General features: G+C 55.0%; 103 protein-coding genes (2 of these 103 only partly in view). 49 read left to right on the forward strand and 54 right to left on the reverse strand.

The window, feature by feature from the left end; genetic code table 11:
- From pdeR to C1N59_RS09650, 5 genes are all read right to left on the reverse strand, one after another.
- Window positions 1-711: the beginning of a cyclic di-GMP phosphodiesterase gene (pdeR, locus tag C1N59_RS09630; RefSeq protein ID WP_039340199.1), read on the reverse strand. It extends 1275 nt beyond the left edge of the window; only the first 711 of its 1986 coding nucleotides appear in the window; it begins with the start codon at window positions 709-711; its stop codon lies off the left edge, out of view.
- Window positions 712-867: 156 nt separating this feature from the next.
- Complete coding sequence (locus C1N59_RS09635; RefSeq protein WP_039340200.1) at window positions 868-1158, reverse strand: YbdD/YjiX family protein; 291 nt, start codon at window positions 1156-1158, stop codon at window positions 868-870.
- Window positions 1151-3217: a carbon starvation CstA family protein gene (locus tag C1N59_RS09640; RefSeq protein WP_033741806.1), complete on the reverse strand. Its 2067-nt coding sequence runs from the start codon at window positions 3215-3217 to the stop codon at window positions 1151-1153. Before C1N59_RS09640 ends, C1N59_RS09635 begins: the two co-directional genes overlap by 8 nt.
- A gap of 182 nt (window positions 3218-3399) precedes the next feature.
- Window positions 3400-5331: an exoribonuclease II gene (locus tag C1N59_RS09645; RefSeq protein WP_033741804.1), complete on the reverse strand. Its 1932-nt coding sequence runs from the start codon at window positions 5329-5331 to the stop codon at window positions 3400-3402.
- A gap of 111 nt (window positions 5332-5442) precedes the next feature.
- A complete protein-coding gene (locus C1N59_RS09650; RefSeq protein WP_039341548.1) occupies window positions 5443-7746 on the reverse strand; it encodes an FdhF/YdeP family oxidoreductase in 2304 nt (767 codons plus the stop codon).
- A 251-nt stretch (window positions 7747-7997) separates the two neighbouring features.
- Here C1N59_RS09650 and C1N59_RS09655 point away from each other — a divergent pair, with 251 nt between their 5' ends.
- The 3 genes from C1N59_RS09655 (at window position 7998) to C1N59_RS09665 (ending at window position 11099) form a co-directional block, all read left to right on the forward strand.
- Window positions 7998-9584, forward strand: a complete 1587-nt coding sequence (locus C1N59_RS09655) for a PTS transporter subunit EIIC (protein ID WP_394550675.1) — start codon at window positions 7998-8000, stop codon at window positions 9582-9584.
- Window positions 9585-9811: 227 nt separating this feature from the next.
- Window positions 9812-9949 (forward strand): hypothetical protein, encoded by a 138-nt coding sequence (locus tag C1N59_RS09660; protein WP_394550677.1) that lies wholly within the window; start codon window positions 9812-9814, stop codon window positions 9947-9949.
- 253 nt (window positions 9950-10202) lie between these two features.
- Entirely contained in the window at window positions 10203-11099 is an 897-nt protein-coding gene (locus C1N59_RS09665; RefSeq protein WP_054633701.1) for a LysR family transcriptional regulator, read from the forward strand.
- Here the strand turns inward: C1N59_RS09665 and C1N59_RS09670 are convergent.
- From C1N59_RS09670 to pspF, 8 genes are all read right to left on the reverse strand, one after another.
- Window positions 11096-12205: a carboxymuconolactone decarboxylase family protein gene (locus tag C1N59_RS09670; protein WP_394550814.1), complete on the reverse strand. Its 1110-nt coding sequence runs from the start codon at window positions 12203-12205 to the stop codon at window positions 11096-11098. The two genes, C1N59_RS09665 and C1N59_RS09670, sit on opposite strands and share 4 nt — an antisense overlap.
- A gap of 198 nt (window positions 12206-12403) precedes the next feature.
- Window positions 12404-13192: an enoyl-ACP reductase FabI gene (gene fabI, locus C1N59_RS09675; RefSeq protein WP_006119311.1), complete on the reverse strand. Its 789-nt coding sequence runs from the start codon at window positions 13190-13192 to the stop codon at window positions 12404-12406.
- A gap of 141 nt (window positions 13193-13333) precedes the next feature.
- On the reverse strand, window positions 13334-14137 hold the full coding sequence (sapF, locus tag C1N59_RS09680; protein ID WP_394550679.1) for a putrescine export ABC transporter ATP-binding protein SapF: 804 nt from the start codon (window positions 14135-14137) through the stop codon (window positions 13334-13336).
- A gap of 1 nt (window position 14138) precedes the next feature.
- Window positions 14139-15134 (reverse strand): putrescine export ABC transporter ATP-binding protein SapD, encoded by a 996-nt coding sequence (gene sapD / locus C1N59_RS09685; RefSeq protein ID WP_006119309.1) that lies wholly within the window; start codon window positions 15132-15134, stop codon window positions 14139-14141.
- Window positions 15134-16024: a putrescine export ABC transporter permease SapC gene (gene sapC, locus C1N59_RS09690; protein ID WP_394550681.1), complete on the reverse strand. Its 891-nt coding sequence runs from the start codon at window positions 16022-16024 to the stop codon at window positions 15134-15136. Before sapC ends, sapD begins: the two co-directional genes overlap by 1 nt.
- Window positions 16011-16976 carry a putrescine export ABC transporter permease SapB gene (sapB, locus tag C1N59_RS09695; protein WP_039340214.1) on the reverse strand — a complete coding sequence of 322 codons (966 nt, stop codon included), beginning with the start codon at window positions 16974-16976 and terminating at the stop codon, window positions 16011-16013. Before sapB ends, sapC begins: the two co-directional genes overlap by 14 nt.
- On the reverse strand, window positions 16977-18605 hold the full coding sequence (gene sapA / locus C1N59_RS09700) for an ABC transporter substrate-binding protein SapA (RefSeq protein WP_394550683.1): 1629 nt from the start codon (window positions 18603-18605) through the stop codon (window positions 16977-16979). It abuts the gene before it with no gap.
- A gap of 345 nt (window positions 18606-18950) precedes the next feature.
- On the reverse strand, window positions 18951-19964 hold the full coding sequence (gene pspF / locus C1N59_RS09705; protein WP_033741793.1) for a phage shock protein operon transcriptional activator: 1014 nt from the start codon (window positions 19962-19964) through the stop codon (window positions 18951-18953).
- 163 nt (window positions 19965-20127) lie between these two features.
- Here pspF and pspA point away from each other — a divergent pair, with 163 nt between their 5' ends.
- The 7 genes from pspA to tyrR all read left to right on the forward strand — a co-directional run bounded on the left by pspA (window position 20128) and on the right by tyrR (window position 25941).
- Complete coding sequence (pspA, locus tag C1N59_RS09710; RefSeq protein ID WP_394550685.1) at window positions 20128-20793, forward strand: phage shock protein PspA; 666 nt, start codon at window positions 20128-20130, stop codon at window positions 20791-20793.
- Window positions 20794-20830: 37 nt separating this feature from the next.
- Complete coding sequence (gene pspB, locus C1N59_RS09715; protein ID WP_006119299.1) at window positions 20831-21058, forward strand: envelope stress response membrane protein PspB; 228 nt, start codon at window positions 20831-20833, stop codon at window positions 21056-21058.
- Window positions 21055-21405 (forward strand): envelope stress response membrane protein PspC, encoded by a 351-nt coding sequence (gene pspC, locus C1N59_RS09720; RefSeq protein ID WP_039340218.1) that lies wholly within the window; start codon window positions 21055-21057, stop codon window positions 21403-21405. The genes pspB and pspC overlap by 4 nt, the downstream gene beginning before the upstream one ends.
- 54 nt (window positions 21406-21459) lie before the next feature.
- Window positions 21460-21708, forward strand: coding sequence for a phage shock protein PspD (pspD, locus tag C1N59_RS09725; protein WP_394550687.1), 249 nt, complete (start codon window positions 21460-21462; stop codon window positions 21706-21708).
- A complete protein-coding gene (locus C1N59_RS09730; RefSeq protein ID WP_394550689.1) occupies window positions 21689-23086 on the forward strand; it encodes a YcjX family GTP-binding protein in 1398 nt (465 codons plus the stop codon). Before pspD ends, C1N59_RS09730 begins: the two co-directional genes overlap by 20 nt.
- Window positions 23083-24144, forward strand: a complete 1062-nt coding sequence (locus C1N59_RS09735) for a TIGR01620 family protein (RefSeq protein ID WP_394550691.1) — start codon at window positions 23083-23085, stop codon at window positions 24142-24144. The genes C1N59_RS09730 and C1N59_RS09735 overlap by 4 nt, the downstream gene beginning before the upstream one ends.
- A 225-nt stretch (window positions 24145-24369) precedes the next feature.
- Entirely contained in the window at window positions 24370-25941 is a 1572-nt protein-coding gene (gene tyrR, locus C1N59_RS09740) for a transcriptional regulator TyrR (protein WP_394550693.1), read from the forward strand.
- 42 nt (window positions 25942-25983) lie between these two features.
- On the opposite strand, the gene tpx is transcribed toward tyrR, so the two are convergent.
- Complete coding sequence (gene tpx, locus C1N59_RS09745; protein ID WP_006119290.1) at window positions 25984-26487, reverse strand: thiol peroxidase; 504 nt, start codon at window positions 26485-26487, stop codon at window positions 25984-25986.
- Window positions 26488-26639: 152 nt separating this feature from the next.
- Here tpx and ycjG point away from each other — a divergent pair, with 152 nt between their 5' ends.
- Window positions 26640-27623 (forward strand): L-Ala-D/L-Glu epimerase, encoded by a 984-nt coding sequence (gene ycjG / locus C1N59_RS09750; protein WP_006119286.1) that lies wholly within the window; start codon window positions 26640-26642, stop codon window positions 27621-27623.
- On the opposite strand, the gene mpaA is transcribed toward ycjG, so the two are convergent.
- Complete coding sequence (mpaA, locus tag C1N59_RS09755) at window positions 27598-28305, reverse strand: murein tripeptide amidase MpaA (protein WP_039340227.1); 708 nt, start codon at window positions 28303-28305, stop codon at window positions 27598-27600. The two genes, ycjG and mpaA, sit on opposite strands and share 26 nt — an antisense overlap.
- A 154-nt stretch (window positions 28306-28459) precedes the next feature.
- Between mpaA and C1N59_RS09760 the strand changes: the two genes are divergently transcribed.
- The 3 genes from C1N59_RS09760 to C1N59_RS09770 all read left to right on the forward strand — a co-directional run bounded on the left by C1N59_RS09760 (window position 28460) and on the right by C1N59_RS09770 (window position 31596).
- Window positions 28460-30079: a peptide ABC transporter substrate-binding protein gene (locus C1N59_RS09760; protein WP_394550696.1), complete on the forward strand. Its 1620-nt coding sequence runs from the start codon at window positions 28460-28462 to the stop codon at window positions 30077-30079.
- A 116-nt stretch (window positions 30080-30195) separates the two neighbouring features.
- A complete protein-coding gene (gene zntB / locus C1N59_RS09765) occupies window positions 30196-31179 on the forward strand; it encodes a zinc transporter ZntB (RefSeq protein WP_394550698.1) in 984 nt (327 codons plus the stop codon).
- A 288-nt stretch (window positions 31180-31467) separates the two neighbouring features.
- On the forward strand, window positions 31468-31596 hold the full coding sequence (locus C1N59_RS09770) for a hypothetical protein (protein WP_255421282.1): 129 nt from the start codon (window positions 31468-31470) through the stop codon (window positions 31594-31596).
- A 53-nt stretch (window positions 31597-31649) separates the two neighbouring features.
- On the opposite strand, the gene ttcA is transcribed toward C1N59_RS09770, so the two are convergent.
- The gene (gene ttcA / locus C1N59_RS09775) at window positions 31650-32585 is read right to left on the reverse strand and encodes a tRNA 2-thiocytidine(32) synthetase TtcA (protein WP_033741780.1); all 936 of its coding nucleotides are present in this window, start codon (window positions 32583-32585) and stop codon (window positions 31650-31652) included.
- Between the two features lie 435 nt (window positions 32586-33020).
- Entirely contained in the window at window positions 33021-33677 is a 657-nt protein-coding gene (locus C1N59_RS09780; protein WP_006119272.1) for an MgtC/SapB family protein, read from the reverse strand.
- A 183-nt stretch (window positions 33678-33860) separates the two neighbouring features.
- Between C1N59_RS09780 and C1N59_RS09785 the strand changes: the two genes are divergently transcribed.
- Window positions 33861-34136: a putative hemolysin gene (locus C1N59_RS09785; protein WP_394550700.1), complete on the forward strand. Its 276-nt coding sequence runs from the start codon at window positions 33861-33863 to the stop codon at window positions 34134-34136.
- A 32-nt stretch (window positions 34137-34168) separates the two neighbouring features.
- On the opposite strand, the gene C1N59_RS09790 is transcribed toward C1N59_RS09785, so the two are convergent.
- Window positions 34169-35161 (reverse strand): 2-hydroxyacid dehydrogenase, encoded by a 993-nt coding sequence (locus C1N59_RS09790; RefSeq protein WP_006119268.1) that lies wholly within the window; start codon window positions 35159-35161, stop codon window positions 34169-34171.
- A gap of 153 nt (window positions 35162-35314) precedes the next feature.
- Between C1N59_RS09790 and C1N59_RS09795 the strand changes: the two genes are divergently transcribed.
- From C1N59_RS09795 to C1N59_RS09805, 3 genes are read left to right on the forward strand one after another with little or no spacing between them, the layout of a single operon-like run.
- Window positions 35315-37936, forward strand: a complete 2622-nt coding sequence (locus tag C1N59_RS09795; protein ID WP_394550702.1) for a YdbH family protein — start codon at window positions 35315-35317, stop codon at window positions 37934-37936.
- Window positions 37933-38121 carry a YnbE family lipoprotein gene (locus C1N59_RS09800; protein ID WP_006119266.1) on the forward strand — a complete coding sequence of 63 codons (189 nt, stop codon included), beginning with the start codon at window positions 37933-37935 and terminating at the stop codon, window positions 38119-38121. The genes C1N59_RS09795 and C1N59_RS09800 overlap by 4 nt, the downstream gene beginning before the upstream one ends.
- Window positions 38122-38132: 11 nt before the next feature.
- Complete coding sequence (locus tag C1N59_RS09805) at window positions 38133-38453, forward strand: YdbL family protein (RefSeq protein WP_033741770.1); 321 nt, start codon at window positions 38133-38135, stop codon at window positions 38451-38453.
- Window positions 38454-38525: 72 nt separating this feature from the next.
- Here the strand turns inward: C1N59_RS09805 and azoR are convergent, their stop codons facing one another.
- Window positions 38526-39125, reverse strand: coding sequence for an FMN-dependent NADH-azoreductase (azoR, locus tag C1N59_RS09810; protein WP_006119264.1), 600 nt, complete (start codon window positions 39123-39125; stop codon window positions 38526-38528).
- 247 nt (window positions 39126-39372) lie between these two features.
- Between azoR and hrpA the strand changes: the two genes are divergently transcribed.
- Complete coding sequence (hrpA, locus tag C1N59_RS09815) at window positions 39373-43272, forward strand: ATP-dependent RNA helicase HrpA (protein ID WP_394550704.1); 3900 nt, start codon at window positions 39373-39375, stop codon at window positions 43270-43272.
- A gap of 76 nt (window positions 43273-43348) precedes the next feature.
- On the opposite strand, the gene C1N59_RS09820 is transcribed toward hrpA, so the two are convergent.
- The 5 genes from C1N59_RS09820 to rstA all read right to left on the reverse strand — a co-directional run bounded on the left by C1N59_RS09820 (window position 43349) and on the right by rstA (window position 48619).
- On the reverse strand, window positions 43349-44158 hold the full coding sequence (locus C1N59_RS09820; RefSeq protein ID WP_006119261.1) for a trypsin-like serine peptidase: 810 nt from the start codon (window positions 44156-44158) through the stop codon (window positions 43349-43351).
- A gap of 278 nt (window positions 44159-44436) precedes the next feature.
- On the reverse strand, window positions 44437-44922 hold the full coding sequence (gene asr / locus C1N59_RS09825) for an acid resistance repetitive basic protein Asr (protein ID WP_006119259.1): 486 nt from the start codon (window positions 44920-44922) through the stop codon (window positions 44437-44439).
- A gap of 167 nt (window positions 44923-45089) precedes the next feature.
- Entirely contained in the window at window positions 45090-46577 is a 1488-nt protein-coding gene (locus tag C1N59_RS09830) for a carboxypeptidase M32 (RefSeq protein ID WP_172912541.1), read from the reverse strand.
- Between the two features lie 18 nt (window positions 46578-46595).
- Window positions 46596-47897, reverse strand: a complete 1302-nt coding sequence (rstB, locus tag C1N59_RS09835; RefSeq protein ID WP_006119257.1) for a two-component system sensor histidine kinase RstB — start codon at window positions 47895-47897, stop codon at window positions 46596-46598.
- Window positions 47894-48619 carry a two-component system response regulator RstA gene (rstA, locus tag C1N59_RS09840; protein WP_006119256.1) on the reverse strand — a complete coding sequence of 242 codons (726 nt, stop codon included), beginning with the start codon at window positions 48617-48619 and terminating at the stop codon, window positions 47894-47896. The genes rstB and rstA overlap by 4 nt, the downstream gene beginning before the upstream one ends.
- Before the next feature lie 174 nt (window positions 48620-48793).
- Here rstA and C1N59_RS09845 point away from each other — a divergent pair, with 174 nt between their 5' ends.
- A complete protein-coding gene (locus tag C1N59_RS09845) occupies window positions 48794-49204 on the forward strand; it encodes a hypothetical protein (protein ID WP_394550707.1) in 411 nt (136 codons plus the stop codon).
- Here C1N59_RS09845 and C1N59_RS09850 read toward each other — a convergent pair.
- Window positions 49201-50589 (reverse strand): basic amino acid/polyamine antiporter, encoded by a 1389-nt coding sequence (locus tag C1N59_RS09850; protein ID WP_033741762.1) that lies wholly within the window; start codon window positions 50587-50589, stop codon window positions 49201-49203. The two genes, C1N59_RS09845 and C1N59_RS09850, sit on opposite strands and share 4 nt — an antisense overlap.
- 205 nt (window positions 50590-50794) lie before the next feature.
- Window positions 50795-51748: a DUF1471 family protein YdgH gene (gene ydgH, locus C1N59_RS09855; protein WP_006119253.1), complete on the reverse strand. Its 954-nt coding sequence runs from the start codon at window positions 51746-51748 to the stop codon at window positions 50795-50797.
- A gap of 533 nt (window positions 51749-52281) precedes the next feature.
- Here ydgH and pntA point away from each other — a divergent pair.
- Together pntA and pntB are read left to right on the forward strand one after the other, a co-directional pair.
- The gene (gene pntA / locus C1N59_RS09860; RefSeq protein WP_205950217.1) at window positions 52282-53814 is read left to right on the forward strand and encodes a Re/Si-specific NAD(P)(+) transhydrogenase subunit alpha; all 1533 of its coding nucleotides are present in this window, start codon (window positions 52282-52284) and stop codon (window positions 53812-53814) included.
- A gap of 3 nt (window positions 53815-53817) precedes the next feature.
- Complete coding sequence (gene pntB / locus C1N59_RS09865; protein WP_394550709.1) at window positions 53818-55206, forward strand: Re/Si-specific NAD(P)(+) transhydrogenase subunit beta; 1389 nt, start codon at window positions 53818-53820, stop codon at window positions 55204-55206.
- 46 nt (window positions 55207-55252) lie between these two features.
- Here pntB and uspE read toward each other — a convergent pair whose 3' ends face one another.
- Together uspE and C1N59_RS09875 are read right to left on the reverse strand one after the other, a co-directional pair.
- Complete coding sequence (uspE, locus tag C1N59_RS09870; protein ID WP_006119247.1) at window positions 55253-56206, reverse strand: universal stress protein UspE; 954 nt, start codon at window positions 56204-56206, stop codon at window positions 55253-55255.
- 118 nt (window positions 56207-56324) lie between these two features.
- Window positions 56325-57065, reverse strand: a complete 741-nt coding sequence (locus tag C1N59_RS09875) for an FNR family transcription factor (RefSeq protein WP_006119246.1) — start codon at window positions 57063-57065, stop codon at window positions 56325-56327.
- A 318-nt stretch (window positions 57066-57383) separates the two neighbouring features.
- On the opposite strand from C1N59_RS09875, the gene smrA reads away from it, so the two are divergent.
- Entirely contained in the window at window positions 57384-57950 is a 567-nt protein-coding gene (smrA, locus tag C1N59_RS09880; RefSeq protein WP_394550711.1) for a DNA endonuclease SmrA, read from the forward strand.
- On the opposite strand, the gene C1N59_RS09885 is transcribed toward smrA, so the two are convergent.
- On the reverse strand, window positions 57947-58867 hold the full coding sequence (locus C1N59_RS09885; RefSeq protein ID WP_033741756.1) for a LysR substrate-binding domain-containing protein: 921 nt from the start codon (window positions 58865-58867) through the stop codon (window positions 57947-57949). The genes smrA and C1N59_RS09885 overlap by 4 nt on opposite strands.
- Before the next feature lie 314 nt (window positions 58868-59181).
- On the opposite strand from C1N59_RS09885, the gene C1N59_RS09890 reads away from it, so the two are divergent.
- A complete protein-coding gene (locus C1N59_RS09890; protein ID WP_033741755.1) occupies window positions 59182-60522 on the forward strand; it encodes an MFS transporter in 1341 nt (446 codons plus the stop codon).
- A 67-nt stretch (window positions 60523-60589) separates the two neighbouring features.
- Window positions 60590-61930 carry a 2-oxoadipate dioxygenase/decarboxylase HglS gene (locus tag C1N59_RS09895; RefSeq protein ID WP_394550713.1) on the forward strand — a complete coding sequence of 447 codons (1341 nt, stop codon included), beginning with the start codon at window positions 60590-60592 and terminating at the stop codon, window positions 61928-61930.
- Between the two features lie 32 nt (window positions 61931-61962).
- On the opposite strand, the gene C1N59_RS09900 is transcribed toward C1N59_RS09895, so the two are convergent.
- Entirely contained in the window at window positions 61963-62397 is a 435-nt protein-coding gene (locus tag C1N59_RS09900) for a DoxX family protein (protein ID WP_058701859.1), read from the reverse strand.
- Window positions 62398-62583: 186 nt separating this feature from the next.
- Between C1N59_RS09900 and C1N59_RS09905 the strand changes: the two genes are divergently transcribed.
- Window positions 62584-64101: a carboxylesterase/lipase family protein gene (locus C1N59_RS09905; RefSeq protein ID WP_394550715.1), complete on the forward strand. Its 1518-nt coding sequence runs from the start codon at window positions 62584-62586 to the stop codon at window positions 64099-64101.
- 171 nt (window positions 64102-64272) lie between these two features.
- On the forward strand, window positions 64273-65955 hold the full coding sequence (locus tag C1N59_RS09910) for a methyl-accepting chemotaxis protein (RefSeq protein ID WP_394550717.1): 1683 nt from the start codon (window positions 64273-64275) through the stop codon (window positions 65953-65955).
- A gap of 40 nt (window positions 65956-65995) precedes the next feature.
- On the opposite strand, the gene pepT is transcribed toward C1N59_RS09910, so the two are convergent.
- Entirely contained in the window at window positions 65996-67249 is a 1254-nt protein-coding gene (gene pepT, locus C1N59_RS09915) for a peptidase T (protein WP_394550719.1), read from the reverse strand.
- Between the two features lie 127 nt (window positions 67250-67376).
- Here pepT and C1N59_RS09920 point away from each other — a divergent pair, with 127 nt between their 5' ends.
- Together C1N59_RS09920 and C1N59_RS09925 are read left to right on the forward strand one after the other, a co-directional pair.
- On the forward strand, window positions 67377-68972 hold the full coding sequence (locus C1N59_RS09920; RefSeq protein ID WP_394550721.1) for an ABC transporter substrate-binding protein: 1596 nt from the start codon (window positions 67377-67379) through the stop codon (window positions 68970-68972).
- Window positions 68973-69072: 100 nt separating this feature from the next.
- On the forward strand, window positions 69073-69339 hold the full coding sequence (locus C1N59_RS09925; protein ID WP_006119238.1) for a DksA/TraR family C4-type zinc finger protein: 267 nt from the start codon (window positions 69073-69075) through the stop codon (window positions 69337-69339).
- 2 nt (window positions 69340-69341) lie between these two features.
- On the opposite strand, the gene C1N59_RS09930 is transcribed toward C1N59_RS09925, so the two are convergent.
- From C1N59_RS09930 to C1N59_RS09955, 6 genes are all read right to left on the reverse strand, one after another.
- Window positions 69342-69440: a YoaK family small membrane protein gene (locus C1N59_RS09930; RefSeq protein ID WP_015700245.1), complete on the reverse strand. Its 99-nt coding sequence runs from the start codon at window positions 69438-69440 to the stop codon at window positions 69342-69344.
- A 25-nt stretch (window positions 69441-69465) separates the two neighbouring features.
- Window positions 69466-69789, reverse strand: a complete 324-nt coding sequence (locus C1N59_RS09935) for a hypothetical protein (protein ID WP_006119236.1) — start codon at window positions 69787-69789, stop codon at window positions 69466-69468.
- A gap of 220 nt (window positions 69790-70009) precedes the next feature.
- The gene (locus C1N59_RS09940) at window positions 70010-71194 is read right to left on the reverse strand and encodes a sugar transporter (protein ID WP_039340269.1); all 1185 of its coding nucleotides are present in this window, start codon (window positions 71192-71194) and stop codon (window positions 70010-70012) included.
- A 165-nt stretch (window positions 71195-71359) separates the two neighbouring features.
- Entirely contained in the window at window positions 71360-71905 is a 546-nt protein-coding gene (gene cybB / locus C1N59_RS09945) for a cytochrome b561 (RefSeq protein WP_394550724.1), read from the reverse strand.
- A gap of 203 nt (window positions 71906-72108) precedes the next feature.
- Entirely contained in the window at window positions 72109-72366 is a 258-nt protein-coding gene (locus tag C1N59_RS09950; protein WP_033741742.1) for a hypothetical protein, read from the reverse strand.
- A 164-nt stretch (window positions 72367-72530) separates the two neighbouring features.
- Entirely contained in the window at window positions 72531-73778 is a 1248-nt protein-coding gene (locus C1N59_RS09955) for an MFS transporter (protein WP_394550726.1), read from the reverse strand.
- 98 nt (window positions 73779-73876) lie between these two features.
- Between C1N59_RS09955 and C1N59_RS09960 the strand changes: the two genes are divergently transcribed.
- From C1N59_RS09960 to bioD, 3 genes are all read left to right on the forward strand, one after another.
- Window positions 73877-74779 (forward strand): LysR family transcriptional regulator, encoded by a 903-nt coding sequence (locus C1N59_RS09960; protein ID WP_058701865.1) that lies wholly within the window; start codon window positions 73877-73879, stop codon window positions 74777-74779.
- 118 nt (window positions 74780-74897) lie between these two features.
- Window positions 74898-76115 carry a sugar metabolism global transcriptional regulator Mlc gene (locus C1N59_RS09965; protein ID WP_262959098.1) on the forward strand — a complete coding sequence of 406 codons (1218 nt, stop codon included), beginning with the start codon at window positions 74898-74900 and terminating at the stop codon, window positions 76113-76115.
- 115 nt (window positions 76116-76230) lie between these two features.
- Window positions 76231-76929, forward strand: a complete 699-nt coding sequence (gene bioD, locus C1N59_RS09970) for a dethiobiotin synthase (protein WP_054633728.1) — start codon at window positions 76231-76233, stop codon at window positions 76927-76929.
- 109 nt (window positions 76930-77038) lie between these two features.
- Here bioD and osmV read toward each other — a convergent pair whose 3' ends face one another.
- The 4 genes from osmV to C1N59_RS09990 are packed head-to-tail and all read right to left on the reverse strand — an operon-like array spanning window position 77039 to window position 80474.
- On the reverse strand, window positions 77039-78175 hold the full coding sequence (osmV, locus tag C1N59_RS09975) for an osmoprotectant ABC transporter ATP-binding protein OsmV (protein ID WP_039340279.1): 1137 nt from the start codon (window positions 78173-78175) through the stop codon (window positions 77039-77041).
- The gene (gene osmW, locus C1N59_RS09980; protein ID WP_006119224.1) at window positions 78175-78822 is read right to left on the reverse strand and encodes an osmoprotectant ABC transporter permease OsmW; all 648 of its coding nucleotides are present in this window, start codon (window positions 78820-78822) and stop codon (window positions 78175-78177) included. Before osmW ends, osmV begins: the two co-directional genes overlap by 1 nt.
- Before the next feature lie 9 nt (window positions 78823-78831).
- A complete protein-coding gene (locus C1N59_RS09985) occupies window positions 78832-79743 on the reverse strand; it encodes a glycine betaine ABC transporter substrate-binding protein (protein WP_058701868.1) in 912 nt (303 codons plus the stop codon).
- Between the two features lie 14 nt (window positions 79744-79757).
- The gene (locus tag C1N59_RS09990) at window positions 79758-80474 is read right to left on the reverse strand and encodes an ABC transporter permease (protein ID WP_006119222.1); all 717 of its coding nucleotides are present in this window, start codon (window positions 80472-80474) and stop codon (window positions 79758-79760) included.
- A 377-nt stretch (window positions 80475-80851) separates the two neighbouring features.
- On the opposite strand from C1N59_RS09990, the gene C1N59_RS09995 reads away from it, so the two are divergent.
- Complete coding sequence (locus C1N59_RS09995) at window positions 80852-82315, forward strand: MDR family MFS transporter (RefSeq protein WP_394550729.1); 1464 nt, start codon at window positions 80852-80854, stop codon at window positions 82313-82315.
- An 88-nt stretch (window positions 82316-82403) separates the two neighbouring features.
- Here C1N59_RS09995 and C1N59_RS10000 read toward each other — a convergent pair whose 3' ends face one another.
- Complete coding sequence (locus tag C1N59_RS10000) at window positions 82404-82700, reverse strand: DUF1161 domain-containing protein (protein ID WP_033741733.1); 297 nt, start codon at window positions 82698-82700, stop codon at window positions 82404-82406.
- Between the two features lie 45 nt (window positions 82701-82745).
- The gene (locus C1N59_RS10005; RefSeq protein ID WP_232368641.1) at window positions 82746-83045 is read right to left on the reverse strand and encodes a DUF1283 family protein; all 300 of its coding nucleotides are present in this window, start codon (window positions 83043-83045) and stop codon (window positions 82746-82748) included.
- A gap of 156 nt (window positions 83046-83201) precedes the next feature.
- Here C1N59_RS10005 and C1N59_RS10010 point away from each other — a divergent pair, with 156 nt between their 5' ends.
- Window positions 83202-83528, forward strand: a complete 327-nt coding sequence (locus C1N59_RS10010; RefSeq protein ID WP_058702016.1) for a YnfA family protein — start codon at window positions 83202-83204, stop codon at window positions 83526-83528.
- 28 nt (window positions 83529-83556) lie between these two features.
- Here the strand turns inward: C1N59_RS10010 and ydfG are convergent, their stop codons facing one another.
- On the reverse strand, window positions 83557-84303 hold the full coding sequence (ydfG, locus tag C1N59_RS10015) for a bifunctional NADP-dependent 3-hydroxy acid dehydrogenase/3-hydroxypropionate dehydrogenase YdfG (RefSeq protein WP_033742210.1): 747 nt from the start codon (window positions 84301-84303) through the stop codon (window positions 83557-83559).
- A 382-nt stretch (window positions 84304-84685) separates the two neighbouring features.
- Between ydfG and guaD the strand changes: the two genes are divergently transcribed.
- The 5 genes from guaD to dcp are packed head-to-tail and all read left to right on the forward strand — an operon-like array spanning window position 84686 to window position 92673.
- Entirely contained in the window at window positions 84686-86014 is a 1329-nt protein-coding gene (gene guaD / locus C1N59_RS10020; protein WP_394550731.1) for a guanine deaminase, read from the forward strand.
- The gene (xdhA, locus tag C1N59_RS10025) at window positions 86011-87450 is read left to right on the forward strand and encodes a xanthine dehydrogenase small subunit (protein ID WP_054633732.1); all 1440 of its coding nucleotides are present in this window, start codon (window positions 86011-86013) and stop codon (window positions 87448-87450) included. The genes guaD and xdhA overlap by 4 nt, the downstream gene beginning before the upstream one ends.
- Entirely contained in the window at window positions 87440-89797 is a 2358-nt protein-coding gene (gene xdhB, locus C1N59_RS10030; protein WP_394550734.1) for a xanthine dehydrogenase molybdopterin binding subunit, read from the forward strand. The genes xdhA and xdhB overlap by 11 nt, the downstream gene beginning before the upstream one ends.
- Window positions 89794-90570: a xanthine dehydrogenase accessory protein XdhC gene (xdhC, locus tag C1N59_RS10035; protein WP_054633734.1), complete on the forward strand. Its 777-nt coding sequence runs from the start codon at window positions 89794-89796 to the stop codon at window positions 90568-90570. The genes xdhB and xdhC overlap by 4 nt, the downstream gene beginning before the upstream one ends.
- Before the next feature lie 60 nt (window positions 90571-90630).
- Window positions 90631-92673, forward strand: a complete 2043-nt coding sequence (gene dcp, locus C1N59_RS10040) for a peptidyl-dipeptidase Dcp (RefSeq protein WP_394550737.1) — start codon at window positions 90631-90633, stop codon at window positions 92671-92673.
- A 34-nt stretch (window positions 92674-92707) separates the two neighbouring features.
- On the opposite strand, the gene hpxO is transcribed toward dcp, so the two are convergent.
- The gene (hpxO, locus tag C1N59_RS10045) at window positions 92708-93865 is read right to left on the reverse strand and encodes an FAD-dependent urate hydroxylase HpxO (protein ID WP_039340296.1); all 1158 of its coding nucleotides are present in this window, start codon (window positions 93863-93865) and stop codon (window positions 92708-92710) included.
- A gap of 269 nt (window positions 93866-94134) precedes the next feature.
- On the opposite strand from hpxO, the gene C1N59_RS10050 reads away from it, so the two are divergent.
- Together C1N59_RS10050 and ampC are read left to right on the forward strand one after the other, a co-directional pair.
- A complete protein-coding gene (locus C1N59_RS10050) occupies window positions 94135-95316 on the forward strand; it encodes a glycosyltransferase family 4 protein (protein WP_394550740.1) in 1182 nt (393 codons plus the stop codon).
- Between the two features lie 336 nt (window positions 95317-95652).
- On the forward strand, window positions 95653-96795 hold the full coding sequence (gene ampC / locus C1N59_RS10055) for a class C beta-lactamase (protein WP_394550742.1): 1143 nt from the start codon (window positions 95653-95655) through the stop codon (window positions 96793-96795).
- A 50-nt stretch (window positions 96796-96845) separates the two neighbouring features.
- On the opposite strand, the gene C1N59_RS10060 is transcribed toward ampC, so the two are convergent.
- Entirely contained in the window at window positions 96846-97739 is an 894-nt protein-coding gene (locus C1N59_RS10060; protein ID WP_394550744.1) for an SDR family oxidoreductase, read from the reverse strand.
- Window positions 97740-98349: 610 nt separating this feature from the next.
- On the opposite strand from C1N59_RS10060, the gene C1N59_RS10065 reads away from it, so the two are divergent.
- A complete protein-coding gene (locus C1N59_RS10065; protein ID WP_039340302.1) occupies window positions 98350-99099 on the forward strand; it encodes a helix-turn-helix transcriptional regulator in 750 nt (249 codons plus the stop codon).
- Here C1N59_RS10065 and C1N59_RS10070 read toward each other — a convergent pair.
- On the reverse strand, window positions 99071-99703 hold the full coding sequence (locus C1N59_RS10070) for an acyl-homoserine-lactone synthase (RefSeq protein ID WP_006119202.1): 633 nt from the start codon (window positions 99701-99703) through the stop codon (window positions 99071-99073). The two genes, C1N59_RS10065 and C1N59_RS10070, sit on opposite strands and share 29 nt — an antisense overlap.
- 521 nt (window positions 99704-100224) lie before the next feature.
- On the opposite strand from C1N59_RS10070, the gene C1N59_RS10075 reads away from it, so the two are divergent.
- Together C1N59_RS10075 and C1N59_RS10080 are read left to right on the forward strand one after the other, a co-directional pair.
- A complete protein-coding gene (locus C1N59_RS10075; protein WP_394550746.1) occupies window positions 100225-101604 on the forward strand; it encodes an MFS transporter in 1380 nt (459 codons plus the stop codon).
- Between the two features lie 21 nt (window positions 101605-101625).
- Window positions 101626-104004 (forward strand): glycoside hydrolase family 3 N-terminal domain-containing protein, encoded by a 2379-nt coding sequence (locus C1N59_RS10080; protein WP_394550748.1) that lies wholly within the window; start codon window positions 101626-101628, stop codon window positions 104002-104004.
- 38 nt (window positions 104005-104042) lie between these two features.
- On the opposite strand, the gene C1N59_RS10085 is transcribed toward C1N59_RS10080, so the two are convergent.
- A complete protein-coding gene (locus C1N59_RS10085) occupies window positions 104043-104495 on the reverse strand; it encodes a GNAT family N-acetyltransferase (protein WP_039340309.1) in 453 nt (150 codons plus the stop codon).
- Between the two features lie 113 nt (window positions 104496-104608).
- On the opposite strand from C1N59_RS10085, the gene hipB reads away from it, so the two are divergent.
- The gene (gene hipB, locus C1N59_RS10090) at window positions 104609-104848 is read left to right on the forward strand and encodes a type II toxin-antitoxin system antitoxin HipB (RefSeq protein ID WP_033741710.1); all 240 of its coding nucleotides are present in this window, start codon (window positions 104609-104611) and stop codon (window positions 104846-104848) included.
- Window positions 104848-105951, forward strand: coding sequence for a HipA domain-containing protein (locus tag C1N59_RS10095; RefSeq protein ID WP_058708127.1), 1104 nt, complete (start codon window positions 104848-104850; stop codon window positions 105949-105951). Before hipB ends, C1N59_RS10095 begins: the two co-directional genes overlap by 1 nt.
- A 5-nt stretch (window positions 105952-105956) precedes the next feature.
- Here the strand turns inward: C1N59_RS10095 and C1N59_RS10100 are convergent, their stop codons facing one another.
- Entirely contained in the window at window positions 105957-106373 is a 417-nt protein-coding gene (locus tag C1N59_RS10100; protein ID WP_054633743.1) for a GFA family protein, read from the reverse strand.
- 97 nt (window positions 106374-106470) lie between these two features.
- On the opposite strand from C1N59_RS10100, the gene C1N59_RS10105 reads away from it, so the two are divergent.
- Entirely contained in the window at window positions 106471-107094 is a 624-nt protein-coding gene (locus C1N59_RS10105) for an FMN-binding negative transcriptional regulator (protein ID WP_054633744.1), read from the forward strand.
- A 59-nt stretch (window positions 107095-107153) separates the two neighbouring features.
- Here C1N59_RS10105 and kup read toward each other — a convergent pair whose 3' ends face one another.
- Window positions 107154-109022, reverse strand: coding sequence for a low affinity potassium transporter Kup (kup, locus tag C1N59_RS10110; protein ID WP_263757970.1), 1869 nt, complete (start codon window positions 109020-109022; stop codon window positions 107154-107156).
- An 828-nt stretch (window positions 109023-109850) separates the two neighbouring features.
- Between kup and C1N59_RS10115 the strand changes: the two genes are divergently transcribed.
- Window positions 109851-111494: a methyl-accepting chemotaxis protein gene (locus tag C1N59_RS10115; protein WP_394550752.1), complete on the forward strand. Its 1644-nt coding sequence runs from the start codon at window positions 109851-109853 to the stop codon at window positions 111492-111494.
- Window positions 111495-111504: 10 nt separating this feature from the next.
- On the opposite strand, the gene C1N59_RS10120 is transcribed toward C1N59_RS10115, so the two are convergent.
- The 4 genes from C1N59_RS10120 to C1N59_RS10135 all read right to left on the reverse strand — a co-directional run bounded on the left by C1N59_RS10120 (window position 111505) and on the right by C1N59_RS10135 (window position 114558).
- Entirely contained in the window at window positions 111505-112152 is a 648-nt protein-coding gene (locus tag C1N59_RS10120) for an anti-sigma factor (RefSeq protein WP_282498826.1), read from the reverse strand.
- Entirely contained in the window at window positions 112149-112703 is a 555-nt protein-coding gene (locus C1N59_RS10125; RefSeq protein WP_033741702.1) for an RNA polymerase sigma factor, read from the reverse strand. Before C1N59_RS10125 ends, C1N59_RS10120 begins: the two co-directional genes overlap by 4 nt.
- Window positions 112704-112745: 42 nt before the next feature.
- Complete coding sequence (locus tag C1N59_RS10130) at window positions 112746-113309, reverse strand: fasciclin domain-containing protein (protein WP_006119170.1); 564 nt, start codon at window positions 113307-113309, stop codon at window positions 112746-112748.
- A 334-nt stretch (window positions 113310-113643) separates the two neighbouring features.
- Complete coding sequence (locus C1N59_RS10135) at window positions 113644-114558, reverse strand: LysR substrate-binding domain-containing protein (RefSeq protein WP_006119169.1); 915 nt, start codon at window positions 114556-114558, stop codon at window positions 113644-113646.
- Window positions 114559-114651: 93 nt separating this feature from the next.
- Here C1N59_RS10135 and C1N59_RS10140 point away from each other — a divergent pair, with 93 nt between their 5' ends.
- Window positions 114652-115343 carry the 5' portion of an alanine racemase gene (locus tag C1N59_RS10140; protein WP_394550817.1) on the forward strand. 439 nt of this gene lie beyond the right edge of the window, so only the first 692 of its 1131 coding nucleotides appear in the window; it begins with the start codon at window positions 114652-114654; the stop codon falls past the right edge of the window.

Raw genomic sequence — 115343 nt, forward strand, 5'->3', positions numbered from 1 at the left:
GGCCATGACACGCAGTCGCTCCTGAGCGCGACGTTCTTCGGTAATATCCGTTCCGGAACAGATGAGGAAAATTTCATTTTTTCCGCTGCCGCTGTGAACAAACTTATTACGAAACAGAAAGAGTCGCTGTCCCTTCATCGTTTTGATCCAGCGTTCGACTTCATAAGAGTTACCATCACGGAAGAAGCCCGCAATGTTGCGACGTGACGCTGCCGCCTCCTGCTTGGTCATAAACAGCTGAAAAACATTCCGGCCAATCACATCCTGCTCATACAGGCCGGTGTACTCTTCGCTGAGTCGGTTAAAGCGCTGAATATTGCCCCGCTGGTCAAGAATGACGATAACGGAATTGGCCTCTGAAACTACCTGTTCCGCAAAGGACAGCCCCAGCGTCAGATCGCGTGCGACCGCCGATGTATCGCCCCAGGCGGATGCGGTACCGGCCCAGACGGACTGATTGATGCGCCGTCCGACAAAATGCATGGCCACCTGCTCACCATGGATTGTTAACGTCAGGTTGATACTGGAAGTAATCACTGGCATAGCTCGCAGTAAACTGCACTGGCCAGGCGTCAGCGGCACAGCAACACTCGTATTCGATGATTCATCTAAGGCAAAAAGCAGCGCATCGCTGTCCGCGCTTAACCGCCAATGAGGGCTGGTTGTACCAAACAAGGTATACAACAATGATTGCCCTTGTTCATCGGTCATGATCACTCCCTCCGGGAAGTCCATAGCTGACGTTATCTCATTATTTTAGCAACAGTATTCATCTACTGATGTCAGCACAAGATGAAAGTGTATTTATTTTACTTTCCAGAAAAAACAGGAACAAAAAACCCCGCCGAAGCGGGGCCGGCAGGCGGTTTAACACGGACATTTACCCAGTTTTCCAGCCTGACTGGGAAAGCGGGCGTCCAGACAATAACGATGAAAGTCACGCTCGCTCATCGGCGGCAGGTCTGGATGATGCTGCCGCATGTGCTGCAGGTATTTTTGGTAGTCCTGAACGCCCACCATCAGACGAAAGCTTTGCTGTAGCCCCTGCCAGAATGCCCGCCAGCGAAAGCCAGGGCGGACGGGAGCATAGCGTAATTCGCAGCGCACAATTTGCCACGTCCCTGTTGGCCGTGTTACACGATGAATGCTGTCAGACATGGCGAATCTCCTTCCGCAACGTGGTCGCGGACTCATGCGTGGTAGGTACCTCACTGCGCAGGGCACGACGAATCACAAAAAAAGCCGCAATGAGCATGGTGACGGCGACCAGCATGAAGAACCCGCACAGGGCCGCGTTAATCTGGTTACTGAAAACGATGGTGTGCATATCGGCGACGGTTTTCGCCGGTGCGATAATTACGCCTTCATCCAGACCTTTACGGAATTTATTGGCCTGCGCCAGAAAGCCGATGGACGGTTTTTCGTGGAAAATCTTCTGCCATCCCGCGGTCATTGAGGTAATAAACAGCCAGATCGTTGGCAGAATGGTCACCCACGCATAACGCTGCTTCTTCATTTTAAACAGCACCACTGTGCCCAGAATCAGCGCCATGGAGGCCAGCATCTGGTTACCGATGCCAAACAATGGCCATAGCGTATTAATGCCGCCCAGCGGATCAATCACGCCCTGATACACAAAGAATCCCCAGCCTGCCACCGCAACGGTTGTACCCGCAAGGTTACCCAGCCAGGAGCGGTTATTGGCCATCGACGGCACCACGGTGCCCACCAGGTCCTGCACCATAAACCGACAGGCACGCGTACCGGCATCGACGGCAGTGAGAATAAACAGGGCTTCAAACAGAATGGCAAAGTGATACCAGAAGGCCATCATGGCGCGACTGTTAACCACCTCGGTAATGATATGGGCCATACCGACGGCGAACGTCGGGGCGCCGCCAGCACGGGACAGAATGGAGGCTTCCCCTACATCCCGTGCAATTCCACTTAACATCTCCGGTGTAACGACAAAGCCCCAGCCGTTGATCACCTGGGCGGCATTTTCAACGGTGGTGCCAATCAGCGCCGCCGGGGCATTCATCGCAAAATACACGCCGGGATCCAGCACTGAGGCGCAAATCAGCGCCATTATGGCGACAAACGACTCCATCAACATCGCGCCGTAGCCAATAAAGCGAATGTGGCTTTCCCGCTCCACGAGTTTTGGGGTGGTTCCGCTGGAAACCAGCGCATGAAAGCCGGAAATCGCCCCGCAGGCAATAGTGATAAACAGGAACGGGAACAGAGCCCCTGAGAAGACCGGGCCGGTGCCGTCAATGAAGCGGGTCACGGCGGGCATCTTCATCTCTGGCATGGCGAACACAATACCTACAGCCAGACCAACGATGACGCCAATTTTCAGAAAGGTCGAGAGGTAGTCCCTCGGTGCTAACAGCAGCCACACCGGTAATACCGATGCGATAAAACCATAAATGACCAGCACCCAGGTCAGTGACGTGCCTTTCAGGGTAAAGAACGGCCCCCAGTAGGGATGTTGTGCGACATCGCCACCGTAAATAATGGCCGCCATCATCAGCACAAAACCAATCAGTGAGACTTCAGCAATTTTACCGGGGCGCAGAAAGCGCATGTAGATGCCCATAAACAGCGCGATAGGGATCGTTGCGGCAATGGTAAACAGGCCCCAGGGGCTGTTCGCCAGTGCCTTCACCACCACCAGCGCCAGCGCGGAAAGGATAATAATCATCACGCCCAGCGCACCCAGCATAGTGATGACGCCAGCGAAGGCCCCCAGCTCCTGACGGGCCATTTCACCCAGTGAACGGCCATCGCGTCGGGTCGAGATAAACAGCACCAGGAAATCCTGAACCGCACCGGCCAGCATCACGCCGACCAGAATCCAGATCGTGCCAGGTAAAAAGCCCATCTGCGCGGCCAGAATCGGACCGACCAACGGGCCCGCACCGGCGATAGCGGCAAAATGGTGACCAAACAGCACCCATTTGTTGGTGGGGACGTAGTCCAGACCGTCGCTGAGACGTTCAGCAGGCGTCAGGCGACGATCGTCGAGTTCGAAAATGTTGCGGGCGATAAAGAGGCTGTAAAAACGATAGGCAATGCTGTAACAGGCGACTGCGGCAACCACCAGCCAGACTGCGTTGACGTGTTCGCCGCGATTAAGCGCCAGCATCGCGAACGCGCCCGCGCCAGTTAACGCCACCGCTAACCAGATCACGCCGGTTTTGACGTTCTTCATAACTCACTCCTTGTAGAGACCGAATGGAAGGCGATCGAATACAACGAGCTAACGTTAATGTAATGGAATGTAAGTGAAAGTTAATAAGGAGAGAACTGTGAAGCGCAGTGCAAATTTAGCGTGTGCGGAAGCGGTACGTCAGGAATGAGCGGGACAGGCTATCCTGTCCCGCTGGATAATACTCAGGCTGCGGGGCGAGCGACGACGCTGCGGGTTTCCATACGCACTTCGGCGATGGTCACGTCGATCACATCGGTCACGCGGTAAACCACTTCACCTTTAATCTGCACTGTGCCGCTTTCCTGGCTGCACACCAGTTCGTCACGAACGGAGTGCAGGAACGGAGCAGGGATAAACGCCACTGCGCCATTCTCCAGCAAACGCACGCGCATGCCACCACGGGAAATATCGATAATTTCCGCGCTGAATTTACGATCTGTCGCCGCAAAAGGTGACAGGTAACGGGCATAAAGCCAGTCGCCCACGTCACGCTCGGCCATGCGGTTAAGACGGCGGCGCTCGCTCATGGTGACCGTGACAGCGTCATCGGGCCGGGCGATCGACTCACCACGCACGATGGCTTTCAGCAGGCGATGGTTGATCATGTCGCCAAATTTACGAATCGGTGAGGTCCAGGTCGCATAGGCTTCCAGGCCCAGACCGAAGTGCGGGCCAGGTTCGGTGGTGATTTCCGCATACGTCTGGAAACGACGAATACGGCTGTCCAGGAACTGGGTCGGCTGGGCATCCAGCTCCCGGCGCAGCACACGGAAACCGTCCAGCGTGGTAATCGCTGAAGGATCTGCCGTAATCCCATGTGTCGCCAGCACGGCGGCGGCCTGCTCGGCGTTGGCAGTATCGAAGCCTGCATGGACGTTATAGATCCCAAAGCCCAGCTTATCGCGCAGCACCTCGGCCGCACAGATGTTGGCCAGAATCATGGCTTCTTCAACGATTCGGTTGGCAATGCGACGCGGTTCAGCGACGATATCCAGCACTTCGCCTTTCTCGCCCAACAGGAAGCGGTAATCCGGGCGATCTTTAAACACCAGCGCGTGGGCCTGGCGCCATTCGCCGCGAGACAGGCACAATTGATGCAGCAGGCGGATCTGATTCGCAATCGCGTCATTCTGCGGCTGCCACTCGCCGCTGTTCTCCAGCCAGTCAGAAACCTCGTCGTAAACCAGTTTGGCTTTCGATTCGATCCAGGCCGCGAAGAAGTGCACATCAGACAGGCTGCCATCCTGCGCCACGGTGACGCGACAGGCCAGTACCGGGCGACGCACATCAGGGCGCAGGGAGCAGACATCATCGGAAAGCTCGCGCGGCAGCATCGGGATATTAAAGCCCGGCAGGTAGTTGGTGAACGCACGTTGCGCGGCAAGCTTATCCAGCTCGCTGCCTTCAGCCACGTAAGCGGTCGGATCGGCAATGGCGACCGTCAGGCGCAGGGCATTGTCTTCCAGCGCCTCAACATAGAGCGCATCGTCCATATCTTCTGTGCTGGCGCTGTCGATGGTCACGAAATCCAGCGCGGTCAGGTCTTCACGCTGCAAGTTTTCGTCCAGCATCTCGCCAAAACCCATTTCAGGTGCCTGGCGCTCCAGATTGTGACGTGACAGTGTCACCCACCACGGCGCAAGGTGGTCGTCTGCGCTGACAATAAATTCGGTCAGTTCGGCATAAAAGCCGCGGTCACCCTTTAACGGATGACGTCGCATTTCCGCGACGGCCCAGTCGCCCTGTTGGAAATCGTGGGTCAGCCCACGTACCGGACGGCACTGAATGGCCTCTTTCAGCAGGGGATGATCGGGCACGATAGAAAGACGATCGTCTTTTTTCTGCACACGGCCTACAAAACGGCTCAGGAAAGGCTCGACCAGCGTTTCTGGCTCTGCGCTTTCACGATCTTTATCGGTGTGGATGACGGCAATAATACGATCGCCGTGCATCACTTTCTTCATCTGCGGGGGCGGGATGAAATAACTTTTTTGTGCATCGACTTCCAGAAAGCCGAATCCCTTTTCGGTGCCTTTTACAACGCCTTCTGCACGCGGCGTTTGTGAATGGAGCTTCTCTTTAAGCTGCGCAAGCAGCGGATTATCCTGGAACATGATTTTTACGTTTCGTGGCCTAATAGCGGCTGACAGTTTTACGCGAATCGCGGTCCCGCGGCAAGGCAAAAAGCCGGACGAACCGGCTTTTTGCCTGGAGCAAAGCCTGAATCAGGCAATGCGTTGGGTGACCGTTGCCTGCGACAATTCCAGCTTAACCGGCACCGATTTCGAGGTTGGCGTACCGCTAATATCACCATAGCTGTTCAGCGGAACCAGCGGGTTGGTTTCTGGATAATAGGCCGCCAGGTTGCCACGCGGGATGTTGTAAGGCACCAGCTTAAAGCCGCTCACGCGACGTGTTACGCCGTCATTCCACAGGGTTTCAATGTCAACGTTCTGGCCTTCGCTGAAGCCTAATGCCGCCATATCGTCCGGGTTGATAAAGACGACTTCACGCTGACCGTAAACGCCGCGATAGCGGTCATCAAGGCCGTAAATCGTCGTGTTGTACTGATCGTGCGAACGCAGGGTTTGCAGCGTGAAGGGCACCTCCTGATCCAACTGCGGAAACAGCGAGTCAGGCAGCGCGGCAGGGCTGAACTCGGCCTTACCGGTCGGCGTGTTGAAGCGCAGTTCGGCGGCGGCATTACCCAGATAGAACCCACCAGGCTGATCGCATTTGCTGTTAAAGTCGGCAAAGCCAGGAATCGTGGCTGCGATGTGATCGCGAATCAGGTTGTAGTCCGCCGCCAGATCCAGCCACTTCACCTTTTCATCGCCCAGTACCGCATGCGCAATGCTGGCGACAATCGACGTTTCTGAACGTTGTGTATCCGCCAGCGGAATACCCACGCCTTCAGACGCGTGCACCATGCTGAAGGAATCTTCCACGGTAATATACTGATTGCCCGTCGCCTGCAAATCGCGCTCGGTGCGGCCCAGCGTAGGCAGAATCAGGCCCTCATGACCGGGAACCAGATGGCTGCGGTTCAGTTTGGTACTGATATGTACGGTCAGGCCACAACGTGACAGCGCTTCTTCGGTGCGCGGTGAATCCGGTGCCGCCGCCGCCAGGTTGCCACCCAGCGCGATAAGCACTTTGATTTCGTCACGCAGCATGGCATTCAGTGCTTCAACGGTGTTATGACCTGCCGCACGCGGTGGCTCAAAATTGAAGTGCTGACCCAGCGCATCCAGGAACGGTTTTGCCGGTTTCTCATCAATGCCCATGGTGCGGTTACCCTGCACATTACTGTGACCACGAACAGGGCACAGACCCGCACCTTTTTTACCTAACTGGCCAAACAGCAGCTGCAGGTTAGTAATTTCGCGCACGGTATCGACGGAATGTTTGTGCTGAGTGATACCCATCGCCCAGGTACAGATGACCCGATCGGCGCTCTGGTAAATCGCGGCCGCTTCACGGATCTGCGCTTCAGTCAGGCCGGATTGCGCCACAATCTGCATCCAGTCGGTGTTATCCACGGCGTCAAAGTAGGCTTCAACGCCGTGCGTTTTGGCATTCAGGAACGCCTGATCGAACAGGCCGCTTTCGCCTGCCGCAATGCGCGCGCGATGCGTTTCCAGCAGGGCTTTAACCATGCCGCGAACCGCGGCCATATCGCCACCCAGGTGCGGCTGATAATAGGCCGAGCTGATGGTACCGGCTTTCGAGGTCACAATTTCCAGCGGCTTCTGCGGATCGGCGAACCGTTCCAGACCGCGTTCGCGCAGCGTATTGAAGGTCACAATTTTTGCACCGTGATCGGCAGCGTGACGCAGGCTGTGCAACATGCGTGGATGGTTAGTGCCCGGGTTCTGTCCAAAAACAAAAATCGCATCCGCGTGGTCAAAATCATCCAGACGAATCGTGCCTTTACCCACGCCAATGCTGCGCTTCAGTCCCGCACCGCTGGCTTCGTGACACATGTTCGAGCAGTCAGGGAAGTTATTGGTGCCCAGCATGCGGCCAAACAGCTGATAAAGCCATGACGCTTCATTACTGGCGCGACCTGAGGTGTAAAGCTCCATCTGGTCTGGATTGTCCATCGCTTTGATGTGCTGCGCGATAAGCGCATAGGCGTCATCCCAACTGATGGGCTCGTAGTGATCGGTTTCACGGTTGTAGCGCAGGGGATGCGTCAGGCGGCCCTGATACTCCAGAAAGTAATCGCTTTGAGCATAGAGCGTGGTCACGCTGTGTTTCGCAAAGAAGTCGGCATCCACAACGCGGCGTGTCGCTTCCCAGGTTACCGCTTTCGCTCCGTTTTCACAAAAGCTGAAAGTACTTTTATTGTCATCGCCCCAGGCGCAGCCCGGGCAGTCAAAGCCACGCGCCTTGTTCATACGCATGAGATTGCGCAGGTTTTTCAGGGCAGCTTTACTGTCGAAAACAAAACGTGTCGTGGCTTCCAGTGAACCCCAGCCACCCGCGGCGGCGCGGTATGGTTTAATTTGGCGCTTAAATTTCATCATAGGTGCAGGCTTATTTTTTTGTTGGACGAATGTTGCAAGGATATATCCTGATAGTGAAGATTAGTGTGCGTTCGACGACATAGCTTGTCTAATTGATTGACTTAATGGTGCGATAGGTCGCGTTTATCGTGACGGCACAACAACTGTGATGCTGTTCATATTTTACCCTTTCATAACTTCTCCGTATCAGGTGTTATCGGCACATCGCGCTAATACTTGCTGTTTATGACACAAAAAGGCGCGAAACCATGAAACACCTGACCAGCCAGATTCATGCATTTGGCAAGGCGTTGATGATGCCCATTTCGGTGATCGCGGCAGCCGGTATTTTTCTGGGGCTGGCCGCGGCCATGCAGAACCCCGCAGTGACGGGGGAAGCCTTTGCGCAAATGCAGGTGGCCCAGCTCATTATCGGTTTTATTCGCAAAGTCGCAGGAGCGCTGTTTGCCAATCTGCCCCTGTTCTTTGCCGTCGCCAGTGCGATTGGTCTGGCAAAAGCCGAGAAACCGACCGCCGCCTTTGCGGCGGTGATTGGCTATATCGCCATGAACGTGGGGATTAATGCGACGCTGGCCGCAAAAGGCATAACGGCGGCCACCACGACGCCTCAGGCGCTGCAACAGGCGGGACTGGATCAAACGACCGCCATGATGACCTCGGCGGAATATATCCAGATGCTGGGGATTTTTACCTACAACATGAGCGTGCTGGGCGGCGTGGTGGCCGGCCTGCTCACCGTAATGTTGCACAATCGTTTTTATACGCAGCAACTTCCTACAGCGATCAGCTTCTTTGGCGGCCGACGTTTTGTGCCCATTGTCACCGTCGTGGTTCTGCCGCTGGTGGGTGTATTGCTGGCGCTGATCTGGCCAACCCTCGGAGAGGGCATCGCCTGGGTGGGACAGATGATTGGCCACAGTGGTCAGTACGGTGCATTTCTGCTGGGGGCGGCTGAACGCCTGCTGATTCCCACCGGGCTGCACCATATTCTCAATGAAACGGTCCGCTTTACGCCGATTGGCGGTATGGCGGTTGTGGACGGACAGACCATTGTCGGCGCATTGAATATTTTCAATGCCTCGCTGACACATCCTGGCCTCATCCCAGATGCCACGCTGCGAACGGCTACCCAGTTCCTGGCGCAGGGAAAAATACCGGTGATGATGTTCGGGCTGCCTGCTGCAGCACTGGCGATCTATCACACCGCACGTCCGGAGCATAAACAACGCGTGAAAGCGCTGGTGCTGGCCGGCGCGCTGACCTCCTTTACCACCGGGATCACCGAACCCCTGGAGTTCTGCTTTATTTTTGTGTCGCCCGTGCTTTATGTGTTGCATGCGTTTTTGACCGGCCTTTCATTTATGTTGATGTCAATGCTGCATCTGATGATTGGCAACGTGCAGGGCGGCATTATCGACCTGGTGGTCTTCGGTGTGCTGGGTGGCAGTAAAACCCACTGGTGGTGGACGCTGGTGCTTGGCGTGATCTACGCACCGATCTATTACTACGGGTTCCGTTTTGTCATTACCCGCATGAATGTTGAAACACCGGGACGGGAAACCGAGGAGGAAAAACCGCAGGTCGTTGATGGCAGTGAACGCACTCAGGTCATTATCAGTGGATTGGGTGGGGCTGCCAATATAGAGGACATCGATTGCTGCTTTACGCGCTTACGGGTGCGGGTAAAAGATATGAAACAGGTGGTGGATCACACCCTGATAAGTACGGGCGCGAATGGCGTGAATCGCGTCAGTGAGCAGGATGTTCAGGTGATTTACGGTCCTCAGGTCGAAAAGATTGCGCAGGAAGTGAAGTCGGCGCTTGGCGTCGGCTGACGGCGGCCTCACTGGGCGCAGCAGGTGCGCCCTCCCTGTCTGACATGTTACGGCATTCCGTTCCATTTTAAGCTCCGTTTTTATCCGTTCCCCTCACGTTCACGATTAACACAAAAATATAAGCAATGCTTTATGTTTCATTTTGTGATCTGTGCTTGAATTTTACCGGTAACACTCTATGGTAAGAGGCGGAAAGTGCAATACACGCAATTAACAGGGGGTTATTTATGGCGAAAAACAGGTTAGTTAAAGTCGTTGAAATATCGGCAATTGTTTTTTTCACACTTGTCGTGATCTATTTACTGGCGACGGGCGTACTGTCGTCAACGGGCATTGATCACGCCTGGCCTTATCCAACGAAGTAACAACGGGCAACACCAGGGAAAACACCATAAAAAATAATAATTCTGCCAGCCTGACCTGAAAGAGTCCGGCCTGTTGCGCGCCCATTACGCCTTTCGTCTCGCCCCCAAAAGTATCTCCTGTCAGCCGGACACTCGGGCTGTATTACTGCACTCTGCCTGTAGCGGAATCCTGAACGCACACTGACTGGCATTCTGTTGCGCCCTCGGCACATAATAGGCGTTCAACTGAGCGACGTTATGGCGGGCACAAAAAATCGACATTAAGCAACTCATCTACCTCTGCAACCTCGAACGCGAACGCCATTTTGGCCGTGCCGCTGAGGCGAGTTTTGTCAGCCAGCCTACCTTATCAATGCGGTTAAAAAATCTGGAACGCGAACTGGGGTTATCCCTGATCAACCGCAGCAATAACTTTGCCGGATTCACGCCAGAAGGGGATCGGGTGCTGGCCTGGGCGCGGGAAATCGTCTCCGTTTATCAGGGGCTGAAGCTGGAAGTCGAGTCACTGAAACACGGCGTTAACGGCACATTGCGGCTGGGTGTGGTACCGCAGTGCAGCGTGTCGCTGGCCCAGCTGCTCAAAGCGGTTCAGGTGCGCTATCCACAACTTGATTACCGTATTGCCGTCCTGAGCGCCGACCAGCTGCTGGAGGCGCTGAACAGTCATACGGTCGATGTCGGGATTGGTTTTTTTGAAATGGCGACGCTGCGTGAACTGCATTTTCAGGCCGCGTTGCTGGCGGACCGTGGCGTTGAAGCGGTGTTTCATCCCGGATATTTTCAGCACTTAGGCGAGGTTGAAAGCCTGGATCTGCCAACGCTGGCCCGTCAGCCGCTGTGTCTGGCTGAACCCACGCGCTATTTTCGTCGCTATCTGGATATGGCGCTGCGGGAGATGTCGCTGATGCCGCGCGTGGTGGTAGAAAGCGCCTCCATTATGCAACTGCTGCAGTGTACGCAGGTCGGGCTGGGCGTACTGGTTTCGCCACGCGGTCATCTGCTGCCCGCGTCTTTACACGGACTGGAACAGCGACCTGTCATAATGCCAAAGATGGCGCGCCAGGCGGCCCTGGTGGTCGCTGAACCGGGTCGGGCAACGCCGCTGGCACAGCACTTCTATGACGAAGCGCGCAGTCATCTGGATCTTTAGCGCGCCTCACCACAGGCATAAAATAAACGGCTGTTCCAGTTTGCCCGCGCGATGGCCTGGATAAGCGCGAACTGATCGGCAACGGACCAGCCGGATTCTTGCAATGGCTGGAGATCGGCGGCGCAAAAACGTTCTGGCTGGCGGGTCAGCAGGGCGGTTAACGCGCTGACCGCCCGGTCAGCGTCGGTCAGGTTAGCATTATCAAAGGCGCCAGCCTGGCCGCTACAGGGCGTTAACGACGGTGGACGCCAGCGATTTCCCAGCAGGCTGGCCGCTGTAGCCTCAACCCCGACGGTGAAGACCGTCTCCTCCTGATGATTCAACCTGTACCAATGCTCTAATAACGCCGGTGCGTGCGCCAGCAACCAGAGGGCGTCCTCTGGCGCAGACGATGTCTGGCATTGCGCCACGGCCTTATGCTGCGCCTCGCTGGCATAGCGGGGCTCAAGCGGTTTCAGGACTGGCTGCCAGACGCCGGGGGCATCGGTGGCTGGCGCATCCGGTGCAGGTGACATGCCGGGGATCCAGCGTACCGGCATGTTCAGCAGAGCATGAATACCGGCGATCACGCGTGCCTGGTAACAGACAAAGCCGACCAACTGATTAAGCGTGACAATATCGGCTTCGCTCAGACCTGCGGCGTGAAGGGCGCGCACACTGTCGGCAGTAATCAGAGTGGGTTGCATGGCCAGCAGTCGGGCGTACTGGGTAATTTGTGTCAGGCGGTTATTGCTCTCGCGCGACGAGTCAGGACCAGGCAGAGGATTGAGTCTTGCAGAGTAGTGATTGCAGAGCCGCTGAATGCCCGTAACCTGCGCCACGGTCAGCGCGCTGCTTAACCGATCGTAAAGCGTCAGCGTATGGGTCAGCGTAACGTCAACCTGGTCGGGAAACAGCAGGTCAACAATCTCATGAGCAATCTGAATGGCGGGTTGTCCGGCCTGCAACAACGGCTGAACAGAAGAGGTTTCCTGCGCTAACCCCAACAAGAACCGATCGTCGATATGCGCTGCTTCAGGAAAAAGCGGGGCAGCCGGAACGGTACGCGGACAGGTCTGGCTCTCGTAAAACCAGTGATCCTGGCCAGTATAGCGGCGTTGTTGCATCATCAGTCCTTTTGCAAAATCTGATGCGGCACATGCGGGACAGAGTCAGTAAACCAGTCGCAGGCCGCAGGGCTGACTTATCCTCGCCCACGGGCAGGGCACGGCAAAAGACCGATCGGTGATAATTAATAGCAATAAGGAATAACGAAGGCGCGGGCGGGGAAGGACAGGGCGAGCAGCGCTCGCCCATGAGGAAACTTATTTCAGTTCCAGTTCGTTCATCGCGGCGATGCTGAAACCGCCATCAACGTGAACGATCTCGCCGGTGATACCACCCGCCAGATCGGAACACAGGAAGGCCGCAGAGTTACCCACATCTTCGATGGTCACGGTACGGCGAATCGGGGTTACCGCTTCACAGTGAGCCAGCATCTTACGGAAATCTTTGATGCCTGAAGCCGCCAGCGTACGGATTGGACCGGCAGAAACGGCGTTCACACGCACGCCTTCTGGTCCCATGGCATTGGCCATGTAACGTACGTTTGCTTCCAGAGACGCTTTTGCCAGGCCCATTACGTTGTAGTTAGGGATAGCGCGCTCTGCACCCAGGTAGGACAGCGTCAGCAGCGCTGAGTTGGGGTTCAGCATCGCACGGCACTCTTTTGCCATGGCAACAAAGCTGTAGGCACTGATGTCGTGCGCAATTTTGAAACCTTCGCGGGTTACGGCATTCACGTAATCGCCATCCAGCTGGTCGCCTGGGGCAAAACCAATTGAGTGAACGAAACCGTCAAATTTCGGCCAGGTTTTTGCCAGCTCAGCGAACAGGGACTGGATGCTTTCATCTTCTGCAACATCACATGGCAGTACGATGTCAGAACCCAAATCTTTGGCGAACTCTTCCACACGACCTTTCAGTTTGTCGTTTTGGTAGGTGAAAGCCAGTTCTGCGCCCTGTTTGTGCATCGCCTGTGCAATACCGTAGGCGATGGAAAGTTTACTGGCAACACCAGTAATCAGAATGCGCTTACCGGAAAGAAAACCCATAGCTGTAATCCTTATGGTCATGGTAGTTGGCGGTCGCGTTGTTTAAATAATAGACGACCGACGTTAATCGACGTGCGGATTCTAGCACGTCTGCCTTAAATCAGGAAAACTGCGCACAGTTTTCCACAAAACCCCGAAAAATCAACGCTCGCGTCGCCACGCTTCGGCCGTTAACGCTTCGCCGAAATGGCTGTTGATCAGACGTTTGGTCAGATCATGCAGCGGAGAAGCCAGCACGTCGGCCGTCCCGCCGCGTTCCACGACTTCGCCCTGATGCATGACCAACACTTTGTCGCTGATATGCTTCATCATCCCTAAATGTTGCGTCACGTAGATGTAGGCGATGCCGTGTTTTTCCTGCAGCTCCAGCATCAGGTTGACCAACTGTGAGCGCATGGTCATATCCAGTGAGGCTAGCGCTTCATCAGCAATAATCACTTTGGGTTGCAGAATTAATGCCCGCGCCAGGCCCAGACGCTGTTTTTGGCCTGGTGCCAGCATATGCGGATAATAATCGGCATGGTCGCGCAGTAATCCCACCTGACGCAGCGTGCCAATGATGCGTTTCTCGCGCGCCTCGGCGTCAAGATCGGTATTCAGGCGCAGCGGCAGCTCCAGAATCTGACTGACGCGCTGCCGGGGATTAAGCGACGTAGAAGGATCCTGGAAAATCATACGGATGCGCTGGCTACGGTAGCCATAATCCCCAAAGCTCAGCGCATGATCGTCAATAATGATTTCCCCCTCCGTTGGGGCAACGGTGCCGCTGAGCATTTTTGCCAGCGTTGATTTGCCGGAGCCATTTTCGCCGATGATCGCCAGCGTCTGCTTCTCCCGCAGCGTGAAGCTCACGGACTTCACCGCCTCGACATGCTGACGGCGAAACAGACCGGTGCGATAACGAAACGTTTTGCTCAGATTGCGCACTTCCAGTAGCGTTTCCATGCTATTGGCCCTCCACGTTGAGCGGAAAATGGCAGGCATAGAGATGCGAACGGGAGCCCGTCAGCCGTGGCGTTTCCACACATTTACGCTGTGCATATGGGCAGCGCGGCCCAAGACGGCAGCCAATGGGCAGGCTTTCAAGCGATGGAATCGCGCCGGATAAGGTATTCAGGCGGCTCTTGTGAGGAAGCGGTCGGCCAAAGTCTGGCATCGCACGAATCAGCGCCTGGGTATACGGATGGTGCGGCGTGGTCATCAGGTCTTCACTCTGCGCCGTTTCCACGGTTTGTCCGCAGTACATAACGTTGATCCTGTCAGCCCAGTGACTCAGGGTACGCAGGTCATGGCTGATTAGCAGAATCGTGGTGTTGTTGTTCTGATTCAGACGGCTCAACAGGCGAAAGATCTGCGCCTGCGTTGTCGGCTCCATGGCGTTGGTCGGTTCGTCGGCAATCAGCAGGCGCGGCTGATTCGCCAGTGCGATGGCAATCATCACTTTCTGACACTCGCCCTCGGTGAGTTCGTAGGGAAAGCTGCGCATGATGTCTTTGTGATCTTTAATACCGACGCGGTGCAGCAGCTCAATGGCGCGGTTTTTTCGCCAGAACCAAAAGCGCTTCATCCACGGTCCTTTGTACGTCCAGCGCGGAATCGCCTGCATCAACTGACGGCCGACACTTTCCGAGGGATCAAGACAGGACTGCGGTTCCTGGAAAATCATCGACACATTGTGACCTACGATGCGGCGACGCTCACGCGGCGACAAACGCAGCAAATCCACGTCATCAAAGACCATACGGTCTGCGGTGACGCGCCAGTTGTCGTTGGTCACGCCACAAATCGCCTTGGCAACCAGACTTTTGCCCGAGCCCGACTCACCCACCAGACCGCGAATTTCGCCCTCAGTCAGTGATAAATTGATGCGGTCTACCGCTTTGACCGGCCCGTCAGCGGTCATAAATTCAATCGTCAGATTACGAATATCCAGTAACGGCATTATTCCACTCCTGCCTCGACGGCCCGACGAATGCCGTCACCGAGCAGATTAACCATTAACACGCTGACCATCAGCGCGGCACCGGGAAGCATGACAGTCCAGGGCGCAACATACACCAGCTCCAGCGAATCACCCAGCATCGCGCCCCACTCAGGCGAGGGCAACTGCGCGCCGAGGTCAAGAAAACCCAGTGCGGCGATATCGAGAATAGCCATCGACAGCGCGCGCGTAATTTCACTGATCAGCATAGGCAAAACGTTAGGCAAAATGGCGTGCCACAAAATATTGATGCTGGTGGCGCCATCCAGGCGAGCCGCAATCACATACTCTTTTTCCAGTTCGTCATGAACGGCGCTGTAGATTTCGCGCACCAGGCGCGGCATCAGCGCCATCCACACGGCCAGTAATGCGTGCTCCAGGCGCGGCCCCAGAAACGCCACTACGATAATGGCCAGCAAGAGTGAGGGAATGGACAGCAGCGTATCCAGGACATGATTCAGCACCGCAGAACGCACACCGTGCGTCATGCCCGCCACAATCCCCAGCACCAGCGCCCAGAAGGTGGCAAACAGCGTGACGAGAATGGCCGATCCAACCGTGGGGGCCACGCCGTTCAGCAGGCGGCTCAGTAAATCACGCCCCAGATCGTCCGTCCCGAGAAAAAAGGAAACCTCACCGTAGCGCGACCAGGAGGGCGGTAGCAGTTGATAACCCAGAAATTGCTGGTCGATGTTGTAAGGGGCCAGAAAATGGCCGAACAGACACAGCAGCAGCAGTGTGCCAAAGCCGTACAGGCCAATCATCGCCGGCATATCGCCATAAAAATGTTGCCAGCTCTGGCGAAACGCACTGGGCAGGCGTTTTTCGGCGTAGATGTTATCGGACGGCATACCATTCCTTATGTTTCAGCGGATTCAGCGCCGCGCCAACGATGTCAGCGAGCACATTCACCACAATCACCAGTCCACCGGTCACCATTACGCCTGCTGAGATGGCCGCATAGTCCTGCTGACGGATGGCGTTAATCAGCCAGCGCCCCAGACCAGGCCAGTTAAAAACCATCTCCGTAATCATCGCCAGCGTTAACATGCTGGAGAACTGTAAACCCAGGCGCGGAATGACAGGCGGAAGGGCGTTATGCAGCACATGGCGGCGAATAACGGTAAAGCGCGAGAGCCCGCGGGTCGCCGCAGCTTTAACATAGTTTTTATCGACGACATCGCTGGTGCTGATGCGCAGTAAACGCACAATCTCAGTGGTCGGGGCCATCGCCAGCACGGTCACCGGTAAAATCAGGTGCATCAGCACGCTGATCATCATTTCATGCCGCCACGGTGAAGGGCTGAGCCAGGCATCGATTAAAGCAAAACCGGTTATGTTCTGGACCGGATAGAGCAGATCATAGCGACCGGAAACCGGCAGCCAGCCCAGCGTTAACGAGAAAAACAGGGTAAACAGCAGGGCAAGCCAGAAGACGGGGATCGAAAAACCCAGCAAGGCAAATGCGCTGATAACTTTGTCCTGCCATTTATGACGCAGGGCACCCGCACAAATCCCCAGCGGAATGCCGACGATTAAGGCAAGCGTAAAGGCCATCAGGCACAGCTCCATGGTGGCCGGAAAGACCTCGCGCAGTTGCAGGCCAATTTCCTGACCATTGGTGCTGGATACGCCAAAATCCAGTTGCAGCATGCCTTTAAACCAAAACCACCAGGCATCGAACAGTGAGGCGCCTTCGAGCGGGGCATTCGGTGTGAAGTAGCTCAGGCTGAAACTCACCAGCGAGAGAAAAAACAGCGTAATCACCAGTAACACCAGCCGACGCAAAATATAAATGATCACTTATCGATCCTCCCGCTCATCACGATAAACGCCAGCAAAGGAAGCGTTACCAAACGGACTCAGTACCAGGCCTTTAATATCATGCCGGTAGGCTTGCAGGCGCAAGGATGAAGCCAGCGGCAGGACGGGCAGTTCCTGAGCTAAAATTTGCTGGGCTTTATCATAGCTCTCAATGCGTCCGGACAGCTGTTGCGACAGCAGAGCATTTTTCAGCTTGCTGTCAAACGCAGGCGAGCACCAGTGCGCATAGTTGGTCTGTGAGGCAATCGCCGCGCAGCTCAGCAGGGGACGAAAGAAACTGTCAGGATCGTTACTGTCGGTTGCCCAGCCTGCCAGGGTCAGGTCGTGGTTCATCGCCATCAACTGTGCTTCCTGAAAACGGCCTTCAACCGGCACGATAGTGACGTTAACGCCAATTTGTGCCAGATCGGCCTGAATCAGTTCTGCCGTTTTCAACGGCGCGGGGTTCCAGGACTGCGAGGCGGCAGGCACCACCAGACGCAGGTGAAGATTGGTCACGCCCGCCGCTTCCAGCGCAGCCCTGGCCTTTTTCGGATCGCAGGCGGTGATGCTGGCATCCGTATCGTAAGCCCAGGAGGCACGCGGCAAAATCGAGGCCGCAGTTTCTGCCGTGCCGTAATAAATCGACTCCATCAGGCGTTCATTATTAATGGCCAGCGCCAGCGCGTGCCGCACTTCCGGTCTGTCGAGCGGGGGTTTTCGCGTGTTGAAGGCCAGGTAGGCGATGTTCATACCGGGCCGCAACGTCATACGTAGCCGGGGATCGTCGCGCAGAATGGAAATCTGGCTGGCGGCAGGATAGGCCAGCACATCGCACTCACCGGTCAGCAGTTTCGATAACCGGCCGGTGCCGCCCGCGCCAAGATCAATCACCACCTGTTGCAGGCGCGGTACGCCTTTCCAGTAGTAGGGATTGCGGGCCAGGCGAATATATTGTCCGCTGCGGTATTCACTCAGCTGAAACGGGCCGGTGCCCACAGGTAACCGATCCAGCGTTTCCTGATGACCTGTTTTGTCCAGGCTGTCTGCGTATTCCTTCGAGAGGATGGGCGCATAGTGGGTTGCCATGTGCCAGAGAAACGACGCATCAGGGCTGTTCAGGCGAATTTCGACCGTATAGTTATCGATCTTTTTCACGCTCTGCACGGCGTCAGCGAACTGCAGGCTGTCGAAATAGGGATAATAGCCGCCATTAACGTCATGCCAGGGATGTTTACGGTCAAACATGCGCGCAAAGCTAAAGACCACATCGTCGGCATTCATCGTGCGGGTAGGCGTAAAGTTTGAGGTGTGCTGAAACTGCACACCGTGACGCAAGTGAAAGCGATAGGTCGCGCCGTTATCACGCACCTCCCAGCTGTCTGCCAGGTCAGCCTGTAAACGATAGGTATAGGGATCGACATCAAGCAGGCGGTCATAGAGCTGCGCCGCCAGTGTGTCCACCGTTAAACCACTACTGGCCATCTGCGGGTTAAACGTATTTAGCGTCCCGTTGACGCAATAGACAAAGCCGCTTTGACGAATATCCGTGGCAGGTGCGGGCGCGGACCACACAGGTGCGCTCAACACGCTGAGACTCAGCAACAGCGAAGGCATTAGTTTTAACATAGAACTCAACGATTCTCGGGCATTGGGCAAAGTGTATCGCAAAGCGCGCGTGGTCCCAACTCTGCGTCATCGATTGCCGACGATTCGTACAGCAGGTGTAAACGATCCGCGCAAAAAGGCGCAGCGTTGGTGTGGAGATGAGAAAAATTCTCAATAACACTTTACAGATGCAAACAGGAATGATTATTATTCAGTTGCACTTCGACGGGGCTCTACCGAAGAAGAGCACGACATTGCTCACATTGCTTCCAGTTGCCCGCTTCGGCGGGCCCTTTTTTTGCCCGCCTGAATGCATTACAGCATGCCCCGGCACGTTGTCAGCTTCTGTACGTATATAACAGCCCGCTAATGTTGTCCGTCGCGCGCCTGAATACCGTGTTTTTTCATGATGGCACGGAGTTGATGATAGGTGACGCCCAGTAAGCTGGCCGCCCGGCGCTGATTATACTTTGCCTGTTGCAGGCTGATTTCCACCACGTCACGTTCCTGCTGGTTCTGCCACTGGCGAAGATCAAGCGGAAGTGAAGGCAGGGCGGTTGGCGACTCGGTAGCAGGCAAGGGGGCGGCCCTGTCTGCGGCTTCACTGCGGCGGGCAAACGGGTTAATGATGATTTCATCCAGCGCGGTATCGCTGGTGTTATGGCGATAGACGGATCGTTCGACCACGTTTTTCAGCTCGCGCACGTTGCCCGGCCAGTGATGCTCAAGCAAGGTTTGCTGTGCGCGGGGCGTAAAGCCTGGAAACAACGGCAGTTTGAGCTCCCGACACATCTGTATGGCAAAATGGTCAGCCATGACCAGAATGTCGCTGCGGCGCTCCCGAAGCGGCGGCAACTGCACCACATCAAAGGCCAGGCGATCCAGCAGATCGGCCCGAAACTTACCGGCTTCGGCCAGCGCGGGTAAATCTTCATTGGTGGCGCAGATCAAGCGCACATTAACCTGAAAAACATGGTTTCCGCCCACGCGTTCCAGTTGGCCGTATTCAATTACCCGCAACAGTTTTTCCTGAACCAGCATGGGGGCTGTCGCCAGTTCATCAAGAAACAAGGTGCCACCATCCGCGCGCTCAAAGCGGCCCAGATGACGTTTTTGCGCACCGGTAAAGGCACCTGCCTCATGGCCAAAAAGCTCAGAATCAAGCAGATTCTCGTTCAGCGCCGCACAGTTAAGAGAGACAAAAGGGCCCTGCCAGCGGTCAGAAAGGTAGTGCAGACGGCTGGCAATCAGCTCCTTACCTGTCCCGCGTTCGCCCACCACCAGCACAGGCTTCTCCAGCGGCGCGAGCTTAGACACCTGCTCCAGCACTTCCAGAAAGTTATTTGATTCGCCCAGCAAATTGTCGTTGTTCACAGACATGATGAATTTCGCCACTGATTAATCAATTTAACTATATTAGGTCAGGCAAAAAAAACTGCCAGCTTATTATCGTAATTAAAATCAATAAGATAAAAATTGGCACGCATCTTGAATTAGTCCTCACCAGCAAGCTAAAACTATGACCATCAAGAGGAGCATCATTATGGGTATTTTTTCTCGTTTCGCTGACATCGTTAATGCCAACATCAATTCACTGCTGGAACGCGCAGAGGATCCGCAGAAACTGGTGCGCCTGATGATTCAGGAGATGGAAGATACGCTGGTCGAGGTGCGTTCGACGTCAGCCCGCGCGCTGGCCGAAAAGAAACAGCTGTCACGCCGTATCGAGCAGGCTGAGCTACAGCAGGCTGAATGGCAGGAAAAAGCAGAACTGGCGATTCGCAAAGATAAAGAAGATCTGGCCCGTTCTGCGCTTATCGAAAAACAGAAGCTGACCGATCTGATCGCCTCGCTCAAACGCGAAGTCGAACAGGTTGACGAAACGCTGACGCGCATGAAAGGTGAGATTGCTGAGCTGGAGAAAAAACTGAGCGAAACCCGCGCGCGCCAGCAGGCGTTGACGCTGCGCCATCAGGCCGCCTCGTCATCCCGTGATGTCCGCCGTCAGCTGGACAGTGGTAAAATTGATGAAGCCATGGCGCGTTTCGAATCGTTTGAACGCCGAATCGATTATATGGAAGCGGAAGCGGAGAGCCACGGTTTTGGTAAACCTAAAACCCTGGATCAGCAGTTTACTGAGCTGAAAGCCGATGACGAAATCAGTCAGCAACTGAATGCGCTGAAAGCCAAAATGAACCGCAGCGAATAAACCGCCGCTGACAGTAGGAAAGGATTAAGGAGAGTCAATGAGCGCACTATTTTTGGCGATACCTCTTACAATATTTGTGCTGTTCGTGGCCCCCGTCTGGCTGTGGTTACACTACAGTAACAAGCGCAGCGGCGGAGCAGAGCTGTCACAGAGTCAGATGCAGCGTCTGCAACAGGTGACCCGGGATGCTCAGCGCATGCGCGAACGCATTGATGCGTTAGAAGCGATCCTGGATGCAGAACATCCTAACTGGAGGCAGCCATGATAAGAGGCCGTAAATTATGGCGTAAGCCTGACGAAGGAAAGCTGATGGGCGTCTGTGCCGGGCTGGCTGAGTATCTGGATGTGCCGGTGCGGCTGCTGCGTATCATTGTGGTGTTATCGCTGTTCTTTGGGCTGTTTGTGTTTACCGTGATCGCCTACTTTGCGCTGGGTTTTGTGCTGGACGTAAAACCTGCTGGCGTCGACAACGGTGAAGCTCAGCCCACAGCCAGCGAACTGCTTGACCAACTGGAAACCGCGCTGCAACAGGATGAGCGTAATGTTCGCGACATAGAACGTTACGTCACCTCTGAAACGTTTAGTGTGCGCAGTCGTTTCCGTCAGATTTAATTATCGTCTGCTACGGGCCAGACCGGCCCGTCTGCTGATGACCGGGAGGTATTCATGACCGTTTCGCGCGCAGCAACGTTTCGCCATCGTGCCACACCTGCATTGAAGTCAGCCGCCAGATTCATCATTATCAATGCTGTTACTTACGGGCCTGCCGGTGTGGCCGGCTGGGCCGTCAAATCGGTCGCGCGCCGTCCACTGCGCATTTTGCTTGGCCTGGCGCTTGAGCCGCTATTGAAACGCGTGATGAACCGGGTAGCGTCGCGCTTCATCAGGGAAAACGATGAAAAGACTGCAAACTGAACTGATAGCATTAATGAATCGCGGCGTCGACCGCCACCTTCGCCTGGCGGTCACCGGTCTCAGCCGCAGTGGTAAAACAGCTTTTATCACCTCGCTGGTCAACCAACTTCTTTCTGTCCACAGCGGCGCTCGTTTGCCGCTGTTTTCCGTTGTGCGTGATGAACGCCTGTTAGGGGTGAAACGCGTGCCGCAACGTGACATGGGCACGGCCCGTTTCACCTATGATGAAGGGCTGGCGCAGCTTTACGGTTCACCACCTGCCTGGCCCACGCCCACGCGTGGCGTCAGCGAAATGCGCCTGGCGTTACGTTACCGTCCGCATGACTCGCTGCTGCGTCATCTGAAAGAGACCGCCACGCTCTATCTTGAAATCGTTGATTACCCCGGCGAATGGTTGCTTGATCTGCCAATGCTGGCACAGGATTACCTGACCTGGTCACGCCAGATGAACGGCTTGTTGCAGGGCGATCGCGCCCTGTGGGCGCAACCCTGGCGCGACCTGTGTCAGCGCCTCGATCCGCTGGCACCGGCTGACGAGAACCGTTTAGCCGACATTGCCGAGGCCTGGACTGACTACCTGCATCGCTGCAAAGCCGAAGGATTACACTTTATCCAGCCAGGCCGCTTCGTGCTGCCCGGCGATATGGCGGGCGCGCCCGCACTACAGTTTTTTCCGTGGCCTACCGCTGACGATGCCCAGGCGGCGAAACTGGCGCAGGCGGACAAAGGCAGCAATTTCGCCATGCTGCAACAGCGGTTTCATTACTACTGCCAGCATGTTGTTAAAGGATTCTATAAAAACCATTTCGTACGCTTTGACCGCCAGATTGTGCTGGTGGACTGCCTGCAACCGCTCAACAGCGGCCCGCAGGCCTTTAACGATATGCGGTTAGCCCTTACGCAGCTTATGCAGAGTTTTCACTACGGTCAGCGCACGCTGTTTCGCCGTCTCTTTTCGCCGGTGATCGATAAGCTGTTGTTCGCCGCCACCAAAGCCGATCACATTACTCACGACCAGCACGGCAATATGGTTTCCCTGTTACAGCAACTGGTGCAGGATGCCTGGCAAAATGCCGCATTTGAAGGTATCAGCATGGACTGTATTGGTCTGGCTTCGGTACAGGCGACCCAGAGTGGACAGGTTGATCATCAGGGTGAAAAAATCCCCGCGTTGCGCGGGCACCGCTTAGCGGATGGCGAGGTACTTACGGTCTATCCGGGTGAAGTTCCCCCGCGCCTGCCGGGGGCGGCGTTCTGGCAACAACAGGGTTTTCAGTTTGAGCAGTTTCGCCCACAGCAACTTGATATCGATCGTCCTCTGCCGCACATCCGCATGGATGCGGCACTGGAATTTTTACTGGGAGATAAATTGCGATGAGCGATCCGTTAAAGCCGCGTATTGATTTTGCCACGCCGCTGAACGACAAGCCGAATGACGTGTTGCGTCCGGCGCAAACCTTCGACGCGGAAGCCCGGGACGCGTTTTTAGCCGTTGCAGAAAGCGAGACGGTGGTGGAAGAGGAAAGTGCAGGGGAGCGCGCCGTCGAAGCGGCTCTGAAACCCAAACGCAGTTTGTGGCGCAACATGGTCGGTGCCGGGCTGGGCCTGTTTGGGATCAGCATCGTGGCGCAGGGCGTGCAGTGGATCCACAACGCCTGGCTGGCGCACGACTGGTTTGCGCTGGGCAGCGGGATGGCCGGGGGACTGATCGTGGCCGCGGGTGTCGGCGCGTTAACCGACGAGTGGCGACGACTGTATCAGCTGCGTCAGCGTGCAGAAGAGCGCGATCTGGGTCGGGAACTGCTTAACAGCCACAGCGTGGGTAAAGGGCGGGATTTTTGCGAAAAACTGGCTCGCCAGGCCGAACTCGATCAGGCGCATCCTGCGTTACAACGCTGGCATGCTTCGCTCCATGAAACCCATAATGACGGTGAAACCGTGCGGTTGTATGCCCAACTGGTGCAGCCGGTGCTCGATCGCCAGGCCCGGCGGGAAATCAGTCGTCATGCCGCAGAATCCGCCCTGATGATTGCGGTGAGTCCGCTGGCGCTGGTCGATATGGCCTTTATTGCCTGGCGCAATATCAGGCTGGTCAACCGTATTGCCGCTATTTACGGTATTGAACTGGGCTACTTTAGCCGACTGCGCCTGTTCCGGCTGGTGCTGCTGAATATGGCATTTGCCGGCGCGTCTGAGCTGGTGCGTGAAGTGGGCATGGACTGGATGTCGCAGGATATCGCGGCGCGCCTGTCCGCCCGTGCCGCGCAGGGCATTGGCGCAGGCCTGCTGACCGCGCGTCTTGGCATTAAAGCCATGGAGCTGTGTCGGCCGTTACCCTGGCTGGAAAACGACAAACCCCGCCTGGGCGACTACCGTCGTGAATTGATCGGCCAGATAAAAGAAGCGCTGCAGAGGGGCGGAGAGAAACGCCAGTAACGGTTGTGCACTGAAACGTGAGTGCAGATGCTGTGCCTTCTGTGCTTTATCTCCTGACAACGTTGAGCGAATGTCACCGTCAGGGCTCTCCCGCCATCGCCGCAGCCTGCCGTTTAAAAAAAACGCGCTTGCATAAAGGCTGTCAACTTTTCCTGACAGCCCCCTTTCTGCGGCGTAGGGGTTTAGCGTATTATCGCCGGATAATAAACGGATAAGGCCCACGCAATGCGTTTAGAAGTGTTTTGTCAGGACCGAATCGGCCTGGCGCGCGAATTACTGGATCTTTTGGTGGCGCGCGGAATCGATCTTCGCGGCATCGAAGTGGCCTCATCAGGCCGCATCTATCTTAATTTCTCCACGCTTGAGTTTGAGCAGTTCAGTAACCTGATGGCAGAAATCCGTCGCACGCCGGGCGTAACGGATGTTCGCACGGTGCCCTATATGCCTTCAGAGCGTGAGCATCGGGTACTGAGCGCCTTGCTGGTTGCCATGCCCGAGCCGGTTTTTTCTGTTGATCTCAGAAGCAAGGTAGAACTGGCCAACCCGGCCGCGCAAAACCTGTTTAATCTGGATGAGAACAAGATCCGCAATGTGAATGCCGACCACCTGATCAACGGTTTTAATTTTGGCCGCTGGCTGGAAAGCGAACGTGTTCAGGCGCAGGCGCAGCATGTGGTCATTGAAGGGCGCGATTTTCTGATGGAAGCCCATCCCATCTATCTGTCTGCCGACAGCGAACAGCAGGATCAGCTGGTAGGTGCGATGGTAATGCTGAAGTCCACCGCCAGGATGGGGCGCCAGTTACAAAACCTGGTGGTGACGGACGAAACGGAGTTCGATCATATCGTCGCCGTGACGCCCAAAATGCGTCAGGTGGTGGAGCAGGCACGTAAACTGGCAATGCATGATGCGCCATTACTGATTATTGGTGATACCGGCACCGGTAAAGATATGCTGGCCCGTGCCTGCCATTTACGCAGTGCGCGTGGAAAAATGCCGTTTCTGGCACTTAACTGCGCTTCACTTCCCGATGATGTGGCGGAAAGTGAGCTGTTTGGTCACGCGGCGGGCGCGTATCCCAATGCGCTGGAAGGCAAAAAGGGCTTTTTCGAACAGGCCAATGGCGGCTCGGTGCTGCTGGATGAAATTGGCGAAATGTCGCCCACGATGCAGACCAAGCTGCTGCGCTTCCTGAATGACGGCACCTTCCGTCGCGTCGGGGAAGAGCATGAAGTGCATGTCAACGTGCGCGTCATTTGCGCCACGCAGAAGAATTTATTCGAACTGGTGCAGCGTGGCGAGTTCCGGGAAGACTTGTTCTATCGCCTTAACGTCCTGACGCTTAACCTGCCGCCGCTGCGCGAGCGTGTGCAGGACATCATGCCGCTGACGGAAATGTTTGTGGCGCGTTTTGCCGATGTACAGGGGATTCCCCGACCACGCCTTTCTTCGCAGCTCAACGCGTTTCTGGTGCGTTACAACTGGCCGGGCAATGTGCGTCAGTTGAAAAACGCGCTGTATCGGGCGCTGACCCAGCTCGAAGGCCACGAATTGCGCCCTCAGGACATCGTACTGCCGGAACAGGCGCTTGATGTGTCGCTGGGAGAAGAGGCGATGGAAGGTACGCTGGATCAGATTACCCGTCGCTTTGAACGTTCCATCCTCACGCGTTTGTATCTTTCTTATCCCAGTACGCGAAAACTGGCAAAACGGCTTGGCGTTTCGCACACGGCGATTGCCAATAAGTTGCGGGAATACGGGTTAGGGCAGAAACGCGGGGACAGCGACGGCGAATAACAACACAGCGGATAAGCGGGCGCTTATCCGCTGTGTCCCGTCTTATTTCAGTGCGGCAAGCGCGGCATCATAATCCGGCTCGGTGGTGATCTCATTCACCAGCTGGCTGTAAAGCACGTTGTCATGCTCATCCAGCACGATGACGGCACGCGCGGTCAGGCCCTGCAGGGCACCGTCAGCAATTTCCACCCCGTAATCCTGTTTGAACTCGCCACCGCGCAGCGTGGACAGCGTGACCACGTTATTCAGGTTATCTGCGCCGCAAAAGCGCGACTGAGCAAACGGCAGATCGGCTGAAATGCATAACACCACGGTATTATTCAGTTCGCCCGCCAGTTGGTTAAATTTACGTACCGAAGACGCACACACGCCAGTATCGACGCTGGGAAAAATATTCAGAATCTTGCGTTTTCCTGCATACTCAGAGAGTGAGACATTCGCGAGGTTTTTGGCCACCAGCGTAAAAGGTTTAGCGCTATCGCCGGGCTGTGGAAACTGGCCAGCAACCGCTACCGGGTTGCCCTGAAAGTGAACAGTCTGAGACATACGAATTCCTTCTAATGATGTTATCTGACAAAAAAATAGGGCATCAGTACAGATATAGCCTTTGTTTATGACATAAATTTTAAGGGTTTACGAGTGTAATTGTTGCCTGAATTTAAATGACAGTGATGAATCGCTGATAACAAGGAGCGCTAATGAGGACGGTAAAATGTTATCCCGAAGCCTGGCCGTTGCATACGCCGTTTGTCATCGCGCGCGGCAGCCGCACTGAAGCCAAAGTCGTGGTGGTGGAAATTGAAGAAAACGGAGTAAAAGGCACGGGAGAAGCCACGCCTTATACGCGCTATGGCGAAAGCGAAGCGCTGGTGCTGGAGCACATCGCGACGGTGATGCCCCAGCTTCAGCAGGGCCTGACCCGCGAGGCACTGCAAACGCTGTTGCCCGCAGGGGCCGCCCGAAATGCCATTGACTGCGCGCTGTGGGATCTGGCCGCCCGGCAGCAGCACCGCACGCTGGAACAGGTCGTCGGCATTGCACCGATCGCGTCAGTTGTCACCGCACAAACGGTCAGCATTGATACACCAGAGGCGATGGCCAGCAGTGCCCAGGCACTGTGGCAGCATGGCGCAACGCTGCTCAAAATTAAAATGGACAACAACTTTATCACTGAGCGCCTGATGGCGATCCGTGCGGCGGTGCCCGACGCCACGTTAATCGTGGATGCGAATGAGTCATGGCACGCCGAAGGGCTGGCGGCACGCTGCCAGCTGTTAGCCGATCTGGAAATCGCTATGCTGGAACAGCCGTTACCGGCTGGAGAAGACGAGGCGCTGGCAAATTTTATTCACCCTTTACCCATCTGTGCCGATGAAAGTTGCCACACGCGGGAAAGCCTGCCCGCGCTGCATGGGCGCTACGACATGGTGAATATCAAACTTGATAAAGCCGGTGGGCTGACGGAAGCGCTGGCGCTGGCACAGGCTGCGCGCGATCAGGGCTTTACGCTGATGTTGGGCTGCATGATCTGTACGTCCCGGGCGATTCGCGCCGCCTTGCCGCTGGTACCTATGGTGCGCTTTGCCGATTTGGATGGTGCCACCTGGCTGGCTGTTGATGTCGAGCCCGCCCTGAAGGTACAGAACGGGGCATTAATCACGGCTGCCAGCGTAGCAGATTAACCATCACCTCCAGCCACGTTTCCGTCGCCTCATCTACCGCAATGACGGGCATCTCTGCGGTCACGCACGGCAGACTCAGGTCGTGACACCAACTGCCAAAGGAGCCGGGCGTGGCATAGCCCACGCTGCTGACGCGCGGCAAACCCGTCTGCGCGGCCAGCCAGGCACCGACCTCGGCGTGATGCGGATCGTCGATACAGGCCAGCGGCTCATGCCAGGAAACCACCCAGGCCGGTTTTAGCTGATGAATCAGGCTGCATAACGCCTGGGTTTCCGGCTCTGAGGCGGGATGTGCCCCTGTCGAAAGCGTCACATCCCGCGCGTCTGCCGCGCTGTTCCAGCGGTACACCGTTTCACCTGACTGCCAGTTAGCCGCCGGGAAGTTACGGTTCAGGTCAACGCCATTAGCATTCGCCCGCAGCCCCAGCTGGCAGCCGTCGGGATTGACCGCCAGAACAACGTGATGACGGCGCAGGCCGTCAGGCAGGGTGCGCAGCGCCGCAGAAAGGGCCGCAATCGCGGCGTTTTCATCACCGTGCGTGCCAGCCAGAATCAGTCCACTGTTGCTGTCAGTCTGATTAGCGGGAAACCAGAGCAGCGGGGCACCCAGAACGGAACGCCCGTATTGCTGCCAGGAAATAGCCAGTTTTCCGCGCTGTGAGCGGGGATGCATTGACGGCATAGTGACATTCTCCAGAGGGTTTCCTTAAAAGTAGCGGAAAAGCCGCCGGGGGAAAATAGCTATTTATCAATCAGCAATTTGCGATAAAGTGGCCGGTAACAGGCTGACTCAGTGAGACGCTGATGCAGCACTTCTTTATCGTAAAGGGGTGAACATGATTATTCGCTTTTCTCCAACGCTAACCGCCCTGAGTCTGCTTAGCGCCACCTTACCCGTTTTTGCCGCAGAGGTGCCCGCAGGCGCGCAGCTCGCCGCAAAACAAGAGATCGTCCGTCACATTAAAGATGAGCCTGCGTCACTTGACCCGGCTAAAGCCGTGGGACTGCCCGAAATCCAGGTGATGCGCGATCTCTACGAAGGGCTCACCAGCCAGGATGCTCACGGGAAAATTGTGCCGGGCGTGGCACAAAGCTGGAGCAGCAGTGATAACAAAGTCTGGATTTTCACCCTGCGCAATAATGCACGCTGGTCTGATGGCGAGCCCGTCACTGCACAGGATTTTGTCTACAGCTGGCAGCGCGTAGTGGATCCTAAAACCAGTTCGTCTCAGGCCTCTTTTGTCGCGCTCAGTGGTTTAAGTGAGGCGGACGCTATCACTAAAGGGACGACAACACCGGACAAACTGGGCGTCACCGCGCTGGATAAACACCGCCTGAAAGTGACGCTCTCGCGCCCGGTGCCCTGGTTTCCGGCCATGGTGTCTAATGTGGCTTTCTATCCCGTCCCGCAACGCGTGATTGAGAAAGAGGGCGATCAGTGGACACAGCCCGGCAAGCTGGTCGGAAACGGCGCTTACCAACTTGACAGCCGAGTGGTTAACGAAAAAATCGTACTGGTGCGTAATCCCCGCTACTGGGATAACGCGCACTCCGTGTTAACTAAAGTGACCTTTTTGCCCATCAACGAAGAATCCAGCGCCACCAAGCGCTACCGCGCGGGCGATGTGGACATTACCGAATCGTTTCCTAAAAACATGTATGCCCTGCTGAAAAAGACGCTGCCGGGGCAGGTTTATACGCCGGAACAACTCGGAACCTACTATTACGCGTTTAATACGCAGCAGGGCCCTACGGCCGATGCGCGCGTACGCAAAGCGCTGTCATGGAGTATCGATCGCCAGGTTATCGCGGACAACGTCTTGGGCACGGGTGAAAAACCGGCCTGGCACTTTACACCAGATGTGACCGCCGGATTTACACCGCTGCCTGCCTTGCAGCAACAGCATAATCAACAAGAGATGGACGCGCAGGCCAGAGCGTTGCTGGCGGCGGCAGGATACGGGCCGGCGAAACCCCTGAAGCTGACGCTGTTGTATAACACGTCTGAAAGCCACCAGAAGATTGCCATTGCGGTTGCATCCATGTGGAAGAAGAATCTTGGCGTGGACGTGAAGCTGGAAAATCAGGAGTGGAAAACCTATATCGACAGCCGTAACTCTGGACGCTTTGACGTCATCCGCGCCTCCTGGGTGGGGGACTACAATGAGCCGTCGACCTTTTTAACTCTGCTGACATCCGGCAACAGCAGTAATATCCCGCGCTTCAAAAATGCCGAATATGATGCCGTGATCGCCAAGGCGAGCATGGAAACCAGTGACCAGGCCCGTAATGCAGATTACAACCGGGCCGAACAAATCATTGCGGAACAGGCCCCCATCGCGCCCATTTACCAGTACACCAATGGTCGCCTGATCAAGCCGTGGGTGAAAGGCTATCCGATCACCAACCCGGAAGACGTCGCCTACAGCCGTGAACTGTGGATTGAGAAACACTGATCTAAAGCGGTCTGCCACGGGCCGCCTTCTGACATCTTTGTACACAGGCTCAGGATTGCAACTCAACACCGCCACGCTAGACTGTATCGTATTGATTTTGATAGCGGGGTAACGGTGTGGACGGTGTGAAAGGAAAATCGCTTCAGGTAACAGATGCCATCATTTCCTGCCAGTTGGATGGGAAGGGCGGCATGATACCGATTGATGAAACCCAGATGCTGCACGATGAGCATCCCTGCTGGCTGCATCTCAATTATACCCATCCCCGCAGCGCTGAATGGCTGCAATCCACGCCTCAGATCCCGGATGCCGTGCGTGATGCGCTGGCCGGTGAAAGCATGCGGCCTCGCGTGTCCCGGTTGGGGGATGGTTTTATGATTGTCCTGCGCAGCGTGAACCATAACAGCGATGCGCGCCCTGACCAGTTAGTGGCAATGCGGGTGTTTATTAACGATCAGCTCATTGTGTCCACCCGGCGACGTAAAGTGTTTGCCGTGGATGAAGTGCTGACCGATCTCGAAAACGGTAACGGCCCGGTCAACTGTGGCAGCTGGCTGGTCGAGGTCTGCGATGCGTTAACCGGTCACACCAGCGAATTTATCGAAGATCTGCATGACAAAATCATTGAGCTCGAAGATGCCTTACTGGACCAACGCATTCCCCCGCGGGGTGAACTGGGCCTGCTGCGCAAACAGCTGATTGTGATGCGCCGTTACATGGCTCCACAGCGTGATGTTTTTGCCCGGCTCGCCAGTGAGAAACTGCCCTGGATGGACGACAGTGAGCGCCGCCGCATGCAGGAGATTGCCGACCGGCTGGGGCGCGGCCTGGACGATCTGGACGCGGGCGTAGCCAGAACGGCCGTGCTGGCCGATGAAGTCGCCTCGGTAATGGCCGAATCCATGAATCGCCGCACCTATACGATGTCGTTGATGGCGATGATTTTTCTGCCCGCTACCTTTTTAACCGGGCTGTTTGGTGTCAACCTGGGCGGCATTCCCGGCGGCGGATGGCGCTACGGCTTCAGCGTGTTCTGTATTTTACTGGTCATACTGGCGTTAGGCGTGGCGGGATACTTACGTAAGCGGCGTTGGCTTTGACAGACAAAGCCTGTGAATTGCCTTAGTGACAGAGGGCTTAACAGAAGTAAAGCTGATCGACATCAATACCTGCCGGAGGCAACTGACGCAAACTCTCTCCCGCAGGTGAATGCAACGTCAAGCGATGGGCGTTGCGCTCCATATTGTCTTACTTCCTTTTTTTGAATAACTGCATAGTACAGTTGATTCGACCTACGCCGGCCTTGTTGCCGGCTTTTTTTTTACCTGCTGGCTGAAAGGCCTAATCTTTCCTAAGCTTAATGTTCATTCGCTACAGAGGAGCACGGTATGAAGGCGATACATAACAGCGAGCCGATTCCAACCGATCCGCCCCCCATTCCTCAGCCGCAACCCGATCCGCCACCGGATCCGGAGTTTCCGCCGATAATGGACCCGCCGCCTCACCGCAACGTATAAAAAAGGGCATGCGTTTACGCGCATGCCCTTTACCTTTAATGTATTCAGCAGCGTTATTTAATCTCTAAAACATCAAGGCGTTCACTGACATCGGGTGCATCGTCTTCATCGCTGCGCCAGCCAACCGGATTCACTGGCAGGGTTTCGCGATCGAAAGCGAGATCGCCGCCATCCACCACCGCATCCCCGTGCTGAATGCCTTTGAAATCAAACAGATTCACGTCGGCCATGTGTGACGGCACGACGTTCTGCATCGCGCTGAACATGGTTTCAATCCGGCCCGGATAGCGTTTATCCCAGTCGCGCAGCATATCTGCCACCACCTGACGCTGCAGGTTAGGCTGAGAACCACACAGGTTACACGGGATAATCGGGAACTGACGCGCTTCGGAGAAACGAATGATATCTTTCTCGCGGCAGTAGGCCAGTGGACGAATGACAATGTGTTTCCCGTCATCGCTCATCAGCTTCGGTGGCATGCCTTTCATCTTGCCGCCGTAGAACATATTCAAAAACAGCGTTTGCAGGATGTCATCGCGATGGTGGCCCAGCGCAATTTTGGTACAGCCCAGCTCTGTGGCTGTGCGGTACAAGATGCCACGACGCAGACGCGAGCACAGCGAGCAGGTGGTTTTGCCCTCTGGAATCTTCTCTTTAACGATAGAGTAGGTGTCTTCCTCGACAATTTTGTACTCAACACCTTGCGCCTCAAGATATTCCGGCAGGATATGCCCTAGAAAACCGGGTTGCTTCTGATCAAGATTGACTGCCACCAGACTGAAACTCACCGGCGCGCTCTTCTGCAGGCTACGCAGGATCTCCAGCATGGTATAGCTGTCTTTACCACCGGACAGGCAAACCATGATGCGGTCGCCTTCTTCGATCATATTAAAATCGGCAATGGCCTCGCCTACGTGACGACGCAAACGCTTCTGGAGTTTGTTGAGGTTGTACTGTTCTTTCTTGTTAATTTCTTGATTTTGCAGCATTACGTCGCTTCTCAATAATCAAAGGGGCACATTTGAGCCTGTTGCCGTGCCCCCTGATTTGCTTTTATGACAGGTTATCACCCGCCGAAGATTGTCAGCAGGCAAAGTATGCCGCGTATGGTACGGATTACGCGTGCAATTTCCAATATCAATTATCGTTAAGCATAAACCTGATGGTGACTGACCACGATATTTTGCCTTCCGTCTTATTTTTGCCAACTGCACTGGCAAGAGAGATAAGATGAAAAGCAGAGAATAAACACGGTCAGATAAAGGCGTTATTCACGCCGACAATAAGCCGCAATGAAAGCAGAAATGAAGATCTCATGGTGAGGGTAAGGATATGTCTACTGTCGGGTGGGATTTATCCCGCCCGACAAGAACGTGCATCTACGCTTTTATCGTGCGGAAGCGGCACAACGCAGCATCCATGTCCTACATCATCTCCAGCGACTGCACGCCCTTTACTTCCATGATTTTGTCATACAGATGCGCATCACTGGATTTCCGGGAGAGGGTAACCTGAACGCTTAATTCACATAAACCGCTTTCCTCGTCCCGGTTAATGACCGAAATATTGCCATAGCGGATGCCTTCGCGTTGCATGACCAACAGCACCAGCGGCACGCTTTTCGCCTTGAGATAAACAATTAACGTATGGTGTTTACCAATCAGTAAATGACTCAAACGGCGGAAAACCTCGAGCACCACCAGAGCCAGCACGGTGCCGTAAATGCCGATTTCATACATGCCGCTCCCGATGACCAGGCCGATTGCGGCGGTAACCCAAAGCCCGGCTGCCGTCGTCAGGCCTTTAACCACCTGTTTCTGGATCAGAATCGTTCCGGCACCCAGAAAACCCATGCCGCTGACAACCTGTGCCGCGACGCGGCTGGGATCGAGTGCAACGTGATCCTTCATCAACATGTCGGCAAAGCCATATTTAGACACCAGCATAAACATCGCACTGCCAATTCCCACCAGAATATGAGTACGTAATCCGGCTTCTTTGGCACGCATCTGACGTTCCAGGCCAATCAGACCGCCCAGAATGCCCGCCAGCGCGATACGAATCAGCATATCCATTAACATTCTTTTTCTCCGTTCGACATCATGGTTAAACTATATTCCGCCACGTGACTATGTGATAACAGGATAATTCTGCTTGTAATAGGTCAGGATATTTTTTGTAAAAAGCTATTTCTTCTCTCGACCCCTTGTCAGGGCTGACATATTCTTGCTTAGCCTTTAACTCACCTTCCCGGAGTCTGATTGATGAAAGCCGAGACTTTTCTGCTGGCTGGTGCCGCGTTGTTATTGTCTGCCTGCAGCAGTAACAGCGATGACAACGAGCCGCCACAACAAGCCACCGCCGCCCACGTTCAGCCACGTGTGGTTATGTCTGCAATGGCGGAGGCCAGTTGTACCAATGCAGGGGGAACGCTGGCGTTTTCAAATCAACTGGACGGCTCGCGCATCGGCATGTGTCAGTTAGTCAACGGACGCCGCTGCAGCGAGCAGGCATTGCTCGGCGGTAACTGCGCCCGCTAAACGCGGAGGCCGGCTGTGACCGGCCTGCGTTATCAGGCCGTCACCCGGTTCGGACAGTCTTCGCCACGATGAAGCCGGCTGAGGTTTTCCAGCGTGGTTTCTGAAATCGCCGTCAGAGCTTCAGCGGTCAAAAAAGCCTGATGGCCTGTGAACAGCACGTTGTGGCAGGCTGACAGGCGGCGGAAAATATCATCCTGAATGACATCATTCGATTTATCTTCAAAGAACAAATCCCGCTCATTCTCATAAACGTCCATGCCTAACGCGCCAATTTTTTGCTGCTTAAGTGCATCAATGGCGGCCTGAGAATCAATTAACCCACCCCGACTGGTATTAATAATCATGACGCCATCGCGCATCTGCGCAAACGCGTTAGCATTAAGCAGATGATGGTTTTCCGGCGTTAACGGGCAATGCAGTGTAATCACATGCGACTCGGCAAACAGGGTTTTCAGATCGACATATTCCGCGCCCAGCGATAACGCCTGTTCCGAAGGATAGGGATCGAAGGCCAGTAAACGCATGCCAAATCCTTTTAAGATGCGCAGGGTGGCTATGCCTATTTTGCCGGTGCCAATAATGCCGGCGGTTTTGTTATGCATATTAAAACCGGTCAGGCCGTCCAGCGAAAAATTCGCATCGCGGGTGCGTTGATAGGCGCGATGAATACGGCGATTCAATGTCATCATCAGGCCGACGGCATGTTCAGCGACGGCTTCTGGGGAATAGGCGGGCACGCGAACCACTTCCAGACCCAGTTCAGCCGCGGCTTTCAGATCGACATTATTAAATCCGGCGCAGCGCAGGGCGATAAATTTCACCCCCAATTCCGCCAGTTCCTCCAGCACCGGGCGGCTACCGTCGTCATTCACAAAAAGGCAAACCGCATCACAGTCTACGGCGGTCTTGGCCGTGCTTTCGCTCAGCAAAAAATCATAAAAGACCAGATCGAAACCATACTGTTTATTGACCTGTTCAAAATATTTCTGGTCGTAGTGTTTAGTACTGTATACGGCGATTTTCATCGTGGTGCTCCTGAAAAAGGGATGCAACAAGGATAACGTTTTCTCTTACTTTTTGCTGACACCTCTTTAACCTTACCGGTCAAACCTTCACCTTCGGCGTGTTACGTGCCATCATTACGCCCAGGATATTGAAAAAAAAGGAGTCTTGTTTTCATGCCACGGAGTTTCCGTCGACGCCTGGCCGCGATTCTGGCGCTGATTTTATTGCTGCTGGGATTACTGCTGACTCTTACACAGTGGCTGCCGCGTCTGGTGGGCCTCTGGCTACCTGCAGGCACGCGCGTCGAACTGGAAAACAGCCCACGCTGGCATGACGGGCAACTCATTTTCCCATCTCTTCATTATTTAGCCGGTGACTGTCGCCTGGCGAGCGTCAAAAACGCGGCGCTGGGCCGGCAACAGTCGCGCTGGACGCTCAACGCACAACAGGTCACGTTGCAAAGCGAATGCCTGCAACAGCTGCCCGAATCACAAACCGCCTCAACCGCACCGAAAACGCTGGCAGAGTGGCAGGCCATGCTGCCGGGCGCAGATATTCACATTGATAAGCTGACGATCTCGCCCTGGCAGGACTATGCCGGTGGCCTGGATTTGACCCTTAATAAAGCCAGCCAGCAGCTGCATTACCGGGGCGATAATTTACAGCTTGAGGCCACGCTGGAAGGTCAGCAGCTGATGGTCAGACAATTGACGATCACCCATCCGGCGCTTCCCGAGCCGCTCAGCCTCAAAGGTCATTTTGAACTGCCGCAATACGCTAACGGCCTGCCGGTTAACGGCGAGATCGCGGGCGCGCTGGCCCTGGACGGGTTTCCGCAACCGCTAAAAGCGGCACTGAGCTGGCAGCATGAAAGCGGCCTGCTGAACATCACCACAGCGGATGCTGCCCGTCCCTTGCTGCGTCTTCCGTGGCAGGCCAGCCGTGACCGCATCACTATTGAGAAGGGTGAATATTACTGGCCACTCACGGCGCAACCCTTGTCGGGCTTTGTGACGCTGACGCTGGATAACTGGCAGGCCGGGCTGGATGCCACAACGGTCACTGGCCGCCTTAACCTGCTGACGCAGGGGCGGGGCGGCAAAGGCAATGTCGTTCTGGGCATAGGTCCCGGTCATCTCAGCCTGACGCAAAGCCAGCTGCCGTTACAACTGACCGGCGACAGTAAATTTGCTGCCATGCAGCTGTTCGGCAGTATTCCTGGGCAACTGACCGGATCATTACTGAATCCCGAACTGATTGTTAAACCCAACGCACTGTTGCGCCTGCGCGGGCGTTTACTTTCAACGCTGAACGTGGATGAAGCGCGCTGGCCGCTGGCGGGGGTGCGCTTATCGTCCCGGGGCATTTCTGGACGCCTGCAGGCCATTCTGCGCGCGCACGATCCCAGCTTTGGCCGCTTCACCCTGCATCTGGACGGCGGGGCCCGTGACTTCTGGCCGGATACGGGTGAATGGCGCTGGCGCTACTGGGGAGAAGGCGAGATGCATCCGTTACAGGCGAAATGGGATGTCAGGGGAACCGGTGGCTGGCGCGGCACGCTTATCCATCTTGATACCTTGTCGACCGGTTTTAACCAGATGCAATACGGCAGCGTGCGGGTGGAAAAGCCGCGTTTAATCCTGACTGCCCCGGTGAACTGGCAGCGAGAGGCGGACAAGCCTTCCTTTGACGGAAAATTTCAGATGCAGGCCGGTCAGACGCACTTCAGCTACGGGGGCTGGCTGGCTCACTCAACGTTGGATTTTGCCGCCCGCGGGCGCGATCCCGGTCATTTTGTCTGGGGCGGCGAACTGAAAGCCGGCAAGGTCGGCCCGGTACGGGTTAACGGGCGCTGGGATGGCGAGCGCCTGCGCGGTCAGGCCTGGTGGCCCACGCAGTCGCTGACGGTTTTTCAGCCGTTGCTCAGCCCCGATCTGAAAATGAAAATTCGCGCGGGCGAACTGCGCGCTCAGGTGGCGTTTTCTGCCGCCGCTCAGCAGGGTTTTCACGCGGGCGGACACTGGACGGTGAAAAACGGCAGCGTCTGGACGCCAGACAGCCAGATTAACGGCATCGATTTCTCGCTGCCATTCCGTCTGCAAAACCAACAGTGGCATTTTGGCTTACGTGGACCGGTTTCATTGCGCATCGCAGAAATCAAGAATCAGTTTGCCCTGCAGAATATTCAGGCTGACTTACAAGGCGCCTGGCCATGGGGGGAAAACGATCCGCTCTGGTTGCAGGATGTCAGCATGGATCTGCTGGGCGGGAAAATTACGATGCCGTCTCTGCGGATGCCACAGCACAGCCCGGCGCGCGTGTCGCTTCGGGATATCAGCCTGAGTAAACTCGTCAGCGCGATTAAACCCAGGCAGTTCGCGATGTCGGGCAGGGTGAATGGCGAATTACCGCTGTGGATCACGAATGCGCGCTGGATCATCGAAAATGGCTGGATTGCCAACAGCGGGCCGCTGACCTTCCGGATGGATAAAGACATGGCCGATGCCATCACCGCAAATAATATTGCGGCAGGCGCCGCGATGGACTGGCTGCGCTATATGGAGATTTCGCGTTCCTGGGCCACGCTGAATCTGGATAATCTGGGCGAACTGACCATGGTCGCGCAGGTGCAGGGCACCAGCCGTTTCAGCAACCGCAACCAGACCGTAAATTTAAACTATCGTCATCAGGAAAACCTGTTCCAGTTGTGGCGCAGCCTGCGCTTTGGCGATAATTTGCAATCCTGGGTGGAGGAAAATGCCACTCTGCCGTCGAAAAAGGAACCCTCACCATGAGCCTCAGGGCCTTACTGCTGCTGATAGCCGGACTCCCGCTGACGGGCTGTGTACCGCGCATCGAAGTTGCCGCGCCAAAAGATCCGATTACCATCAACATGAATGTGAAAATCGAGCATGAGATCCACATTAAAGTGGACAAGGATGTGGAAGCGTTACTGAAAAATCAGAGCGACCTGTTTTGAGGAGAGTCCGCATGAAACGCATCGGCATCACATGCTTACTGGCCCTTACGATGAGCCTGCCCGCCTGGGCATTGACGCTGGATGAAGCCCGTCAGTCAGGCCGGGTGGGAGAAACACTGTCAGGATATATTGCGCCGCGCGCAGATGACAGCGACACGCTGGCACTGGTTAAACGCATTAATGACGGTCGTGCTGCACAGTATCAACGTCTGGCAGAGCAGAACAACCTGACAACGGATGAGGTGGCCAGAATCGCCGGACAGAAGCTGGTAAACCGTGCCGCAGCGGGGGAATATGTACGCGGCATCAACGGACAGTGGCTCAGGAAATAGCCGGGCGACAACGTTGTACGGCAGGCATAAAAAAACCGGGCTCAGCCCGGTTTTCCAGATAAAATCGGCGAATCAGGCCGCAACGATGTGTTTGATCGCGTCTTTTGCTTCGGCGGTGGCTTTTGTCGCGACTTCCGGGCCATAGGCAATGCCTTCGGCAAACACAAACTCGACATCAGTGATACCGATAAAGCCCAGGAACAGCTTGACGTAAGGAGTCAGCAGGTCAGAAGCGGTATCTTTGTGAATGCCACCACGGCTGGACAGAATCACGGCTCGCTTGCCTTTGACAAGGCCTTCCGGGCCGGCTTCGGTATAACGGAAGGTCACGCCAGCACGGGCGATCAGGTCGAAATAGTTCTTCAACTGCGTCGGAATGTTGAAGTTGTACATTGGGGCAGCAATCACCACCACATCATGTGCCTGCAGCTCTGCAATCAGCGCATCAGACAGTGACAAGGCTTCCTGCTGACGCGGAGACAGCGGCGCATCGGAAGGACGCAGCGCGCCCACTAACTCACCATCCAGCACCGGTACCGGGTTTTCTGCCAGGTCACGCACGGTCACCTGATCGCCTTTGGCCTTTGCCTGCTCAGCATAGAAGTCAGCCAGCTGACCAGATTGTGAATAGCCTGCAAGAATGCTTGATTTCAGAACTAATACTTTGCTCATCGTAGTTTCCTGTCTGTTACGCGGAAGGCTTCCCGCTCAATGGCTTACACTTTACAAACATTGAACGGAGCGGGAAAGCGCAATATTTCGAGAGCTATATTCGAATTAATTGAACAACCCGTCATGCGCGAGGTCCGCGCGGCAAACGGGAATGTGCTATGATAGGCGCAATTATTATCGTTAATCAGCGGGTTATCTTAGCACTGTACGCTGAGTCCATACCGCCTGAGTAAGGTACGTCATTACTATGTCTTCTCCGGTTTCATCTCCCTTAACGCCGCTTTGGTCGCGGCTTGATGCCCTGATGCTGCGCGACCGGCAGCGGCTGCAACGCCGGTTGCACGGTGCCAGAAAAGTGAAAAATCCTGATGCCCAACACGGTATTGCCGCCGAACTGGAGCAGGATATTCTCGCGGCTGAACAGCGCGTGGCCCAGCGTATTGCCGCCACACCGCGCATCACGTTCCCGGATAATCTTCCGGTCAGTCAGAAACAGCAGGATATCGCGGATGCGATTCGCGCTCATCAGGTCGTGATCGTGGCAGGTGAAACCGGCTCGGGAAAAACCACCCAGTTGCCCAAAATTTGCCTGGCGCTGGGACGCGGTATCACCGGTTTAATTGGCCATACGCAACCTCGTCGTCTTGCGGCGCGCACCGTCGCGAACCGCATTGCCGAAGAGCTGGAAACGTCGCTGGGCGGCTGCGTCGGCTACAAAGTGCGCTTTAATGATCAGGTCGGTGAAACCACGCAGATTAAGCTGATGACCGACGGGATTCTGCTGGCGGAGATCCAGCAGGATCGCCTGTTGATGCAGTATGACACCATCATCATCGATGAAGCGCACGAACGCAGTCTGAATATCGACTTCCTGCTGGGCTATTTGCGTGAGCTGCTGCCGCGCCGTCCCGATCTTAAAGTCATTATCACCTCGGCGACTATCGATCCGCAGCGCTTCTCCCGCCACTTTAACAACGCGCCGGTGATTGAAGTATCGGGCCGGACTTATCCGGTGGAAGTCCGTTATCGTCCGGTCGCCGAAGAGGCGGACGATGTGGAACGCGATCAGCTTCAGGCAATATTTGATGCGGTTGATGAGCTGAGCCAGGAGGGCCGGGGCGATATTCTGATCTTCATGAGCGGCGAGCGGGAGATTCGCGATACCGCCGATGCGCTGATGAAGCGCGATTTGCCGCATACCGAAGTGCTGCCGCTGTATGCGCGTCTGTCGAACAGTGAGCAAAATCGGGTATTTCAGTCACACAGCGGGCGACGTATCGTGCTGGCGACGAACGTTGCCGAAACCTCGCTCACCGTGCCGGGCATCAAGTACGTCATCGATCCGGGCACGGCGCGCATCAGCCGCTACAGCTACCGCACCAAAGTTCAGCGTCTGCCTATAGAGCCCATTTCTCAGGCTTCCGCGAATCAGCGTAAAGGACGTTGCGGCCGCGTATCGGAAGGGATCTGTATCCGGTTGTATTCTGAAGCGGATTTCCTGAGCCGTCCGGCCTTTACCGATCCCGAAATTCTGCGCACCAATCTGGCCTCAGTCATTCTGCAGATGACCGCGCTGGGACTGGGCGATATTGCGGCGTTCCCGTTTGTGGAAGCGCCGGATAAACGCCATATTCAGGACGGCGTCAGATTGCTGGAGGAGCTGGGCGCGCTGACCCTGAGCGAAGAAGGCCATTATAAGCTCACCGGCTCGGGCCGCCAGCTGGCGCAACTGCCGGTGGATCCGCGCCTGGCACGCATGGTGCTGGCTGCCCGGCAGTACGGCTGTGTGCGCGAAGTGATGATTATCGCGGCAGGTTTGTCGATACAGGATCCGCGCGAACGCCCGGTAGAGAAGAAGCAGGCCTCCGATGAAAAACACCGGCGTTTTGCTGACAAAGAGTCTGATTTTATGGCCTTTGTTAACCTGTGGAACTACCTGGGCGAGCAGCAAAAAGCGCTGTCCGGCAATGTCTTCCGTCGCCAGTGTAAAGCCGATTTCCTTAACTACCTGCGCGTACGGGAATGGCAGGATATCTATACCCAACTGCGTCAGGTGGTCCGTGAGCTTGGTATTCCGGTGAACAGCGAACCGGCGGAGTATCGCGAGATCCACTGTGCGTTACTGACCGGTTTACTGTCGCATATCGGCCAGAAAGATGCGGAAAAGCAGGAGTTTACCGGTGCACGCAATGCGCGCTTTGCCATTTTTCCGGGCTCAGGTTTATTCAAAAAACCGCCCAAGTGGACAATGGTGGCGGAGCTGGTGGAAACCAGCCGACTCTGGGGCCGTATTGCCGCGCGTATCGATCCGGAATGGATAGAACCGCTGGCACAGCATCTGATCAAACGTAGCTACAGTGAACCGCACTGGGAGAAATCGCAGGGCGCCGTCATGGCCAGTGAGAAAGTCACCTTGTACGGCTTGCCGATTGTGGCCGCGCGCAAGGTCAACTATGGCGCGATCGATCCTACGCTGAGTCGCGAATTGTTTATTCGCCACGCGCTGGTGGAAGGCGACTGGCAAACGCGCCACGCATTTTTCCGTGCTAATCAGAAGCTGCGCAGTGAAGTGGAAGACCTGGAACATAAATCGCGTCGCCGCGACATTCTGGTAGATGACGAAACCTTGTTTGCCTTTTACGACCAACGTGTAGGGAAAGAGGTGGTTTCCGCACGCCACTTTGACAGCTGGTGGAAACAGGTCAGCAAAACCACCCCGGAACTGCTCAATTTTGATAAGCAGATGCTGATCAAAGCGGGCGCCGATACGGTCAGCCAGCTCGACTATCCCAATGTCTGGCATCAGGGCAATCTCAAACTCAGGTTGAGTTATCAGTTTGAACCCGGTGCGGATGCTGATGGCGTGACGGTCCATATTCCGCTTCCGCTGCTGAACCAGGTCGATGAAGCCGGCTTTGAGTGGCAGATTCCCGGTGTACGGCGTGAACTGATTATTGCGCTGATTAAATCGTTACCGAAGCCGCTGCGTCGTCATCTGGTGCCCGCGCCAAACTATGCCGAGGCGTTTTTAGGCCGCGTGACCGCAATGGAAATGCCGCTGCTTGATGCCCTGTCGCGCGAGTTCCGCCGGATGACGGGCGTGACGCTGGAGCGGGACGACTGGCAATGGGAACAGGTGCCCGATCATCTGAAAATGACCTTCCGGGTGGTAGACGAACACAACCGTAAGCTGCGGGAAGGTAAAGATCTCGCGGCGCTGAAAGTGCTGCTTAAAGGCAAGGTGCAGGAAACGCTGTCCAACGTGGCGGATGATGGTCTGGAACAGCGCGGTTTACACCTCTGGAGCTTTGGCGATTTGCCTCGCAGCTACGAGCAAAAACGCGGCAACTACCAGGTAAAAGCCTGGCCCGCGCTGGTCGATGAGAAAGACAGTGTGGCCATCCGGTTATTCGACAGTGAGCATGAGCAGCAGAAAATGATGTGGCGCGGTCAGCGTCGGTTGCTGTTGCTGAATATTCCGTCGCCGGTGAAATATCTGCACGAAAAATTGCCGAATAAAGCCAAGCTGGGCCTCTATTTTAATCCCTATGGCAAAGTGATGGAGCTGATCGATGACTGTATTGCCTGCGGTATCGATAAGCTGATTGCCGAGGCGGGTGGACCGGCCTGGGAACAGGCGGCCTTCGATGCGCTGCGCGAGAAGGTCCGCGCCGAGCTGAATGATACCGTGGTGGAGATAGCAAAGCAGGTTGAGCAGATTCTGACGGCGGTCTTCAATATCAATAAGCGCCTTAAAGGTCGGGTTGATATGACACTGGCACTGGCGCTGGCCGATATTAAGGCGCAGATGAATGGGCTGGTGTACCGGGGATTTGTGACCCAAAATGGCTGGCGGCATCTGGCAGATACCTTACGTTACCTGCACGGTATTGAGCGTCGGCTGGAAAAATTGCCGGTTGATCCCCACAGCGACCGCGCCCGTATGCTCCGGGTTCAGGCCCTTGAACAGGCCTGGCAGGCCTGGCGCAACAAACTGCCGCCGCAGCGTCAGGATGATGAGGATGTGCTGCATATTCGCTGGATGCTGGAAGAACTCCGCATCAGTCTGTTCGCACAGCAGCTTGGCACGCCTTATCCCATTTCAGATAAGCGCATCATGCAGGCGATGGAGCAGATCACCGCCTGACGGCGGCAAACAGGGTCTTGTAAGAATAAAAAAGCCCGCATTCTTAAATGCGGGCTTTTTTGTGTAACGGTGAGAGCTACTGCGCCAGCGCTTCCAGCCGGTCTTTAAATGACGTCACGGCAATCGCGCGGTTGTCAGCCAGATAACGGTCTTTCGCCGCCGGGGCAGAACTCTGCACCGCTATCAGTTGCCAGCCCTTATCGCCTTTCAGCAGAAGCGGAGAACCGCTGTCGCCAGGCAAGGTATCGCACTGATGCGATAAAACCGCCCGTTGCGCCCAGCCGGTAATCAGGCAGTCGCTGTGTGAATACAGGCTGTCGAGATGATCGGCGGGATAACCTGCCTGGGTCACCTTGCGGCCCGCCGCTTTCAGCGCTTCGGTTAAGTCACTACGCGAACCTTCAAACAGCGGAATCGGCGTAATGGCAGAAGGGGGATTGCGCAAAATAATCAAACCGTAATCGAATGGCGCTGCATTGCTGGGGACGATCCAGCCTTCGCCATCCGCTTTCAGCTTATGCACCAGCGACGGTTCAACGCGCGCATCGATGTCATGAATTTCGTAGCGCCAGCCTTTTTTGGTAGACATAAAACGTAGCGCTACGGGTTTATCAAATTTACCTGGAGGTGTCAGTAAACAGTGGCCCGCCGTCAGGGCAAGATGGGGAGAAATTAACGTGGCGGTGCACAGATTACCGCTCTCGGTTTCCAGTTGTCCTATCGCATCCCAGGGGGCCGCGCTGACATCGGTAATGGCCTGGCGATGATCTTTGCCAAAAAACAACATTTTAATTTCGGCGGGTGTCGGTGAATCATCATTATCATCAGCATGAACAAACGCGGTGAAACTGAAAAGTCCAACGATTAACAGGGTAGCCAGGCGCATAGAACTCTCAATAGCGAGAAAAAGAAAACGTTTTTGTTATTACTAAAGTGACATAACTATAGTCAGTGAGGCGTGAAAAAGGGAGTTTTTTCAGTGAATCAGTACGCTACAGCGACTAAATAAAAAAACTGGCCGCGATAACGCCACATAAGATCATCACAATCAGAATAATTTCGAAGCGATAGCGACGGACCATATTAGCCACTCCAGTAAAGAAACACCCGGCAGAACCGGGTGTTTTTAATTATTAACGCTTACTCGGACCCTAAAGGGCGGCCTTATTTTTTAGCGGCTTTTTTGTGGTGCTTTTTAGCTGCCTGGGCTTTCTGAGCTGGCTTTTTGGTGTGTTTTTTAGCGGCCTGAGCTTTCTGGGCTGCTTTTTTGTGGTGCTTTTTAGCGGCCTGAGCTTTCTGGGCAGCTTTTTTGTGGTGTTTTTTAGCAGCCTGGGCTTTCTGAGCTGGCTTTTTGGTGTGTTTCTTAGCAGCCTGCGCTTTCTGTGCAGTGTCTTTCTTCGCTACTTTCTTCTTAGCGGCCTGTGCTTTCTGGGCAGCTTTTTTGTGATGTTTCTTAGCAGCCTGCGCTTTCTGTGCAGCTTTATGATGCTTCTTATGGACAGCAGCTTTGTGCTCAGCTTTAGCAGGTGCAGCGGTGGTGGTCGCAGCCGCTGGAGCAGCAGTTGCAGGAGCGGCAGTTGTCTCAGCAGCGAAAGCAACTGAAGACAGACCCATAGCAGCGGCGATTACCAGTGCAAATAATTTTTTCATTGCAAAATCCTCGGACTATTTTTTCATGTGTAGCCCACTGCGGGGCCGGTGAGAAGACTATATGAAAATAAAACTGGCGCGTCCGTGGGTGATTGGTATCGCTGTGTAACCGATTGTACAAAGGGGATGTACGGGAGGAAAAGGCGGCCCTCAGGCCGCCTGCTACCTTAACTGTTCAGGTAACGTTGCTCAAGATGTTTGCGGAAATAGTCTGGGTTGAGCGCTTCGCCAGTAGCATTGACAATCAACTGTTCGGTGGTGAAACGGCTGCCATGTTGCCAGATATTCTGCTGCAGCCAGTCAAATACCGGCTGCAGGTCGCCATGCTGTATCAGCTCGGCGGATTGCGGAATTGCGTTTTGTAACGCCTGGAACAGCTGCGCAGCGTACATCGCCCCGAGTGTGTATGTCGGGAAATAGCCGAAGGCGCCATCGGTCCAGTGAATATCCTGCATGCAGCCATCGCGGTAGTTGCCGCGCGTATCCAGACCCAGGGATTGTTGCATCTTTTCATCCCACAGCGCCGGAATGTCTTCAACCTCAATCTCGCCTTCAATCAGCGCGCGTTCGATCTCGTAGCGCAGAATGACGTGCGCCGGATAGCTCAGTTCGTCCGCATCCACCCGAATCAGGCCCGGTTTAACCTGCTGCGTCAGCCGGACAAAGTTATCTGCCTGAAGGGCGGGTTGGTCACCGAGTTGACTGATGATGTGCGGCAGGATACGCTTCAGGAAAGGTGCGCTGCGTCCCAGTTGCATTTCCATAAACAGACTTTGTGACTCATGGATCGCCGTGGATCGCGCCAGCGCAACCGGCTGACCGCGCCATTGCTCAGGCAAATTCTGTTCGTAGCGCGCGTGGCCAGTCTCATGAATGACGCCCATCATGGCGCTCAGAAACTCATCCTGATTGTAGCGGGTGGTAATACGCACATCTTCGGGCACGCCGCCGCAGAAAGGGTGCGCGCTAATGTCCAGGCGGCCATGGTTAAAATCAAACCCCAGCTCGGCCATCACGCGTAAACCCAGTTCGCGCTGTGAGGCTATCGGGAACGGTCCCTGGGGCGTGATCACCGGCTGCTGAGCCTGTTTTTCGACGACCTGCTGCAACAAGTGTGGAAGCCAGGTTTTTAACTGCCCGAAGGTATGATCCAGCGTGGCGCTGGTCATGCCCGGTTCAAACACGTCAAGCAGCGCGTCATAGCGGGAGCAGCCGTTCGCTTGCGCACGCAGTTCAGCTTCCTGACGGCTTAAGCGTACGACCTCTTTCAAATTGGTCGCAAAACCCTGCCAGTCGTTTGCCGGACGCTGTGTACGCCAGGCATGCTCACAGCGCGATCCCGCAATGGATTTGGCTTCGACCAGTTCAGCAGGCAGTAATGTTGCCTGAACATAAGCGCGGCGCATTTCGCCCAGATTGGCGCGTTCAACATCATTCAGCGATTGCTGTTCTGCCTGATCCAGCCAGTCACCAATGCGTTTATCCGTCAGAATCTGATGTTGCAGCACACTCATTTCCGCCAGCGCTTCGCCCCGTGCGGCGCTGCCACCGGCGGGCATCATGGTTTGCATGTCCCATCCGGCGATGGCGCTGAGATGACTGAAACGCGACAGGCGCTGGAAGGTCTTACAAAGGTGTTGATAGGCTGAAGTCACACAAAGCTCCTGAATGCGTTAACGTCGTGGAAGTTCCCGAAAGGGGAGATCGAGCGGCCAGCTAAAACGCAGGCTGGCACCGCCAAGCGGGCTGGTTTCAACGGAAACCCGGCCGCTGAGCGCATGGGCGATGGAGTGAACGATGGCCAGGCCAAGTCCACAGCCGCCCGTTGCGCGGTCGCGACTCGGATCGAGCCGGACAAAGGGTTCAAATACACGTTCACGTTCTTCATGGGGGATCCCCGGACCGTCATCGTCGACCTGCAAATTACCGACTGCGCCGTCAAACCATAAGCTGACCCGCAGGCGCTGGTTTGCATAGCGCAGCGCGTTATTGACAAGATTGTCCAGCACGCGCTCCATAAGCCGGGTGTCTGAAACGCCGTAATTTTCCCGCTGGGGTAAATCCAGCTCAATCTGCGTATCCGGGTTGATGGCCTGGAAGTCTTCCATGCGTTCACGCAACCAGCTGGCCAGATCCAGCGACTGCAAATTAAGGTCGACGCGTGGACGATCCAGACGGGCATAGGTCAGCAGCTCTTCAATCAGGCTTTCCAGCTGACTCACATCACGATTCAGCGCCGCAGATTCGGCTTCGCTCAGGTTATCGCTCATCTCCAGACGATAGCGCAGCCGCACAAGCGGTGTACGCAACTCGTGAGCGATACCATCAATAAGCTGTTTCTTGCTGGCGACGAGCGTATTGATATTCTCAGCCATTTGGTTAAACGCGACGCCAACGCGAAACAGGCTGGAGGTGCTGTCGAAATGAGTACGCACGTCCAGTTGCCCCTGACCAAAACGCTGAGCGGCATGTTCGAGTCGCAGCATCTCTTTCCAGTGCGGACGCAGCCAGATAAATACCGGCAGCCCAAGCGACATGCCAATAAATACGACCAGTGCCATATCCAGCAGGCGCATTTGATGCAGATAAAAAAGGTAAGGTATAGGTCCGACGGTCAGGACATAATGACTACGCGGAATGTGTTGCAGGAAGGTGTATTTGTCGTCCAGCGCAACGATTTCGCCCGCACGCAGACGGCGTAACTCATTTTCATCCAGTTCGAACCGGCTCATGGGCTCAATATGCAGCTCAAATGACAAACCGAGATCCAGACTTTTGATCGTCTTATTCCAGTCGCGCGGCGGTATTTCACGCAGTTCACTGCGAATCAGGTAGAGCGAGCTGGCCATCAAGTCGTTCATGGACTGGCGGCCTGCGCGTTCGGCGGTAAATTTATAGACCAGCCCGACCATCAGCGACATCACCAGAAAACAGACAAACAGCAGGAGGTAGAACTGAATAAAAAGTTTTTTCATACCGAACGCGTGTCCCAGGCCTGCGGCGCAAACAAATAGCCTTTGTTGCGGATGGTTTTGATACGGAATGGCTCTGTTGCGCTGTCGTGCAGTTTTTTACGCAAACGCGAGATGGCGACATCAATACTGCGATCCATGCCATCGTAACTGACGCCGCGTAAGGTTTTCAGCAAGGCATCACGGTTAAGAATTTGCCCGGCATGGCTGGCCAGCACCCAAAGCAGATCAAAATCCGCCGTGGACAGGGCGATATTTTCTTCAAACAGCACGACCTGGCGATTCAGGGCATCGATGGTCAGTGAGCCAAACCGCAACATGCGTGTATTTTTCGTCGGCGCAGGGGCTTCTTCACTTTGCACCTGTTGTGACTGACGCAGGTGCAGACGCAATCGCGCCAGCAGAACGGCTGGGGGAGCCGTTTTCAGAATATAGTCCTGCGCGCCCATCTCCAGCGCGAGGATATGGTTCATATCGCTGTCAAGGGAGGTCAGCAGCACGATCGGCCCCTGCCAGTTTGCCCGTAAGTCACGGCAGATTGACATGCCATCTTTGCCGGGCAGCATGATGTCGAGCATGACCAGGTCGGGTTGCTGTTCGGCAATGGTGGCTTCAGCCCGATCGCCGCGCGTCTCAACAATCACCTCAATATCATGACGTCCCAGGTAGGCGGCAATGAGCGAACCGACCTCCGGTTCATCTTCTACGTAAACGATTTTATGCATAATTCACACTAACGTAAAAAGGAGGGATAAAGCATAACTTTTCCTGGCGCAGAGCTCTATCCAATCACACGAAATATCCTTGAGTAACTGGTATATAATCCGCAAAATATGCAATCATTAACCCTGCGTTTAATATGAGTTCCGGATTCATTGTGATCACCTTGAGGAGCCAAAGTGTTTGATAAAGAGCTGGCATCAGCGGTATACCGTGATCGCATCCGCTTTAACTACAGTGATTTCCTGTCGGCATCCTGCAAAAAACGTTGGAGCTTTGTGGATGCCATCTATGGCGTACTGCCCATATTCGGCATGGTGACACGCAAATCTGCGCACAGTTTACAGGCAAGTGAAGATCACCTGAAAGAATTAGCCTTACAAATCATATCAACCCAGGTCAGCGACGAAATCAACATCGCCCGCCTGATTACGTTAGCCGAGCAGCAGCACATTGCCCGCGTGGATATCCAGCTTCCGTATCCGCTGTCAGAGAAACAGCTGGAGGGGATTCATGAAGAGTACCGTAAGCCCGTGACGCTGACACAGCAGGATGACCTGCTGTGCGTGGTTCTCGGTCAGTCTCACTAAGTCAGTAGGGCCCACATCGCAGGCAGGGTTGCCACCATAATACAGACCATGGCAACCCGCTCAACGGGCCGCAGCGCCACCGCATGTCCGCCCCGACGTGCGAACATAAACAGCAAAATGCCCGGCGCATAGAGCACGACAGACATAAACAGATGCAGTGGACCGGAGGCATACAGCAACCAGATGCCGTACACGCTGGCCCCGATGCCTGTCACGAGCGCCCAGGGTTTATGTTGCCCTTTGACCACCTTGATCAAATACAATCCCACCAGCAAATAGGGCACCAGAATCATTTCTGAGGCAATGGTCAACAGCATGTTGTAATCCGCACCGGTCAGGGCGATCAGGATCAGGCAAACCTGCACACTACCGTTTGTCAGCCACAGTGAGGCGGCTGGCGCATTACGGACGTTCTGGCGGGCAATACTGCGGGGGAAGGCACCTTGCTGCGCGGCAATAAACGGCACTTCTGCCGCCATAATGGTCCAGCTCAGATAGGCACCGCAGACAGAAATAATCAAGCCCACGACAATGATTGCGTTACCCCAGCTTCCCGTCAGTTGTGTCATCAGGCCCGCCATTGAAGGGTTACGCATTTCGGCCAGCGCCGCGCGCGGCACGATCCCTAACGACAGCAGGGTGACCAGCAGATAAACCAGCAGGGCGGCCAGCACGGCCAGCAGCGTTGCCCGTCCGACATCCTTTTTATGGCGAGCTCGCGACGAGACCACTACAGCACCTTCCACGCCGATAAACACCCATAGCGTGATTAACATGGTCTGTTTGACCTGTTGCCATAACGGAACGCCGAGGCTCAGCCCGGAAAAATCAAAATGGAAGCGGTCATAATTGAAGGCCATGACGGCCAGCACCACAAACAGCAGCAACGGCACCAGTTTGCCCAGTGTCGCCAGCAGGTTAATGCTGGCGGCGGTCTGAACGCCCCGCAATACCAGCCAGTGAACCAGCCACAGCACTACGGATGCGCCCAGCATCGCCTGCCAGGTATTCCCGTTACCAAAAATAACCCTGTCTGGCGTATCGGTGAAGAAACTCAGGGCAGAGAAAACAATAACCAGATAGGACACGTTGGCGATAACCGCACACAGCCAGTAACCCCAGGCGGAACAAAATCCCGTCAATTCACCGAATCCAGCGCGGGCGTAGGTAAAGATACCGCCATCCAGATCGGGTTTGAGTCGCGTCAGCAGCAGCATCGCCAGCGACAGGAAAATAATCCCTGCGCCAGTGATCAGCCAGCCAGTCAGCAACGCGGCCGGACCTGCGACCGCCGCCATATTTTGTGGCAAGCTGAAAACACCCGCACCCAGCATGGAGCTGAGTACCAGCGCGGTCAGGGCACTGAGGCCTAATTTTTTCTCCAAAACATTCTTCCTGCGAGCATAAGTGGCTGGGTGACCAGCATAAACACCCTATTATATCGGTGTTGTGTTGCGTAAATCGCGTGTAATACGCTGAAAAACAGGCGGAGGATTTTACGGAGTGCGGTGAAGGATGGCAATGCGTGACTATGCAAAATTGCGCAGGGATTATGCAAACAGTTGGGCGGCTTGCGCCGCCCTTAATTGCTTATTTGAACAGATCGGCGGTCACGGTGAGGTTACCCCCGCTCTGGTTCTGCCACTGGCGTGTGATGTGGTAGAACTTCGCACCTTTGCCAGCCGCACGTTTGGCGGCTTCCTGTGAGACTTCGGTTGGTGTGCCGAAATGGCCGCTGAAGGTGACCGTATCAAACGGCTGCATCTGTGCCGCGGTGACTGCGTTCAGCTCCTGGATTTCCCGGCCGTCTGGCAGCGTCACAGAATAGCGTTTACCGGTTGAACTCTGCGTTTCAAAGAAGCGGCCCACGGCATTGCTTGGGGTTTCAGAGGAGGCAACGCCCGGAATCTCGACTTTTTTCGCCTCAGCACCGCCCGCGGCCAGCGCGGCTTTACCTGCCTGAGAATCAGCCGGAATGCTATCCGGGCTCTGCACGGCGCGCTGTTTTGCATCCGCCTTATAGATGTAAGCGGTAATGAACTGGTTGCCACCGGTATTGGCATCAACCTGACGCACAATAAAGAAGGACGCAGCGCCTTTTTCTTTCGCGGCTTTAGAAATTGCCTCGTTCACATCGGGCTGGCTGGGGAAAAAGCCGGTCACCGTCACGGTATCAAAGGGTTCAAGGCGATAGGCTTCCGCTTTCGGCAACTCTTTCAGGCCATTAAACATCCGGTAGTCGGTTTCCTGACTCGCTTTAGGCGCATTCGCCTTATACAGATCTGCGGTTACGCGCCAGTTACCACTGTTACCGTTGCTGTCGTTAATACCTTGAATGTAATACGAATCTGCATTCAGTTCATCAGCACGTTTGGAGACGGCATCCGCCGCATCGCCAATTGCATTAAAACGACCGGTGATATTAATACGTTCGAATGGCTTCAACGCGGCCGCTTGTTCTGGCGTCAGCTCTTTAGCGGCAAACGCATTTCCCGCCAGCAGAGATAACAATGTAGATGCCAGAATAGTGTTCTTCAGCTTCATAAAAATGATCCTTCGCCTTACGCAAAATGAGTACGAAAACGTGCTGGACTCTTGATGTATAACAGAATAGCTGCTGATTATTACATGTTATAAACACGCTGTCGCAGCCAATTTTTGCGATTTCTCTCTCGTTGTGATCCGGTTTTTTTTATCTCGGCGTCACGACTCGGTATTTTACCTTACGCTTAAGACAGGCAGATGAAATAAACGTTCGTAGCTTTATCAAAACCGTTAATGCGTTGTTAAATTTAGGTTTTTCCGAAAGGAATATTCGTATGGAAGGGCGCTTAGTTAGTTATTTATCTGCCAGTGATGCGATCAGACAGTGACGTTATGCGGCATAACGAGGCCAAAACTGGATATTACCGCGAATGTGACATTGGTGCGTCTGTGCAGTAGATCACCTGTAACATTTTCAGTAGGTTTAGACACGATTATGCCCTTGCATTTATTCACACCGCCTGAGCGCAGATGACGTCAGAGCAGTCTTTACCACAAGGGTCATCATCCTTTAATCGATGAAAGGGAACACTATGTTAATTGGAATACCCAAAGAGCGGTCAGCCAATGAGTCGCGCGTGGCTGCCACGCCGAAAACCGTTGAACAACTCATCAGGCTGGGTTTTAGCGTCACGATTGAACAGGGTGCGGGTAAGCCAGCCAGTTTTGATGATGACAGCTATGTCAACGCCGGCGCCACGCTGACCGATCGCCAGCAGGTCTGGCAAGCCGATATTGTGCTGAAAGTGAATGCACCCGGTGAAGACGACATTGCGCTGATGCGCGAGGGCAGCACGCTGGTCAGTTTTATCTGGCCTGCTCAGCACCCTGAACTGCTGGATAAACTGGCTGCGCGTAAGGTCACCGTTATGGCGATGGACGCCGTGCCCCGTATTTCCCGCGCGCAGTCGCTGGATGCGCTGAGCTCAATGGCCAATATTGCAGGTTATCGGGCCATCGTGGAGGCGGCACACGAATTTGGTCGCTTTTTCACCGGTCAGATCACCGCTGCCGGGAAAGTCCCGCCTGCCAAAGTGATGGTGATTGGTGCGGGCGTGGCGGGTCTGGCGGCAATCGGTGCCGCAGGCAGCCTGGGCGCGGTTGTTCGCGCCTTTGACACGCGTCCGGAAGTGAAGGAACAAGTGCAAAGTATGGGCGCAGAGTTCCTTGAACTGGATTTCAAAGAAGAGGCGGGCAGTGGTGATGGTTACGCCAGAGTCATGTCGGATGCTTTTATTAAAGCAGAAATGGCGCTTTTCGCTCAGCAGGCCCAGGAGGTGGATATTATTGTCACCACGGCGCTGATACCGGGTAAACCTGCGCCGACGTTGATCACCAGGGAAATGGTGGCCAGCATGAAGCCTGGCAGCGTCATTGTTGACCTGGCGGCACAAACCGGCGGCAACTGTGCGCTTACCGTCGCCGATCGGGTCACTGTAACGGACAACGGCGTAAAAATTATCGGGTATACGGATCTGCCCAGCCGGTTACCGACGCAATCATCTCAGCTCTACGGCAGCAATCTCGTCAACCTGATGAAATTGCTTTGTAAAGAGAAGAATGGCGAGATCGTCATTGACTTTGATGATGTCGTCATCCGCAGCGTCACGGTGATTCGAGACGGCGAGATCACCTGGCCTGCGCCGCCAGTTCAGGTCTCCGCCGCGCCGAAAACCGCGGCTGCCGCTGCACCGGCGCAAACGAAAAGCCCGGCGGCACCCGTTTCCCCCCGGCGTAAATATGGGCTGCTGGCAGGCGCTGTCGTACTCTTCGCCTGCCTCGCGAATGTTGCCCCCAGTGAATTCCTGTCACATTTCACCGTCTTTGCGCTGGCCTGTGTGGTGGGCTACTACGTGGTCTGGAATGTGAGTCATGCGCTGCATACGCCGCTCATGTCAGTCACCAATGCGATTTCGGGCATTATTGTGGTAGGGGCAATATTGCAAATGGGGCACGGCGGCTGGGTGAGTTTTCTTTCTTTTATTGCCGTATTGATCGCCAGCATCAATATCTTCGGTGGCTTCACCGTCACGCAGCGTATGCTGAAAATGTTTCGTAAGGGGTAAGCTATGTCTGGCGGATTAGTGACGGCAGCCTATATCGTTGCTGCAATTCTGTTCATTATGAGTCTGGCGGGTCTATCAAAACATGAGACCTCAAGACAGGGCAATATATTTGGTATCAGCGGCATGGCGATTGCGCTGATCGCGTCTGTATTTGGTCCCGACAGCAGTCATGTTGTCTGGATTTTGCTGGCGATGGTTATTGGCGGTGCCATCGGTATTCGGCTGGCGAAACGGGTAGAAATGACCGAAATGCCCGAGCTGGTGGCGATACTGCACAGCTTCGTCGGCCTGGCCGCCGTACTGGTAGGCATTAACAGCTATATCGATCATGCTCCTGGCTTGCCGGCGGTTATTGAAAACATCCATCTCAGCGAAGTCTTTATCGGCATCTTTATCGGTGCAGTCACCTTTACGGGCTCGCTGGTCGCCTTTGGCAAGTTGTGTGGCAAACTCTCGTCGCGGCCCTTAATGCTGCCTCAGCGGCATAAGCTGAATCTGCTGGCGCTGGCCGTCTCGTTTTTACTGCTACTGTGGTTTGTTAACACGCAAAGTCGCGGTGCGCAGGTGTTTGCGCTGGTGATCATGCTTATCATTGCGTTGGCGTTTGGCTGGCACCTGGTGGCCTCCATCGGTGGTGCGGACATGCCGGTCGTTGTTTCGATGCTCAACTCTTATTCCGGTTGGGCGGCCGCAGCGGCAGGGTTTATGCTCAGTAACGATCTGCTTATCGTGACCGGTGCGCTGGTTGGTTCCTCGGGGGCGATTCTTTCTTACATAATGTGTAAGGCCATGAATCGCTCGTTTATCAGCGTTATTGCCGGTGGATTTGGCAGCGATGGCACAGCTTCAACGACAAGTGATGAGACCGGCGAACATCGTGAAATCAGCGCAGAAGAAACGGCAGAGATGCTCCGATCTTCCCGTTCCGTGATCATTACGCCCGGCTACGGCATGGCCGTTGCACAGGCACAGTATCCGGTAGCGGAAATCACGGAAAAACTCCGCGCCCGCGGCATCAACGTGCGTTTTGGTATTCATCCGGTCGCCGGCCGTTTGCCTGGCCATATGAACGTTCTGCTGGCAGAGGCGAAAGTGCCTTATGACGTGGTGCTGGAAATGGACGAAATCAACGACGATTTTAGCGATACCGATACAGTACTGGTTATCGGGGCCAACGACACGGTTAATCCTGCGGCGCAGGATGATCCGGGCAGCCCGATTGCCGGTATGCCGGTGCTGGAAGTGTGGAAAGCGCAAAACGTTATTGTGTTCAAACGCTCAATGAATACGGGCTATGCCGGTGTGCAAAATCCGCTGTTCTTTAAAGAAAATACTCACATGCTATTTGGGGATGCCAAAGCCAGCGTAGAAAGTATTCTGAAAGCGCTGTAAAAGAAAAGGGCGACGATAACCGTCGCCCTTTTTACTGAAGGCCGCGTTAATCGTGCTCGTCTTCGTCATCAAGCGTAATGGGCGAGACAAAATCATCCGGCTTAATCGCCAGCAGGTCACAGCGCAGGTGATCGATCACCTGCTCAGCCGTATTCCCCAGGAAAGCTGCCGACAGTCCGGTCCGTCCAATCGTCCCTAACACCACAATGCCCGCGCCAAGGTGGGCGGACAATTCCGGGATCACTTCTTCCGGCAGGCCTTTTTCAACGTGGGTAAACTCTTCACTGATGGAGAATTTTTGTCGCAGGGCCTTCATGGCTACCAGATGCTGGCCGCGAATGGCATCGTTGTAGACGCTGGGATCAAAATCGGGCAGTTCGATAGCAATGTTGATTGGCGTAATCGGATAGGCGCCCACCAGATGCACTTCGGTATGATTGACGCTTTCGGCCAGTTTAACGGTTTCGCGAATGAGTTTCTGATTAAGCGCATCGTGGTGCGGTTCTTCGCTGGCCAGATTGACCGCCACCAGCGCTTTGCCGCCTTCGGGCCAGGGTTGATCCTTAACCATCCACACCGGGCAAGGGCACTTACGTAACAGGTGCCAGTCTGTCGGTGTAAAAATAACCGCTTCCAGCCGGTCGTGCTGGTGCGCCATTTTCAGCACTAAATCATGTTGATGCGCCAGCACTTCCTGGATGATTGCTTCATAGGGCCGGTTGTGCCAGATGACTTTAATGTCTATATCCACACCAGCATCCAGATAAGCCTGCGCCTGTTCACGAATCCATTCCGAGCGCTGGCTGATCACACCCTGACGCATCGCGGTGCGTTCATCTGGTGACAGCAGGGTGGTCATTTCGTATGAAAAGTCGTAGATGGGCAGAAATGCTTTGATTTTGCCGCCGATAAGCTGGTTGAGATAGACCGCACGTCGCAGCGCGGGCTGGTCATCCTGCTGAGGATCAATGGCGACCAGAATGTTTTGATACTGGGACATAGGCTACTCTCCTTAGACCAACGCGACTGGTTTAAAGATAGCCTATGTTAAGTGCACTAAGAAAGTGAAAAGATGTAGCCGGATCAACAAAATAAGATTTGTTAACCCGGCCTGAGGATTACGCCGCCTGGTGGCTCTGACCGGCCAGCGCTTCCAGCATCGCGTGGTTCTCAATGGTGATATATTTGCCTTTTACGGCCAGCATACCCGATTTCTGGAAACGCCCCAGCAGTCGGCTAATGGTTTCAACGGTTAACCCCAGATAGTTCCCGATATCGCCGCGCGTCATCGTCAAACGGAACTCACGCTGTGAGAAGCCGCGCTGGCCATAGCGGCGGGATAAGTTCCAGACGAAGGCGGCCAGGCGCTCTTCCGCGTTTTTCTTGGACAGCAGCAAAATCATGTCCTGGTCGCCTTTAATTTCACCGCTCATCAGGCGCATCATCTGCTGACGCAGGGCAGGCATTTTGCCGGACAGGTCATCCAGCGTATCGAAAGGAATTTCGCAGACCATCGCCGTTTCCAGCGCCTGGGCGAAGCTGGGATGGCTGGCGTTCATAATGGCGTCAAATCCCACCAGATCGCCGGCCAGGTGAAAACCGGTGATTTGTTCATCTCCCTGCTCGGTGATGGTATAGCTTTTAATGGTGCCGGAACGGATTGCGTAGAGCGACTTCAGCTCATCACCCGCTTTGAACAGCGTATGGCCTTTTTGAATGGGTTTTTTTCGCTCAATAATATTATCAAGCTGATCCAGCTCATGTTCATTAAGGGTGAAAGGGATGCATAGCTGACTGATGCTGCAATCCTGGCAGTGAATCGCACAACCGCCTGACTGAATACGTTTTTCAGGGAACATAGTAGTTTGCTCGACGATAATTGACTGGGGTCAATTTTACCATTTTCTCGGTGTAAGGGAACTCATCCGAGCAGTTTTTAGGCATACAAAAAGTGTGGTTTCCGCAATACTGCTAAAGGCTGTTATGACAGGGTTTTTTGATGTCATCTTATTAAGATCGTAAATAAATCTTTACGGATTTCTGATCTCATACAGAATTTATCTTAATCTGAAAGGCCAGAAGGGACGATAAAAACGGGATTAGCGCAGGCTTTACCGATTTTGCTACTATTTGGTTTCAAGTCAATTTTGCGTCATATCATTTACCAGGGGCGAGCCATGAACGTTGACGATGACAATCTGTTTCGTGACGCGATGAATGACGTTACGCCACTCAAAGATGCAGAAAATACGCGCTGGAATCACAGCGCTGCCAGCAAAAAAGTGCCGCCTCGGTCACCAGAACCTGAAGACGAAAACTTTTTAACCCGCGGTTACCTGGACATCATTCCTCTTGAGCAGCAACTTGAGTTTAAAGCTGAAGGCATCCAGCAGGGCGTGCTGGATAAATTACGCAAGGGGCAATATGCGCTGGATGCCAGCCTGAATCTGCTACGCCAGCCTGTTGAAACCTGCCGTCAAAATTTGTTTACCTTCATGCAGGATGTCCGTAAAGCCGGCTACAGAAACCTGCTGATTATTCACGGCAAAGGCCGGGACAATGAATCTCATGCCAACATTGTGCGCAGCTATCTTGACCGCTGGTTGCGTGAATTTGACGACGTCCAGACCTTTTGTGTCGCACAGAAGCAGCATGGCGGCTCCGGTGCGCTCTATGTCGGTCTACGCAAAACGGAAAAAGCGCGTCAGGAAAACTGGGAGCGCCATGCTAAACGCAGTCGCTAGCTGTGAAACTTACGAATGGTACTCATCAACACTTCGGCGCTCAGGCTTAAGGTGTTACCGGTGCGCGTGATTATCCCTACGGGTTCACCCGGGCCGGGAGAGGTGATGGGCAACGATATCAGGGCATTGTGGCTGAGATCTTCTTTGACGGCCCCGGAAGGCACAAACCAGATGTAGTCATAGCGCAGCGCCAGCTGACGGGCCAGCGACGTTGAAGACGTTTCGACGCAATGGGGCGGCAGACAGCACCCTTGCTCATCCAGCATCTGCTGTGCCAGGCGGCGCGGCGCGGTGCCTTCCGGGGAAATCACAACAGGCCACTGCATGGCACGTGAAAGCGTGACGTTGTCACTTAAAAGCGGATGCTCCGGTCTGACGACCAGCTTTAATGACTCCAGAAACAGCAGTTCATAGGTCAGGCCGGTCATCATCTCTTTATCCGCCATTCGGCCGATGCCCAGATCAAACTCGCCCGCTCTCAGCCCCGCCAGCAACACATTATTATGTAAGGTGGCAACCTGAATGGTCGTGTTGGGACGCAGTTGGTGAAAACGGTCAAGAATCTGTGGCAACATGCCCATCGCCGCCGTGGTTAAGGCACCAAGACGAATGACTACCGGACGCTCGTTAATCTGTTCATTAAAACTCTGGCCGGCATGATTCAGCGCTTCTAACACTTTTACCGCATGGATAAGAAACTGTTCTCCCATGGTGGTCAGCTGTGCGCCCAGCCGACCGCGTTCGAACAGGCGGACGCCGGTGAGTTCTTCAAGTTCGTTGAGGGTTTTAGAAAGCGCAGGTTGACTGAGACTTAAGGTCTCGGCTGCACGCCCCAGGGTTCCCTGCTGCGCGACGGCAACAAAGGCATGTAAATGGCGCAAGCGAATGCGCTGATTGAAAAGGATATTTTTTTCCATTTACCCAACTTAATGACATTGCCAGGTGACAGGCAACTATTTAAGCTGGATTTTGTTAACTTTGCTGCAAATTTTTATTAACAATGTGTACTTTTTGCAGCGGAGCGTTTTAAGTGGTTGATTATTAATGATGCCGTTGTTTTTTTGCCTGACACAACGTTTTTCACGGTTGCTGAAAAAACATCAACTTACCGCATTGCTTCTGCTTCGGTCGGAAATTTCATGCGTTTTATCGTTAACGATCAGCTATCATAAGCGCCGTTTTTTTTACCAAATCTGATAGTTGATTAAGTCAGCCGTTGAGGAGTTTACCCGTGAGCAGTGTCGAGGCGGTAGATGTTCGCCAGTTAATTAATCAGGGTACTCTGAGTGGTGGCCAAATTCGGTTAATTGTACTCTGTTTTATCGTGGTTGCGCTCGATGGTATGGATATTGCCCTGATGGGTTTTATCGCGCCGACGCTGAAAACCGCCTGGCACGTCAGTACTCATCAGTTGGGTGTCGTGATCAGTGCAGCGCTGATTGGTTTGGCGCTGGGGGCGATGGTCGCCGGGCCGCTGGCCGACCGCTTTGGCCGCCGGTTAATGATCATTTTCAGCGTCCTGTTTTTTGGTCTGTGGACGCTGGTGACCGCATTTTCCCATAGTATCGAACAGATGATCCTGTTCCGTTTTTTGACCGGGCTGGGGCTGGGAGCGGCCATGCCCAACGTCAGTACGCTGGTGGCTGAATATGCGCCGGAGCGCCGCCGTTCATTCATTATCACCGTGGTGTTTTGTGGTTTTACCTTTGGGGCCGCCAGCGGCGGCTTTGCTGCGTCATGGTTGTTACCGCGTTACGACTGGCATTCCGTTCTGTTGCTGGGCGGTATTCTTCCTTTGCTGGTCCTGCCGGTCCTGATCCGTCAGCTTCCTGAATCGGTACGTTTCCTGATTAGTCGCGGTGCGCCCGCGCAGCACATTCGCGCCATTCTTGAACGTATTCTTCCCGGCAGTACGAGCCCGGATACGCATTTCCATGCGACCGAAGCGGAAAAATCACCTGCTGAACACAGCGCCATCGCAACGGTCATTTCTCCTCGCTACCGCATCGGCAGCCTGATGCTCTGGGGCGGCTATTTTATGGGGCTGTTCCTGGTGTATCTGATCGGCAGCTGGCTGCCATCCCTGGTCAATACGCAGGGAATGTCCGTGACGGAAGCGGCGATAATCACCGCGATGTATCAGGCAGGCGGCACGCTGGGATCGCTGTTTGCCGGCTGGCTGATGGATCGCTTCAATGCCAGTCTGTCGCTGGCTGTGATCTACTTCTGCGGCGGTATCGCTATTGTCGCGCTGGGTTTTTCACCGCCGCAGGTCGTTATCATGAGCGCCATTGCCTTCTGCAGCGGTTTTTGTTTTAACGGAGCGAATACCGGCATGAATGCGCTTTCCGCCAGCTACTATCCTACCCATGCCCGCGCAACCGGTTCCAGCTGGATGCACGGGGTGGGCCGAATCGGCGCCATCCTCAGTGCCTTTGTCGGGGCTGAAATGTTGTCACTCGGCTGGTCGTTCAGCGTTATTTTCTTGCTGCTCGCTATACCAGCACTGCTGACCACCGTGATGCTGGTGGTGAAAAATCGCTACGGTTTTAAGCCGATCACAAATTCATGATATTTTCCGCTGACCGCAGCGCGTTGGATTACAGTAGCTGCAACGCTCATGCTGTCAGGTGGTAAATATGGATAACTTTATCAGTGCGGATACGATTCGCACGGGCTTCTCCCAGGCCATGTCGGACATGTATCAGCAGGAAGTGCCGCTCTACGGGACGCTGATGCAGTTGGTGAAAGCGGTTAATGAGGCAACGCTTACGGCTGATAGCGTGCTAGAGCAACGGCTGACCGAGGCCGATGAACTCAGCCGCCTCAGTCTGGAGCGCCACGGGGCCATTCGCGTCGGTAGCGCGGACGAGCTTGCCATGCTGCGCCAGATGTTTGCCGTCATGGGCATGTTTCCGGTGGGCTATTATGATCTGTCGCAGGCGGGCGTACCGGTGCACTCCACCGCGTTTCGCCCCATTGATGATGAAGCGCTGCAGCGCAATCCTTTTCGTATTTTTACCTCGCTGTTACGGCTGGAGCTGATTGCCGACCCGGCGCTTCGGGATGAAGCCGCACGGATTTTAGCCTCGCGCGATATTTTCACGCCGGAATGCCGAAACCTTATCGCGCTGCATCAACAGCAGGGCGGACTGACGGCGCCCCAGGCGCAGGCGTTTATCAACGAAGCGCTGGAAACCTTCCGCTGGCATTCACACAGCCTTGTGGAGAGCCGCACCTATCAGGCGCTGAACCAACAACATCGGTTGATCGCGGATGTGGTATGTTTTCCGGCCTGCCATATCAATCATCTTACGCCACGCACGCTGGATATTGATCGTGTTCAGGCGCTGATGCCGACGTATGGCATTGATCCCAAAACGGTGATCGAAGGCCCACCCCGGCGCAAGGTGCCTGTTTTGTTACGCCAGACCAGCTTCAAGGCACTGGAAGAACCCGTCATTTTCACCGACGGTTTTCAGGGCACGCACACGGCGCGCTTCGGTGAGATCGAACAGCGCGGCGCGGCCTTAACGCCGCAGGGCCGCGCGCTTTACGATCGTCTGCTCAGCGAAGCCGGGAGCGGTGCGGATAATCAGCAGCACCAGCAGCAGCTCACGGCGACCTTTGCGGCTTTCCCGGATGATGAAAACGCATTACGTGAAGCCGGCTTAGCCTGGTTTACTTATCGGCTCAGCGAAAAAGGGCGAGCGGAACCGCCGCAGCGTGGGGAATCACTGGCAAGTCTGATTGAGCAGGGGCGGATTCTGGCGGATCCTGTTATTTATGAAGATTTTCTGCCTGTCAGTGCGGCAGGGATTTTTCAGTCTAATCTCGGGGACAAAACGCCGACACGTTCGGCGGGACAGGCAAGCCGGAGCAGCTTTGAAACCGCACTGGGCTGCCCCGTGCAGGATGAAATGGTGCTGTATGCGGAGCGGCAGCGGGCGTCCTTACAGCGCTGCGGCATTACCTTATAATATGAACGGGGCGGAACCGCCCCGTTTTTTCTTTACTGCAGGCGCGTATCACGGACCAGCGTAAATCTTCCCGCCCCCAGAAACATCACCACCAGAGCGCCGAACAGGTAAAGTGCTTCCGTTTCCAGTGCCCAGGCACCGACATCGGTGCGATGCCATACTGCGCCGGTTTTGACCAGCAGCGTGGCGACAACCATATTCACGGCAATGATAAACGCCGCTGGCCGGGTCATGAAGCCTGCGATCAGCATCAGCGGTGCAATTATTTCCCCTATCCAGGCACCCCAGGCGATAAAGCCCGGCAGACCGTGTTGTCGCAGTAAATGGGCAATCCAGCCCACGCCATGCACGAGCTTAAACTCACCATGAAACAGCAATAATCCCCCCAGAGTCAGACGTAGCAACAGTTTGCCGAGATCGGGATGATCGGTCATGCGCACAAAAACCTGATTGATACCGCTAAACATTGTCAGTTCCTCAAAGGCGTTTTCGTTACGCTCTCCACTAAAAACATTTTCATGACAGGGGTCAATCACGGCGACGCCTTCGGGCGATTTTTCAGCGCATTTAACGTTTTGCTTAACAGCGCGTCAGAACTGGACAACATCAGATTGCCTGAAATAATGAAAAGGCACGCTAACAAGGAACACTGCATGAAAAATGACGGCCTGAAAATCGCGCTGACTGACGGAGAACTGCAGGGCACCCTTGATGACGGGATCTTTGTATTCAAGGGCATTCCGTATGCGGCACCGCCTGTCGGCGCGTATCGCTGGCGCGCGCCACAACCGGTTACGCCCTGGCACGGTGTACGCAATGCACAGCACTTTTCTGCAGCGAGTTGGCAGAATCGTGACTACTGCCTGGCGATTGGCGGAGGCGATCCTGGTGTATTCAGTGAAGACTGCCTGTACCTCAACGTCTGGACGCCAGAGCTGCAGCCAGAGGTTCCACTCCCGGTCATGGTCTGGCTTCACGGCGGTGGCTTTACGATCGGTTCAGGTGGGCTGGCACCCTATAGTGGAAAACCCTTAGCCTCGCGGGGTGCGGTGGTGGTGACCCTTAATTACCGTTTGGGACATCTGGGCTTTTTTGCTCATCCCGCACTGGAAAAAGAGCAGGCTGACACGGGCCATATCAACAATTTCGCCCTGCTTGATCAGATCGCGGCATTACGATGGGTACAGCAGCATATCGCCGCGTTTGGCGGGAATGCCAGCAACGTGTCGCTGTTTGGCGAATCGTCGGGCGCCCGCAGTGTGCTTTCGCTTTGCTGCTCACCGCTGTCCCGGGGGTTGTTCCACAAAGGGATCGTGCAAAGTGCCTATAGCCTGCCAGACGTCACCCGCGACGCGGCACGTGAAAAAGGCGTTATGGTGGCGACCGCGCTGGGTTTACCGGCGGATGCCAGCATGGCGCAGCTGCGTGAGCTGCCTGCGGACGCCTTCTGGCCGCTGGACAGCTCGCTGGGCCTCGGTCCGGTGGCCATTGCCGGTGATACGGTGCTGCCCGAGCCGGTCCTGAAAACGTTGATGGCGGGAAAACAGCACCGCCTGCCGCTAATGGCGGGCAGTAACAGCGATGAAGCGAGCGTACTGGTCTGGTTTGGCGTGGAGGCTGCCGCCGTGGTGGGACAGCTACGGCGTAATAACCATTTTCATTATCGGTTACTGCGCTGGATTTACCGTACCGGGGATGATGCGCTGCTGGGGCGGGCTGTCGCGCGGGATATGACGTTTAGCATTGTGCCCTGGCTGATCATGCGTGCGCAGGAGAAAGTGGGCATGCCGGGCTGGCGCTACTGGTTCGACTACGTTTCAGAACGATCGCGCGATCTCTACCCGCACGGCACCTGGCATGGTAATGAAATCCCTTACGTGATGAATACGCTGGCGATGATGCCGCCTGCCGACGACGATCGCACCTTTACCGCCGCAGACCATGCTTTTTCTCAACAGGTTTGCGATTACTGGTTTCGCTTCGCACGTGATGTAACCCCGCACACGACGATGATTGAAGGCAAACAACGCTGGCCCGCCTGGCGCAAAAAGCATGACGTGACAATGTCACTGGGATGGCAGGGTCAAGCGGCTCTCAAACTGTTACCGGGTTTTATGCGCCGCCGCCTCGCTTTGTTCCGTTTGATGATGTCCCGCCTGGTGCGACTGTAAAGGGTGAACCAGCGCGGTGCGCGCCAGACGTACGCCGGCCTGCACATTTCCACCCGCACATTATCTGTGCGGGTGGATGAAAAAAAATAACAAGACCGTTACATTTTCCCGCGAGCTGCCGATAAATCTCCTGTGTCCGGTTTTACGGATTAACGTTCAAGGGATTTCTGTATGGGTATGCTTAAAAATTTCACTATTCGCACGGTTATGTTGACCATTCTGGGACTGTTTAGTCTGTTGTGGAGCGGCATTGGGCTGTTCAGCATTCATTCGCTTAACTCCCTCAGTGATGGCAATGATGTGGATCGCCATATCGTTGAGCAGATGACCGCGTTAAGTCAGGGTAACGACCAGTATTTTCGTATGATTACGCGTTTGTCGCGTGTGATGGAGAAAAAGGCCGCCGGTGTCGCCCAGGATGACACCGCCTTTGCTCCGGTACAGCAGGCGTTAGATAACATGCGTCATCAACTGGCGCTGTTTAAACAGCTGTCACCCGGACCTATGGACGCGGCCGTGACGAATGAGGTCATTGATAAATGGCAGCAACTGCTGGATCAGGGCGTCACCGTGCAGTTGCAGCGTGCCCGTCAGGATTCGCTGGATGCCTATCGTCAACAGGCGAATGACGTCACACCTGCGCTCAGCCGCGCCTTCGGTGCCAGCACCGAAGCGTTTAACAACGTGGCCAACAAGAAACTGGGACAAACCCGTGTCGAAGTGGATCGCCTGACCGCCGTGACTAAAACGATGATTTCAGCCACCGTGGTGATTGGTCTGCTGATTCTGCTGTTTACCGATCGTTATCTGGTCACAATGTTGGTCAAACCGCTGGAGAAAATTCGCGAGCATTTTGCCGTAATCGCCAAAGGGGATCTCAGTAAACCCGTTCAGGATATGGGCCGTAACTGCGTCGGTAAACTGGTTCCGCTGCTCAGTGCGATGCAGGACAGCCTGCGTGATGCGGTCAGTGCCATTCGCAGCGGCACAGAGAATATCTCGCGCGGTGCCGCCGAAATCTCTATTGGTAATAACGATCTGTCCTCCCGTACGGAAGAGCAGGCTGCCGCGCTGGAGCAAACCGCCGCCAGTATGGAACAGCTGACCGCGACCGTGAAATTTAACGCGGAAAATGCCCGTCAGGCCAGTGCACTGACCGAAGCGGCAACGCTGACGGCGAAGCAGGGCGGCAACCTGGTGGATGAAGTTGTGACCACCATGAACGGCATTTCCGACAGCTCGAAGAAAATCGCTGAGATCACCAACGTCATTAACGGTATTGCGTTTCAGACCAACATTCTGGCACTGAATGCGGCCGTAGAAGCCGCGCGTGCCGGTGAGCAAGGGCGAGGCTTTGCCGTCGTCGCCAGTGAAGTGCGCAATCTGGCACAGCGCAGCGCCGGTGCGGCGAAAGAAATAGCCGGGCTGATTGCCGATTCTGTGCAGCGCGTGGAAAAGGGCGCGGAACTGGTGGGTACCACCGGCGGCACGATGAGCGGCATTTTAAAATCCGTCCAGGATGTGGATGCAATTATGAAGCAGATCGCCGCCGCCTCGGAAGAGCAGAGCAAGGGCATTTCTCAGGTTGGTACGGCCGTGACGGAAATGGACAGTGTGACGCAGCAAAACGCGGCTCTGGTTGAAGAGGTTTCTGCCGCCGCCAGCGCGCTGGCGCTGCAGACGGAAGCGCTTCAGGCTTCTGTTGCACAGTTCCGGTTATCGAGCGATGCGCCGGTAGCGCTGACACAGGACAGAAGGCCGCCAGCGGCGTCTGCAGGCCCTGCAACAGCACCGTCAACTGTACTGCGTCCAAAAGCCGCCACGGCGGACAACGGCGACTGGGTCACCTTCTAATCAATATGACTACCGCCTTCATCATGAAGGCGGTGATGTTTCAACTGCCTGTCTTTGCCGTACTCCCCGATTGCGCCGCCAGATAACACAGTTTCTCCGCGACCTGATACGACTTAACGAATGACTTCACCGGCAGGAATTCGAAACGTGAATGGAAATTGTGCGCGCCTGTGAAAAAGTTAGGGGTGAAAATACCGCGGGCAGATAAGGCCGCGCCATCGGTACCGCCGCGCATGGGAATCACTTTGGGTGTAATGTCCAGATCGCGCATGGCAGCAAAAATCAGATCCAGCGCCCGGCGGTCGTCGCCCATGGCATTGCTGATATTGCTGTAAATATCGTGAATCGTTATCTCGACCTGTCCGGTGGGATAGCGTTCAGCAATCAGGCTGGCAACATGCTGCAATTGTTCTTTGCGCGCGGCAAAGCTCGCCAGATCGAAATCGCGAATTGATGCTTTCAGCGTCGCAACACTGGCATTGGCCTGCATTTCATTGAACCAGATATAGCCTTCACGGCCTTCCGTGTGTTCGGGCGTCGCCTGCCTGTCGAAGTGACTGATAAAGTCATGGGCCATCAGCAGCGGGTTGACCAGCACACCTTTACCTGACATCGGATGGGCGGGAACCCCGGTGAAACGCAGCTCTGCCGCCGCGCCATTGAAGTTTTCATAGACCACTTCACCCAGTTCACAACAGTCGATGGTCCAGGCAAACTCCACATTAAAGCGGGTGTTAAGATCCAGCGCTTTGGCACCGCGCAGGCCAATCTCTTCATCGGGGACAAACGCGACGACTACATCACCGTGCTGATCCTGCAGGTTTTCCATTAACGTCATAACGACGCTGACCGCCGCTTTGTTATCGGCGCCCAGCACGCTGGTCCCGTCGCTGAAAATAATGTCCTGGCCGATATAAGGGGCAATTTCAGGATGCGCATCCCGGCGCAGCCAGATGTTCTGTTCGGGATTAAGGCACAGATCTTCGCCCTGCCAGGTCAGGATCTGCGGGTGAATATCAGGTGACAGACCGACGTCAACCGTATCAATGTGCGTAATAAACCCAATGCGTGGCGCGTCAGGGCAGTTGCCCGGTTTAACTGCCGTTACCGTCGCCTGTTCATCAACGACGACCTGTTCAAGCCCCAGTTCGCGCAATTCATCCGCCAGCAGCGCCGCCATCGCATGTTGACTCGGGGTGCTCGGTAAGGTGCTGGACTTTGCATCACTCTGACTGCTCACCGCCAGATAACGGAAAAAACGCGTGATCAACTGCGTCTGAAGTTTGTCGGTCATCACTAATCCTTATTAGTTGACTACATGCGGGGTTCGCTATGGTGAAGATTCATGCTATCAATCCACTGTTTGCACCGTTTATTTAGAGAGTCTGATATATAGAAGTCAACATAAAGCGAGGATAATAATGAGAAACAGGTTTACAACCCTGGGATTGCTGACGGTCGGTATCGCATTGGCAGGAAGTGTTAACGCGACGACGCTGGTCTACTGCTCAGAAGGCTCACCGGAGAACTTTAATCCGCAACTTTACACCTCGGGAACCAGCGTGGATGCCAGTGCCGTGCCGGTGTTTAACCGCCTGGTTGATTTTAAAACCGGCACCACAGAATTAATTCCAGGCCTTGCAGAACGCTGGGAGATCAGTCCCGACGGCAAAGTCTATACGTTCCATCTGCGGCATAACGTTAAATTTCAGAGCAATAAGCTGTTTACGCCCAGTCGTGATTTTAATGCGGATGACGTCATCTTCTCTTTTATGCGCCAGATGGACAGCAACCATCCCTATCACAACGTCTCGGGCGGGCACTATTCCAACTTCGACAGTCTTGAACTGGCCACGTTAATCACCCACATTGACCGCGTTGACGATCACACCGTGCGCTTTACGCTGGCGCACCCGGAAGCGCCATTTCTGGCCGATCTGGCCTGGTATTTCGCCTCCATTCATTCGGCAGAATATGCAGACAAGATGCTGAAAGCCGGCACACCGGAAAAAGTGGATAGCGATCCCATCGGAACCGGGCCTTTCCAGTTGGTTCAGTATCAAAAAGACTCACGCATTCTGTATAAGGCGTTTCCGGACTACTGGCAGGGCAAGGCCAGACTGGATCGGCTGATTTTCAGCATCACGCCAGACGCGGCCGTCCGCTACGCCAAACTGGAAAAAAATGAGTGCCAGGTAATGCCGTTCCCGAATCCTGCCGATCTCGAAAAAATGAAACAAAATCCGGACATCACGCTGAAACAGGCCGCGGGACTGAATACCGGTTTCCTGGCCTTTAACACCACCAAAGCCCCGACCGATAATGTGCAGGTTCGCCAGGCGCTGGCCATGGCGATCAACAAGCCTGCTATTATCGAGGCGATTTTTAAAAGCACTGGCGTGGTGGCGAAAAACATTCTGCCCCCCGGCGTCTGGAGTGCCGACAAAGACCTGAAGGATTACGATTACGACCCGGAAAAAGCGAAAGCGTTATTGCAACAGGCAGGCGTGAAACCAGGGACGGAAATTGCGCTCTGGGCGATGCCGGTACAGCGTCCCTATAATCCCAACGCACGCAGAATGGCGGAGATGATCCAGGCAGACTGGGCAAAAGTGGGCATCAAAGCCAATATTGTCAGTTACGAATGGGGCGAATACCTGAAACGTGTGCGCAGCGGTGAACATCAGGCGGCCCTGATGGGCTGGACGACGGCAACCGGGGATCCGGATAACTTCTTTGGTCCGCTTTACAGCTGCACGTCGGCGAAAGGGGGATCGAACTCATCAAAATGGTGCTATCAGCCCTTTGAAAAGCTGATTACCGCCGCCCGTGCCGAACCCGATCAAGCCAAACGCACGGTCATGTATCTGCAGGCGCAGCAAATCATGCACGACCAGATGCCAGCCGTAATGATTGCCCATTCCACCATTTTCGAACCGATCCGCAAATCGGTGACCGGTTACGAAGTGGATCCCTTCGGCAAACATATCTTTTATCAGGTCGATATTAAGCCGTAATGTCCGTCACCGGCTTCACAGGGAGGTGAGTCGGTTTGCCTGCAAAATCCCTGATATGTTGTACAGTTAACCTGTACAGGTAATGAAGTGGAGCACAAAAATGGCAAACGGCTGGGCAGCAGAAGGGGCAGTACAGGAGCAAATCGACAGCACCGTTAATGACGGTATCGAACGTGTGCGTCAGTCACTGGGACAGGGGGAAAGTGCCACAGAATGCGAACTGTGCGGCGAGCCGATTCCCGAAGCCCGCCGTCAGGCACTCAAGGGTGTGCGTTATTGCGTTTCCTGTCAGGAAAAGATCGATAAGCAGAAAAAAGAGAGCAGTCTCTACAACCGGCGTGGAAGTAAAGACAGCCAGCTACGCTGATCTCAGGAACCAGGCATCGCTAGGCCGCTGCCGATGAACCAGGCGAGAAAGCCAATACCTGCCACGATGATAGCGATGGGGAACAGCAGACCAATTCTCATAATTATCCTGTGAGGTTACGCCACGTCAGGCCAGCCGCAAGGCGGCACGGTTGTTCTTCAGCAAAGTAAATAATTCAAACTGCGTGGCGTCCGTGATCTGACGCTGCACTTCACCTTGCGTATACAGCAGCAGATGAATATGCCCCAGTTGACGCCAGACGATGATCGCCGAGGCAATCAAGGCGCAGGTCGTTTCTGCCTGCACGCATTCTACTGTAGCGTAGCGAACGTCGTCTAAATCATTCGTAAAAATTTTCACCGCCTCAGCAGGTAAGATGGCCTGGAGATCCTGCAACATCACCCGGCTGACGCTACGCGACAGGTACAGCGTTAACCACTTTCTCGTCATGAACGTTGATCCTTTTTCGAGGTTAACAGATGTAATGGATGAGTCAGGTAGAAGGGCATCCTCTGACAATATAAGCGGTTATCCGGTGTGTTTAGCACCTTTCTGACGCGCTGCACCTTCGGACGCCGGAACAGGTCGTCTGGCCGTTCAGTGCCGCAGTGCATGATAGCAGACGAAGACGCATCGGCAGGCTTCTGCGAGGCGCAGAAGCCTGCTTCAGTTAACCATTAGAGCGTAACTGTGGGTAGCGCCGGAAAATATACACGCACCACAGCAGCGCGACCAGGCCGATCATCGCTCCCACGTTACCGACGTCAGACAGGCTCATATATACGCTCACCTGACTGCCCAGTAACGCGCCCGCACCGATGCCGATGTTGTAAATGCCGGACATCAGCGACATCGCCACGTCGGTGGCATCGGGTGCCAGTGACAGGACACGGATTTGCATCGCCAGGCCAATCATCATCATCGCCATTCCCCAGACGACGCAGAGGGTGATAATCGCGCCAGGACGCACGGCGGCAAAAATTAACAGCCCCATGCATAAGGTGACCAGGGCGATGGCGCTGATCAGCAACGCTGAGGGAAAGCGTTTACCCAGCGAACTGAACAGCAGACTGCCAATAATGCCGGCAGAACCAAACAGTAACAGCAGCAGGGTGGTAAAACTTTCGCTGGCATTCGCCACCAGTTGCATAAAGGGTTCAATATAGCTGTAAGCCGTATAGTGCGCGGTCACAATGAGTGTAACCAGCAGGTACATGCCTGCCAGGGCCGGGCGGCGGAACAACAGCGGTACGCTGCTTAATGAACCGGTGTGTTCACTGGGCAGACGCGGCAAGACGCGCGCCAGCATAATCATCAGGATCAACGCTGACAGCCCGATCACGCCAAAGGTGGTGCGCCAACCCAGCGCCTGCCCCACAACGCGACCAATGGGCACCCCCAGCACCATGGCCAGTGCCGTACCGGTTGCCAGCATACTGAGCGCCTGCGTTTTTTTACCGGCAGGCGCCACACGAATGGCCAGTGAGGCGGTAATGGACCAGAACACCGCATGTGACAGCGCAATGCCAATGCGGGAAACGATTAACGAACTGAAGCTCCAGGCGAATGTCGAAAGAACATGGCTGGCTACAAAGAGGCTAAACAGTACCGTAAGCAGTAACCGCCGTTCAACATTACGCGTCAGCAGCATTAACGGCAGGGACAGCAGCGCCACCACCCAGGCATAAATCGTCAGCATAATGCCCACTTCAGCGGTTTTCATCGAAAACCCGGCAGCAATATCCGACAGTAAACCCACCGGTACGAACTCAGTGGTATTGAAAACAAAAGCGGCGATGGCCAGCAGCACCACGCGTAGCCAGGCCGTTTTACGGGAAACAGTTGTTAAAGGCATGAGAAGTTAAATCTGTCTGTGCGTCAAAAGAGGATGACAACGATCATCCCACGAAAGTGACCTGCGTCACAATTTAGTGGCTATTGTGTAGGAATCAAGCGCCGGGTGGAACCACCTGGCGCAGATTATGGTGATTTTTTTAGCCCGATGTGCAGCGTCAGGGAATCAGGGCTGGCGCGTCCCGCGCCCCGGCATCATACGCAGCAGCGTATTGTCCTTCAGCGCATAGTGATGGAACAGGGCTGCAGCGACATGTAAGCCGATGAGCCAGTAGCCCAGTGGCGCCAGGGTTTCATGCCAGTCGACGAGCGTATCAGAGAGATCGAAATCAGGTTCCGCAGCGACCGGCATGGGAATGCCGAATAATAACCACTCACGGCCCTTCAGGTAACGTGAGGCGATGCCCAGCACCGGCAGACTGATAAATAAGGCATAAATCAACGTGTGCGTCAGGTGTGCCAGGCCCGTTTGCCAGCGCGGTACGGGGGGCGTAATCGCGGGGCTGCGATGGCGAATTTTCAGCAGTAACCGTGACAGCATCACCACCAGAATGGTTGCGCCCGCGCTAAAGTGTGTCACGGTCATCACAAAGCGCTGCCAGGAGCCCCGTTCCACATAACCGCGCAGCTCCATCGTGGCATAGACAATAATCAGCAGCAGCACGGTCAGCCAGTGAAGGGAAATTTGAGACGCCGCATATTTATCACGCATGTTAAATCCCTGTATGAAGAGTAAGGCCTCTAAGATAACGGAAAAAAGGCAAAATGCTTAACGAATTGGCGACTTAAAGCGGGACGGCTACAGGGGCAGGTCGGCGGCAACTGAACGGCGGGCTGGCAGGGCAGATGGCGGCGATATTCCGCCATCCTCTGGAAAAACGCGGCTGAATGGGATCGCAAAGGCATGCGCTGTGATCAGAAATCGATACCGTGCTTCAGTCCAACGCTGTCATGCAGGGGTGGGGTTTGAGCAGACATAACCGGGCAACAGTCGTCGCAGCCTAATGCGCTGGCATAATATTTTCGGGCCTGCTGTATAGCCGCTGTTGCAGAGTAAAACGTGCCCAGAAACAGTCGGTCTTCCAGACCCGGAAGGTAGCGACAGCCTTTGGCGTGTACCACGTGGTTATCGTTGTAACCGGATTGTTTATTGACGTAATAGTAATGCGCCATGAGGTCTCCCCTAACAGTGAATTCAAAGATGGCATTAATCTTTGGGATTAAACCGATTATAGCGGGGAAACACCGGTAGTTAGCAATGATACTGATAATACGGACAATTCTTGTACAGCGGATTTTCCGGGCCGCATTGTGCCCGGAAAATTTGTTAAGTTTTGCTAGAGTTTGCGTTGATGCAGCCGCCACGCGACCGCCAGGGCCAGCAGCAGCAGGGTAGAGATAAACACGGTAATGCCCGGCCAGCCAAACTGATGCCAGAAAAAGCCCCCTGCCGTACCCGCCACGCTGGACCCCACATAATAACTGAACAGATACAGTGAAGACGCCTGGCCTTTTGCGCGACGCGCGCGTGGCCCAATCCAGCCGCTGGCCACGGAGTGTGCGGCGAAAAAGCCAGCACTGAACAGCATCATCCCAATAAAGATCAGAACCAGCGCATGAAAGGCGGTCAGGAGCAGGCCCGTCAGCATGATAAGCGTTGCGCCCAGCATCACCGGCCCCCGGCCATATCGACTGGTTAACGCGCCGGCTTTGGGCGAACTCCACGAACCGGTCAGGTAAACCACGGACAGCAGTCCCACCACGGCCTGGCTTAAATGCCACGGCGCACCCAGCAGGCGATAGCCGATATAGTTAAACAGGGTGACGAACGCCCCCATCAGCAGTAAGCCTTCCGCGAACAGCAAGGGCAGGCCCGCGTCGCGCCAGTGCAGGCGAAAGTTAATGGCCAGATGGCGGGGGCGCAGGGATGTCGGGTGAAAATGCCGCGAGGCGGGCAAAATTTTCCAGAACATCAGGGCGGCCGCCAGGGCAAAACAGCCAATGGCGGCAATGGCGACGCGCCAGGAGAAAAAGTCGGTTAATACGCCGCTGATCAGGCGACCGCTCATCCCGCCAATCGAATTTCCGCTGATATACAGCCCCATCGAAAAGGCGACTACGCTGGGATGGATTTCTTCACTGAGATAAGTCATCCCGACGGCCGCTACGCCGCTGAGCGACAGGCCAATAAGCGCCCGCATCAGCAGAATGCCGTGCCAGCTTGTCATGGTGGCCGAAATCAGCGTGCAGACGGAAGCCAGCATCAGCGCGGTGACCATGACAGATTTGCGACCGACAGCATCGGACAAGGGGCCGGTAATCAGTAAGCCCAGCGCCAGTGTCGCGGTGGAGACTGACAGGGAAATACTGCTGGCGGCCGGTGACACGCCAAACTGTGCAGAGAGGACCGGCAGCAGCGGCTGCACACAATACAGCAGCGCAAAGGTGGCCAGCCCGGCCGAAAACAGCGCCAGTGTCACGCGCATAAAGGGCGGAGTGCCGCGCACGATCCACGCCTGAGAAGGTGATGCAGGCTGCTGCGCCACATTTCTGTCCAGGGTGACAGCCGATGAAGAGCGATTCACAGTAATCCTTATGAGTAAAAACAACGAATAACGTAAGGCTAGGAAAAGCGGATTAGGTTGTCTAATATATTAATAATCTCAAATAATATTTTTAACCTATGAATATCGAGCTGCGTCACCTGCGTTATTTTATTGCCGTTGCAGAAGAGCTGCATTTTGGCCGCGCGGCGCAGCGGCTGCATATTTCTCAGCCGCCGCTCAGTCAGCAAATCATGCACCTTGAGGCAGAAACCGGGGCGCAGCTGTTTAACCGCACCAACCGCAGCGTGCAGCTCACGCCGGCCGGGCAACAATTTTTGCAGGATGCGCGCGCCATTCTGTTGCAGGTTGAGCAGGCGACCCAGCGTGCGGCACGACTACATCGGGGAGAAGAAGGGGAACTGCGCATTGGCTTTACCTCCTCTGCCGCTTTTATTGGTGTCGTCTCGGATGCGCTCTATCTGTTCCGCCAGCGCTGGCCTGATGTTCATGTTCAGATGCAGGAAATCAATACCCGGCAGCAGCTGACGCCGCTCCATGAAGGGAAACTCGATTTGGGTGTGATGCGCAACACGCCGCTGCCTGCGGATCTGCATCATCAACTCCTGTTACAGGAGCCGCTATGCGCGGTGGTGCACAAAGCCCATCCGCTGGCATCCGCCGGGAAGATTTCTTTACAGGCGCTGGCCAGTGAGCCTTTTGTCTTTTTCGATCCGCAGGTGGGAACGGCGCTTTACAGCGAAATACTCGATTTACTGCAACGCTATCAGATCAAACCCTATATCACTCAGGAAGTGGGCGAGGCGATGACAATTCTCGGTCTGGTCGCGACCGGTTTAGGCGTGTCTATTTTACCGGCATCGTTCAGCCATGCCCGCCTGACGAATGTCGTCTGGCTGCCGCTTGAGGAACCGGATGCACTTTCGGAAATGTGGCTGGTCTGGTCTGCGCAACGGGAAATGAGCGCGCAGATGGCCCATATGATGGCGCTGTTGCGGCGGGAAAACGAACGCTCTCGCTAAAGGCGGAAAAATTATGTGTGATAAATCACATATCTAAGCAAATATTTGCCGCAAAAGGTGAATCTGCCGCACCATAGCGGATATTTATTTAGAAGCGCGAAAATAACCGGAGCAGGGTGTGAGTTCGGACAGCCAACCTGGCCATATTGACCAAATTAAACAAATCAATGCTGGCGTCGTTTACCGATTAATTGATCAGCATGGCCCCGTCTCGCGCATTGAATTGTCCAGGCGCGCCCAGTTAGCCCCAGCCAGTATTACCAAAATTGTCCGGGAAATGCTGGATGCCCATCTGGTTCAGGAAACCGAATTCCAGGATCCGGGCGCGCGTGGTCGTCCCGCTATCGGGTTAATTCTGGACACGGAGGCCTGGCACTACCTGGCCCTTCGCCTGCACCGTGGCACATTAACCCTGACGCTTCGCGATTTGAGCAGCAGGGCGCTGGTTGAAGACCATTTGCCCCTCCCGGATGATCCCACCCAATCCTTACTGACCACACTGACCGACCATGTTGATGCGTTTTTTATCCGCCATCAAAAGCGGCTGGAAAGGCTGACCGCCATTGCTATCACGTTGCCGGGGCTGATCAACGTCGCATCAGGCGTGGTGCACCGGTTACCCGGTTATACCTGCCATGATATGCCACTGGGCAGCACCCTGGCGGCCCGAACCGGCCTGCCGGTGTTTATCCAGCATGATATCTCGGCCTGGACATTGGCAGAATCCCTGTTTGGCGCATCGCGCGGTGCGCAGGATGTCATTCAGATTGTCATTGATGAAACCGTGGGGGCGGGCGTGATCACGGACGGACAGTTACTGCACAAAAGCGGACGTGCGCTGGTCGAAGTGGGCCATACGCAGGTCGATCCCTATGGTCAGCAATGTTACTGCGGGAATCATGGCTGCCTGGAAACGGTGGCCAGTACCGGCAGTCTGCTGGCCCTTGTTGCTCAGCGTCTGCCGGGACAGCCCGACAGCCTGTTACATCATCAAACCTTAACGCTGGAGGCGGTCTGTGAGGCGGCCCAGGCGGGTGACAGGCTGGCCCGCGATGCCATCGCCACGGTAGGGCATCATGTGGGCAGGCTGCTTGGCATGATGGTAAATATCTTCAATCCTCAACATATTCTTATCGGTTCACCGCTAAATCAGGCGGCGGAAATCCTGTTCCCGGCGGTACAAAACACCATTCATCAGCAGTCGTTACCGGCTTACAGCGCAGGCATTCAGCTTGCACCTACTGAGTTTACTGAGCCTGGCACACTCGGTGCGGCGGCGCTCATTAAAGATTCGCTCTATAGCGGTTACCTGTTAGTGAAGTTACTACAAGGTTAAGCAACACTAACCTTGCGCTAACGCAATCTGCCCGTGCTTTTCCTTCCTTAGAATGTCTGTTCGCACGAAAGACTCATCGCCGATGAGTCGAAACCGCTGGTGAAGGAGACGTCGAGTGAAAACGCTATTTATTGCGGGAACAGATACCGAAGTGGGAAAAACCGTTGTGTCGCGCGCCCTGTTACAGAGTTTTATTCAGGCCGGTTTCAGTGCCGCAGGCTACAAGCCTGTTGCCCGTTGTGGTGTCAAAACGGAAGAGGGCCTGAGAAATAAAGATGCGTTGTTTTTACAAAGCGCCTCGTCCATGACGTTGCCTTATCAGGCTGTGAATCCCGTTATTTTCGAAAAAGAGGAAATCGGGGGTTATCCGCCTTGTGAGGTTAACTATGCGCGAATCAGTCAGGGGTTAAAGAACCTGCATCAACTGGCCGATCGCGTCGTGGTTGAGGGCACAGGAGGCTGGCGCAGCCTGATGAATGATGCCCAGCCGTTATCGGCCTGGGTGGTGGAACAACAGTTGCCGGTGATCCTGGTCGTGGGAATTAAAACGGGCTGCATCAGCCATGCGTTGCTGACGGCTGAGGCTATTCTGGGTGATGGCTTACCGCTGGCAGGCTGGGTGGCAAACCGGATCAATCCGGGGCTGGCGCACTATGCGGAGATCATTTCAGTCCTGCGTGACAAGCTTCCTGCGCCGCTGTTGGGTGAGTTGCCCTATTTGCCGCGTGTTGAGCAGCGTGATGTGTCCCGCTACCTGGATATCTCCCTGCTCGATGCCGACAAGCTGCCGGTTGCAAAGGCGAAAATAGCCTGACGCCCTTCATCTGAAAACACACGCTAATAAGAAAGACAGTGACACAGGATGCGAAACACGAAACCCGCTCGATGGAAAAGGGCCGCAACCGGGGTGCGGCCCTGATTTTTCAGGGATTCAGACGGCGACGCGTACGGCCGGAACTGAGGTAGTCCGCGATATAATCCTGCGAAATTTCCCCGCTGTAACGGCCTTCTTCATCCACAATCGGCATCCACACCGTGTTGTGTTCATACAGCTTTGACAGCACCACGCGCAGGTTCTCCTCGGCTTTGCCGGTTACCCGGAAGGTGTGCAGGATATCCTCACAGCGACCGCTGGCGCTACGCGCCTCGCGACGTTTAACAAACCCGAGCGGTTTACCATCGTCGTCCACGACGGTAATGGAACGCATATCGTTATCGTCCATAGTGCTGAACGCATCCATCAGTGGCGTCGAACGTTTCACCGTGATGGTCGGTTGCTGATCGGTCACATCACCCGCCTGCACCAGCAGCAGACGTTTCAGAGTGCGGTCCTGACCGACAAACGACCCGACAAAATCATTCGCTGGCGTCGCCAGTAATTCGTCCGGGCTGGCGCACTGCACGATTTTGCCCTGGCCAAATACGGCGATGCGATCGCCAAGTTTCAGCGCCTCGTCAATATCGTGGCTGACCAGCATGACGGTTTTCTTTAACTGACGCTGCATATCCAGGAACTCATTCTGGATGACTTCACGGTTAATCGGGTCCACCGCACCAAAAGGTTCATCCATTAGCAAAACCGGCGGATCCGCCGCCAGCGCGCGAATAACGCCAATACGCTGCTGTTGCCCGCCCGACATTTCGCGCGGATAGCGATGCAGAAATTTCGTGGGATCCAGTGCCACCATACTCATTAATTCGGTGGCACGCTCGCGGCACTGTTTTTTGTCCCAGCCCAGCATGCGCGGCACGACGGTAATGTTTTCCTCAATCGTCATGTTAGGAAACAAACCAATTTGCTGAATAACGTAGCCAATATTGCGGCGCAGCGTGGTGGTGTCCTGGGTGCTGGTGTCCTCACCGTTGATGAGAATACGTCCGCTGGTGGCCGGAATCAGGCGGTTAATCATTTTCAGTGTGGTCGTTTTCCCACAGCCGGAAGGGCCCAGCAGTACGCACATTTCGCCCGCCGGCACCTCAAGACTTACATTGTCCACCGCTTTCATCAGCGTGCCATTTTTCTGGCTGAAGGTTTTCGTCAGATTTTCAAGTTTTATCATTATCGAATTCCCTTAGGAGTCAGCGCCAGCTGCAAACGGTGCAGCAGCCAGTCAAGAACAATCGCCAGCAGGCAAATCATCAGTGCGCCGGCAATCAGCATGCGCACGTCACTTCCGCTGATGCCATCAAGCAGGAGCAGGCCAAGTCCGCCCGCACCGATCACCGCCGCGATGGCCATAACGCCGACATTCATCACGACGGCGGTGCGGATACCGCCAAAAATGACGGGCAGGGCCATGGGGATCTCAACCCAGCGCAGACGCTGCCAGAACGTCATCCCAATGCCCCGACCGGCCTCACGCAAGCCATCCGGCAGGTTTTCCAGCGCGGTATGGGTATTACGTACAATCGGCAGCAGGGAATACAGGAACACCGCCGTGATGGCAGGCACCGCACCGATTCCCTGACCGATCAGCGAAAACAGCGGGATCATCAGACCAAACAGGGCGATGGTCGGAATGGTCAACACGATGGTGGCGATGCCCAGTACCGGCGTGGCCAGCCATTTAATGCGGACAATTAAAATGCCCAGCGGCACGCCGGCCAGAATGGCGCAGCCCACAGCGACCAGCACCAGCCAGGTATGCTGCCAGGTCAGCGTGAGCAGGTTATTCCAGTTATCAATGATGTAATGAAGGGTATCCACGATGCCTCCTTACAGCATGTTTTTGGATTGAAGGAAATCGCGCGCCACCTGTTCCGGTGACTGATGATCGATATCCACGCGCTTGTTCATCTCGGTGATGGCCTCATCCGTAATCAGCGGTGAAAGCTGATTCAGCGCCGCCTCAAGGCCGGGATGGCTCTCCAGCACATCTTTGCGTACGACCGGCGTCACGTTGTAGCTGGGGAAGAAGTGCTTATCATCTTGCAGCACCTTGAGATCGAATCCTTTTACGCGCCCATCCGTGGTGTAAATCAAGCCCGCATCAACAAAACCGTCGCGGATCGCGTTGTACACCAGACCCGGGTCCATCTGACGAATTTGCGGTCTGTCCAGCGTGAGGTTGTAGGTCTTCTGCAGCGGCTTCATCCCATCCGAACGGCCATAGAACTCCAGATCCAGCCCCAGTCGCCAGTTATGTTTCGGGTCGGTTTTGCGCACCTGATCAATTTTGGCCACCAGTTGCGACAGGGTAGAAATACCTTCTTTATCCGCCCGCGCCCGCTGCATGGCAAAAGCATAGGTGTTGTTCATCGGGGCTGGATTAAGCCAGATCAGCCCCAGCCTGCCATCCAGATTTTTAACGGTCTGGTAAGCTTCCTGTGAGGACATGGGCTTGTTGATATGGTTGAAAATAATCAGTGAGGTACCGGTATATTCCCACGTCATGTCGATTTGCTTGTTAATCATGGCATTTCGACTGATTGTCGTGGCAATGTTGCGTTTTGGGATAACCTGAAACCCTTTCTTTTGCAGCCACATCACGGTCATGGCAGAAAGGATGTGTTGTTCCGTAAAACTTTTCGTCGCCAGCACCAGCGGGGCGGCAGCCTGAACGCTCTGGCTGAGCGCCAGCGTCGCCGTCAGGGCCAGCGTACAGTGCTTAATCCAACGCGTAAGCATCATCAACTCCTGTTTTATGCCGCAGCGTGCGGACTCAGATAACGGCCTAACGTCGCCAGCAACATATCCAGTATCAGGGCCACTAACGCCGTTGCCACCGCGCCCAGAATCAGGACCGGGAAGTCATTGAGGTAAATCCCCGGAAAAATCAGCTCGCCAAAGCTGCTGGCACCAATCAGGAAGGCAAGCGGGGCGGTGCCAACGTTAATGGCTGTCGCAATGCGCACCCCTGCCAGAATGACCGGCAGCGCATTCGGCAGCTCAACCTGACGCAGGCGTTGCCATTTTGTCATGCCGATACCGTTAGCGGCTTCAATCAGTGAGGGCGGAACGGCGCTCAGTCCGGCATAGGTGTTGCGGACAATGGGGAGCAGCGAGGCCAGGAACAGGGCAAACAGCGCCGGCTTATCGCCAATGCCGATCACCACCATGGCCAGCGCCAGTACGGCCAGCGGCGGCAACGTGTTGCCCACATTAAAGATTTGCATGACATATTCTGCCCAGCGACGGGCAAAGGGACGGCTTAGCAGGATCCCACTGGGAATACCGACCAGCAGGGCAAACAGCATTGACCAGAACACTAAAAACAGGTGCTGTTGGCCAAGATAGATGAGATCAACGCGGCGGGCGACCAGTGTATCCCAGCCCAGCCCCCAAACCAGTGCGCCCAACACTGCTATCACAGCAAGCAGCGCCAGACCGGCACGTTTGGCCAGCGAAGCGTTATGCATACGGATTCTCCCTGTAGACCAATCTGTTGTTATCAAACCCTGAACCGACATGACAGACGCCACAAAAAGGGCCGCCGCGTCCAAAACCATGCCGATTGTTAAACGTGTAAAACGTTTGCGAATTTCTGCGTAATTTCGTTAATCACAATCAACGCAGTTTTAAACCTATAGCAACGTCAAGCGAAGCGCGCCAGCTTTTATCGGTAAAATCATGGAGATAGCATGGTGTCAAAATCGCCGCAGCCCTTACTACAACTGGTTTAACAGCGAAACTACCTGATTCACCCCGATTTAGGTGACAACGTCACAAAAGCACTGAATTGATTCCTGGACGCGCAGATTTGCGCTAGCCTTAGGGAACGCAAAAAGGGAGCATCATGATCAACAGCACTTCCGCGCCGCTGCGCCGCAACTGGATTCTTTTCGCCTGCATGCTCGCCATGTTTATGGCCGCCATCGAAGTCACTATTGTGGCCACCGCGATGCCAACAATTGTCGCCCAGCTGGGGGGCTTTGCGCAGTTTGGCTGGGTATTTTCGGTTTACCTGCTGACGCAGGCCATAAGCGTACCGCTTTATGGGCGCCTGGCGGATCTGTGGGGCAGAAAGAGGATGCTGTTTCTGGGCATCACGCTTTTTTTGGCAGGGTCGGTGTTATGCGGCTTTGCGCACAGCATGTTTTGGCTCATCGTGTTCCGCGCCTTTCAGGGCCTGGGGGCCGGGGCCATCATGCCGCTGACGTCCACGATTGTGGCCGATATCTATTCCCCCCGTGAGCGGGCCAGCGTGCAGGGCTGGCTGTCCAGCGTCTGGGGCGTGGCGGCGATTGTCGGGCCGCTCTCGGGCGCGTGGCTGGTCCAGCACTTCAACTGGTCGGTGATTTTCTGGGTCAATGTCCCGATTGGCATCATCAGTATGCTGTTGCTGGCCATCCTGCTGCCAACACATTCACAGAAACAGCCGGCCCCGTCACTGAATCTGATTGGCAGTGGCTGGCTGACGCTGTGCATCAGCGCCGTACTGATTGCCCTGTTACAGGCAGAACAACTGGGCTACTGGCTCCTGTTGTTTTTACTTGTGGGCGGGCTGGCCGGCTGGCAATTAACCCGCCATGAACAGCAGGCACAGGCGCCCCTGTTTCCGATGCGTCTCTGGCAGAGTAAGCTGATTATTGCCGGCAATATAGGCAACCTGGTGATTGGGGCGACCATGATGGGCGTCAGCGCGTTTTTACCGACATGGATACAGGGCGTCACGGGCGGTTCGCCACTTCAGGCCGGCACCGCGCTGGCGATGATGTCCATCGGCTGGCCGCTGGCCAGTACGGTCAGTGGCCGCCTGATGCTGTTCACTTCCTATCGTTTTACCGCCCAGCTGGGCGCATTATTGTTAATTGCAGGCAGCGCCTTACTGCTGCTGTTACACAGAGAAAGTTCGCTACTGCAGGCAGGCTTCACCTCATTCCTCATCGGCACCGGCATGGGGATGACCAGCACGACGTTTCTGGTGTCTGTGCAGAATCATGCCGAATATGGCATTCGCGGTATTTGCACGGCGTCGGTAATGTTCAGCCGTATGATTGGCTCCGCGCTGGGAACGGCGGTGATGGGCGCCGTGCTAAACCTCAACCTGCAGTGGCGGTTGCCACATGCAGAGGATCCGGTGCAGCAAATTATGTCGCAGACAACCCGCGACCAGTTGGCTCCGGATGAGCTGCAGCACCTGTTACAGGCGATTGCTGCCTCACTGCACTGGGTGTTTATCGTGGCGTTGGTTATCGCGTTATCGGCGATGTGGGTCGCCGGAAAAATGCCGCGTCAGCAGCCGCAACAGGCCGACTGATACCGGACCGTTTAGTCGTCAGGGTGCGATTCGGACGGGAACAGTAGAGAAAACGAAAAAGAGAAGGGCGACAATGTCGCCCTGAACGTTACTGCGTTGAGGTGTCCTGCGAGCTACCCGCGCTGTCAGGGACCGCCGCCCCGTCATCGCGACCCAGCTTTTTATAAACGATTTTCTGTGTGTCGTTATCGCAATGACCGACAACCTGTCCGCCCGCCTGGTCGGCCTGATCGTTGGGCACCACATCCAGACTAAAGCCTGATTCGGGCACACCGTTCTGGATAATTTTCTGGCTGATATCCGCTTTTACGGATTCACAGGAGGCCTGCGCCAGCAGCGGGAATGCCAAAAACGTCACTGTCAGTAATGCATGCTTCATCTTCATAACCTTTTCCTTTTGTCATGCGTCAGTCATTACTATAGCTGAAAATTACGGCAGTACCGGACGACCGGTGCGGCGATCCAGACAGCGCAACGTGTTGGGTTCCCAGTAGGCGTTCAGGTTAGCGCTCTGCTCACACTTGTCGCGGGTATCAAACGCGCGGTCCGCTTTATCAAACTCTTTTTCCACCCGGCGGTTCACTTTATTGCGCAGCATGTGCGTGTCATTCCACTGCTCTTTACTCTGACGGGCCGCTTCATTATTCAGCGCGCTACTGCCATTTTCAATTATCAGGCGATCGGTGTTTGCACTCACGCCAAATGCCGTGACAGAAAGCAGGGCCACCATCAGAACCGGAAGCAATTTTTTCATCGTAATATCCTTCAGTTAACACGGGCTTACCTGTGGGTAAACTTTTGCAGCCTGTGCGCAATAGTATACCATTGCCGCTCAGATGCTCACCAGCAGTGTGCATGTCGTTTACCTGCCTGAGAGATTAACGTGCTGATCAAGACTGCATTACTGTTTTTTATTACCGCCCTGGCAGAGATCACAGGCTGTTTTTTGCCCTGGCTGTGGCTGAAAAAGGGCGCGTCGGCCTGGCTGTTAGTGCCTGCCGCACTGAGTCTCGCGCTGTTTGTCTGGCTGCTGACGCTCCATCCGGCGGCAAGTGGGCGCGTATACGCGGCTTACGGCGGCGTTTATGTTCTCACGGCGCTGGTCTGGTTGCGCATCGTAGACGGGGTGAAGCTGAGTATCTGGGACTGGAGTGGTGCGCTGATTGCGTTCAGCGGCATGTTGATTATCGTGCTGGGCTGGGGCAAAGCGTAAAAAGCCAGCCCGAGGGCTGGCCTCTTAATCAGGGTTTATGCACTTTAAGGCCTGCCAGCGTCTGGCTGACGGGCATCATTTCCAGGGTGTTGATGTTGACGTGTTTAGGCAGGGTTGCCACCCAGTAAACCGCTTCAGTCACATCTTCCGGCGTCAGTGCTGTCGCGCCCTCATAAACCTTATCAGCCTTGTCATCGTCGCCTTTAAAGCGCACGTTAGAGAATTCGGTGCCGCCAACCAGGCCTGGCTCAATATCCGTTACGCGCAGGGCGGTGCCGTGCAAATCGGTGCGCAGGTTCAGGCTGAACTGACGGACAAAGGCTTTGGTGGCCCCATACACGTTACCGCCCGCATAGGGCCAGCTTCCGGCAATCGACCCGATATTAATGATATGACCGACGTTACGCTCAACCATCGCAGGCAAGACGGCGCGCGTCATATACACCAGCCCCTTCGTGTTGGTGTCGATCATATTTTCCCAGTCATTCACATCTGCCCGGTGCGCCGGTTCAATGCCTAATGCCAGACCCGCGTTATTGACCAGCACATCAATGTCGCGCCATTCTGCTGGGAGGTGTGCAATTGCCTCTTCAATGGCGGCCCGGTTGCGCACATCCAGTTGCACCGTATACAGGTTGTCGCCCAACGCGTCTTTCAGCGCTTTCAGACGTTCTGCGCGACGGCCGCTTGCGATCACTTTGTGTCCTGTTTCGATGAACCGGCGGGTAATGCTCTGACCAAACCCTGCCGTTGCCCCCGTAACAAAAATAATCATCGTGTTTCCCTTATTCCGTTTCATGGTGTTCCTTTCACCTTAACACGGCATTTTTGGCGATGTCCGCTGAATTTTACGTGCATGGTCGCCCACGGTCTGCGCCGTTTTCGTGCAGCCCGCCCCGTTATTGTGCAAACGCGCCAGGCTGGCAGGGCGCATTTTGTCCATCATTATGCAGGCAATCGATTGCGAAAGAATGGCAACCGTTTGCGTCGTGTATTAAGACGTTTTTTCGTTGCGCAACGAATAAGTTTGATTAAGTTACTGATATATAAATCTTTATTTTATAAACAAGGCTGGCATGACTCTTGCAAAAATGTTCAAACAGAGACCAGGGTTAAGGCACAGGGCGACATTTACCCCGCCCGGCAGAGGAAACATTATGCTGACATATACAGACGCGGCGATTCGCGCCAGCTTCTTCGATTTTGCCGCAGTGGCACACGATCCCGAATCGATAATGGCGCAGGCACGCTATCTGGACGATGGCGTGCTGACGCTGCGTGAAGGGCGTGTTGTCGATCTGCGCCCCTGGCAGGAGAGCACAGACAGCCTGAATGCAGGCGGCATGATTGACCTGCGCGGTAAGCTGATCATCCCGGGCTTTGTCGATTGCCATATTCATTATCCGCAAACGGAAATGATCGGTTCCTTTGGCGAGCAACTGCTGGAGTGGCTGAATCAGTACACTTTTCCCGTGGAAGCGCAGTATCACTGCCCGGATCATGCCGCGCAGATGTCGGCATTTTTCCTGCAGCAGTTACTGGCGAACGGCACGACCAGCGCGTTGATTTTCGGCACGGTGCACCCGCAGTCGGTAGATGCGCTGTTCAGCGCAGCCGAGGCGCTTAATATGCGTATTATCGCAGGCAAAGTGATGATGGATCGCAATGCCCCGGACTACCTGACAGAAACGCCAGAAGAGAGCTATGCCCAGACGGAGGCGCTGATTGCGCGCTGGCACGAGCGCGGCCGCCTTAATTATGCGCTGACGCCGCGTTTCGCTCCGACCTCTTCTCCGGCGCTGCTGGAGAAAGTTCAGGCGCTTCGCCAGCGTCACCCGGATGTCTGGGTTCATACGCACCTTAGCGAAAACCCCCACGAAGTGGCCTGGGTGAAGCAGCTTTTTCCTGACCATAACGGTTATCTGGATGTGTATCATCAGTATCAGCTGACCGGGCGCCGCAGCGTATTCGCGCACTGTCTGCATCTGGAAACACAGGAGTGGCAGTGCCTGCATGATACGAACTCCGCCATAGCATTTTGCCCCACCTCAAATCTGTTTCTGGGCAGCGGCCTGTTCAATATCCAGCGGAGCTGGCAGCAGGGCGTTAATGTGGGCATCGGCACCGATGTAGGCGCCGGCACCACCTTCAATATGCTGCAAACGCTGGGAGAAGCCTACAAAGTGGGGCAACTGCAGCAGTACAAACTGAGCGCCGCAGAAGCGTTTTATCACGCCACACTGGGCGGCGCCCATGCGCTGGATCTCGATAAACACATCGGTAACTTCGCCCCGGGCAAAGAAGCGGACTTTGTGGTGCTGGATCCCGCCGTGTCCGCCTTGCAGAGGTTACGCATGGCAAACAGTAAAGATATCTGGGAAAAACTGTTTGTGCTGATGACGCTCGGCGATGACAGAAATATCGTACAAACCTGGGTTAACGGTCGCCCGGTCTGGCAATCCGCTGCAAAGGAGAACGCCGCATGATTCAGTTCCTGCTTAATGACCGTCCGGTGACAGAAGAGCAGCTCGATCCCAATCTGACGGTCCTGTCGTATTTGCGTACGCATCAGCGTCGCTGCGGCACCAAAGAGGGCTGTGCCTCCGGCGACTGCGGCGCGTGTAGCGTCACGCTGGGCAGTGTCGTAGACGGGAAGCTCACCTACCAGACCGTGAACAGCTGCCTGATGCTGGTCAGTGGGCTACAGGGTAAGCAACTCATTACGGTAGAGGATCTACGCCAGGGAAAAAGCCTGCATCCGGTACAGCAGGCGATGGTGGACTGCCATGGCTCGCAGTGTGGATTCTGTACGCCGGGTTTTGTCATGTCGCTGTTTAGTCTGCAAAAAAACCAGCCTGAGTGGAATCGTCAGCAGGCCGAACATGCGCTGGCGGGTAACCTGTGCCGCTGTACCGGTTACCGTTCCATCATGGCGGCTGCCGAGCAAAGCCTGAGCGATGTTCAGCCCGACAGCTTTGATCGTCAGGCACAGCAGGTGACTGAACAGCTGATGAACCTGACACACGAGGCTATCCAGACGCTGGAAAAGAACGGTCGCACCTGTTTTATCCCGAAAACCGTGCAGCAGCTTGCCGAATGCTGTATCGCCCATCCTGATGCCGCATTGCTGGCGGGCGGCACCGATCTCAGCCTGCTGATTACCCAGCGCGACCAGCATCTCCCCAAAATGATTTCCCTGGGGCAGGTTGACGCACTGAAAGCCTGCGGCGAGGACGATAAACACTATCAACTGGGTGCCGCTGCGTCGCTGGAGCACATTGCCGATTTTATGGCGACGCGGATTCCGGGTTTTGCCGGAATGCTGACGCGCTTTGCCTCGCTACAAATTCGTCAACTCGGCACGCTGGGCGGCAACCTTGCGAACGCTTCGCCGATTGGTGATGCCTCGCCTACGCTGCTGGCGCTTAATGCATCGCTACTGCTGCAGCACGGCGACACGCAACGCACCGTGACGCTCGATGGCTTTTTCACGGGCTACCGACAGACGGTGCTAAGGCCGGGGGAGTTTATTCACACCATTCTGATTCCTAAAGTGACAGTGTCACCGGATTTCGTGGCCTGGAAAGTCTCAAAACGGTTGGATGATGACATTTCAGCGGTGTTTGCCGCCTTTAATATTCATACCGATAACGGCATCGTAACGCGTGCGCATATTGCATTCGGCGGTATGGCGGCAACGCCGCTTCGTGCGGTCGCCTGTGAACAGGCGCTGTGTGGTGCCGCTTTATCGCCGGAAACGCTGGCGAGAGCCTGTCAGGCGCTGGAAGCGACGTTTCAGCCGCTGAGCGATTTCCGGGCCAGCGCAGATTACCGTCTGCAGGTCGCCTGTAACCTGTTGCGTCGTTATGTTTACCGTTCAAACGGACTCGCCATCACAGAGGTAAGCCGCTATGTCTCATAATCGTCCGGCATTGCCTGAATCTGCGTTACCCGTCCTGTTCGCCAGCGATATGACCACGGGCGTAGGACGCAGTCAAAAACACGAAAGCGCGGAAAAACACGTCTCCGGTGAAGCGCAATATATTGACGATAAAGCAGAACAGCCGGGCTTACTGCACCTTTGTCCGCGTCTGAGCGACCACGCGCATGCGCGTATTACACGCGTCGATCTGCAACCCTGTTACGCGGTTCCGGGCGTAGTACGCGTACTGACCTGGCAGGATGTGCCCGGCGTCAATGATATCGGGCCCTTACAGCCAGGCGATCCGCTTCTGGCACAGGATATCGTCCACTATGTGGGCCAGATTGTAATTGCCGTACTGGCCGAAACGCCTGAAGCGGCGCGTCAGGGCGCTAACGCGGCGATGATTGAGTACGCCAGTCTTCCGGCGCTGCTGGATGTCGAAGACGCGCTGAAGCAGGGCAGCTTCGTGCAGGAACCCCATATTCATCAGCGCGGTGACGTTGAGGCGGCACTGGCGCGCGCGCCGCATCGGGTTCAGGGGGCGTTCCACATTGGCGGACAAGAGCATTTCTATCTGGAAACGCAAACCGCCCTGGTGATTCCTGGTGAAGACGACGCATTGCAGGTCTTGTGTTCGACGCAGAACCCCACTGAAATTCAAAAGCTGGTGGCCGAGGTCATGGGCATCACCATGAACAAGGTCACGATTGATATGCGGCGTATGGGCGGCGGATTCGGCGGCAAGGAAACCCAGGCCGCCGGTGTTGCCTGCCTGTGTGCTGTCGCCGCCAGGCTGACCGGGCGCGCCGTGAAAATGCGCCTCGCGCGGCGTGATGACATGCGTATTACCGGCAAACGGCATCCGTTTTTTGTGCGCTACGACGTGGGGGTTGAGGATGACGGCCGCTTGTGTGGCGTGAAAATCGATCTGGCAGGTAACTGTGGTTACTCACTGGATCTCAGCGGATCGATTGTGGATCGGGCAATGTTTCATGCCGATAACGCGTACTACCTCGGCGATGCGCGGATTACCGGTTACCGCTGCCGCACCAATACCGCGTCCAATACTGCGTTTCGCGGGTTTGGCGGCCCGCAGGGCATGGTGGCGATAGAGCAGATTATGGACCATATCGCCCGCGAGCGCGGAATCGATCCGCTGACGCTGCGTAAACGGAACTACTACGGTAAACACGAGCGCAATATCACGCATTACCACCAGCAGGTAAAAGATAATCTGCTGGATGAGATCACGGAACAGCTGGAAATCAGCAGTGATTACCACGCGCGGCGGGAAGCCATCGCGGCCTTTAACGCCAGCAGTCCGCTGCTAAAACGCGGTCTTGCGCTGACGCCGGTGAAGTTTGGGATTTCTTTCACCTCAAGTTTTCTCAACCAGGCCGGTGCGCTGATTCTGATCTACACCGATGGCACAGTACAACTCAACCACGGCGGAACGGAAATGGGCCAGGGGCTCAATACCAAAGTGGCGCAGATTGTCGCGCAGGTGCTGCAAATCGATATCGATAAGATCCAGATCACCGCCACAGACACTGGCAAAGTGCCCAATACATCACCGACCGCGGCTTCCAGTGGTACGGATCTGAACGGCAAAGCGGCGCAAAATGCGGCGGAAATCCTGCGTGAACGCATGCGCACTATGCTGTGTTCGCTGCATAACTGTCTCCCCGAGGCGGTAAGTTTCAACAACGGCGTGGTGCGCGCAGGCGATCACTATTACACGTTCGCTCAGGTCGCCCAGCTTGCCTGGCTTAATCAGGTGCCGCTCTCCGCGACGGGATATTATCGCGTGCCTGGCATCCACTACGATCGTCAGGCTGGTCGGGGCGAACCGTTTTACTATTTCGCTTACGGGGCCGCCTGTTGCGAAGTGATTGTGGATACGCTGACGGGCGAATACCGGTTATTACGGGCGGATATTCTGCATGATGTCGGGGCCTCACTGAATCCAGCCATTGACATCGGTCAGGTCGAGGGCGGCTTCGTGCAGGGGCTGGGCTGGCTGACCTGTGAGGAACTGGTCTGGAATGACAAAGGCCAGTTGATGACGAACGGTCCGGCCAGCTACAAAATTCCGGCAATCAGCGATGTGCCCGCCGATATGCGCGTCACACTGGTCGAAAACCGTAAGAATCCGCAGGATACGGTATTCCATTCCAAGGCAGTGGGCGAGCCGCCTTTCATGCTGGGGATCGCCGCCTGGTGCGCATTACAGGATGCGGTCGCCAGTCTCGCGGACTATCGCCAACATCCGGGGCTGGACGCGCCTGCTACGCCGGAGCGGGTATTCTGGGGCGCACAGCGTATGGCCGGGAGGCGCGGATGATTTTCCATGACTGGATAAGCATCCTGCACCATCTCCGTGAAACGCGCCAGCCTTGCGTACTGGTCACTGTGCTGCGCGATCGTGGCTCGGTGCCCCGGGACGGCGGCGCTAAAATGGTGGTGACGGCGAAGGAAACCTTTTTAACAATTGGCGGCGGACATCTGGAATTTCAATGTATCGCGCAGGCCCGCGCACTGCTGGAAAGCGGGCAGGCCAGCCCGCACACAGAGGATTTCAGTCTGGGGGCACGGCTGGGCCAGTGCTGCGGCGGCATGACCACCATGTTATTCGAACCCCTGTTACAGGCACAGCCGGAAATCCTGGTGTTTGGCGCGGGCCATGTGGGCCAGGCGCTGGTGAATGTGCTGGCAACGTTACCCTGTCACATTAACTGGATTGACAGTCGGGAAAATGTTTTTTTATCCGTGCCGCCCGGGGTGCGCATCCAGCAGCCTGACGATCCGCTGGACGCAGTGGCTGAGGCGCCCGCTGGCAGCTATTATATCGTGATGACGCACCATCATCCGTTGGATCTGGCGCTCTGTGAAGCCATTCTCAAGCGGGGAGATTTCCATTACGCGGGCGTCATTGGCTCGCAGACAAAAAGCCAGCGCTTTCGCTATCGTCTGGCCGGCAAAGGCATCGACGACGTTCGGCTGGCGCGCCTGCGCTGCCCGGTGGGCTTACCCGATGTAAAAGGGAAACTGCCTGCCGAAATCGCCGTGGCGATTGCGGGTGAGATTATTGCGGTGTACCAGCAACAACGCGGATAGGTTGTTCTGCCCGAGGCGACCTGCCACTATGAAACACTGTGTAGACTATCAGGAGCGCCTATGAACGCCCGTCAAAACCCTTTCTTTAGCGTCAGCAGTCTGCCTTATCACACGCCACCGTTTGACCAGATTCAGGAAACGGACTTTTTGCCCGCGCTGCAGGCCGGTATCGAAGAGAAACGTCAGGAAGTCCTGGCCATTGCGACATCCGCTGATGCCCCGACGTTCCAGAATACCTGTGAAGCGCTGGAGAAAAGTGGCCAACTGCTGACCCGGGTAAGCCTGGTGTTTAATGCCATGACCTCGGCGAATACCAGCCCCTATTTACAACAGATCGATGAAGAGATTACGCCGCAACTGACCGCGCTTAATGATGAGATCATGCTGAATCGTCCGCTGTTTTCACGCATCGATCAGGTCTATGTGCAACGAAACCAACTGGATGCCGAATCCAGACGTCTGGTAGAAATTCTCTGGCAGCGCTTTCAGCTTGCCGGTGCCAATCTGCCCGAAGCGCAGAAACAGCAACTGAAAACCCTGAATCAGGAGGCGGCGCGGCTCAGTACCCAGTTCACGAATAAGCTGCTGGCGGCCACGAAGGCCGGCGGTCTGGTCGTCGAGGATGTGCAACAGTTAGCCGGTCTGAGCGCGTCCGATCTGGCCGTCGCCAGGGCCGCCGCGAAGGCGCGCGGTCTGGAAAACGCGTGGCTGTTGGTGCTGCAAAACACGACGCAACAGCCCGCGCTGCAATCGCTGACGGTGCGCGCAACGCGCCAGGCCCTGTTTCATGCGGCTCTGACGCGCAGTGAGAAAAACGATGATAACGATACCCGACAGTTAGTGCTTCGGCTGTCACAGGTGCGTGCCGAACAGGCGAGGTTGTTAGGATTCGCCAGTTTTGCGACCTGGCAACTGCAGGATCAGATGGCCAAAACGCCCGAGGCCGCTCTGGCGTTTATGCGTAATATTGTGCCTGCCGCCCGGGCAAGGGCCGAACGCGAAGCCGCGGCGATTCAGCAAACGATCGACAAACAGCAGGGGGATTTTACCCTCAGCGCCTGGGACTGGAATTTCTACGCCGAGCAGGTCAGGCGGGCGCAGTACGATTTAGATGAGAATCAGATCAAGCCCTATTTTGAGCTCAACACGGTACTGGAACAGGGCGTTTTCTGGGCGGCCACGCAGCTTTATGGTATTACGTTCGCGCAACGTCACGATTTGCCGGTTTACCATCCGGATGTACAGGTGTACGAAATTTTCGATGCTGACGGGAGTGGGCTTGCGCTGTTTTACACGGACTTCTTCAAACGCGACAGTAAAGGCGGTGGCGCCTGGATGAGCAACTTTGTTAATCAGTCCACGCTCCTCGACAGCAAACCCGTGATTTACAACGTCTGCAACTACACGCAACCCGCGGAGGGGGAACCCGCGCTTCTGAGCTGGGATGAGGTGATAACCCTGTTTCATGAGTTCGGGCATACGTTGCACGGCCTGTTTGCCAGCCAGCGTTATCCCAGCCTGTCCGGCACAGCAACGCCACGTGATTTTGTTGAATTCCCTTCACAAATTAACGAGCACTGGGCCAGCGAACCACAGGTATTTCGTCATTATGCCCGCCATTATCAGACGGGTGAGCCGATGCCCGCCGAGCTGCATGAAAAAATCATCAGGGCGGGCAAGTTTAATAAAGGCTACGAGATGAGCGAGCTGCTGGCCGCCGCGTTGCTGGATCTACACTGGCACAGCCTGGATGGCAGTCAGCCGGTACAGTCCGTTGACGGATTCGAGCAACAGGCGCTGCGCAGTGATGATCTCGATATGGCGGCCGTCCCGCCGCGCTATCGCTCCAGCTATTTCCAGCACATCTGGGGCGGTGGCTATGCCGCGGGTTATTACGCTTATATCTGGACGCAGATGCTGGCGGATGACGGCTATCAGTGGTTTGTCGAAAACGGCGGACTGACGCGCAAAAATGGCGATATTTTCCGCCAGAAGATCCTGTCTCGCGGCAACAGCAGTGATCTCAAAGCGTTATATGAAGCCTGGCGCGGGGGCGAACCGAAGCTTGAGCCGATGTTAAAAAATCGCGGCCTGGCCGACTGAGCAACAAAGGGCGGAGAATCCGCCCTTTGTTTTTTTACCCCAGCGGACCGCCTTCAATGGTCTCGCACAAGCCCGCCAGTACGCGCTCGCCGGTTTCATTTCTTAATGACTGATACCACTCCGACGTCATCACCGGATCTTTTGCATGCGTGATATCACAACGCTTGCGCGCTTTTAAAACCAAGTCTTTGACACGGTCAACGCGGCGCGCCTGATAACGCAGCAGCGCATCTTCGATGCCAAGTGAATGCGCAGCCAGGGCCGAAGCCAGTACAATAGCATCTTCCATCGCGGCACAGCCGCCCTGACCAATATCCGGCGTGGTGCTGTGCGCGGCATCGCCAAGCAGCACCACCCGGCCTTTCACGAAGCGCTGAAACGGCTCGATATCGTGAATTTCAACCCGGTTGGTGGTGTCCACATCAATGGCCGCAATCAGTTTTTGTACCGGGGCTGCCCAGCCGCTGAAATAGCGGCGCAAATCGTCACGCGCGGTAGTGCGGTCCTGTTCCAGCCCCGCAGGCAGCGGGACATCAAAGAAAAAGTAAAAGCGGTTTCCGCTTACCGGCATTAACGATACGCGCTTGCCATCCCCCACAAAGGTTGTCCACTGGTCCGCAGGTGCGATGGACTCATCAATGTTCACCAGACCGTTCCAGTTCACATAGCCCGCGTAACGGCGGGGCAGCTTTTCCCCCAGCACATAGTCCCGCACAACAGAGTGCGTGCCGTCTGCCGCGACCAGAAAATCGCCTTCAGCCTGGCTGTTGTCTTCGAAGGTGGCGACAACGCCCGTGGCGTGCTGTTCCACCTGCACGATACGTTTACCAAAATGCACTCTGTCGCGGCCGTAGGCATCCAGTAGCATGGCCTGCAACTCGGCGCGGGCAATCGGATAGGGGAATTCACCTACCTGCTGCACCAGCGGCGATAAACTGAACCGTGTCAGGGTTTCACCCGACAATGCATCCTTATAGGCCATAAAGGCCATATTACCGCCCAGCGCGCGGACTTTGTCTTTCAGGCCCAGCGAATTCAGGCATTTCACGCCATTTGGCCAGACCGAAATCGCAGCGCCGACGGGCCGAATGGTTTTTACCGCCTCATAGACTTCCGTCTGAAAACCCTGTTGCTCCAGCGCGAGGGCCGCCGTCATGCCGCCCATTCCGCCACCGATAACGATCGCTTTCATATGTTCTCTCCTTTGCATTGCGTCGTATCTTGCAATTTTTGTTCCAGGCGATGAAAAGGTGGCAACCCGCATGAACAGGGTACAACTCGCTGATATTGAGGAATAATCTTTCCAGCCTGCACGCAAACCGTGCAAAAGGCCGCACCGCGCCAGTGCAGGAATATTCTGTAAACCCCATAAACCACGCGCTTTTAAGATGTTGCCTATGAAACATGCAATTCAGAGCGTGATATAGATCACGCCCTACGACAACGACTTCGGAATCTTTCATGAAAATTGGCATCAGCAATACGCACTATCCGGAGCAGCGCAATATCCTGGTGAATCCGGACAATCACTACATCAACCTGAAAAAGCGCAACCTGTTTTATTTCCTCAATCCGCTGCGTACACGTTTACTCAAGAAGAATAAACGCTTTGTGTTTGTCCCCGTGCCCTTCGCAATGGGGGAGAAGCCCGATATCCTGCATCTGTTTAATGAAGTCGCCATTACGCCCATGAACTGGGTCGCGACCTTCGAGACTGAGCTGCCGCGTGTTCTGCCGGTAGCGGGCGTCGCCAAGCAGGATAATCCTGAACTCAAACAACTGATTCCGTATTTGCTCAAGGATAACTGTTTTGGCCTGATCGCCATTTCCGATGCCACCTTGCATATTCAGATGAAGCTGTTTAAACCCGATGTCGCCGCGAAAATTCGCGCAAAAACGTTGGTGATGCATCCACCGCAAACCCTGTTTACGCAACAGAAGCGCCCACGGCAAAGCGATAAACTCCGCCTGGTGTTCGTTGGCAACGAGTTTTACCGTAAAGGCGGCGCAGAAGTCGTGCTGGCCATCAGTGAGCTGATTGAGATGGGACAGATTGATGCTGGCCAATTCGACGTTCAGTTGATTGGTGAACTGACGAAACGTCATAATGTTGCCCATCGCGCTTTCCAGGATAACGACGCGTTTTATCGGGACATTGAAGATCGCATCACGCGCCATGCCTGCTTCACACACCATTCCCGCAAGGATAATCGTGAACTGATGCAGTTGTTCCAGCAAAGCGATGTGGGGTTACTGCCGACCTGGCAGGAAACCTACGGGTTTTCCGTACTGGAAATGCAGGCCAGCGGCTGTCCGGTATTGACCAGTAATGTTCGTGCGTTGCCTGAAATTAATCCGCCCACCGCCGGTTGGCTGATTGATGGCGAACTCAACGATGACCGCGAATATCAGGTCAACAGCGAAGCCGAGAAACACCGGCTACGTCAGGCATTAATAGACGGCATTAAGACAACCCTGCTGGACATTCTTGCGCAGCCACAGCAGTTAACGGAAAAAGGCGAGGGCGCGATTCTGCGCATCAAGCAGCAGCACGATCCGCGTCAGTATTGCGCCAGACTGAACGATATTTATCGCCGTGGCGTGGTCCAGGTCGTGGAACATCCGCCCGCGCTCTCAATTTAGCAAGATTTACCAGACGTTATGCGTCAGAGTCATCATACTTGTCTGACGCATATCTCTGGAGATCGGTTATGAAAAACTTTTATGCTCTGCTGCTGACCTGCTTCATGGGCAGCAGCGCCCTGGCGCAGCCCGCTCACACGTTTCCCCCTCGCACACCGTTGCCGCAACTCACGCCCGTCGCGGCGAAATGTGATCTCTCCAGCTGTCAGACTCGCTGTTATGTTGAGCAATCTCATTGTAATACGCGAAACTCAAGTGACTGCAGTACTCAGGCACAGCTCTGTGTGCAATCCTGTGCGTCACAGTGTCAATAACCTGTCACCTGAATAAGTACTGATGAAATCTTTTCTCACTGCATTACTGATTGCGTTTACCGCCAGCGCCCAGGCGGCTGACTTGTCGTCTCAGACCATCGCCGAACGGGTAAAAAGCGTGATTGATCCGCTGATGGCGCAGCAGGGCATTCCCGGCATGTCGGTCGGCGTGCTGTATAAAGGTCGTCCTCAGTATATTAATTTTGGTGTGGCCGATACCGCGAGCGAACGGCGCGTGACAGAAAATACGCTGTTCGAACTGGGATCCGTCAGTACGACATTCACGGGCGTGCTGGCGGGCGTGCTGATTCGCAACGGTGCGCTGCGTCTGAACGATCCGGTCTCCCGCTACTGGCCCGCGTTAAACGGCCCGCAGTGGCAAAGCCGACGGATGGTCCATCTTGCCACCTACAGCGCAGGCGGACTGCCGTTACATCTGCCCGATGAGGTAACCAGTCAGGATGAATTGCTGGCTTACGCGCAGCAGTGGCAACCGGACGCCGCGCCGGGTACACAGCGTCACTATTCTCATGTCAGTATTGGTCTGCTGGGCTATTTGATGGTGAAGGGGGAATTTGAGGAGGCGATGCAAAAGGACGTTATCACGCCGTTGCGGCTGACACGCACCTTTTATACTGTGCCCCCGTCAATGATGTTTGATTACGCCTGGGGTTATCAGGACGGTAAACCGGTACGCGTCTCGCCGGGTATGCTGTCAGCAGAGACCAGTGGCGTGAAGTCCACCGCGCGCGACATGATGGCTTTTATGCAGGCGAATGCGAATCCCAATGGATTGTCGTCCGGGAATACGGCATTGCGAAATGGCATTCTGACCGCGCAGTCTCGTTACCTGCGCGCAGGTGAACGGTATCAGGGGCTGGGGTGGGAAATTTACCCCTGGCCCATTGACAGCCAGACGATCGTTGCCGCCTGTGACAGTCAGGCCGCGCTGTCCACACAGCCCGCGACCATTCTGAACCCGGCTCAACCCATGGATCGCGCCAGTTGGGTGCATAAAACCGGCTCCACAAAGGGCTTTGGTGCCTATATCGCGTTCGTCCCGCAACAAAACAGCGGGGTAATCCTGCTGGCCAATAAAAACTATCCCAATCCGGAGCGTATCAAAGCGGCGGTTGCCATCATGGCTATGCTGGCATCGGACTGAACTAAAAATGGCCGCACAGGGCGGCCATCATATCGACGGAGATCGATGCGTTACACTGTGCCTGTACCGCCGTCTGAACACCACACCTGACCGGAGGCAAAACTGCACTCATCGGAAGCCAGAGTGACATAGAGCGGTGCGATTTCAACCGGTTGACCGGGACGACCCAGCGGCGCATCAGCACCAAACTGTTCCACTTTTTCCTGCGGCTGGCCGCCACTGGGCTGCAGCGGTGTCCAGTACGGACCTGGCGCAACGGCATTCACGCGGATGCCTTCCGGCCCCAGCTGTTTTGCCAGCGCTTTGGTAAAGGCCACATTACAGGCTTTGGTCTGCGCATAATCCAGCAGGATATCGCTGGGTTTAAACGCCTGCACAGACGAGGTATTAATAATCGCTGCACCGCGCGGCAGGTGAGCCAGCGCCGCTTTTGTTAACCAGAAGGGCGCGTAAACATTCGTTTTAAAGGTGGCATCGAAATCTTCGGTGCTCAGCGTACGAATGGATTCATTAAACTGCTGGCGTCCGGCATTATTGACCAGGATATCCAGTCCGCCCAGTTTGTCGGCGGCTTCATTCACCAGTTTCTGGCAAAAGGATTCTGAGCGCAGATCGCCTGGAATGGCGACGGCTTTACGGCCTTCGGCTTCAATCAGTTTAATCACTTCAGCCGCATCGGACTCTTCTTCTGGCAAATAGTTAATTGCCACATCGGCACCTTCACGTGCATAGGCGATGGCCACAGCTCGACCGATACCGGAATCTCCCCCTGTGATCAGGGCTTTACGGCCAGTCAGACGACCGTGACCACGATAGCTGGTTTCACCGTGGTCGGGTGGCGGGTCCATTTCACTCGCCAGGCCGGGTGCCTGCTGCGGCTGCTGTCTGAACGGCGGCTTCGGGAAACGATCGGGGTCGAGAATAGCCTTATTTAACGTTGTCATGCGTAAGCTCCTTAAACAGTCGTGTCAGAGAACTTAAGCCTGGCACAGATGTGATTTTTGTCACATTCAAATGCTTATTATTTGCGCTCAGGCAGTTAAAAAACGGCAAAAAGACGTTTTTAATCCCCTGAATTTACCGATAAGCGCAGCGGAAACAGTGGAATATAGGGCCAGCGGGGCCGCATTAAGGCGCACCGACCAGTCTGGCAGGAAAAAGAGTGGGCGTGTACGAAAGGGGAATAGCGCCTAAGTGGCTGAGAAGCTGGCAGTTATTACGGGAGAAAATAAGAGATTGTATTAACAGTCATTAAGGGGGAGAATTGCTGCAGATTGAGTAACCGTGAATGTTTGTACAAATGTTTCAAAGATGTTACTATGAGTGTCCCGGCCAGCATCACTTTATATTTTGTGACGTCTGGCCGGACATTTTCCCTGGTGTTGGCTGTTTTAGCGACCTGGCCGTACAGGTCAGGTTTTTTTTTACCGCTAAACAACTGAAGCCATTGTAACCTCTGAATGATTCATTGTAAGTTACTCTTAAGTATCATCTTACCTGTACTATAGTGCAGGTTAAGTCCACGTTAAGTAAAAGAAGCAGCATGGAGCCTGAATGTTTTCTTTTTTCCTTGAAAATCAAACAATAACGGATACGCTTCAGACTTACATACAGAGAAAGTTATCTCCGCTGGGTAGTCCGGATTACGCTTACACTGTTGTGAGCAAAAAAAATCCTTCAAATGTTCTGATTATTTCCAGTTATCCTGACGAATGGATTAGGTTATACCGCGCTAACAACTTTCAGCTGACCGATCCGGTTATTCTCACGGCCTTTAAACGCACCTCACCGTTTGCCTGGGATGAGAATATTACGCTGATGTCCGACCTGCGGTTCACCAAAATTTTCTCTTTATCCAAGCAATACAACATCGTTAACGGCTTTACCTATGTCCTGCACGACCACATGAACAACCTTGCTCTGTTGTCCGTGATCATTAAAGGCAACGATCAGGCTGCGCTGGAGCAACGCCTTGCTGCCGAACAGGGCACGATGCAGATGCTGCTGATTGATTTTAACGAGCAGATGTACCGCCTGGCCGGTACCGAAGGCGAGCGAGCCCCGGCGTTAAATCAGAGCGCGGACAAAACGATATTTTCCTCGCGTGAAAATGAGGTGTTGTACTGGGCGAGTATGGGCAAAACCTATGCTGAGATAGCCGCTATTACGGGCATTTCTGTGAGTACCGTGAAGTTTCACATCAAGAATGTGGTCGTGAAACTGGGCGTCAGTAACGCCCGACAGGCTATCAGACTGGGTGTAGAACTGGATCTTATCAGACCGGCAGCGTCAGCGGCCAGGTAGTGACTGCGACGGGCGGACAGCCCGTACGTGACACCACATCACCACCGAGTTGCTGCTTGTCATCCTGACCTGCTGGCAGCGTCAGCAAATAGATACGTTCCTTTTCGGTCAGGAAAGCCTCTTTAATGACTTTGATTTGCCAGCCAGAGCGAGTGAGAATTTTCAACATCGCGCGGCTGACAATCGTATAGATATTGCCGTAGGCATTATTTTGCGCCCAGTTCACCATCGCTAAAAACAGGACCTGGCTGATAGGGTAGTGCTCACCTAACAGCGCACGTGCGCGGGCTTTGTCGACAAAAAAACGGCTGGATTCGGTACCATAGGCGGGCAGGGTGACATCACTGAAGCAGTGCTGAAAAGTGTGCGTGATCATGTTGGGACGATCGAGGCTGGTAAAACGTACGCTGCACACTAATTGTCCTTCGCAGATTCCCAGAATATAACGTGTACCGGGCCCATCAAATTCATCCGATTCCATTCCCTGACTGCAAATGACTTCCCATCCCAGACGATCGCTAAATGTTTTCTTGCGAAGTTTATAAAGTTCTTCTGAACGGGTGGTTTGCAGTTCTTCGTAACTGACGTCAAACAGTTCAAGCATTCCATTTCCTCTTAAAAGTTACTGCGGCCCTCGCGGTTATCCTGCACTGATTTTACAAGCTTTTCACTATGACGTTCAGTTAATTAACCATTATTCGAGCGAATGGCGTCGTTTTCTGTCTGTCAATGGGCAGGATAAAGCGTCTCAAGCGGTAAAACTGTCCCTGAAGGGATATTATTTGTCATAACGCGGCAGAACACAATACAAATAGTAACTAAACAATACTATTTCAAAAATGCATATTTTCCCAGTCGGTTTGTGCTAAAGGGGCATTTAACAGATTAATGCCAGATGCGCATCGCTATTTTTCATCCCCGGTTCGCGCAAAATTTTATATTAGAGAGTAATCAATATGTCCTGTATCACAAACCACAGAAAAAACTAAAAATCATAATTTGGCTGTTAATTTCGGTAATTGTTGACCTGGCGCAGTTTACTAATACTTGAGCCGGGCCTGCCTGCGCGTGGGCCAGGGATAGCTGATTAAAACAGGTAATTACCGAATTATAAGGCGAATTATAATGACTATATCCTCTGAGCTTAAAACGAAAGAAAAACTGGGTTACGGCATCGGTGATGCCGCCAGTTCGATGGTATGGCAAACCGCCACCTTATTTCTGGCCTATTTTTACACGGATGTGTTCGGCTTACCGGCCGCGATTATGGGCACCATGTTTTTAGTGGTGCGCCTGGCCGATGCGTTTGTCGATCCCTGTATTGGGGCACTGGTCGATCGTACCCGAACCCGTCATGGCCGTTTTCGCCCGTGGCTCATGTGGTTCGCGATTCCGTTCGGCGTCAGTTGCCTGATCACCTTTTACGTGCCGGATGCAGGCCCGACCGCCAAAATTGTCTATGCCTGCGTCACCTATGCAATTCTCAGTTTTATTTATTCTGCTGTCAATGTGCCTTACTGCGCGATGCCCGGAGCCTTAACCCTGGATCCACGCGAGCGCCATTCGCTGCAATCCTGGCGGTTTGCCTGTGCGTTTATCGGCGGACTGGTGGTCACAGTGATCGGCCTGCCGCTGGTCGAATGGCTGGGGCAGGGAGACAAGGCAAAGGGTTACCTTTACGCCATGGGCCTGATGGGATTTCTGGGCGTGGTGTTAATCTACTGCTGCTTCTTTATGACACGTGAGCGTTATTTACCCCACAACGATACAGCGGGGTCAATGTGGTCGGATCTCAAGCTGCTCGCTAAAAGCAATCAGTGGCGCATCATTATTATTTTTAACATCCTGCTCCTGACCGCCGTCGTGACGCGCGGCTCATCGACCCTGTATTACATGAATTATGTCTTACGGCGACCTGACCTGGTCTTTACTTTTATTGTTACGGGCATGATAGCCGCATTATGCGGTGCATTTTTATCAGAACGTATATTAGGAAAATTCGACCGCATTCGTGCTTATCAGGTCTGTCTTGTCAGTTTTGTTTTCTTTCTGACGGTCATTTATTTAATTCCACCGTCCCAGGTCTGGTTAATCATTGGGTTAAATATTGTTTTTGGCTTTGTTCAGAATCTGACCACGCCTGTTCAATGGAATATGTTTTCTGACGTCGTGGATTATGAAGAACATCGCAGCGGCAGGCGGCTCGACGGGCTCGTTTTCTCAACCGCTTTATTTGCCATCAAATTTGGCCTGGCCATGGGCGGTGCCGTCGTGGGCTGGGTCCTCGGTCTGGTGCACTACCAACCCGGCGTCGCTGCACAGTCACCCCAGGTCATTACCACCATCAACCTGATGCATAACATCATCCCCGGCGTGCTGTTTATCGCCATGCTGCTTCTGCTTTTTTTCTACCAACTTAACAGCCCGCGAGTCAATGCGATTGCCGAAGCGCTGGCGGCAAAACGCGCCGCAGAAGCCCGACACGATGCTGAAAACACAATTTGATCTCAGCGAAAGGAGAGAAACATGACCGAGATGTATAAGGATCCTCATCAGCCCATTGACGTACGCGTAGACGATCTGTTGTCGCGCATGACGGCCGAAGAGAAGTTCGCCCAGATGCACGCCTACTGGCTCATCCTGGATGAACAGGGCAATCATCAGCCGCGAAGCGATTTGAGCGATGACTTCACGGGCGTCAGCGAACACACCATCCTGAAGGCGCGGTTAACGCACGGCGTCGGTCAGATTACCCGTCCTTTGGGCACGCACATTGTTGATGCCGTCACCGGCGTGCGTGCCGCGAACCGTTTACAACGCGACCTGGTTGAAGGCTCGCGCCTTGGCATCCCGGCCCTGTTTCATGAGGAGTGCCTCGTGGGTTTACTCTGCAAAGGCGCTACGCTCTTTCCGTCGTCGCTTAACTACGGTTCTACCTGGGATGTCGGGCTGGTGAAACGGGCGGCACAGCATATCGGTGCCGAAGCGCGTTCCGTTGGCTGTAAGCAGGGGCTGGCTCCGGTACTGGATGTGTCACGGGATGTCCGCTGGGGCAGAACGGAAGAAACCTTTGGAGAAGATCCCTGGCTGGTGGGCGTGATGGCAACGGCCTATGTCGAAGGTTTACAGGGCGAGCGGCGCGATCTGCTGGCTACGCTGAAACACTATGCAGGCCATTCATTTAGCGAAGGTGCGCGCAATCATGCGCCTGTCCATCTCGGTTTTTGCGAACTGAACGACACGTTCCTGCTGCCGTTCGAAATGGCCGTAAAGCTGGCTAATGCCGGCTCGGTCATGCCCGCTTACCATGACATCGATAATCAACCCAGCCACAGCGATCGTTTTTTACTGACCGACGTGCTTCGGGAGCAGTGGGGATTCGATGGCCTTATCGTGGCGGACTATGGCGGCGTCAGTTTGCTACATCAGCATCACGGCATTTCGCAGGATGCGGCGGAGTCGGCGGCACTGGCGTTTAATGCCGGTCTGGATGTCGAACTGCCTAAGGATGACTGCGCGCGTCATCTGGCCGAGGCGGTATCCCGTCAACTGCTGTCGATGGAAACGATTGACCGTATTGTCAGCCGTATCCTGACAGAAAAATTTCGCCTGGGGTTATTCGACGATCCGTACATCCGTGAAGCGGACATTTGTCTTCAGCACGAGGAAACCCGTCAGGTAGCGCGTACGGTCGCCACACAGTCGATTACGCTGCTGGAAAATAATGGGATTCTGCCGCTGAAAACCGGCGCGCGCGTGGCGGTAGTCGGGCCCTGTGCTGACGATCCGCTGGCTTTGCTGAGCGGCTACAGTTTTCCGGTTCACCTGATCATCAGCGATATGCTGGAAGAAACATCACAGGTCACCACGCCGCTGGCCGCACTGCAACACTATCTGGGTGAGCAGCAGGTCCGCTATGCCAAAGGGTGCCATATCATTGAAACCCGCACCGCCGGTGCGCCGGTTTTCCCGGGTGACAGCGGGGCGAAACGAATGCAGCAGTCGCCGGTGTCTCAGGATACCGGGTTGATTGACGAGGCGGTTGAGGTTGCCCGACAAAGCGATGTCGTGATTGCCTGCGTGGGGGATCTGGCGGGGCTGTTTCAAAGCGGCACCGTAGGCGAAGGATCGGATACCGACAGCCTGACTCTGCCCGGCGTTCAGCAGCCGCTGCTGGAGGCGCTGGCCGCCACAGGTAAGCCCCTGATTGTGGTGATGACGGGTGGGCGACCTTACAACCTGCAAGGACTGGAGGAGCGCGTCGCGGCCTTTATGCTCGCCTGGGCGCCGGGCCAGGAAGGCGGCTGGGCGATTGCCGATGTGCTGACGGGGCGGGCAGAACCGCAGGGGCGACTGGTGGTCAGTATCCCGAAAAACGTCGGCGCGATGCCGTTCTATTACAACCACAAACTGAAAAGCGGTGGAACGCCCATCGCGTTTCATTTTGGCGCACGCTATCCGTTTGGCTTCGGTCTGGGCTGGACGACGTTCGACTGGGGCGCGCCTCAGCCTGAACAGGATCAGGTCGCGATCGATGGCGAGATCCGCCTGCGGATCACCGTGACCAATCGGGGGGAACGGCAGGGCAGTGAAGTGGTCCAACTCTATGTTCGTGACCGAATCGCCAGCCTTGTACGCCCGCTTCAGGAACTGAAAGCGTTTCAGCGCGTCACGCTGGCGCCAGGCGCGTCAGCCGAACTGTGCTTTACGCTTCCTGTCGATATGCTCAACTTTACCCGTGGCGATGGTAAACGTATTGTCGAACCGGGTGAGTTCGAGTTGCAGACAGGTTCCTCGTGCCGTGATATTCATGGCGTCAGCACCGTAACGGTAACGGGAGAAACGCGTGTGCTGCCGACACACTGGCGGATGTTAAGCACCTGCTCGGTCAACGTTGCCGACTGAGGCCTTCGCCTGCCCATTAAGCGGATGGGCAGGCGCGTTTAGGTGTGCTCGCACAACGTTTTCGTCAGGTAATGACGCTGCATACCGGCTTCGGGAAAATCCGGCAGCGACATTTTCAGGACATAGCCCTGTTTCTGGTAAAAGGGCAGGGCCTGAAAGCTAAAGGTATCCACTTGTGCGCTGTGGCAGCCTCTGGCCACAGCCGCCTGTTCCGCAGCACGAATCAGCTCACCGCCCAGGCCCGCACCACGTTGGGCTTCACTGACCCACAGGTAATCAATACACAGCCAGCGGCCTTTAATGCTGCCAGCCAGCCCGCCTTGTAACGGCCCCTGATCGTGACGACACATGACCGACAGCGGTCCCCATAACGCCGTGTCAATAAACTGATGATTCCAGGCACGCAGCCCGGTAAAGAGATCCTGCTTGTCCTGCTCACTCAGCGTGTGAGTCACGGTCAGCGAAAAAGTGGTGTTAACGGGCCTGCTCATTTTTTGTCCTTATATCCCCTGCAAGGGATAATATTGCCGTTATCAAAAGGGGCATCTACGCTATCAATATCCCCTCCAAGGGATAAATTCTGATGAATGATGGAGCGCGCAAGATGATTTACAGTCCCCGGCAGTTAGCCAATCAGCTGAAACGCCTGCGTCAGCAGCAGGGCTGGACCCAAACCGACCTGGCCAAACGCGTGGGCCTGAAACAGGCAACGCTGTCTCATTTTGAAAATTATCCTGAGTCTACCTCACTGGAAACGCTGTTTAAAATTTTGCAGGCGCTGGATATTGCTCTGGCGCTGCAGATCAAAACGCCCCCGACCACGCCAGCGGAGGATGCCTGGTAATGGCAAAACTCATCGCCTGGATGAACGGTGAGCGGGTCGGAACGTTAATGCAGCATCATGACGGGACGCTGAGCTTCCAGTACGCTGCCAGCTGGCTTCAGCATCCGCTCACCCGGCCTCTCTCACTGTCACTGCCGCTGCAACGTGCCGCCCACCACTCAGTCAGGGTGAGCTATTTCTTCGAAAACCTGCTAAGCCCCATCCCATTGACAGAAAAGGAAAAGAACCAGGCTTTCCAGACAAAATCCTGTGGGGTTTTCGCCGTATTGCAAAAAGTGGGATACCGGTTACCGGGTGCACTCATCATGCTGCCGGTAAACCAGCAGCCCGTTGAGCTGGATGACGAATCCATAATGTCCGATATGGCCAGCGCACATGCCGACAGCGACAACGCCTTTCTGTGTCTTGCGCTGGCGCGTGAATTGGGCCTGCCTGTACCGGATGCCAGGCCGCTTCGCCAGGAAGGCGGGGGCTGGCAATTGTGCATCACGCGTGACGACCGTCGCTGGAATGCGGACCGGACGCAGTGCTACCGCCTTCCCACCGAAAACCTGTGCCAGGCGCTGGGATTCCCGCCCGCATGCAGTCATGAACAATCGGGCGGTCCGGGCCTTGAGGCACTGATGGGATTACTGATGGGATCGCGCAGCGCGCTTACCGATCGCGAAGCGATAATGCGTTGCCTGGTATTTCAGTGGTTAACAGGCATCACCAGTCTGGATGCCCGACATATCAGATTGTTCATCGAGCGCGAGGGGAGTTTTCGGCTGGCACCGTTTCGTTGTCTGGTCTCCGCCTGGCCCGCGCGCTCTCAGCGCAAAATGGACCGCGATGACATCCAGTTACCCCTTGGTGTCACTGGCCCGGCGGGCAAGCTGCATCGCATCACGCAGATCGCGCCCTCACACTTTCTGGCCAGTGCCCGCAGCGTGCGGTTCAGTGAGGAGCAGATGCACGCTATCCTGAATGGCTTTGTGTCTGCTTTACCGGCTGCGATGATCCGGGTACGTGACAGCCTGCCAGAAGAGGTTTCTCTGGTGGTGGCCGATGCGATTTTCAGCCATTCATTGCTGATGCTCGAACAGGTCCGTTCGCTGACCTGAAGGGATCATGACGTTTCCGGCTGGTAAATCAGATGTCCCGCCACGCCGCCTTTGCCCCCATCTTTGGGATGATTCATGCCATCCGTCACGGGAACGGAGGCGAAATCAAAAGGGGAAACGCCTGTCAGGCACGCCGCGTTAACCCCGAACTGTTCGGGATTAGAGCGGCTCTGGTGGAAGGTGTAAATACCACAAACCGAGCAGAAATAATGCACCGCCTGTCCGGAATTAAAGCGGTATTCACTCAGCGCCGCTTTCCCTTTGTGGATCGTCAGCCCCGAAGCAGGGGCAAACACCACCACGGCACCGCGCATCCGGCAAAATGAACAGTTACAGCGTCGGGCCGTATTCAGCCCATCCAGCAGTTCAACAGTAAACGCAACCGCACCACAGTGGCACTGTCCTGAAGTGATTTCTGACATCGCTTGCTCCTTTTTCATCCTGTCACGTTTCGCAGCGTGACAGAGGTGAGGGGTTAATGGCATAAAGACGAAAGGGAATTCAGCCAGGATATTGTGAATGCTTAACGTAAAAGACACCAGCATGACGCCGGAAGAGTGCAGACATTTTCTCACGCAGCACATGTTTGGAACCCTGGTGAGCAGCGATCTGCAAATCAGCCATATTCCGTTTTGCTTCAACGGTGAAAACGTTCTTGAAACACATCTGGCACGCAATAATCCGCAACGGGTTGCGCTGGCGCAGCAGCCGTGCCTGCTGAGCGTTCTGGGTCCGCATGCCTTTATCAGTACGGATTACTATCTGGCGTCACCTGCCGTTCCAACCTGGAACTATGCCGCCGTCAGCGTGAAAGGCATCAGCAGGCTGATGACGCAGGCGGAACTGGGCCAGTCGCTGGACAGAATGTTAGCCGCGTTTCAACCGGGCCTGAGGCAGGATAAACAACGGCTTCCCGATGATTATCAACAAAAACTGATGCAGGGCATCACCGGTGTCAGGATAGAGATTAGCCACATCAGCGGCACGCTGAAGCTTGGGCAGCATCGCCGTCCACCCGAACAGCTTAATGTTTTCCAGCAACTGGCTGCCCAGGGCGGTGCGTATGCGGATTATGCGCGCTTTGCTCAGGACTGGCTGAGCCGCTTCCGGCCAGACGTACTGACCCGTCACCACGGTGCGTAAAGGCTGAGGAGGGAATAAACCGGGCAGCGTCACATGAAGACGCTGCCCGGGTACGTCAATCAAAACTCTTTTTGCCCACCCAGCTCAATGACGCGGTTTGGCGGGATCATAAACTGTTCATGGGCACGTAACGCATTGCGCTGGAAGAAATGGAAGATGGCACCACGGGCATGTGCCAGACCGCGTCGTTTCTTCATCACCAGCGTGTCGTGAGAGGTGAAAAACGACGCCTCATTTAACGTACAGCCAAATCCTTCCAGCCCGCACAGGTGCAACACATCTTTCATGGAAGGCCGTTCATGCCAGCCGTATTCGGCCGTCACCTGCCAGAAGGACGGCGAAAGCTGACGTAGCGCGATGCGCTTCTGGTTATGAACACGCGGCAGGTCAACCGTTTTGATATGCAGAAGAACCGTCCGCTCATGCAGCACCCGGTTGTGTTTCAGGTTATGCAACAGCGCCTGCGGAATTTCATACGCTTTGCGGGTCAGAAAAATTGCCGTACCGCCAACCCGCATCGGGGGCGAAGCCTCCAGCGAGCTAATCAGGGCTTTTAACCTGACGGGATCGTCAGTCAGACGACGAATGAGCCTTGAACGCTCTCCGCTCCAGATCAGCATCAGCATCAGCATCGTCATCGCCAGCAACACGGGGACCCAGCCGCCCGACAGCAGTTTCATCAGGTTGGAAATAAACAACGGAACGTCGATCGCCAACATACAGAGCAGGAAAACCAGCGCCACGGGCAGCGGCCATTTCCAGTTTTTAAAGGCGACGATACCGGCCAGGCAGGCTGTCAGAACCATGGTGCCGGTCACCACGATGCCGTACGCCGAAGAGAGGGCCGAGGACTGACGGAAGGCCAGGATGACGACGGTCACCGCACCGAAAAGTAACCAGTTCACTACCGGAATGTAGATTTGCCCCGATTCGGTTGCCGAGGTGAAAATGACGCGCATCGGCGGCAAAAAGCCCTGACGAATTGCCTGATGTGTCAGGGTATAAACCCCACTAATAATCGCCTGAGCCGCAATAACGGTGGCCAGCGTCGACAGGATGATTAACGGAATCTGCGCCCAGACCGGGGCCAGGATATAAAACGGGTTTTGTATCGCGGCGGGACTGGCCAGCACCAGCGCCCCCTGACCGAAATAGTTCAGTACCAGAGCAGGCAGGGCAATGATCAGCCACGCCAGCCTGATGGGGGTTTTCCCCAAATGCCCCATGTCAGCATACAGGGCCTCCGCACCGGTCACCGCCAGCACCACCATGCCCAAAGCTGCGAAAGACAGGGCTTCATGATTCAGCAGAAATTTCAGCGCAAATGCCGGGTTGAGCGCATGAAGAACATGGGGATTCATCAGAATTCCGTGCACGCCCAGTATCGCCAGGGTGATAAACCACACCAGCATAATCGGCCCAAAGACGCGGCTGACCCGTTCAGTGCCGTGTTTTTGAATCACAAATAACAGAGTCAGAATCACCACAGCCAGCGGCACGATATAGCGATCCAGCGCGGGTGCAACAACCTCGATCCCCTCAACGGCAGATAGCACTGAGATGGCCGGCGTGATAATGCCGTCGCCGTAAAAAAAGGCGCCGCCCGTCAAACCGGCAAGCACAATGATGCGGCTGAGCGTGGCGCCAACATTTTGCCGGGCCAGCGACATTAAGGTCAGTATTCCCCCTTCGCCATCGTGATCGGCGCGCATGATGAACATGACATATTTCACCGTCACAATCAGCATCAGTCCCCAGAAGATCAGCGACAGAAAGCCCATCACGGCTTCTTCGGTGACCGCGCCAGAAGGAAGGATAGAAAGACACTCTTTTAAGGTATAAAGCGGGCTGGTACCGATATCACCAAATACGATCCCTGCTGCTGCCAGCATACCGGCTGGAAGGGATTGCTTTTCAGACTGGGCCATTTAATGTCCTGTTGTATTTCACGTCATCATAAGCTTCAAACCGACAGTTACACCGGTTGACGCTGAGCATGACATTACGCGTTTTGCTGTGAATTAGGGAGTAGCTGGTGATGTTATGTACTGCATTTTTACAGCTTTGCGCTTTATTTTTACGGCATTTTTATACAACTGTCGATTTATCCGGCAGTGAGGCCTGACGCTGACCCTTTACCGCTACCGTTTCCCCCTGACGCGTGATTCGCCTGCCAGGTCAACACACGCGGATAAGGTCTCATCTCAACGCTGCCTCCCTCGTAACAGCATGCGGACGCGTCCGTGCACGCTCAGAACAGTTCCTCAAAGTGTAATCAGCCCGTACAGGAAACACCACGCAGCCTCTGCCGTTTTAAAAAAATATTTTTTAATAGTCCTTATTTATGATTAATGCTGTCAGCGATTTTTTAAGGCTAATTAATTTCAAAAAATAAAAGACAAATACGGTGTCGTGGACAGGGGGTGAAGACGATTTTGCGCTGTCTTTAGCCAACTTTTACTGATTAATGTTGTGTGTCGTTTTAAATAAGGTTGGATAAACGATGACTGAAAATAAATTTTGTTTATTTTTAATCATTATCACTTCTTCTTTTTAATTTTCCTTTCTGCCTTTAATAGTCAAACTCTCATTCAGCGGGCTAATCTGTTTTTATGAAAATAAACGTTTTGTCCTGATATCTTTGCGACACAGCACCATCTGACATTAATGCTAATACCTGAAGCGTCGATATATTTATTGCTGGCGTTATTCAGCATTACTTACAGAATTACCGTCTTAATATTCGGGGTTTTAATATGACTATTACACAGCGACTTTTCCTGACGTTTTCTCTACTCTCCGCAGCTATGGTCGCGATGGTAGTGATCGTCATCATGGTGTTAGCAGGCTTTCAGTCGCGTTTTCAGTACGTGCAAGACAACACGCTACCTTCAATTGTAGACCTTGATAAAATGGTCAACGGCAGTAATCGGGTTAACGTATCGCTTTATCGCCACCAGAGTGCCAAAGATTCGGCTAAGCAGGTTGAGTTCGAAAAAGAAATCGCTGCGAAGATGGATACGCTGAAAGGCCTGACCCTGTTCTATTTAAAAAATGAAATTACCAACGATCAGGATAAGCAGTTAAGTGAACATGCGCTGGCACTGATTAAACAGATCCAGACGCGCTTACCTGCCTTCCTTGAATACTCGCGTTCGCATGATGACGCTCATTCTCTTTCCGCCTTGCAAGGCCCGGACGGTGTGGGGCAGTCTATCCGTGATCTCATTGAGAGTTATCAGAACCAACTGCAGTTTAATGTGCAGGTGGGCGCGGCTTTTCAAAAAGAGAATAACCGCGTTTATCATCAAACCTTATGGGCCTTAATCGCCGGTTCCAGCGTCATTATCCTGATATTGGGCGCGTTATCTGTTCGTACTATATTAAGCATTCGTCGCCATCTGAATGGTATGCGCACAACCATGGAGCACGCCAGCGAGCGGCTTGATTTAACGCTGCGTGCCGATGACGCACGTAAAGATGAAATCGGGTTAACGGCAAAAGCATTTAATGCTTTGGTGGAGAATGTGGCGCAGTCTTTGTCTGCCGTCGAACGGTCCGCCCACTCGGTCAGCACGGCCTCGTCGCAAATTTCAGCCGGTAACGAAGATCTCTCCTCACGAACCGAACAGCAGGCCGCGTCGCTTGAAGAAACGGCGGCCAGCATGTCTGAACTGAGCGAAACGGTTCGTCAGACGGCTGAAAATACCCGTCTTGCCAGCCAGTTGTCTAAAAACGCGCGTGAGATATCCAGTGACAGCTCTGACAAAGTGCACACCATGTTAGGCACCATGACCGATATAAAACAGAGTTCGGAGAAAATCACCGCCATCATCGCGCTGATTGAAGGTGTGGCGTTTCAGACCAATATCCTGGCACTCAATGCCGCCGTTGAGGCCGCCCGTGCCGGCGAGCAGGGGCGGGGCTTTGCCGTGGTGGCCGGTGAAGTGCGTAATCTTGCCCAACGCTCGTCGGCCTCCGCACGGGAGATTAAAGATCTGATCGAATCGTCGATGCGTTATGTGGAAACGGGCGTCAGCCAGGCAGAGCAGGTCGGGGAAAATATGGGGCGCATGAATGATGCAATTCGCCAGGTCACCGATCTGGTTGATGAGATTGCCATTGCGTCTCAGGAGCAGTCGCTGGGCATCAGTCAGGTCCATCAGGCAGTGCATCAGATGGATGACGTTACGCAACAGAACGCCGCACTGGTGCAGGAAGCGTCATCAGCATCGCGCTCGCTGATGGATCAGGCAGGCGCACAGAATGATCTGGTTGCCGCCTTCGTGCTGACCGAGGCTCCCGCTGTACAGGCGCGCACGGTGGCGCCGCTCAAACCCGCCTTCGCGATGGCGACCGCATCGGCGGCAAATCAGGACGCAAACTGGCAACATTTCTGATGTGTCGGGCCTATATTTTACCACTGTAGAGTACGGGCCCGGTGGGTTGCCCGGTCGGTGAGCCGCCCCGCGGCTCCCGGCTGATGGCGACCACCGCGTTTTTCAGGGAATCTTGCCGTTTCAGTGCCAGTTGGGTGGCCTGTTCAGCGTTAAGTAACCCCAGCGAAATGGGACGACTGCCTGTTGGAATCAGCCATAACTGCAGGCTGGTGTGGCTGTCAGCCGTTACCGGCTGCAATGGCGTCACCCGTAGCTGGGTTAAATCGTGGTCGGCGCTGACCACCCATTGGCTGTGTTGCTGAGCGTCACTCATGACGGTAAGCGGGGTAAACTCTGGCACGTAAAATATGCGCCAGGAAAAAAGGGCAAGGACCGCAATGGCCGCCGCTACCATCCAGCCCAGTGCGGCGCGGCGGGCAGGGCGGGCAGAGGGTTTTGCGGGCAGATTCAGGACAATTTTCTTCCAGACCCGATCCGGCGGGATTTCGGGTATCAGTTGACTGTCCAGCCCAGCGAGTAACGTTTGCCATTTGGCAACCTGTTCGGCCAGATCTGGCTCGGTCAGCAGGCGCGTCTGAAAGCGTAACCGGGCGGGGCCACGCAGCGTACCAATGGCGTACTCTGCAGAGAGTGCATCGTCACGTTGTTGTCTGTTCATAGTCCGACACATTCCCGAAGGTGGGCCATGGCACGGCGGATCCAGCTTTTCACCGAACCTACCGGCTGCTGTAGCCAGTGAGCAATATCGCTGTGTGACATGCCCTGATAATAGGCCAGCGTAACGCTCTGCCGTTGCTCGCTGCTAAGGTTTTCCATACAGCGACGCAGGCGCGCAGCCTGGGCATCATCGGGCCTGCTGTCCGGTTCGTCGGTATCGACGACCAGCAGGGCATCATCATGCGGTTCTTCTGTACTGGCCATGCGCGCCTGTCCGCTACGTAACCAGTCAATACAACGATGACGAACGATCTGCGTCATCCAGGTCATCGGCGCGCTCAGCGCTGGATCATAGGTCTCCGCTTTGCTCCAGATGGTGAGAAAGCAGTCATGCAGCACTTCTTCCGCCCAGGGGCGATGGCGTAACATTCGTAAGGCAATGGCAAAAAGGTGCGGCGAGGTTTGCCGATACAGTTTTTCGAACGCCAGGCGATCGCCTTTCACGATCGCCTGCATCAGGGTTACCTGCTCCACTGCCCGCACCTTGTCCATAATCATCCTGAATGATGTGATTTTCCGTTTGAGTATAGAGAATTACTTCGGCATTAATACGGTATCAATCACATCTATCACGCCGTTTTTCTGGTTGACGTCATACGTACTGATATTGGCCACGTTACCCTGTGCATCTTTCAGCTGAATATTGTGTGGGCCATTATTCATAATCCACAACGGCTGGCCGTTAACGGTTTTCAGTTCAGCATGACCGCCGCCTTGCTTAATCTTGTTCTCCAGCGCTTTCATGTCGTATTTGCCTGCCACAACATGGTAGGTCAGGACGCTGGTCAACTGCGCTTTGTTTTCCGGCTTAAGCAGATTATCGACGGTACCGGCGGGCAGTTTCGCGAACGCGGCATTGGTCGGGGCAAAGACGGTAAACGGCCCTTTACCCTGTAGTGTGTCAACCAGACCGGCCGCCTTCACCGCCGCCACCAGCGTGGTGTGATCTTTCGAATTCACCGCATTCTCAACGATATTTTTCTGAGGGTACATCGCAGCGCCACCGACCATCACGGAGCCCGACTCCATTGCGGCAAATGAGGCGGCAGTAAACAGGAATGCGCTTGAAACTACGGCAACAGCGAAGAACTTTTTCATCGTAAATCCTCATAAGAGAGAGTGGGTAAGTGTCTTGCAAAGAGAGATACGAGAGCAGGGTCGTCACTGGATGCAGAAAAAAATAATTTTTTTACGAAGATTTATCCGCTGGAGGCGGGCGCACGGGTACGGTCAAGCACGCCTGGCCGTTTAAGCACAATTTTCACGGGCTGTCCGGCCTGGCGATACCGTCACTAATACAAAGCGTTTGAAGCACACTCAACCCGTTTCCTGTGTGCTTCAGACCTCATGCCGTTCGCAACAGCTGGCGTGAGCGGCTGATAAGCCTTATGGACCGCGAAGCACACCTGTCCCCCCCAACAAGACCTGTGGCTTACTGTTCGTTCTGCATCCACGGCGGCGCGCTAAAGGTAGTTTTCAGTAACGTGATAAAGCCCTGAGTACGGGGCAGGCGTTTGATTTCTGGCATGCTGGTCAGCGCGGCAATGTCGGCGGGCGGCAGCATAAATTCAGGCAGGAGTGGAACCAGTCGCCCCTGTTTAATTTCACTGCTGATGTCCCAGATCGAGCGCACCATAATCCCTTTGCCTTGCAGCGCCCAGCGTTTAATCACCCGACCATCGTTACTTGCCAGACGGGGCGTAATTTTGACGGTGACCGGGTCATGCTGATGCGCAAACACCCAACGAGTCACGTCCTCAGCATTTTCACGGATAACCAGACAGTGGTGCTGCGTGAGTTCAGCGGGATGCGTGGGCACACCGTGGCGCTGCAGATAATCCGGCGAAGCGCACAGCACGCGGCGGTTAGGTGCAATTCGGGTGCTGTACAACGACGAGTCCCGCAGGTTGCCAATATAGATCGCCACGTCCCATTTATCGGCCTGCATCCAGTTCGGATTGTCTGACAGCATCAGATCCACGCTGAGATCGGGATGCTGGTCAACATAATCGGAGAGCAAGGGCGCGATATATTCCGAGCCAAAGCCCAGCGGAGCCAGTACCCGCAACGTGCCGCTTATCCGGTTTCGGGTCTGGTCAATCACATCCTGTAGCTGGTCCAGCTCATGCAAAATCAGCCGCGCGCGTGCTAATAACGCTTCACCTTCGTCGGTCAGAATGATCCGTTTTGCCGGACGCAAAATAAGCTTAATGCCCATTTTTTGTTCAATGTGCTGCAGCCGCTGGGTCACGGACGGTGGCGTGATATCCAGATAGCGGGCGGCGGCGGCCAGGGTCGCGCTGGCGGAGATCACCTGAAAAAACCGCAGATCGTCACTGTTGATCATTAGGTTCAAACCTAATCATTAATTGGGTGTGTCTGCATTTTAAACTAAATGCATTGATGAGAGCATCCAGTAAACCCCTCAGGACAGACAATGATGCTTAACGATTCCTCACTGACAACGCCGTATCTGCTGCTGGACAAAGTGAAGTTCAGGCGGAATATCCGCAGGCTCTACGATCATATTGATAGCCTGCACTGTCAGATTCGCCCCCATCTGAAAACGCTACGCACGGTACAGTCGGCCCCCTGGCTACTGCGTGACCGGGCTTCACCGGCCACGGTGTCCACACTGGCTGAAGCCGAGGCGTTTGCTGCCGCAGGTTACCGCAATATCCTTTATGCCGTGGGGATTGCGCCGGACAAGCTGCCGCGCATCGCGGCCTGTCTTCGTCAGGGTGCCCAGGTGCATCTTCTGCTCGACAGTCTGACACAGGCGCAGGCCATATCTGCATACGGGCAGCAGCATCAGGTGGCCTTTAGCGTGTTTATCGAGATTGACTGCGACGGTCATCGGGGCGGCATAAAACCGGACGACAGCGCCCTGACCGACATTGGCGCGTATTTGCAGCAGAACGGAATGCATGTCGAAGGGGTGTTAACTCACGCAGGGGAATCGTATCACTGCCGTACGCAGGACGAGATTGCACAGGCGGCACGGGCGGAGTGCCAGGCCGCCATCAAAGCGGCTAAGCGCCTTCGCGCGGCTGGCGTGACCTGTCCGGTGGTGAGCGTGGGATCGACGCCCACGGCCCATGCCGTAAGGGATTTAGACGGGGTAACGGAAGT

Source organism: Pantoea sp. SGAir0183 (assembly GCF_043545505.1).

Coding starts and splice junctions, on each gene's coding strand:
- C1N59_RS09635 (WP_039340200.1), bottom strand. CDS start 1,158: ATGTCTGACAGCATTCATCGTGTAACACGGCCAACAGGGACGTGGCAA.
- C1N59_RS09640 (WP_033741806.1), bottom strand. CDS start 3,217: ATGAAGAACGTCAAAACCGGCGTGATCTGGTTAGCGGTGGCGTTAACT.
- C1N59_RS09645 (WP_033741804.1), bottom strand. CDS start 5,331: ATGTTCCAGGATAATCCGCTGCTTGCGCAGCTTAAAGAGAAGCTCCAT.
- C1N59_RS09650 (WP_039341548.1), bottom strand. CDS start 7,746: ATGAAATTTAAGCGCCAAATTAAACCATACCGCGCCGCCGCGGGTGGC.
- C1N59_RS09655 (WP_394550675.1), top strand. CDS start 7,998: ATGAAACACCTGACCAGCCAGATTCATGCATTTGGCAAGGCGTTGATG.
- C1N59_RS09660 (WP_394550677.1), top strand. CDS start 9,812: ATGGCGAAAAACAGGTTAGTTAAAGTCGTTGAAATATCGGCAATTGTT.
- C1N59_RS09670 (WP_394550814.1), bottom strand. CDS start 12,205: ATGCAACAACGCCGCTATACTGGCCAGGATCACTGGTTTTACGAGAGC.
- fabI (WP_006119311.1), bottom strand. CDS start 13,192: ATGGGTTTTCTTTCCGGTAAGCGCATTCTGATTACTGGTGTTGCCAGT.
- sapF (WP_394550679.1), bottom strand. CDS start 14,137: ATGGAAACGCTACTGGAAGTGCGCAATCTGAGCAAAACGTTTCGTTAT.
- sapD (WP_006119309.1), bottom strand. CDS start 15,134: ATGCCGTTACTGGATATTCGTAATCTGACGATTGAATTTATGACCGCT.
- sapC (WP_394550681.1), bottom strand. CDS start 16,024: ATGCCGTCCGATAACATCTACGCCGAAAAACGCCTGCCCAGTGCGTTT.
- sapA (WP_394550683.1), bottom strand. CDS start 18,605: ATGTTAAAACTAATGCCTTCGCTGTTGCTGAGTCTCAGCGTGTTGAGC.
- pspF (WP_033741793.1), bottom strand. CDS start 19,964: ATGTCTGTGAACAACGACAATTTGCTGGGCGAATCAAATAACTTTCTG.
- pspA (WP_394550685.1), top strand. CDS start 20,128: ATGGGTATTTTTTCTCGTTTCGCTGACATCGTTAATGCCAACATCAAT.
- pspB (WP_006119299.1), top strand. CDS start 20,831: ATGAGCGCACTATTTTTGGCGATACCTCTTACAATATTTGTGCTGTTC.
- pspC (WP_039340218.1), top strand. CDS start 21,055: ATGATAAGAGGCCGTAAATTATGGCGTAAGCCTGACGAAGGAAAGCTG.
- pspD (WP_394550687.1), top strand. CDS start 21,460: ATGACCGTTTCGCGCGCAGCAACGTTTCGCCATCGTGCCACACCTGCA.
- C1N59_RS09730 (WP_394550689.1), top strand. CDS start 21,689: ATGAAAAGACTGCAAACTGAACTGATAGCATTAATGAATCGCGGCGTC.
- C1N59_RS09735 (WP_394550691.1), top strand. CDS start 23,083: ATGAGCGATCCGTTAAAGCCGCGTATTGATTTTGCCACGCCGCTGAAC.
- tyrR (WP_394550693.1), top strand. CDS start 24,370: ATGCGTTTAGAAGTGTTTTGTCAGGACCGAATCGGCCTGGCGCGCGAA.
- tpx (WP_006119290.1), bottom strand. CDS start 26,487: ATGTCTCAGACTGTTCACTTTCAGGGCAACCCGGTAGCGGTTGCTGGC.
- ycjG (WP_006119286.1), top strand. CDS start 26,640: ATGAGGACGGTAAAATGTTATCCCGAAGCCTGGCCGTTGCATACGCCG.
- mpaA (WP_039340227.1), bottom strand. CDS start 28,305: ATGCCGTCAATGCATCCCCGCTCACAGCGCGGAAAACTGGCTATTTCC.
- C1N59_RS09760 (WP_394550696.1), top strand. CDS start 28,460: ATGATTATTCGCTTTTCTCCAACGCTAACCGCCCTGAGTCTGCTTAGC.
- C1N59_RS09770 (WP_255421282.1), top strand. CDS start 31,468: ATGAAGGCGATACATAACAGCGAGCCGATTCCAACCGATCCGCCCCCC.
- ttcA (WP_033741780.1), bottom strand. CDS start 32,585: ATGCTGCAAAATCAAGAAATTAACAAGAAAGAACAGTACAACCTCAAC.
- C1N59_RS09780 (WP_006119272.1), bottom strand. CDS start 33,677: ATGTTAATGGATATGCTGATTCGTATCGCGCTGGCGGGCATTCTGGGC.
- C1N59_RS09785 (WP_394550700.1), top strand. CDS start 33,861: ATGAAAGCCGAGACTTTTCTGCTGGCTGGTGCCGCGTTGTTATTGTCT.
- C1N59_RS09790 (WP_006119268.1), bottom strand. CDS start 35,161: ATGAAAATCGCCGTATACAGTACTAAACACTACGACCAGAAATATTTT.
- C1N59_RS09795 (WP_394550702.1), top strand. CDS start 35,315: ATGCCACGGAGTTTCCGTCGACGCCTGGCCGCGATTCTGGCGCTGATT.
- C1N59_RS09800 (WP_006119266.1), top strand. CDS start 37,933: ATGAGCCTCAGGGCCTTACTGCTGCTGATAGCCGGACTCCCGCTGACG.
- C1N59_RS09805 (WP_033741770.1), top strand. CDS start 38,133: ATGAAACGCATCGGCATCACATGCTTACTGGCCCTTACGATGAGCCTG.
- azoR (WP_006119264.1), bottom strand. CDS start 39,125: ATGAGCAAAGTATTAGTTCTGAAATCAAGCATTCTTGCAGGCTATTCA.
- hrpA (WP_394550704.1), top strand. CDS start 39,373: ATGTCTTCTCCGGTTTCATCTCCCTTAACGCCGCTTTGGTCGCGGCTT.
- C1N59_RS09820 (WP_006119261.1), bottom strand. CDS start 44,158: ATGCGCCTGGCTACCCTGTTAATCGTTGGACTTTTCAGTTTCACCGCG.
- asr (WP_006119259.1), bottom strand. CDS start 44,922: ATGAAAAAATTATTTGCACTGGTAATCGCCGCTGCTATGGGTCTGTCT.
- rstB (WP_006119257.1), bottom strand. CDS start 47,897: ATGAAAAAACTTTTTATTCAGTTCTACCTCCTGCTGTTTGTCTGTTTT.
- rstA (WP_006119256.1), bottom strand. CDS start 48,619: ATGCATAAAATCGTTTACGTAGAAGATGAACCGGAGGTCGGTTCGCTC.
- ydgH (WP_006119253.1), bottom strand. CDS start 51,748: ATGAAGCTGAAGAACACTATTCTGGCATCTACATTGTTATCTCTGCTG.
- pntA (WP_205950217.1), top strand. CDS start 52,282: ATGTTAATTGGAATACCCAAAGAGCGGTCAGCCAATGAGTCGCGCGTG.
- pntB (WP_394550709.1), top strand. CDS start 53,818: ATGTCTGGCGGATTAGTGACGGCAGCCTATATCGTTGCTGCAATTCTG.
- uspE (WP_006119247.1), bottom strand. CDS start 56,206: ATGTCCCAGTATCAAAACATTCTGGTCGCCATTGATCCTCAGCAGGAT.
- C1N59_RS09875 (WP_006119246.1), bottom strand. CDS start 57,065: ATGTTCCCTGAAAAACGTATTCAGTCAGGCGGTTGTGCGATTCACTGC.
- smrA (WP_394550711.1), top strand. CDS start 57,384: ATGAACGTTGACGATGACAATCTGTTTCGTGACGCGATGAATGACGTT.
- C1N59_RS09885 (WP_033741756.1), bottom strand. CDS start 58,867: ATGGAAAAAAATATCCTTTTCAATCAGCGCATTCGCTTGCGCCATTTA.
- C1N59_RS09895 (WP_394550713.1), top strand. CDS start 60,590: ATGGATAACTTTATCAGTGCGGATACGATTCGCACGGGCTTCTCCCAG.
- C1N59_RS09900 (WP_058701859.1), bottom strand. CDS start 62,397: ATGTTTAGCGGTATCAATCAGGTTTTTGTGCGCATGACCGATCATCCC.
- C1N59_RS09905 (WP_394550715.1), top strand. CDS start 62,584: ATGAAAAATGACGGCCTGAAAATCGCGCTGACTGACGGAGAACTGCAG.
- C1N59_RS09910 (WP_394550717.1), top strand. CDS start 64,273: ATGGGTATGCTTAAAAATTTCACTATTCGCACGGTTATGTTGACCATT.
- pepT (WP_394550719.1), bottom strand. CDS start 67,249: ATGACCGACAAACTTCAGACGCAGTTGATCACGCGTTTTTTCCGTTAT.
- C1N59_RS09920 (WP_394550721.1), top strand. CDS start 67,377: ATGAGAAACAGGTTTACAACCCTGGGATTGCTGACGGTCGGTATCGCA.
- C1N59_RS09925 (WP_006119238.1), top strand. CDS start 69,073: ATGGCAAACGGCTGGGCAGCAGAAGGGGCAGTACAGGAGCAAATCGAC.
- C1N59_RS09930 (WP_015700245.1), bottom strand. CDS start 69,440: ATGAGAATTGGTCTGCTGTTCCCCATCGCTATCATCGTGGCAGGTATT.
- C1N59_RS09935 (WP_006119236.1), bottom strand. CDS start 69,789: ATGACGAGAAAGTGGTTAACGCTGTACCTGTCGCGTAGCGTCAGCCGG.
- C1N59_RS09940 (WP_039340269.1), bottom strand. CDS start 71,194: ATGCCTTTAACAACTGTTTCCCGTAAAACGGCCTGGCTACGCGTGGTG.
- cybB (WP_394550724.1), bottom strand. CDS start 71,905: ATGCGTGATAAATATGCGGCGTCTCAAATTTCCCTTCACTGGCTGACC.
- C1N59_RS09950 (WP_033741742.1), bottom strand. CDS start 72,366: ATGGCGCATTACTATTACGTCAATAAACAATCCGGTTACAACGATAAC.
- C1N59_RS09960 (WP_058701865.1), top strand. CDS start 73,877: ATGAATATCGAGCTGCGTCACCTGCGTTATTTTATTGCCGTTGCAGAA.
- osmV (WP_039340279.1), bottom strand. CDS start 78,175: ATGATAAAACTTGAAAATCTGACGAAAACCTTCAGCCAGAAAAATGGC.
- C1N59_RS09985 (WP_058701868.1), bottom strand. CDS start 79,743: ATGCTTACGCGTTGGATTAAGCACTGTACGCTGGCCCTGACGGCGACG.
- C1N59_RS09990 (WP_006119222.1), bottom strand. CDS start 80,474: ATGCATAACGCTTCGCTGGCCAAACGTGCCGGTCTGGCGCTGCTTGCT.
- C1N59_RS09995 (WP_394550729.1), top strand. CDS start 80,852: ATGATCAACAGCACTTCCGCGCCGCTGCGCCGCAACTGGATTCTTTTC.
- C1N59_RS10000 (WP_033741733.1), bottom strand. CDS start 82,700: ATGAAGATGAAGCATGCATTACTGACAGTGACGTTTTTGGCATTCCCG.
- C1N59_RS10005 (WP_232368641.1), bottom strand. CDS start 83,045: ATGGTGGCCCTGCTTTCTGTCACGGCATTTGGCGTGAGTGCAAACACC.
- ydfG (WP_033742210.1), bottom strand. CDS start 84,303: ATGATTATTTTTGTTACGGGGGCAACGGCAGGGTTTGGTCAGAGCATT.
- guaD (WP_394550731.1), top strand. CDS start 84,686: ATGCTGACATATACAGACGCGGCGATTCGCGCCAGCTTCTTCGATTTT.
- xdhA (WP_054633732.1), top strand. CDS start 86,011: ATGATTCAGTTCCTGCTTAATGACCGTCCGGTGACAGAAGAGCAGCTC.
- xdhB (WP_394550734.1), top strand. CDS start 87,440: ATGTCTCATAATCGTCCGGCATTGCCTGAATCTGCGTTACCCGTCCTG.
- xdhC (WP_054633734.1), top strand. CDS start 89,794: ATGATTTTCCATGACTGGATAAGCATCCTGCACCATCTCCGTGAAACG.
- dcp (WP_394550737.1), top strand. CDS start 90,631: ATGAACGCCCGTCAAAACCCTTTCTTTAGCGTCAGCAGTCTGCCTTAT.
- hpxO (WP_039340296.1), bottom strand. CDS start 93,865: ATGAAAGCGATCGTTATCGGTGGCGGAATGGGCGGCATGACGGCGGCC.
- C1N59_RS10050 (WP_394550740.1), top strand. CDS start 94,135: ATGAAAATTGGCATCAGCAATACGCACTATCCGGAGCAGCGCAATATC.
- ampC (WP_394550742.1), top strand. CDS start 95,653: ATGAAATCTTTTCTCACTGCATTACTGATTGCGTTTACCGCCAGCGCC.
- C1N59_RS10060 (WP_394550744.1), bottom strand. CDS start 97,739: ATGACAACGTTAAATAAGGCTATTCTCGACCCCGATCGTTTCCCGAAG.
- C1N59_RS10065 (WP_039340302.1), top strand. CDS start 98,350: ATGTTTTCTTTTTTCCTTGAAAATCAAACAATAACGGATACGCTTCAG.
- C1N59_RS10070 (WP_006119202.1), bottom strand. CDS start 99,703: ATGCTTGAACTGTTTGACGTCAGTTACGAAGAACTGCAAACCACCCGT.
- C1N59_RS10075 (WP_394550746.1), top strand. CDS start 100,225: ATGACTATATCCTCTGAGCTTAAAACGAAAGAAAAACTGGGTTACGGC.
- C1N59_RS10080 (WP_394550748.1), top strand. CDS start 101,626: ATGACCGAGATGTATAAGGATCCTCATCAGCCCATTGACGTACGCGTA.
- C1N59_RS10085 (WP_039340309.1), bottom strand. CDS start 104,495: ATGAGCAGGCCCGTTAACACCACTTTTTCGCTGACCGTGACTCACACG.
- hipB (WP_033741710.1), top strand. CDS start 104,609: ATGATTTACAGTCCCCGGCAGTTAGCCAATCAGCTGAAACGCCTGCGT.
- C1N59_RS10095 (WP_058708127.1), top strand. CDS start 104,848: ATGGCAAAACTCATCGCCTGGATGAACGGTGAGCGGGTCGGAACGTTA.
- C1N59_RS10100 (WP_054633743.1), bottom strand. CDS start 106,373: ATGTCAGAAATCACTTCAGGACAGTGCCACTGTGGTGCGGTTGCGTTT.
- C1N59_RS10105 (WP_054633744.1), top strand. CDS start 106,471: ATGCTTAACGTAAAAGACACCAGCATGACGCCGGAAGAGTGCAGACAT.
- kup (WP_263757970.1), bottom strand. CDS start 109,022: ATGGCCCAGTCTGAAAAGCAATCCCTTCCAGCCGGTATGCTGGCAGCA.
- C1N59_RS10115 (WP_394550752.1), top strand. CDS start 109,851: ATGACTATTACACAGCGACTTTTCCTGACGTTTTCTCTACTCTCCGCA.
- C1N59_RS10120 (WP_282498826.1), bottom strand. CDS start 112,152: ATGAACAGACAACAACGTGACGATGCACTCTCTGCAGAGTACGCCATT.
- C1N59_RS10125 (WP_033741702.1), bottom strand. CDS start 112,703: ATGGACAAGGTGCGGGCAGTGGAGCAGGTAACCCTGATGCAGGCGATC.
- C1N59_RS10130 (WP_006119170.1), bottom strand. CDS start 113,309: ATGAAAAAGTTCTTCGCTGTTGCCGTAGTTTCAAGCGCATTCCTGTTT.
- C1N59_RS10135 (WP_006119169.1), bottom strand. CDS start 114,558: ATGATCAACAGTGACGATCTGCGGTTTTTTCAGGTGATCTCCGCCAGC.